Source organism: Vibrio sp. M250220, from assembly GCF_036533795.1.
Classification (GTDB): domain Bacteria; phylum Pseudomonadota; class Gammaproteobacteria; order Enterobacterales; family Vibrionaceae; genus Vibrio.
In genome coordinates this window covers 1-115,343 of record NZ_JATABI010000012.1, presented here as the reverse complement: position 1 = coordinate 115,343, position 115,343 = coordinate 1, and the positions used below count along the sequence as shown (strand labels likewise).

At 44.5% G+C, this 115,343-nt stretch carries 94 protein-coding genes, 1 pseudogene and 2 riboswitches (1 of these 97 running past the window's edge); of the genes and pseudogenes, 33 read left to right on the top strand and 62 right to left on the bottom strand.

Annotated features, from left to right (window positions below; genetic code table 11):
- Together recA and QTN94_RS06925 are read right to left on the bottom strand one after the other, a co-directional pair.
- Positions 1 to 188: the beginning of a recombinase RecA gene (recA, locus tag QTN94_RS06930; RefSeq protein ID WP_331417758.1), read on the bottom strand. 859 nt of this gene lie to the left of the window's left edge; 188 of the gene's 1,047 nt are visible here — the first part of the coding sequence; the start codon lies at positions 186 to 188; its stop codon lies off the left edge, out of view.
- Between the two features lie 190 nt (positions 189 to 378).
- Positions 379 to 870, bottom strand: coding sequence for a CinA family protein (locus QTN94_RS06925; protein WP_331427269.1), 492 nt, complete (start codon positions 868 to 870; stop codon positions 379 to 381).
- An 85-nt stretch (positions 871 to 955) separates the two neighbouring features.
- On the opposite strand from QTN94_RS06925, the gene mutS reads away from it, so the two are divergent.
- Positions 956 to 3,520, top strand: coding sequence for a DNA mismatch repair protein MutS (gene mutS, locus QTN94_RS06920; RefSeq protein ID WP_331427268.1), 2,565 nt, complete (start codon positions 956 to 958; stop codon positions 3,518 to 3,520).
- Between the two features lie 47 nt (positions 3,521 to 3,567).
- Here the strand turns inward: mutS and lptG are convergent, their stop codons facing one another.
- Both lptG and lptF read right to left on the bottom strand, forming a co-directional pair.
- Positions 3,568 to 4,638 (bottom strand): LPS export ABC transporter permease LptG, encoded by a 1,071-nt coding sequence (lptG, locus tag QTN94_RS06915; RefSeq protein WP_138971942.1) that lies wholly within the window; start codon positions 4,636 to 4,638, stop codon positions 3,568 to 3,570.
- Positions 4,639 to 4,641: 3 nt separating this feature from the next.
- The gene (gene lptF / locus QTN94_RS06910) at positions 4,642 to 5,745 is read right to left on the bottom strand and encodes an LPS export ABC transporter permease LptF (RefSeq protein ID WP_331427267.1); all 1,104 of its coding nucleotides are present in this window, start codon (positions 5,743 to 5,745) and stop codon (positions 4,642 to 4,644) included.
- A gap of 191 nt (positions 5,746 to 5,936) precedes the next feature.
- Here lptF and pepA point away from each other — a divergent pair, with 191 nt between their 5' ends.
- The 3 genes from pepA to QTN94_RS06895 all read left to right on the top strand — a co-directional run bounded on the left by pepA (position 5,937) and on the right by QTN94_RS06895 (position 11,044).
- The gene (gene pepA / locus QTN94_RS06905) at positions 5,937 to 7,445 is read left to right on the top strand and encodes a leucyl aminopeptidase (protein ID WP_138971941.1); all 1,509 of its coding nucleotides are present in this window, start codon (positions 5,937 to 5,939) and stop codon (positions 7,443 to 7,445) included.
- Between the two features lie 71 nt (positions 7,446 to 7,516).
- Positions 7,517 to 7,966 (top strand): DNA polymerase III subunit chi, encoded by a 450-nt coding sequence (locus QTN94_RS06900; RefSeq protein ID WP_331427266.1) that lies wholly within the window; start codon positions 7,517 to 7,519, stop codon positions 7,964 to 7,966.
- Positions 7,967 to 8,185: 219 nt separating this feature from the next.
- Complete coding sequence (locus QTN94_RS06895) at positions 8,186 to 11,044, top strand: valine--tRNA ligase (RefSeq protein ID WP_331427265.1); 2,859 nt, start codon at positions 8,186 to 8,188, stop codon at positions 11,042 to 11,044.
- A 65-nt stretch (positions 11,045 to 11,109) separates the two neighbouring features.
- On the opposite strand, the gene QTN94_RS06890 is transcribed toward QTN94_RS06895, so the two are convergent.
- The 5 genes from QTN94_RS06890 to rapA all read right to left on the bottom strand — a co-directional run bounded on the left by QTN94_RS06890 (position 11,110) and on the right by rapA (position 18,155).
- Positions 11,110 to 12,102, bottom strand: a complete 993-nt coding sequence (locus QTN94_RS06890; protein ID WP_138971939.1) for a M48 family metallopeptidase — start codon at positions 12,100 to 12,102, stop codon at positions 11,110 to 11,112.
- Positions 12,102 to 13,277, bottom strand: a complete 1,176-nt coding sequence (locus QTN94_RS06885) for a YjgN family protein (protein ID WP_331427264.1) — start codon at positions 13,275 to 13,277, stop codon at positions 12,102 to 12,104. The genes QTN94_RS06890 and QTN94_RS06885 overlap by 1 nt, the downstream gene beginning before the upstream one ends.
- 167 nt (positions 13,278 to 13,444) lie before the next feature.
- Positions 13,445 to 14,407 (bottom strand): D-2-hydroxyacid dehydrogenase, encoded by a 963-nt coding sequence (locus tag QTN94_RS06880; RefSeq protein WP_138971937.1) that lies wholly within the window; start codon positions 14,405 to 14,407, stop codon positions 13,445 to 13,447.
- 30 nt (positions 14,408 to 14,437) lie between these two features.
- Positions 14,438 to 15,175: a bifunctional tRNA pseudouridine(32) synthase/23S rRNA pseudouridine(746) synthase RluA gene (gene rluA / locus QTN94_RS06875; RefSeq protein ID WP_138971936.1), complete on the bottom strand. Its 738-nt coding sequence runs from the start codon at positions 15,173 to 15,175 to the stop codon at positions 14,438 to 14,440.
- Positions 15,176 to 15,233: 58 nt separating this feature from the next.
- Complete coding sequence (rapA, locus tag QTN94_RS06870; protein ID WP_331427263.1) at positions 15,234 to 18,155, bottom strand: RNA polymerase-associated protein RapA; 2,922 nt, start codon at positions 18,153 to 18,155, stop codon at positions 15,234 to 15,236.
- Positions 18,156 to 18,629: 474 nt separating this feature from the next.
- Between rapA and QTN94_RS06865 the strand changes: the two genes are divergently transcribed.
- The 5 genes from QTN94_RS06865 (at position 18,630) to QTN94_RS06845 (ending at position 23,312) form a co-directional block, all read left to right on the top strand.
- On the top strand, positions 18,630 to 20,006 hold the full coding sequence (locus QTN94_RS06865; RefSeq protein WP_138971934.1) for a PhoH family protein: 1,377 nt from the start codon (positions 18,630 to 18,632) through the stop codon (positions 20,004 to 20,006).
- A 118-nt stretch (positions 20,007 to 20,124) separates the two neighbouring features.
- On the top strand, positions 20,125 to 21,129 hold the full coding sequence (locus QTN94_RS06860; protein ID WP_331427262.1) for an ornithine carbamoyltransferase: 1,005 nt from the start codon (positions 20,125 to 20,127) through the stop codon (positions 21,127 to 21,129).
- Between the two features lie 250 nt (positions 21,130 to 21,379).
- On the top strand, positions 21,380 to 22,309 hold the full coding sequence (pyrB, locus tag QTN94_RS06855) for an aspartate carbamoyltransferase (RefSeq protein ID WP_331417746.1): 930 nt from the start codon (positions 21,380 to 21,382) through the stop codon (positions 22,307 to 22,309).
- 16 nt (positions 22,310 to 22,325) lie between these two features.
- Positions 22,326 to 22,787, top strand: coding sequence for an aspartate carbamoyltransferase regulatory subunit (pyrI, locus tag QTN94_RS06850; RefSeq protein ID WP_138971931.1), 462 nt, complete (start codon positions 22,326 to 22,328; stop codon positions 22,785 to 22,787).
- Between the two features lie 135 nt (positions 22,788 to 22,922).
- Complete coding sequence (locus QTN94_RS06845) at positions 22,923 to 23,312, top strand: RidA family protein (RefSeq protein ID WP_269377974.1); 390 nt, start codon at positions 22,923 to 22,925, stop codon at positions 23,310 to 23,312.
- A 51-nt stretch (positions 23,313 to 23,363) separates the two neighbouring features.
- Here QTN94_RS06845 and QTN94_RS06840 read toward each other — a convergent pair whose 3' ends face one another.
- Together QTN94_RS06840 and mdh are read right to left on the bottom strand one after the other, a co-directional pair.
- On the bottom strand, positions 23,364 to 23,555 hold the full coding sequence (locus QTN94_RS06840) for a hypothetical protein (RefSeq protein WP_138971929.1): 192 nt from the start codon (positions 23,553 to 23,555) through the stop codon (positions 23,364 to 23,366).
- A gap of 96 nt (positions 23,556 to 23,651) precedes the next feature.
- Complete coding sequence (mdh, locus tag QTN94_RS06835) at positions 23,652 to 24,587, bottom strand: malate dehydrogenase (RefSeq protein WP_138973808.1); 936 nt, start codon at positions 24,585 to 24,587, stop codon at positions 23,652 to 23,654.
- Positions 24,588 to 24,921: 334 nt separating this feature from the next.
- Here mdh and argR point away from each other — a divergent pair, with 334 nt between their 5' ends.
- From argR to QTN94_RS06810, 5 genes are all read left to right on the top strand, one after another.
- Positions 24,922 to 25,392, top strand: coding sequence for a transcriptional regulator ArgR (gene argR, locus QTN94_RS06830; RefSeq protein WP_269377972.1), 471 nt, complete (start codon positions 24,922 to 24,924; stop codon positions 25,390 to 25,392).
- Between the two features lie 332 nt (positions 25,393 to 25,724).
- Positions 25,725 to 26,693: a TAXI family TRAP transporter solute-binding subunit gene (locus QTN94_RS06825; protein WP_269377971.1), complete on the top strand. Its 969-nt coding sequence runs from the start codon at positions 25,725 to 25,727 to the stop codon at positions 26,691 to 26,693.
- Positions 26,694 to 26,919: 226 nt separating this feature from the next.
- Positions 26,920 to 29,499 carry a TRAP transporter permease gene (locus tag QTN94_RS06820; RefSeq protein WP_331427261.1) on the top strand — a complete coding sequence of 860 codons (2,580 nt, stop codon included), beginning with the start codon at positions 26,920 to 26,922 and terminating at the stop codon, positions 29,497 to 29,499.
- An 18-nt stretch (positions 29,500 to 29,517) separates the two neighbouring features.
- Positions 29,518 to 29,955 carry a universal stress protein gene (locus tag QTN94_RS06815; protein WP_331417538.1) on the top strand — a complete coding sequence of 146 codons (438 nt, stop codon included), beginning with the start codon at positions 29,518 to 29,520 and terminating at the stop codon, positions 29,953 to 29,955.
- 148 nt (positions 29,956 to 30,103) lie between these two features.
- Positions 30,104 to 30,496 carry a DUF2061 domain-containing protein gene (locus tag QTN94_RS06810; RefSeq protein WP_331417539.1) on the top strand — a complete coding sequence of 131 codons (393 nt, stop codon included), beginning with the start codon at positions 30,104 to 30,106 and terminating at the stop codon, positions 30,494 to 30,496.
- Here QTN94_RS06810 and QTN94_RS06805 read toward each other — a convergent pair.
- From QTN94_RS06805 to QTN94_RS06760, 10 genes are all read right to left on the bottom strand, one after another.
- Positions 30,493 to 31,296 (bottom strand): glycosyl hydrolase 2 galactose-binding domain-containing protein, encoded by an 804-nt coding sequence (locus QTN94_RS06805; RefSeq protein WP_138973814.1) that lies wholly within the window; start codon positions 31,294 to 31,296, stop codon positions 30,493 to 30,495. The genes QTN94_RS06810 and QTN94_RS06805 overlap by 4 nt on opposite strands.
- Positions 31,297 to 31,723: 427 nt before the next feature.
- Positions 31,724 to 34,822: an HsdR family type I site-specific deoxyribonuclease gene (locus tag QTN94_RS06800; protein WP_331427260.1), complete on the bottom strand. Its 3,099-nt coding sequence runs from the start codon at positions 34,820 to 34,822 to the stop codon at positions 31,724 to 31,726.
- Positions 34,815 to 35,978: an AAA family ATPase gene (locus QTN94_RS06795; RefSeq protein ID WP_130243315.1), complete on the bottom strand. Its 1,164-nt coding sequence runs from the start codon at positions 35,976 to 35,978 to the stop codon at positions 34,815 to 34,817. Before QTN94_RS06795 ends, QTN94_RS06800 begins: the two co-directional genes overlap by 8 nt.
- 1 nt (position 35,979) lies before the next feature.
- The gene (locus QTN94_RS06790) at positions 35,980 to 37,116 is read right to left on the bottom strand and encodes a restriction endonuclease subunit S (protein WP_130243314.1); all 1,137 of its coding nucleotides are present in this window, start codon (positions 37,114 to 37,116) and stop codon (positions 35,980 to 35,982) included.
- Positions 37,113 to 38,672, bottom strand: a complete 1,560-nt coding sequence (locus QTN94_RS06785) for a type I restriction-modification system subunit M (RefSeq protein WP_331427259.1) — start codon at positions 38,670 to 38,672, stop codon at positions 37,113 to 37,115. Before QTN94_RS06785 ends, QTN94_RS06790 begins: the two co-directional genes overlap by 4 nt.
- Before the next feature lie 487 nt (positions 38,673 to 39,159).
- Positions 39,160 to 39,459 (bottom strand): hypothetical protein, encoded by a 300-nt coding sequence (locus QTN94_RS06780; RefSeq protein WP_130243312.1) that lies wholly within the window; start codon positions 39,457 to 39,459, stop codon positions 39,160 to 39,162.
- A 22-nt stretch (positions 39,460 to 39,481) separates the two neighbouring features.
- Positions 39,482 to 39,973 (bottom strand): hypothetical protein, encoded by a 492-nt coding sequence (locus QTN94_RS06775; RefSeq protein ID WP_225460642.1) that lies wholly within the window; start codon positions 39,971 to 39,973, stop codon positions 39,482 to 39,484.
- A 19-nt stretch (positions 39,974 to 39,992) separates the two neighbouring features.
- On the bottom strand, positions 39,993 to 40,298 hold the full coding sequence (locus QTN94_RS06770; RefSeq protein ID WP_225460641.1) for a hypothetical protein: 306 nt from the start codon (positions 40,296 to 40,298) through the stop codon (positions 39,993 to 39,995).
- A gap of 46 nt (positions 40,299 to 40,344) precedes the next feature.
- Complete coding sequence (locus QTN94_RS06765) at positions 40,345 to 41,727, bottom strand: DEAD/DEAH box helicase (RefSeq protein WP_331427258.1); 1,383 nt, start codon at positions 41,725 to 41,727, stop codon at positions 40,345 to 40,347.
- The gene (locus tag QTN94_RS06760) at positions 41,721 to 42,263 is read right to left on the bottom strand and encodes a phage tail tape measure protein (RefSeq protein ID WP_172789921.1); all 543 of its coding nucleotides are present in this window, start codon (positions 42,261 to 42,263) and stop codon (positions 41,721 to 41,723) included. Before QTN94_RS06760 ends, QTN94_RS06765 begins: the two co-directional genes overlap by 7 nt.
- A gap of 93 nt (positions 42,264 to 42,356) precedes the next feature.
- Between QTN94_RS06760 and QTN94_RS06755 the strand changes: the two genes are divergently transcribed.
- Positions 42,357 to 42,563, top strand: a complete 207-nt coding sequence (locus tag QTN94_RS06755; protein WP_011149149.1) for a helix-turn-helix domain-containing protein — start codon at positions 42,357 to 42,359, stop codon at positions 42,561 to 42,563.
- A gap of 38 nt (positions 42,564 to 42,601) precedes the next feature.
- Here the strand turns inward: QTN94_RS06755 and QTN94_RS06750 are convergent, their stop codons facing one another.
- From QTN94_RS06750 to QTN94_RS06735, 4 genes are read right to left on the bottom strand one after another with little or no spacing between them, the layout of a single operon-like run.
- Positions 42,602 to 43,135 (bottom strand): hypothetical protein, encoded by a 534-nt coding sequence (locus QTN94_RS06750; RefSeq protein WP_331427257.1) that lies wholly within the window; start codon positions 43,133 to 43,135, stop codon positions 42,602 to 42,604.
- The gene (locus QTN94_RS06745; protein ID WP_331427256.1) at positions 43,104 to 45,119 is read right to left on the bottom strand and encodes a hypothetical protein; all 2,016 of its coding nucleotides are present in this window, start codon (positions 45,117 to 45,119) and stop codon (positions 43,104 to 43,106) included. Before QTN94_RS06745 ends, QTN94_RS06750 begins: the two co-directional genes overlap by 32 nt.
- A gap of 2 nt (positions 45,120 to 45,121) precedes the next feature.
- Positions 45,122 to 46,966 carry a hypothetical protein gene (locus tag QTN94_RS06740; protein ID WP_225460165.1) on the bottom strand — a complete coding sequence of 615 codons (1,845 nt, stop codon included), beginning with the start codon at positions 46,964 to 46,966 and terminating at the stop codon, positions 45,122 to 45,124.
- Between the two features lie 5 nt (positions 46,967 to 46,971).
- Positions 46,972 to 48,591, bottom strand: coding sequence for a site-specific integrase (locus QTN94_RS06735; protein WP_225460166.1), 1,620 nt, complete (start codon positions 48,589 to 48,591; stop codon positions 46,972 to 46,974).
- Between the two features lie 282 nt (positions 48,592 to 48,873).
- On the opposite strand from QTN94_RS06735, the gene QTN94_RS06730 reads away from it, so the two are divergent.
- The 9 genes from QTN94_RS06730 (at position 48,874) to QTN94_RS06690 (ending at position 56,970) form a co-directional block, all read left to right on the top strand.
- On the top strand, positions 48,874 to 49,596 hold the full coding sequence (locus QTN94_RS06730) for a LexA family transcriptional regulator (RefSeq protein ID WP_238792175.1): 723 nt from the start codon (positions 48,874 to 48,876) through the stop codon (positions 49,594 to 49,596).
- 340 nt (positions 49,597 to 49,936) lie between these two features.
- Positions 49,937 to 51,031, top strand: coding sequence for an ATP-binding protein (locus tag QTN94_RS06725; RefSeq protein WP_331427255.1), 1,095 nt, complete (start codon positions 49,937 to 49,939; stop codon positions 51,029 to 51,031).
- A gap of 43 nt (positions 51,032 to 51,074) precedes the next feature.
- Positions 51,075 to 51,617: a helix-turn-helix domain-containing protein gene (locus tag QTN94_RS06720; protein WP_225460169.1), complete on the top strand. Its 543-nt coding sequence runs from the start codon at positions 51,075 to 51,077 to the stop codon at positions 51,615 to 51,617.
- A 499-nt stretch (positions 51,618 to 52,116) separates the two neighbouring features.
- Entirely contained in the window at positions 52,117 to 52,884 is a 768-nt protein-coding gene (locus tag QTN94_RS06715; protein WP_331427254.1) for a hypothetical protein, read from the top strand.
- The gene (locus QTN94_RS06710; RefSeq protein ID WP_225460171.1) at positions 52,881 to 53,546 is read left to right on the top strand and encodes a hypothetical protein; all 666 of its coding nucleotides are present in this window, start codon (positions 52,881 to 52,883) and stop codon (positions 53,544 to 53,546) included. Before QTN94_RS06715 ends, QTN94_RS06710 begins: the two co-directional genes overlap by 4 nt.
- Entirely contained in the window at positions 53,543 to 53,812 is a 270-nt protein-coding gene (locus QTN94_RS06705) for a hypothetical protein (RefSeq protein ID WP_225460172.1), read from the top strand. Before QTN94_RS06710 ends, QTN94_RS06705 begins: the two co-directional genes overlap by 4 nt.
- 8 nt (positions 53,813 to 53,820) lie before the next feature.
- Complete coding sequence (locus QTN94_RS06700; RefSeq protein ID WP_238792179.1) at positions 53,821 to 54,876, top strand: DUF6765 family protein; 1,056 nt, start codon at positions 53,821 to 53,823, stop codon at positions 54,874 to 54,876.
- 208 nt (positions 54,877 to 55,084) lie between these two features.
- Positions 55,085 to 56,365 carry a nucleotide-binding domain-containing protein gene (locus QTN94_RS06695; RefSeq protein WP_411119685.1) on the top strand — a complete coding sequence of 427 codons (1,281 nt, stop codon included), beginning with the start codon at positions 55,085 to 55,087 and terminating at the stop codon, positions 56,363 to 56,365.
- Positions 56,366 to 56,388: 23 nt separating this feature from the next.
- Positions 56,389 to 56,970, top strand: a complete 582-nt coding sequence (locus tag QTN94_RS06690) for an SLATT domain-containing protein (RefSeq protein ID WP_225460174.1) — start codon at positions 56,389 to 56,391, stop codon at positions 56,968 to 56,970.
- A gap of 841 nt (positions 56,971 to 57,811) precedes the next feature.
- Here QTN94_RS06690 and rraB read toward each other — a convergent pair.
- Positions 57,812 to 58,234 carry a ribonuclease E inhibitor RraB gene (rraB, locus tag QTN94_RS06685; protein ID WP_331427253.1) on the bottom strand — a complete coding sequence of 141 codons (423 nt, stop codon included), beginning with the start codon at positions 58,232 to 58,234 and terminating at the stop codon, positions 57,812 to 57,814.
- Between the two features lie 566 nt (positions 58,235 to 58,800).
- On the opposite strand from rraB, the pseudogene arcA reads away from it, so the two are divergent.
- Positions 58,801 to 59,970: pseudogene (arcA, locus tag QTN94_RS06680) on the top strand (arginine deiminase); the annotation flags it as partial.
- Between the two features lie 231 nt (positions 59,971 to 60,201).
- Here arcA and tldD read toward each other — a convergent pair.
- The 26 genes from tldD to QTN94_RS06550 all read right to left on the bottom strand — a co-directional run bounded on the left by tldD (position 60,202) and on the right by QTN94_RS06550 (position 89,789).
- The gene (gene tldD, locus QTN94_RS06675) at positions 60,202 to 61,647 is read right to left on the bottom strand and encodes a metalloprotease TldD (protein WP_331427252.1); all 1,446 of its coding nucleotides are present in this window, start codon (positions 61,645 to 61,647) and stop codon (positions 60,202 to 60,204) included.
- Between the two features lie 9 nt (positions 61,648 to 61,656).
- On the bottom strand, positions 61,657 to 62,475 hold the full coding sequence (locus QTN94_RS06670; RefSeq protein ID WP_331427251.1) for a carbon-nitrogen hydrolase family protein: 819 nt from the start codon (positions 62,473 to 62,475) through the stop codon (positions 61,657 to 61,659).
- A 12-nt stretch (positions 62,476 to 62,487) separates the two neighbouring features.
- Positions 62,488 to 66,360, bottom strand: a complete 3,873-nt coding sequence (locus QTN94_RS06665; RefSeq protein WP_331427250.1) for a YhdP family protein — start codon at positions 66,358 to 66,360, stop codon at positions 62,488 to 62,490.
- Positions 66,361 to 66,369: 9 nt separating this feature from the next.
- Complete coding sequence (rng, locus tag QTN94_RS06660) at positions 66,370 to 67,839, bottom strand: ribonuclease G (protein WP_331417543.1); 1,470 nt, start codon at positions 67,837 to 67,839, stop codon at positions 66,370 to 66,372.
- Positions 67,840 to 67,858: 19 nt separating this feature from the next.
- Positions 67,859 to 68,419: a Maf family protein gene (locus tag QTN94_RS06655; protein ID WP_331417544.1), complete on the bottom strand. Its 561-nt coding sequence runs from the start codon at positions 68,417 to 68,419 to the stop codon at positions 67,859 to 67,861.
- A 3-nt stretch (positions 68,420 to 68,422) separates the two neighbouring features.
- The gene (mreD, locus tag QTN94_RS06650; protein WP_269377959.1) at positions 68,423 to 68,911 is read right to left on the bottom strand and encodes a rod shape-determining protein MreD; all 489 of its coding nucleotides are present in this window, start codon (positions 68,909 to 68,911) and stop codon (positions 68,423 to 68,425) included.
- A gap of 5 nt (positions 68,912 to 68,916) precedes the next feature.
- The gene (mreC, locus tag QTN94_RS06645) at positions 68,917 to 69,786 is read right to left on the bottom strand and encodes a rod shape-determining protein MreC (RefSeq protein WP_331417545.1); all 870 of its coding nucleotides are present in this window, start codon (positions 69,784 to 69,786) and stop codon (positions 68,917 to 68,919) included.
- A gap of 53 nt (positions 69,787 to 69,839) precedes the next feature.
- The gene (locus QTN94_RS06640; RefSeq protein ID WP_004747218.1) at positions 69,840 to 70,883 is read right to left on the bottom strand and encodes a rod shape-determining protein; all 1,044 of its coding nucleotides are present in this window, start codon (positions 70,881 to 70,883) and stop codon (positions 69,840 to 69,842) included.
- A gap of 152 nt (positions 70,884 to 71,035) precedes the next feature.
- Complete coding sequence (locus QTN94_RS06635) at positions 71,036 to 74,194, bottom strand: DUF6701 domain-containing protein (protein ID WP_331427249.1); 3,159 nt, start codon at positions 74,192 to 74,194, stop codon at positions 71,036 to 71,038.
- The gene (locus tag QTN94_RS06630; RefSeq protein ID WP_331417547.1) at positions 74,194 to 74,613 is read right to left on the bottom strand and encodes an MSHA biogenesis protein MshP; all 420 of its coding nucleotides are present in this window, start codon (positions 74,611 to 74,613) and stop codon (positions 74,194 to 74,196) included. The genes QTN94_RS06635 and QTN94_RS06630 overlap by 1 nt, the downstream gene beginning before the upstream one ends.
- Entirely contained in the window at positions 74,603 to 75,328 is a 726-nt protein-coding gene (locus tag QTN94_RS06625; RefSeq protein WP_331427248.1) for a PulJ/GspJ family protein, read from the bottom strand. Before QTN94_RS06625 ends, QTN94_RS06630 begins: the two co-directional genes overlap by 11 nt.
- Positions 75,328 to 75,876 carry a type IV pilus modification PilV family protein gene (locus tag QTN94_RS06620; RefSeq protein ID WP_331417549.1) on the bottom strand — a complete coding sequence of 183 codons (549 nt, stop codon included), beginning with the start codon at positions 75,874 to 75,876 and terminating at the stop codon, positions 75,328 to 75,330. The genes QTN94_RS06625 and QTN94_RS06620 overlap by 1 nt, the downstream gene beginning before the upstream one ends.
- Positions 75,876 to 76,349 (bottom strand): type II secretion system protein, encoded by a 474-nt coding sequence (locus QTN94_RS06615; protein ID WP_331427247.1) that lies wholly within the window; start codon positions 76,347 to 76,349, stop codon positions 75,876 to 75,878. The genes QTN94_RS06620 and QTN94_RS06615 overlap by 1 nt, the downstream gene beginning before the upstream one ends.
- Positions 76,350 to 76,473: 124 nt before the next feature.
- Positions 76,474 to 76,998: a type II secretion system protein gene (locus QTN94_RS06610; protein ID WP_331427246.1), complete on the bottom strand. Its 525-nt coding sequence runs from the start codon at positions 76,996 to 76,998 to the stop codon at positions 76,474 to 76,476.
- Positions 76,999 to 77,025: 27 nt separating this feature from the next.
- A complete protein-coding gene (locus QTN94_RS06605; protein WP_331427245.1) occupies positions 77,026 to 77,592 on the bottom strand; it encodes a prepilin-type N-terminal cleavage/methylation domain-containing protein in 567 nt (188 codons plus the stop codon).
- 69 nt (positions 77,593 to 77,661) lie between these two features.
- The gene (locus QTN94_RS06600; protein ID WP_331427244.1) at positions 77,662 to 78,150 is read right to left on the bottom strand and encodes an MSHA biogenesis protein MshF; all 489 of its coding nucleotides are present in this window, start codon (positions 78,148 to 78,150) and stop codon (positions 77,662 to 77,664) included.
- Positions 78,134 to 79,354 carry a type II secretion system F family protein gene (locus QTN94_RS06595; protein ID WP_331427243.1) on the bottom strand — a complete coding sequence of 407 codons (1,221 nt, stop codon included), beginning with the start codon at positions 79,352 to 79,354 and terminating at the stop codon, positions 78,134 to 78,136. The genes QTN94_RS06600 and QTN94_RS06595 overlap by 17 nt, the downstream gene beginning before the upstream one ends.
- An 8-nt stretch (positions 79,355 to 79,362) precedes the next feature.
- Positions 79,363 to 81,087 (bottom strand): GspE/PulE family protein, encoded by a 1,725-nt coding sequence (locus tag QTN94_RS06590; RefSeq protein ID WP_331427242.1) that lies wholly within the window; start codon positions 81,085 to 81,087, stop codon positions 79,363 to 79,365.
- Positions 81,077 to 82,123, bottom strand: a complete 1,047-nt coding sequence (locus tag QTN94_RS06585) for a tetratricopeptide repeat protein (RefSeq protein WP_331427241.1) — start codon at positions 82,121 to 82,123, stop codon at positions 81,077 to 81,079. Before QTN94_RS06585 ends, QTN94_RS06590 begins: the two co-directional genes overlap by 11 nt.
- A 3-nt stretch (positions 82,124 to 82,126) precedes the next feature.
- Complete coding sequence (locus QTN94_RS06580; RefSeq protein WP_138973835.1) at positions 82,127 to 82,966, bottom strand: ExeA family protein; 840 nt, start codon at positions 82,964 to 82,966, stop codon at positions 82,127 to 82,129.
- Between the two features lie 5 nt (positions 82,967 to 82,971).
- Positions 82,972 to 84,630, bottom strand: a complete 1,659-nt coding sequence (gene mshL / locus QTN94_RS06575; protein WP_331417557.1) for a pilus (MSHA type) biogenesis protein MshL — start codon at positions 84,628 to 84,630, stop codon at positions 82,972 to 82,974.
- Positions 84,631 to 84,645: 15 nt separating this feature from the next.
- Positions 84,646 to 84,975, bottom strand: a complete 330-nt coding sequence (locus QTN94_RS06570; protein WP_331427240.1) for an MSHA biogenesis protein MshK — start codon at positions 84,973 to 84,975, stop codon at positions 84,646 to 84,648.
- Positions 84,968 to 85,618: a type II secretion system protein GspM gene (gene gspM / locus QTN94_RS06565; RefSeq protein WP_331417558.1), complete on the bottom strand. Its 651-nt coding sequence runs from the start codon at positions 85,616 to 85,618 to the stop codon at positions 84,968 to 84,970. Before gspM ends, QTN94_RS06570 begins: the two co-directional genes overlap by 8 nt.
- A complete protein-coding gene (locus QTN94_RS06560; protein WP_331427239.1) occupies positions 85,618 to 87,054 on the bottom strand; it encodes an MSHA biogenesis protein MshI in 1,437 nt (478 codons plus the stop codon). Before QTN94_RS06560 ends, gspM begins: the two co-directional genes overlap by 1 nt.
- 6 nt (positions 87,055 to 87,060) lie before the next feature.
- Positions 87,061 to 89,070 carry an RNase E specificity factor CsrD gene (csrD, locus tag QTN94_RS06555; RefSeq protein WP_331427238.1) on the bottom strand — a complete coding sequence of 670 codons (2,010 nt, stop codon included), beginning with the start codon at positions 89,068 to 89,070 and terminating at the stop codon, positions 87,061 to 87,063.
- Positions 89,071 to 89,240: 170 nt separating this feature from the next.
- Entirely contained in the window at positions 89,241 to 89,789 is a 549-nt protein-coding gene (locus QTN94_RS06550) for a single-stranded DNA-binding protein (protein ID WP_331427237.1), read from the bottom strand.
- A 281-nt stretch (positions 89,790 to 90,070) separates the two neighbouring features.
- On the opposite strand from QTN94_RS06550, the gene QTN94_RS06545 reads away from it, so the two are divergent.
- The 4 genes from QTN94_RS06545 to QTN94_RS06530 all read left to right on the top strand — a co-directional run bounded on the left by QTN94_RS06545 (position 90,071) and on the right by QTN94_RS06530 (position 96,520).
- Positions 90,071 to 90,724 (top strand): response regulator transcription factor, encoded by a 654-nt coding sequence (locus QTN94_RS06545; RefSeq protein WP_138973842.1) that lies wholly within the window; start codon positions 90,071 to 90,073, stop codon positions 90,722 to 90,724.
- Between the two features lie 117 nt (positions 90,725 to 90,841).
- On the top strand, positions 90,842 to 91,717 hold the full coding sequence (gene galU, locus QTN94_RS06540; protein ID WP_138973843.1) for a UTP--glucose-1-phosphate uridylyltransferase GalU: 876 nt from the start codon (positions 90,842 to 90,844) through the stop codon (positions 91,715 to 91,717).
- A gap of 135 nt (positions 91,718 to 91,852) precedes the next feature.
- A complete protein-coding gene (gene uvrA / locus QTN94_RS06535; RefSeq protein ID WP_331417562.1) occupies positions 91,853 to 94,675 on the top strand; it encodes an excinuclease ABC subunit UvrA in 2,823 nt (940 codons plus the stop codon).
- A 69-nt stretch (positions 94,676 to 94,744) separates the two neighbouring features.
- Positions 94,745 to 96,520 (top strand): PglL family O-oligosaccharyltransferase, encoded by a 1,776-nt coding sequence (locus QTN94_RS06530; protein WP_331427236.1) that lies wholly within the window; start codon positions 94,745 to 94,747, stop codon positions 96,518 to 96,520.
- Between the two features lie 38 nt (positions 96,521 to 96,558).
- Here the strand turns inward: QTN94_RS06530 and QTN94_RS06525 are convergent, their stop codons facing one another.
- Positions 96,559 to 97,680, bottom strand: coding sequence for a pyridoxal-phosphate-dependent aminotransferase family protein (locus tag QTN94_RS06525; RefSeq protein WP_331417564.1), 1,122 nt, complete (start codon positions 97,678 to 97,680; stop codon positions 96,559 to 96,561).
- 225 nt (positions 97,681 to 97,905) lie between these two features.
- Positions 97,906 to 98,083, top strand: a riboswitch (Lysine riboswitch).
- A 113-nt stretch (positions 98,084 to 98,196) separates the two neighbouring features.
- Between QTN94_RS06525 and lysC the strand changes: the two genes are divergently transcribed.
- Entirely contained in the window at positions 98,197 to 99,549 is a 1,353-nt protein-coding gene (gene lysC / locus QTN94_RS06520; protein WP_331427235.1) for a lysine-sensitive aspartokinase 3, read from the top strand.
- 58 nt (positions 99,550 to 99,607) lie between these two features.
- On the opposite strand, the gene pmbA is transcribed toward lysC, so the two are convergent.
- Positions 99,608 to 100,951, bottom strand: a complete 1,344-nt coding sequence (gene pmbA, locus QTN94_RS06515; RefSeq protein WP_331427234.1) for a metalloprotease PmbA — start codon at positions 100,949 to 100,951, stop codon at positions 99,608 to 99,610.
- A gap of 108 nt (positions 100,952 to 101,059) precedes the next feature.
- Between pmbA and yjgA the strand changes: the two genes are divergently transcribed.
- The gene (gene yjgA / locus QTN94_RS06510) at positions 101,060 to 101,587 is read left to right on the top strand and encodes a ribosome biogenesis factor YjgA (RefSeq protein WP_331417567.1); all 528 of its coding nucleotides are present in this window, start codon (positions 101,060 to 101,062) and stop codon (positions 101,585 to 101,587) included.
- A gap of 62 nt (positions 101,588 to 101,649) precedes the next feature.
- Here yjgA and thiQ read toward each other — a convergent pair whose 3' ends face one another.
- The 5 genes from thiQ to mpl all read right to left on the bottom strand — a co-directional run bounded on the left by thiQ (position 101,650) and on the right by mpl (position 107,176).
- Positions 101,650 to 102,354, bottom strand: a complete 705-nt coding sequence (thiQ, locus tag QTN94_RS06505) for a thiamine ABC transporter ATP-binding protein (RefSeq protein WP_331427233.1) — start codon at positions 102,352 to 102,354, stop codon at positions 101,650 to 101,652.
- A complete protein-coding gene (gene thiP / locus QTN94_RS06500; protein WP_331427232.1) occupies positions 102,338 to 103,942 on the bottom strand; it encodes a thiamine/thiamine pyrophosphate ABC transporter permease ThiP in 1,605 nt (534 codons plus the stop codon). Before thiP ends, thiQ begins: the two co-directional genes overlap by 17 nt.
- A 9-nt stretch (positions 103,943 to 103,951) precedes the next feature.
- The gene (gene thiB / locus QTN94_RS06495) at positions 103,952 to 104,959 is read right to left on the bottom strand and encodes a thiamine ABC transporter substrate binding subunit (protein WP_331427231.1); all 1,008 of its coding nucleotides are present in this window, start codon (positions 104,957 to 104,959) and stop codon (positions 103,952 to 103,954) included.
- A gap of 52 nt (positions 104,960 to 105,011) precedes the next feature.
- Positions 105,012 to 105,132: riboswitch (TPP riboswitch) on the bottom strand.
- Positions 105,133 to 105,185: 53 nt separating this feature from the next.
- Complete coding sequence (locus tag QTN94_RS06490) at positions 105,186 to 105,809, bottom strand: flavin prenyltransferase UbiX (RefSeq protein WP_138973853.1); 624 nt, start codon at positions 105,807 to 105,809, stop codon at positions 105,186 to 105,188.
- Between the two features lie 14 nt (positions 105,810 to 105,823).
- Positions 105,824 to 107,176, bottom strand: a complete 1,353-nt coding sequence (gene mpl, locus QTN94_RS06485; protein WP_138973854.1) for a UDP-N-acetylmuramate:L-alanyl-gamma-D-glutamyl-meso-diaminopimelate ligase — start codon at positions 107,174 to 107,176, stop codon at positions 105,824 to 105,826.
- 307 nt (positions 107,177 to 107,483) lie between these two features.
- Between mpl and fbp the strand changes: the two genes are divergently transcribed.
- A complete protein-coding gene (gene fbp / locus QTN94_RS06480) occupies positions 107,484 to 108,500 on the top strand; it encodes a class 1 fructose-bisphosphatase (protein ID WP_138973855.1) in 1,017 nt (338 codons plus the stop codon).
- Positions 108,501 to 108,545: 45 nt separating this feature from the next.
- Here the strand turns inward: fbp and QTN94_RS06475 are convergent, their stop codons facing one another.
- Genes QTN94_RS06475 through tamA form a run of 3 tightly spaced genes read right to left on the bottom strand, consistent with a single transcriptional unit; the run spans position 108,546 to position 114,282 of the window.
- Positions 108,546 to 108,782, bottom strand: coding sequence for a DUF2799 domain-containing protein (locus QTN94_RS06475; protein WP_331427281.1), 237 nt, complete (start codon positions 108,780 to 108,782; stop codon positions 108,546 to 108,548).
- Positions 108,783 to 108,796: 14 nt separating this feature from the next.
- A complete protein-coding gene (gene tamB, locus QTN94_RS06470) occupies positions 108,797 to 112,570 on the bottom strand; it encodes an autotransporter assembly complex protein TamB (protein ID WP_331427230.1) in 3,774 nt (1,257 codons plus the stop codon).
- Positions 112,567 to 114,282 (bottom strand): autotransporter assembly complex protein TamA, encoded by a 1,716-nt coding sequence (gene tamA, locus QTN94_RS06465; protein ID WP_331417572.1) that lies wholly within the window; start codon positions 114,280 to 114,282, stop codon positions 112,567 to 112,569. The genes tamB and tamA overlap by 4 nt, the downstream gene beginning before the upstream one ends.
- 116 nt (positions 114,283 to 114,398) lie before the next feature.
- On the opposite strand from tamA, the gene msrA reads away from it, so the two are divergent.
- Entirely contained in the window at positions 114,399 to 115,025 is a 627-nt protein-coding gene (gene msrA / locus QTN94_RS06460; protein ID WP_331427229.1) for a peptide-methionine (S)-S-oxide reductase MsrA, read from the top strand.
- The last annotated feature ends 318 nt before the right edge of the window (positions 115,026 to 115,343 follow it).

Below are 115,343 nucleotides of genomic sequence, written 5' to 3'. Positions count from 1 at the left end.
ATTTCTACGATACGACCCATAGGCAGACCACCAGCACCAAGAGCGATATCTAAAGAAAGTGAGCCAGTAGAAATTGTTTCTACGTCCATTGCACGGTTGTCACCAAGGCGCATAATCGAACCTTTACCGAATTGCTTTTCGATTTGACCTAGCGCAGCGGCGAGCGCCTTCTGTTTGTTCTCGTCCATCACTTTCTCCAAATGACTCATCTAATGCTGATGAATATCAATCAAATTCTTCCGCTCAGCTTTTTTGCTAAGCAATCAATGAAAGCCATTATACTGTTGATTCATACAGTGTCCATAGCTGTGGGGATTTTTTTTGAAATTTGATGATATCCATCTGATTTTTAATCACTTTAAATTATTCCAGCAATCATTAGCTGTCACTTTCCAACTGTTCGTACAGTACTTTCAAAGCCACTTCGACAGCCTGTTGACGCACTTGAGAACGGTTGCCAGCAAAGTAATAGGTCGTCACTTTCAACCAGCCACTTTTGTCTGCCCAGCCAATACAGACTGTACCGACAGGCTTACCTTCTGTCGCCCCTCCTGGCCCAGCAATACCACTGATCGATACGCCAATGTTGGCATTCGAATTGGCCAGCGCACCTTTTACCATTTCTTCAACCGTCTGTTCACTGACAGCGCCATGGGATTCAAGTGTTTGTTCCTTTACCCCAAGCATCTCCATTTTGGCTTCGTTACTATAGGTGATAAAAGCACGGTCAAACCAACCTGAACTTCCGGCTATGTCGGTAATCGCCGCGGAGACAGCTCCACCGGTACAAGATTCTGCTGTCGTGAGAACAAAACCACGTTGGTTAAGTTGCTCACCCAACTTTAGTGACAGAATTTGCTGTGATTCCATGTCTAAATCCCTCTATTGCATCTTTTCGCAGAATGGCTATTCACGTATCCTAAGCCGCAATAGAAATAAACGAAAGACGTTGCCCGTGAAAGCTGAACAAAAACACACACCTATGATGCAGCAATATCTCAAGCTCAAAGCTGAGAACCCAGATATTTTGCTGTTTTATCGAATGGGAGACTTCTATGAACTCTTCTACGATGATGCCAAGCGCGCATCTCAGCTATTAGACATATCGCTGACTAAGCGTGGAGCATCCGCTGGTGAGCCTATTCCTATGGCTGGTGTGCCCTTTCATGCTGTCGAAGGGTACTTAGCAAAACTCGTTCAGCTTGGTGAATCCGTCGCTATTTGTGAACAGATTGGCGATCCCGCAACAAGCAAAGGTCCCGTCGAACGCGCCGTGGTGCGTATTGTCACTCCGGGTACAGTGACTGACGAGGCTCTGCTTTCTGAGCGTTTAGATAATCTAATCGCTGCCATCTACCATCACAACGGTAAATTCGGATACGCAACACTTGACGTTACCTCTGGACGCTTCCAGTTAATGGAGCCAGAAACCGAAGAAGCCATGGCCGCAGAGCTGCAACGTACCGCACCCCGTGAGCTACTATTCCCCGAGGACTTTGAACCTGTTCAGTTGATGAACGGCCGTAATGGTAACCGCCGTCGCCCTGTGTGGGAGTTTGAGCTCGACACGGCAAAGCAACAGCTCAACCAACAGTTTGGTACCAAAGATCTGGTTGGCTTTGGTGTTGAACACGCCAAACTCGGCTTGTGTGCTGCGGGCTGTCTTATCCAGTACGTAAAAGATACCCAACGTACCGCACTGCCACATATCCGCTCTTTAACGTTTGATCGTCAAGATCACTCAGTCATCCTCGATGCAGCGACACGTCGCAATCTAGAGATCACCCATAACCTTGCCGGTGGTACAGACAATACATTGTCGGGAGTGCTCGACCATACCGCGACAGCCATGGGCAGTCGCATGCTCAAGCGCTGGTTACACCAGCCAATGCGAGACATCGAGACACTCAACCAACGTCTCAACGCTATCACGGAGCTCAAAGAGCAGGCTGTCTATTCTGAACTCCATCCTGTTCTCAAACAAATCGGGGATATTGAGCGTATCTTAGGACGACTTGCGTTACGCAGTGCACGACCTCGTGACATGGCTCGTCTCCGATTTGCCATGCAGCAGTTACCAGAGTTAGCAGAAAACATGGGCAGCCTAGCCAACCCTTATTTGGTTAAGCTGGCACAATTTGCCGCACCAATGGACGATGTTTGTGACTTGCTCGAACGTGCAATTAAAGAGAATCCACCCGTTGTTATTCGTGATGGTGGTGTTATTGCGACTGGCTACAACGAGGAACTCGACGAATGGCGAAAACTCGCTGATGGTGCAACCGAGTTTCTTGATCAACTCGAACAAGAGGAACGCGAACGCCACGGCATTGACAGCCTAAAGGTGGGTTACAACAATGTTCATGGTTTCTTCATCCAAGTCAGCCGCGGGCAAAGTCACCTTGTGCCACCCCATTATGTGCGCCGCCAAACGTTAAAGAATGCCGAGCGCTACATCATCCCTGAACTAAAAGAGCATGAAGACAAGGTTTTAAACTCGAAATCAAAAGCACTCGCGGTCGAGAAACAACTTTGGGAAGAGTTATTTGACCTATTGCTACCTCATCTAGAACAGATGCAGAATCTCGCCTCAGCAGTATCGCAAATTGACGTTCTTCAGAACCTTGCCGAACGAGCCGACAGCTTAGATTATTGCCGCCCTAACTTAACAAAAGAGGCGGGTATTCAGATTCAGAATGGTCGTCACCCTGTCGTTGAACAAGTAATGGATGAACCTTTCATCGCCAACCCGATTGAGCTCAACTCAAAGCGCAAGATGCTGATTATTACAGGCCCTAACATGGGGGGTAAATCCACGTATATGCGCCAAACCGCTTTGATTGCTTTACTGGCTCATATCGGCTCTTACGTACCGGCTGAATCTGCACAAATTGGCTCAATCGACCGTATTTTTACCCGCATTGGTGCATCTGATGATTTGGCTTCAGGACGATCGACTTTTATGGTTGAAATGACAGAAACCGCCAATATTCTTCACAATGCAACCGCAAACAGCCTAGTGTTGATGGATGAAATTGGTCGAGGCACCAGTACATACGATGGTCTATCTCTGGCTTGGGCCAGTGCAGAGTGGCTAGCAAAACAGCTAGGTTCAATGACCTTGTTTGCCACGCACTACTTTGAACTGACTGAGTTGCCGAATCAAATTCCACATCTGGCGAACGTCCACCTTGACGCCGTAGAACACGGTGACAGCATTGCATTTATGCATGCTGTGCAAGAAGGGGCAGCAAGTAAGTCATATGGTCTTGCCGTTGCTGGACTTGCTGGCGTACCGAAGAGCGTAATTAAAAATGCTCACACGAAACTCACTCAGCTCGAACAACTCAGCCTCAACGGTGAAAAACCAAGCCAATCTCCTGCTGTCGACATCGCCAATCAACTGAGCTTGATCCCAGAGCCAAGCGAAGTTGAGCAAGCGCTTGCGAACATCGATCCAGACGATCTCACCCCAAGACAAGCTCTTGAAGAGCTGTATCGATTAAAGAAACTTCTTTAGGTATGAAAAAGGCAGCCAGTTGGCTGCCTTTATTAATATGTTTCGCACTACAGTTTTCGACGCAATAACATCAATGCGATGGTCAGGAATACCACGCTTGGCATGACCGCACCAAATACTGGGGGAATGTTGTAAACCAAGCTAAGAGGACCAAAGAACTCACTCGAAATATAGAAAGTGAATCCGGCAATAACGCCCGAAAGAATCCGAGCACCCATAGTCACACTACGCAAAGGACCAAAGATAAAAGAGAGCGCCATCAGCATCATCACCGCAATAGAAAACGGCTGAGTGACCTTGCGCCAAAACGCTAGCTCATAGCGTGAAGGGTCTTGCTCCGATGCCTTGAGATAACTGACATAATCATAAAGTCCGCCCAAAGAAAGCTCTTCTGGTTTTACCGTTACAACCGCTAACTTATCTGGGGCTAGCGAGGTCGTCCAACTGTACTCAGGCAGGCTTTGCTTCGAAATTTCTACTTCATCCACCATCTCAGTCAGCTCAACATCCTTCATGGTCCAAGTATTATCAGAAACATACTCTACCGTCGCAGCATGGACGACACTTTCGAGACGCTTGTTTGCATCAAAACGCCACATGTTCATGCCATAGATTTTGTCGTCTTCGACTTTACCAATAAAGATAAAATCGTTGGCATCACGCGCCCACACCCCCGTTCGCACCGATAAGATCGCACCACCAGATGTAGAAAAAGCTCGTAAATCACGTGCCATTTTTTGAGCCTGAGGGGCGCCCCACTGACCGAGCAATGTCACCAATACCATTAGAGGCACTGCCGTTTTAAGCACGGACATACCGATATTAAGTTTAGAAAAACCCGCGGCCTGCATCACCACAAGTTCTGAGCTTGAAGCCAGCATCCCTAACCCAATTAGAGCCCCTAACAGTGCCGCCATTGGGAAGAACATTTCAATATCACGAGGAATACTTAACAGCACAAAAAACAGTGCTTGAATAAGATCGTAAGAACCTTCGCCAACTTTACGCAGCTGTTCAACATATTTGATGATGGCAGACAGGCCAACAAACGTAGCCAGCACTAGAGAGGTCGTGGCAATGATGGTTTTGCCGATATAGAGATCGAGAATTTTAAACACGACTTACGCTGCCTTCTTTCTTTGTCTTAATTTATCTTTAAAGCGGCGAACAGGAATGCTGTCCATCGAGTTGATGCCGATTGCAGTTAACAGTAGTGCAGCATTGATTGGCCACATACCAATAAATGCTGGAATAGATCCATCTTCAAGCGCAGATTTGGTCGCACTAATCGAAAGGAAGTACGCTAAATAAATTAATATCGCTGGTCCCATTTTGGCAAAACGACCCTGACGAGGGTTAACCGCCGATAGAGGTACGACCAACATGGTCAGTAATGGGATACAAACCACGAGAGAAATACGCCACTGTAATTCTGCTTGCGCTCTCGGTTCTGGATTTTGAATCAATTCTAGCGTTGGGATCGCTTCCCAATCTCGCCCTTTACGTTTGACATCTCGTTGACCAATCAGACCTTCGTATTGATCAAATTTCGTCACCATGTAATCCACTCGCGTTGGCACACCTTCATAGCGAGTACCATCATACATGCGAATAACCTGACGCCCATCGCTTAGCTCTTTCACTTCACCTGATTGCGAGAATGAAACACTCGGCAATATAGAGTCACGCGGTCTCATCTGCGCGACAAAAACATGCTTAAGTTGTTTGCCATCAATATCATCGATGAAAACCACCGATGAACCGTCAGGCGTGCCTTGGAAGTGACCTTTTTTAAGCAGATCGACGCTGTTTTCCGCTTCAACTTCTTCTTGAAGCTGAACCAATTTGTCTTGGCTGTAGGGTGAAAAGACAAATGAGTTAAAACCAGCAATAACTCCGGTAATGACAGCAAGGTACAGAGCCGCACGGATCAAGAATTTGTTACCAATGCCAGTAGCATTCATAACCGTAATTTCACTTTCCGCATATAAGCGACCGAAAGTCAGCAAAATACCTAAGAACAGGCTCAGAGGTAACATCAGTAGGCCCATCGACGGCATGCTCAAAGCAACATAATGCATGACCAAACTCGCGGGGATATCCCCATCCGAAGCATCAGCCAAAACCTTAATCAGTTTTTGGCTGAGGAACACTAAAAACAGGATGAAAAATATCGCTAATTGGCTTTTGAGTGTCTCGCGGATCAAATATCTAACAATAATCACGCTGAAATTACCTATACAAAACTTGTTTTTTTAATTGAATCACTATAATTTCCCGTTGAACCTTTTATTTTTAAATTTTTTGGCTAACTGTTAATGCGCTTATTTAAGGATAGTTCCGAGTAAGGAATCAACAAGTAAGATGGCATTATCTAACATTTAGTTCTATTTGTCTTCAGGATGTAGGAGTACGCATGGAGTTCAGTGTAAAAAGTGGCAGTCCAGAGAAGCAGCGCAGCGCGTGTATCGTTGTGGGCGTGTTCGAGCCACGTCGCCTTTCTCCAGTTGCTGAGCAGCTAGATAAAATCAGCGATGGCTATATCAGTTCACTACTTCGCCGTGGTGATCTGGAAGGAAAACCGGGGCAAATGCTCCTACTTCATCAAGTACCAGGCGTGCTATCAGAGCGCGTACTACTCGTTGGTTGTGGTAAAGAACGTGAGCTTGGCGAACGTCAGTACAAAGAGATCATTCAAAAAACCATCAACACACTTAACGAGACGGGTTCGATGGAAGCCGTCTGCTTCCTGACGGAACTGCACGTTAAAGGCCGCGATACATACTGGAAAGTACGTCAAGCGGTAGAAGCAACGAAAGATGGTCTTTACACCTTCGATCAATTCAAGAGTGTCAAACCAGAAACACGTCGCCCTCTGCGTAAACTGGTATTCAACGTACCTACACGCCGCGAACTCAACCTAGGTGAAAAAGCGATCGCACATGGTCTAGCGATTGCCTCTGGTGTTAAAGCGTCGAAAGATCTTGGCAACATGCCACCCAATATCGCTAACCCTGCATACCTAGCTTCGCAAGCACGTCGCCTAGCAGACGATTACGAAAGCGTTACGACTAAAATCATTGGCGAGCAAGAGATGGAAAAACTGGGTATGACTTCATACCTAGCAGTAGGCCGTGGCTCTAAAAATGAATCTATGATGTCGATCATGGAATACAAGGGCAACCCAGATCCAGAAGCAAAACCAATCGTTCTTGTCGGTAAAGGTCTAACTTTCGATTCTGGCGGTATCTCACTTAAGCCAGGCGAAGGCATGGACGAAATGAAGTACGACATGTGTGGTGCGGCTTCAGTATTCGGTACCATGAAGGCATTGGCGAAACTGAACCTGCCAATCAACGTTATCGGCGTTTTAGCTGGTTGTGAAAACATGCCAGGCAGCAATGCATACCGTCCAGGTGACATCCTAACAACGATGTCCGGTCAAACGGTTGAAGTGCTAAACACCGATGCGGAAGGTCGACTCGTTCTTTGTGATGCGCTGACTTACGTTGAACGTTTTGAGCCAGATTGTGTCGTTGACGTTGCAACTCTAACCGGTGCTTGTGTGATTGCGTTAGGTCACCATATCAGCGGTGTTATCTCAAACCATAACCCTCTTTCTCACGAGCTAGTCAACGCTTCTGAGCAAGCAAGTGACCGTGCATGGCGTCTACCAATGGCTGATGAATACCATGAGCAATTGAAGAGCCCATTTGCGGATATGGCAAACATCGGTGGTCGCCCTGGTGGCACGATTACTGCGGGTTGCTTCTTGTCTAAATTCGCGAAGAAGTACCACTGGGCGCACATTGATATCGCAGGTACTGCGTGGAAGTCAGGTGCGGCAAAAGGCTCAACGGGCCGCCCAGTCTCGATGCTTGTCCAATTCCTGCTTAATCGCAGTGGCCAAGAGACAGAGGAATAAACCTCAACATCTTTAAAAGGGCCGACAGGCCCTTTTTTATTTTCTGCCTTTGTGTGCAAAAGGATCAGAACATGGCGAACGCTACATTTTATCTCATTGCTGAACAATCTCATCAGGCTACCCCTGATGGATTCGAAGAGTACATTCTGTTTCTTACTCGTCACTTTGCTAAGCAAGGAGCAAAGGTCTACCTTAACTGCAATAATAAATCACATGCAGAACAGTTAGCAGAACGATTTTGGCAAGTCGATAGCAGCGAATTTATGGCTCATAATCTAGTCGGTGAAGGCCCGCGATATGCAACCAATATCGAGATTGGCTATCAGGGGGTCAAGCCTTCATGGAACAGACAATTAGTAATAAATTTGGCTGAAAATGAGACAACCTTTGCGAACAAGTTTGCTGAGGTGGTAGACTTCGTCCCTTGCGAGGAAAAAGCCAAGCAACTGGCGCGAGAAAGATATAAAATCTACCGCCAAGCTGGTTATCAGCTACAAACGATCGAAATCAAACACAACTAACGGTCAATCCTTATAGTTAAGCTCTCCACTCTAGAGAGTTCACTTATAATGATTGACTAAGATTTACCATCAACCAGATAAGATTTTCTCTAAATAGTTGGGCGAAAAGCAAGGCAACAGTGAGTAAGTCCCTATGAATATACATTAAGTATTTGATTAGGGTTTGCGAGTGCAGTTAACACAGCGATCAGCCCAAATATGACGAGAAAAAAGGCGATTATGGAAAAGACATACAACCCAACTTCAATTGAACAGGCTTTATATCAAGCTTGGGAAGAGAAAGGCTACTTCAAGCCACACGGTGACACGACTAAAGAAGCTTACAGCATCATGATCCCGCCACCGAACGTCACTGGTAGCCTACATATGGGCCACGCGTTCCAAGACACTATCATGGATACACTTATCCGTGCTGAACGTATGAAGGGTAAAAATACCCTTTGGCAGGTAGGTACTGACCATGCTGGTATCGCGACTCAAATGGTTGTGGAGCGTAAGATTGCTGCTGAAGAAGGCAAAACAAAACACGACTATGGCCGTGATGCTTTCATCGACAAAATCTGGGAATGGAAAGGTGAATCTGGCGGTACGATCACTAAACAGCTCCGTCGTCTTGGTGCATCTGTAGACTGGGATCGTGAACGTTTCACAATGGATGACGGTCTATCAAATGCCGTTCAAGAAGTTTTCGTTCGTCTATACGAAGAAGATCTAATCTACCGCGGTAAGCGTCTCGTTAACTGGGATCCAAAGCTACACACTGCGATCTCTGATCTAGAAGTAGAAAACAAAGACAAAAAAGGCCATATGTGGCACTTCCGCTACCCACTAGCGGACGGCGTCAAAACTGCCGAAGGCAAAGACTACATTGTTGTTGCGACAACTCGTCCTGAAACAATGCTTGGTGATACTGGTGTTGCAGTTAACCCAGAAGATCCTCGTTACAAAGATCTTATCGGTAAAGAGATCATCCTTCCAATCGTTGATCGTCGCATCCCTATCGTAGGCGATGAACATGCGGATATGGAAAAAGGTACTGGCTGTGTGAAGATCACACCAGCTCACGACTTCAACGACTATGAAGTAGGTAAGCGTCACCAGCTACCAATGATCAACATCCTAACTTTCAACGCTGATATCCGTGATGCGGCTGAAGTCTTCACGACAAACGGTGAAGCAAGCGATGCTTACTCTACAGATATCCCAGAAAAATACCGTGGCATGGAGCGTTTCGCTGCGCGTAAGGCTATCGTTGCTGAGTTTGACGAACTGGGTCTGCTTGAGGAAGTGAAAGATCACGACCTAACGGTTCCTTACGGTGACCGTGGCGGTGTGGTTATCGAACCAATGCTGACAGACCAATGGTACGTTCGCACAGCACCTCTAGCTGAAACGGCAACAAAAGCGGTTGAAGATGGCGAAATCCAATTCGTTCCTAAGCAATACGAAAACATGTACTTCTCTTGGATGCGTGACATTCAAGACTGGTGTATCTCACGTCAGCTATGGTGGGGTCACCGCATTCCAGCATGGTACGACAATGACGGTAATGTATACGTAGGTCGCTCTGAAGAAGAAGTTCGTGCTAACAACAACTTAGCGCCAGTCGTGGTTCTACGCCAAGACGACGACGTACTGGATACTTGGTTCTCTTCTGCACTATGGACGTTTGGTACTCAAGGTTGGCCAGAAAACACTGACGACCTGAAGACATTCCACCCTTCAGATGTATTGGTTACGGGTTTTGACATCATCTTCTTCTGGGTTGCTCGTATGATCATGATGACGATGCACTTCTGTAAAGATGAGAATGGTAAACCACAAGTACCATTCAAAACAGTTTACGTTACTGGTCTAATCCGTGACGAAAACGGCGACAAAATGTCTAAGTCTAAAGGCAACGTTCTTGACCCTATCGATATGATCGACGGCATCGACCTAGAGTCTCTTGTTGAGAAGCGCACTGGCAACATGATGCAGCCTCAACTTGCAGCGAAGATCGAGAAGAACACACGTAAGACATTTGAGAACGGTATCGAACCATACGGTACTGACGCACTGCGTTTCACTCTCGCGGCGATGGCTTCTACTGGTCGTGACATCAACTGGGATATGAAACGTCTAGAAGGTTACCGTAACTTCTGTAACAAGCTATGGAACGCGAGCCGTTACGTACTCATGAACACAGAAGAGCAAGATTGTGGCTTTGGTGCTGGTGAAGTTGAATACTCTCTTGCAGACAAGTGGATCGAATCTCAGTTTGAGCTTGCAGCGCAAGAGTTCAACGCCCACCTAGATAACTACCGTCTAGACATGGCAGCGAACACAATTTATGAGTTCATCTGGAACCAATTCTGTGACTGGTACCTAGAGCTAACCAAACCTGTTCTATGGAAAGGAAATGAAGCTCAGCAACGTGGTACACGTCGCACGCTAATCACAGTTCTAGAGAAGACGCTTCGCCTAGCACACCCAGTGATTCCTTACATCACCGAGACTATTTGGCAGAGCATCAAGCCTCTTGTCGACGGCGTTGAAGGTGAAACCATTATGCTTCAAGCGCTTCCTCAGTTTGATGAAGCAAACTTCAACCAAGAAGCTCTTGATGACATCGAGTGGGTTAAGTCATTCATCACCAGCATTCGTAACCTACGTGCTGAGTACGACATCAATCCAGGTAAACCGCTTGAAGTTATGCTAAAAGCGGCAAACGAAAAAGATGCAGCTCGACTAGAAGCAAACAAACAAGTTCTAGTTTCTTTAGCGAAACTTGAGTCAGTGCGTGTTCTTGAGTCAGGTGAAGAAACTCCAGCGTGTGCAACAGCACTCGTTGCTAAGTCTGAACTGATGATCCCAATGGCTGGTCTTATCGACAAAGATGCGGAACTTGCTCGTCTCGATGGTGAAATCAAGAAGACTCAAGGCGAAATCAAACGTCTTGACGGTAAGCTAGGTAACGAAGGCTTCGTTGCTAAAGCACCGGAAGCTGTTGTTGCGAAAGAGCGTGAGAAACTAGAAGGCTACAAAGAGACATTAAGTAAGCTAGAAGAGCAAAAAGCAACAATTGCAGCGCTGTAATAGCAGTGACTGAATAAAACAAAAGGCAGCGGATTCGCTGCCTTTTGTTTCTTTTGACTTGAATATTAATCCCGAGCAGCTTGGATGCGCTGCTCGAAATCTGGATGAGAGTTAAGCCACTCCGGGACATCAAGTGAGTATTGCTGCTCGAACAACTCAAACATTTCCGCCATCTGCTCACTGCTGCCGTATATCTTCACCATTGCTTGCTTCGCAAAGTGGTCGGCTTCACTCTCCGCCTGCCTCGAATACCCGTTAGACAAGAGGAACACGCCAACACCTGCAAGATTATCAACAATACCTGAACTCTCACCGGTCAAAAGCACTACCCCAACCGACAAAATACTCGAACGAACCAACTTCTCCACCATGTGACGATGATGAACATGACCAATCTCGTGCAGGATAATGCTGTCCAGTTGCAGCTCATTCGCGGCGAGCTCAACCAGTTGGTCGAGCAAAATTACTTTCCCACCCGGCAGAGCAAACGCATTGGCACCAATGTCTGATGAACGAAAAATGATTTCGACCGGATACGGCAATGGATCCAGTTGCTGCAAATGCTGGGTAACACGCTGTCGAATCGCTTCTTGCTGCTCTAAGGGTAACTCGCTCTCTTGCCAGTTGTTATCAAAGGTTTCCAGAATCTTGTTACCCAAGCTCACCGAGACCGAATCTGGCAGCAACTGTGCCACTTTCTCGCTGACCCAAGGCAACGCGTAAAAATAACCTCCGAGCAACACACCAAGACACACTACTATCGCAACGAGCCAAGCCATCACGTTGGATTCAATTTTATCCACCAATCCTGACTTTCGGTTACGCTTGAGCCACGCGCTAACTTCTACGCTGCGCTCCACAACAAAGACCCAGCCATCAGGGAAAGCAAACCGAATCGGCAAATTGCCAACAGGCACGCTGATTTCTACTTCCTGTTGCTGACAGCTGATGATATCGCCGCCTACACGAAGGCTTAAGAAATTGGCTTGGCTGACGTCCAGCTCCGCCTCATAACGAACTGAGCTACGAGGCGGAAAGGCGGTTCCTTGAATCCGCATTAACCGATACCAATACCGATGTCGAACGCTTGTGCGACTTCATCTGTAATCGCAGATTTCACATCAGAATCTAGGTCTATCGCTGCTAACAGCGCCATATCACCAATCACTTCAGTATTGTCCGCCAAATAACGTGTAGTTCTAACCATGACCCAAGGGCGCGCAATACCTAGCGTGATAACTTGCAGTAAGAAGTTCGACACCACCAGCCACACATAGCCAAAGACCGTTAAGCTGGAGTTGAATTGGTATTGGTTTTCAGGTGTCTGCTCGTGGCTCGCACAAAGCTGACCAAATACATGGTTGCGAATACAAACCGTGGTGTAAGCGCTTAACGCGATAGACAACGCAAACAGAACCAAGTAGCCAAATATGAACACGCTCATCTGAGAACCATCTTCCAACGAGCTAAAGTTACCGTTTTGCAGTGCATGGAAGTCCATCCCACTAAATACCGAACCGAGCATAACAAAGCCCAATAGTGCAGAAGCAAGCACACCAATCAATAATGCTTTCAGGTAGGTTTTGATAAAGAAGCCGTTGGTCAACTCAGCACTGAACTTCCAATCGCCGTATTGATAGCCATTAGCAAAGAACTTCTGTACGCCCGCGATCACCCAGCCGTAAAGTACGGCCAATAAGATCAATGAGCTTGCGCCTAAAATCACCGTCGCCATCACCGACAGGGAGGCAATAGCAACCACGATAGAGAAATAGATCATCGCCACCAGCAAAGCACTTAGGCCACGCCCAAGTAGCGATAAATATGCGTCCTTTAGCGTTGCGGTAAATGAAAAGCGCACATTACGGTAGCTGGTCATCGCCGCGTCAAAACACGCATTGCTCCATAGTAACCACGGTAAAGCTGCGTAAAAGACTAATAGCAACACCATGCTGATCATCGGCGCGATACTGTTAGACACATACCACAACAACACAATAACCAAAGCCACTATACGCCCTTTGAGAATTTGCATTGGCGTGGCGTGGTATTCGAAGTTGTCTCCGGCAATCGAAGTATTACCATAAAAGTAACGCTTGGTACGAACTTTCGCCCAAGCGGAGTAGATACCTAGTGTGATGATAGAGAGCAAGATATTGACAATCCAGATGCCAAAAAACTCGCCTCCTCGACCATTAAACTGTACAGGGTTTGTAATTTGATTGTTTTCCATGCTTTGTTTTTCCTGACGTTTGAATAAATAACCTTAGTTTTAACAATGTCTTACATTTCATCCAAAGCGTCTATAGGTAACGCCGGAAAATACCTCACCAATAGATATGCATCACAAAACATAAGTAGTAAATATGGAATACACGATGATTCATCTACTCATCAACATTACACGACTCGGTTCTTCTCTCGCCCTGCGATAAAGGCGGCAATGTTATCCATTAAAATATCCACCAAGCTCTGGATGGAGGAATCACTCCCCCAAGCAACATGTGGCGTGAGTAATAAGTTTGGCAAGTGCATATTGGCAATAAGTGAGTTGGATTCATCCGCTGGCTCATCGGTAAAGACATCGACGCCCGCACCACGAATGACACCTTGTTTTAGGGCATCCACCAGCGCCTCTTCATCGACCAAACCACCTCGACCAGTGTTGATAACGATACTGGATGATTTCATCGCAGCCAGTTCATTGCGACCGATAAGATGACGTGTCTCTTCGCTTAACGGGCAATGTAGGGTTAACACATCGGCTTGTGCGAGTACTTGTTCGAACGGCAGATAACCTTCTCGACACGGAGAAATCCCTTTGCGCTCCGCAAAGACAACATGCATCCCCAACGCTTTAGCCACAGCTGCTGTCGCTTGCCCTAATGCTCCACTGCCAATCACCCCCATCGTTGAGCCAGCTGTATCGCTAATGGGATGAGTAAAGAAACAGAACTGCTTATTACGTTGCCACTCTCCTGCCGCTATATCATTGTGATAGCCTTTCAAATTGCGTTTAAGCGCAAACATCATCGCAATCACGTGCTCTGGTACAGACTGAGTGGCATACCCCTGCACATTGGTCACAGCGATACCATGTTGCTGACAATAGTCGATATCAACATTGTTAAATCCAGTAGCCGAGATAGCGACCAATTTAAGGTTAGTTAGTTGACTCAAGATATTGCTATCTAGCACTACTTTGTTCGTAATGATCACTTCTGCTTGGTGAGCACGTTCAACCACCAACGCTGGAGTGGTGAAATCGTACTCAATCCAGTGATGCGGAAATGGAAGAGATGGCAATTCAATTTGCGTAGGGATGGTTGCTCGATCAAGAAAAACAACAGTTGGCAGCGACATATAACCTCCTTGTTGCTGCCTTATATACAGTTATTGGTGTGGCAGCGTTTTGTAGTCTGGTAATTTTCGCACAGGATCAAAATAATCAAAGATCATCTCTTCTGCTTCAAGATAGAAGTCACATGGTACAAAAATACTACGCAGCCATTCACTGCGCGGATGATAAAAACTGAGCTCCGCCGCATGCAACTCTAGGCGATTTGAGTATTCATACGCCTCTTGCTCCGCATAAAATTCATCTCCGACAATTGGGTGTCCTAAAGCTTGCATGTGAACGCGCAACTGATGAGAGCGACCTGTCACAGGTAGCAATCTAACGATGGTGGTTTTCTCTTCTCGTTTCACCACCTGGAAAATGGTTTTCGATGGTTTACCATCTTGATAGCAAACCTTCTGTCGCGGTCTATTCGGCCAGTCACAAATCAATGGGAAATCGAGCACTCCTTCTTGTTGCTCGACATGCCCCCAGACTCGCGCATAATAGACTTTGTGCGTCAGTCGATACTGAAACTGCTTCTTTAACGCCCTTTCAGCATGTTTATGCTTTGCGAAAACCATCAGACCGGATGTGTCCATATCCAAGCGATGAACCACCTGAACATCAGGGTAGTTTTCCATCAAGCGAGACCACATACTGTCATAATGTTCTGCTGCTCGCCCCGGAACAGAAAGCAAACCAGACGGCTTATTCACCGCTAAGATGTGCTCGTCTTCAAACACGATTTCAACCCAAGGTTCACGTGGTGGGTTGTATTCTGTCATTGCCATAAATGATACCCGACAAAAACCCAGCTCAGAGCTGGGTTTATCAATTAAAGGACGCCAATTAGTTGTGAGAGACCACAATCATGCGTAACGAGTCTAGTTGGTACTGAGCTTGGCCAATATAGCCAGTGAGTAACTTAATCTGCTCTTCAATCGCTTCAAGTTCTTCATCACGAATATTTGGGTTCACCGCTTTCAATGCTTGTAAGCGCTCTAATTCTGCATTGAGGCTCGCTTGCATCTCTTGCTGAGCTTGGCTGCGAATGGCGTCGACTTTTTCTACCACTAGCTTATCGCCGGCTTCAATCATCTGATGTACTTGTGCCTGTACCGATGAAACCAGCTTAGTTGCGATATGACGACCCACTGGGCTTAGTTGACGGTTAAAACTCTCAAACTCAACTTGTGAAGAGAGGTCATTACCTTTTCCGTCCAGCATTAAGCGAATTGGCGTCGTTGGCAGAAAACGACTGATTCCGCTGCGCTTAGGCGCTTGAGCATCTACCTTATAAACCAGTTCTAGTAGCATTGTACCAACGGGCAATGCTTTATTTTTCAGTAGTGAAACCGCCGTCGTACCTACGCCTTCACTCATCAGTAAGTCAATGCCCCCCTGAATCATTGGGTGTTCCCAACTGATAAAGTTCATATCCTCACGAGACAGTGCAGTTTCACGGTCAAATGTGATGGTGGCACCTTCATAAGGCAGACCTGGATAACTCGGAACCAACATATGCTCTGATGGCGTCACGACTAAGGCATTTTCACCTTTGTCGTCCTGATCGAGACCAATCGTATCAAACAGGCTCAAAGCGAAAGTCACTAAGTTAGTATCGCCGTCGGTTGCTGCAATCTTATCGACGATTGCTTGCGCCTTTTCACCACCATTAGAGTGCATTTCTAATAGACGGTCACGACCTTGTTCTAACTGAGCTTTTAACTCTTTGTTCATTACCGCTGATTCAGCAATCACATCATCTAAATCACTCGTGTCGCCTGACGCAAGCATTTCAATGAGGCGATCTGCGAATTTGTCATAAACCGTGCGACCTGTCGGACAGGTTTCTGCAAAAGCGTTAAGGCCTTCATCAAACCAACGCGCCAAAATGGCCTGTGACGTACCCTGTAGGTATGGAACATGAATATCGATATCGCGGTTCTGACCAATACGGTCAAGACGGCCAACACGTTGCTCAAGCAAATCCGGATTAAACGGCAAGTCAAACATCACCAGTTGGTTAGCAAACTGGAAGTTACGACCTTCAGAGCCAATTTCGCTACAAATCAGTACCTGAGCACCGCCCTCTTCCTGGGCAAAATAAGCCGCCGCTTTGTCGCGCTCTAGAATCGACATACCTTCATGGAAAACCGTAGCTCGAATGCCTTCGCGCTCACGCAGAGCTTGTTCTAACTGAAGTGCAGTGCTCGCACGAGAAGCGATAACTAAAATTTTCTCACTGCGCTTTTCGGTAATTTTTTCAAGTAACCAGTTAACACGACTATCAAATTGCCACCAGCTTGAATCATCCCCTTCAAACTCTTGGAAGATCTCTTCTGGGTATAGGTTCTTTAACGCACGAGCTTCCGAACTCATCTTGCCACCAATCATGCCCGACACACGCATAGAGGTCGTGTACTGCTGTGGGATAAGCATCGGCAGAAGGTGAACGTTACGTGTTGGAAACCCTTTGATTGCAGCACGTGTATTACGGAAAAGTACGCGACCAGTACCGTGACGATCCATTAGGTTATCAATCAGTTCTTGGCGTGCAGCGGCTTTGGCTTCTTCGTCGCTATCACTTTCGATAATACGGAAAAGTGGCTCCACATCCTGCTCAGAGAGCAATTCAGTAATTTGGTTTTTCGCTTCGTCTGCCAGCTTTTGACCAGAGAATAGCGCACTAACAGAATCAGCAACCGGCGCATATTGCTCTTCTTCTTTGATGAACTCTTGGTAGTCAAAGAAACGATCAGAATCCAGTAAGCGAAGACGAGCAAAGTGGCTTTCACGACCTAGCTGCTCAGGTGTCGCCGTCAACAATAGAACACCTGGCGTACGCTCCGCTAAACCTTCAACCACTTGGTATTCGCGACTTGGCTTCTCTGGGCTCCACTCTAGGTGGTGCGCCTCATCGACAACCAGCAGATCCCACTCACCTTCCAGTGCTTGTTCAAAACGTTTACGACTCTTGCGCAAGAAGTCGAGCGAACAGAGTACATATTGCTGAGTATCAAATGGGTTTTCTGAGTCAGCAAATGCTTCAATGCAGCGCTCTTCATCAAAGATGGAGAAATGCAGGTTAAATCGACGCATCATCTCGACCAACCACTGATGTTGCAGCGTTTCTGGTACAACAATCAAAATACGCTCAGCGCGGCCAGCCAGTACTTGCTGGTGAATGATCATACCAGCTTCAATGGTTTTACCCAGACCGACTTCATCCGCCAAAAGTACGCGTGGCGCATGACGACGACCCACTTCGTGTGCAATGTATAACTGATGAGGGATAAGGCCTGCACGCATACCACACAGACCTCGCATTGGGCTCTTGTGCTGTTCGTATTGGTTCACCAATGCACGATAACGGAGCACAAAATTATCCATACGATCGATTTGACCCGCGTACAACTTATCTTGTGGCTTGTTAAAACGAATCTGGTTGCTCAACATAATTTCACGCAGAACAATACCGTCTTCACCGCTGTCTTCACCGCTGTCTTCACGTGAACCTATGTAGCTTAGTAGTCCTTGGTCTTCGACAACTTGCTCAACTTTAAGAGACCACCCTTCCTGACTTTCAACCACATCGCCAGCGTTAAAGGTCACTCGGGTTACAGGCGCATCGTTTCGAGCGTAAACGCGGTTTTCTTCAGAAGCTGCAAACATTAATGTCACAGTACGAGCATCCAATGCTACAACGGTTCCTAAACCTAAATCGCTCTCCGTATCGCTGATCCAGCGCTGGCCCAAAGCAAATGTCATGAATCGACTACCTCATCTAAATTTGTTCGAAAATGGGTCTATTTATTTTAGTAACTCTTGCGCAACTTGAAAGGAAACTGACGAGGAAAAATAGGTCAGTCGTTACGCCGAAAAAGGTCGCTAATCTTACTTGAAGCTGTGACATTGGTCACGTACAAAGGCCTCAAAAACCAACAATTTTTTACTCAAGCTGAGTGTGACATCAAAGTGTAAGAAATCAGTGGCACTTCTAAAAGAGCGTGTTGAAAAAGCTGTTTATACTTATCTATGAGCAGCATCATTTCACGTCAAGTTTCTGACTGGCACAACTGATGCATTCAAATAGGATGACGTTCAACACGGGTTTGCAGTTTTTGTAGTCAAACCATCAGCGAACTCTGATTACCTGGCTACATCGCTGCAACCAACCGCAGAGATCCTCTTCATAGCAAAGCTTGAAGAGTAAGCAGGCCGCCAACTGGCAAGGAGACGCTTATGGGTGATACAGACCGGAAAATTTTTGTCCTAGACACCAACATTCTTCTTCATGAACCACTCGCCATCTACTCATTTAAGGAACACGATGTCGTTATCCCAATGACTGTTCTTGAAGAGCTTGACCGAATTAAGGACAGTAAACGCGATGTTGCTCGCGATGCGCGTGTCGCAATACGTGCACTAGAAGCGATGTTTAAAGATGCCACTCCAGATGAGATATCCGAAGGCATCCCCACCAACAAAGAGAAAGAGAATACCGGACACATTGCCATTCTGGCTGACTTTGAGCTGCAAGAGACCGTCAAAGCTTTTGCCGACAAAGCCGGTGACAACCGCATCTTAAATGGTGTGCTCTATTTGCAAAACAAACGTGCACCGCGCGAAGTCATCTTAGTCACCAAAGACATCAACATGCGCTTACGGGCAAAAGGGGCTGGGGTTAGGTTTGTTGAAGACTACCGCACAGATCAGCTCATTGATGACGTGCAATACCTGACAAAAGGATTCCAGCAAATTGAAGGAGAGTTCTGGAACAACGTCCAAAATGTCGAAAGTAAAACTCTTGCAGGCAGAACCTATCACACCATCGCACGCGAACCCTTTGAGCCTACTTATATCAATCAATACATGATCGATGAGGACAGCGACTTCGCAGGGCGCGTAGAGGAGATTGACCAAGATACGATCACGATTAAAGATCTCAGCCGTGAAAGAATGATGCATCGACGCGCTTGGGATATCACCCCAAAAAACATCTATCAAGGAATGGCGCTAGATGCCCTACTCGATCCAGACATTGATCTGGTGATCCTAACTGGGGCTGCTGGTAGTGGTAAAACCTTACTCGCTCTCGCCTCTGCACTAGAGCAAACCATAGAAAAAGGCATCTTTGACAAAATCATCGTCACTCGAAACACCCCAGACATAGGTGAAGCGATCGGCTTTTTACCGGGTAGTGAAGAAGAGAAAATGATGCCATGGCTTGCGGCCGTCACCGATACATTAGAAGCATTGCATAAAAACGATCACTGCACTGAAGGCTCATTGAAATACATCTGCGACAAAGCCAATATTCAGTTCAAATCGATCAACTTTATGCGCGGACGTTCGATCCAAAATGCCTTCGTCTTGCTCGATGAGTGTCAGAACCTGACCGCTTCTCAGATCAAAACCATCATAACCCGTTGTGGTGAAGGGACTAAGATCGTCTGCTCAGGTAACCTAGCACAAATCGATTCTCACTATCTAACCCCCGTCACTTCTGGCTTAACCTATATGGTCGAGCGATTTAAAAACTTTGAAGGAAGTGCCAACATTCACCTCAATGGTGTGGTTCGCAGCCGACTAGCTGAATACGCCGAAGAGAATTTATAATCACTTTTGCCGAGATATAATTCATATCTCGGCATTTATTTAAAATAATTATTCACAAATAGCCGTTAAATATGTTTAACTAAAGCCATTAAACCGAATCAACATTCAGGACTGGTGTATGGCCTTCAATCTACGTAACCGAAATTTCCTAAAGCTACTCGATTTCACCCCGAAAGAGATTCAGTTTCTGCTTGATCTCTCTGCGGATCTGAAGAAAGCCAAATATGCTGGCACCGAACAGAAGAAACTGGTCGGTAAGAACATTGCGCTAATCTTCGAAAAGGCCTCGACTCGCACACGTTGTGCTTTTGAAGTTGCCGCTTTTGATCAAGGAGCACAGGTTTCTTATATCGGTCCATCTGGATCTCAAATCGGACACAAGGAGTCGATGAAAGACACCGCACGAGTCCTTGGCCGAATGTACGATGGCATTGAATACCGTGGTTTTGGTCAATCCATTGTTGAAGAACTCGGTCAGTACGCAGGTGTGCCGGTTTGGAATGGCCTGACGGATGAGTTTCACCCGACACAAATTCTGGCGGACTTTTTGACTATGCTTGAGCATGGGCGTGGAAAACAGCTGCATGAGATTAAGTTTGCTTACCTTGGTGACGCACGCAACAACATGGGCAACTCCCTACTCGTAGGCGCGGCTAAAATGGGGATGGATATCCGCCTTGTCGCACCAAAAGCGTTCTGGCCAGAAGCAGAATTGGTCACCACTTGCCAGCAGATCGCAGATCAGACGGGCGCAAAAATCACCTTAACCGAAAACGTTGAAGAAGGCGTAAAAGGTTGTGACTACTTGTACACAGACGTGTGGGTATCCATGGGTGAAGCACCAGAAGCTTGGGATGAACGTGTCGCAATGATGACCCCCTATCAAGTCAACATGGATGTGATTGCTAAAACCGGCAATGCACAAGTGAAGTTTATGCACTGTCTACCTGCGTTCCATAATGATGAAACCACTGTAGGGAAACAAGTCGCTGAGAAATACGGTATGAAAGGACTGGAAGTGACGGAAGATGTGTTTGAGTCCGAACACTCTATCGTTTTCGATGAAGCGGAAAACCGAATGCACACAATTAAAGCTGTGATGGTTGCCACACTCGGTAGTTAATCTTAGGTAAGATTCGACACTAAAACCGTCGATGTAATCGCTTGCGTTCACCATTCTTCAGCGTATAATGCTCGGCAATTTGTCTGGAGATAGTAAAACCATGCCACGTAATTCGTGCTCTACCAAGCGTATTACAGTGAGTAAGCCAACACGCTTACTGGGACTTGTTTTTTCTATTTTCACCGATTTCTAAAGCCTCCCTTAATGGGGGGCTTTTTTGTGCCTAAAATTCATGACTGGGAAGATGATTATGACAAACACGCTTTATAACAAGCATATTATCTCAATTCCTGAGCTTTCACGTGAAGAGCTGGAATTGATTGTCAAAACGGCTGGAGAGCTGAAGGCTAAGCCGCAACCTGAGTTAATTAAAAACAAAGTGGTTGCAAGCTGCTTCTTCGAACCATCAACCCGTACACGTCTCTCTTTCGAAACCGCAATCCAACGCATTGGTGGTGATGTCATTGGTTTCGATAATGGCGGTAATACTTCACTGGCGAAGAAAGGTGAAACATTGGCGGATTCCGTTCAGGTTATCTCTTCGTATGTTGATGCCTTTGTTATGCGCCACCCTCAAGAAGGTGCAGCACGCCTAGCTGCTGAGTTTTCTAATGGTGTACCAGTTATTAACGGTGGCGACGGAGCAAATCAACATCCGACTCAAACCGTACTGGACCTCTTCTCTATTGCAGAAACGCAAGATCGACTGGATGAGCTTAACGTCGCTTTCGTGGGTGATCTTAAATATGGTCGTACTGTCCACTCACTTACCCAAGCGTTGGCAAAATTTAACAACATCCGCTTCTTCTTTATCGCTCCAGAGGCGCTTGCAATGCCAGATTACATTTGCGAAGAACTCGACGAAGCTGGCATCCAATACAGTTTGCACACCGATATGGAAAGTGTCATTCCAGACCTAGACGTTCTTTACATGACTCGTGTTCAAAAAGAGCGTTTCGACGAATCTGAATACGCACATATTAAATCCGCATACATTCTTACGGCAGCCATGCTAGAAGGTGCACGTGAAAATCTTAAAGTGCTTCATCCACTTCCACGTGTCGATGAAATCACAGTGGATGTTGATAAAACCCCACACGCTTATTACTTCGAACAAGCAGAAAATGGCGTATATGCACGTCAGGCTCTACTTGCACTTGTACTAAATGAAACACTGTAATCGAGGAGAAAAAACCATGAACAAAGAAACTCAATTGCAGGTTGAAGCGATTAAAAATGGCACCGTAATCGACCACATTCCAGCACAAATTGGCATTAAGGTGCTCAAGCTGTTTTCAATGCATAAATCACAACAGCGCGTAACCGTGGGCTTAAACCTGCCTTCATCTGCCCTAGGTCATAAAGACCTACTCAAGATCGAAAATGTGTTTATCACTGAAGAGCAGGCAAGCAAATTAGCGCTTTATGCACCGCATGCCACGGTCAACCAAATTGAAGACTATCAGGTTGTTAAGAAGCTGGCTCTCGAGTTACCAGAACAAGTGAATAATGTATTTGAGTGTCCGAACACCAACTGCATCACACACGGTGAGCCAGTAGAAAGTAGCTTTAAAGTATTCGAGAAAAACAACGATATTCGATTGAAGTGCAAGTACTGTGAGAAAGTTTTCTCTCGTGAAATCGTCACTGAGCGTTAATGAATATTTGAGAGTTAACTTAAGGTAAGAATTTGTCCCTGCTTAACTCAAGCAGGGATTTTTACCTTTACGAAGCACGAGATTCGCGGCAAACTGAGTTTTCTTCCAGTAACCCTAAACAGATGGAATATAACAATGACTAAAGTACTTCACACGGAATCAGCTCCTGCAGCTATCGGCCCATATGTGCAAGGTGTTGACCTTGGTAACATGGTACTGACTTCAGGCCAAATCCCAGTAAACCCAGCTACGGGTGAAGTATCATCTGACATCGCAGAACAAGCTCGTCAGTCTCTAGAAAACGTAAAAGCAGTAGTTGAAGCCTCTGGCCTATCTGTATCAGACATCGTAAAACTAACGGTGTTTGTAAAAGATCTAAATGACTTCGGCACAGTAAACGAGGTTTACGGTAAGTTCTTTGATGAGCACAATGTTGCTCACTACCCAGCACGTTCTTGCGTAGAAGTTGCTCGTCTACCAAAAGATGTTGGTATCGAAATCGAAGCCATCGCTGTACGTAAGTAATCGAAGCCATCCCCAAAAAAGCGAGCTCTAATGCTCGCTTTTTTGTTTTCGCTAATAGTAACGTTCACATCCATGATGAAGCTGAGGCTCATCAATCAAATCCTCAACATCAACTTCAAACTTTTGATGTGAGCTTCGATCTTCGATCACGACCGCATGCGTACTTTCATCCGTCTCGACCACGACTCCAACTCCCTGACGGCATTCAACTAGCATGCCCTTTTCTAGCTCCCTAATATCCATCTTTTTTCTCCTCTGCTACTCAGTAAGTACAGCAGGAAAAACAAAAGGATCAAAAAAGCCGACTCGAAAGTCGGCTTTCTCATTATTCAAATTGGATTACTTGTTTACAAAGTCAACACCCGTTTGGATGTCGCCGTTAAGTGTTTCAAGCATGCCATCTAGTGCAGATTTCTCGAAGTCACTCAACTCACCGTAGCTTAGTACTTCTTCTACACCGTCTTTGCCTAGTTTCACTGGCTGTGCGAAGAATGGTGCGTGCTCGCCATCACCTTCAACGTATGCGTACTCAACAACTTCTTCACCTTGAAGTGCTTTAACAAGAGCTAGACCAAAACGACATGCCGCTTGACCCATAGATAGAGTCGCACTACCGCCACCCGCTTTAGCTTCAACAACTTCAGTACCTGCGTTTTGAATACGTTTAGTCAGTGCTTCTACTTCTTCAGCCGTAAACTCAACACCCTCAACTTGAGACAGTAGAGGAAGAATCGTAACACCTGAGTGACCACCGATAACGGGTACACGTACTTGGCCTGGATCTTTGTCTTTCAGCTCAGCAACAAACGTTTCTGAACGAATTACGTCAAGCGTAGTTACACCGAAAAGACGACGCTTGTCGTAAACACCAGCTTGCTTAAGAACTTCAGCTGCAATTGGCACAGTGGTATTTACAGGGTTAGTAATGATACCAACCATTGCTTTTGGACATACATCTGCGATGCGTTGAGCAAGAGACTTCACGATGCCCGCGTTTACGTTAAATAGATCCGCACGGTCCATACCAGGCTTACGTGCCACACCCGCAGAGATCAGTACAACGTCAGCACCTTCGAGTGCAGGCGTTGGATCTTCACCAGCATAACCTTTGATTGATACTGGTGTTGGGATGTGGCTTAGATCTGCTGCAACACCCGGAGTCACAGGCGCAATATCATACAGAGCGAGATCTGTACCAGCAGGAAGGCGGTTTTTAAGTAGAAGGGCTAGGGCTTGACCGATGCCACCAGCGGCACCAATAACAGCTACTTTCATCGTAGTTCTCCTTGAGAAGATTCTCTTATATATGTTTTGTAGGGCGATTTAAAATCAGCTGCGTTCAAGCTAAACCAATCACAACCTGATTACAATCAATTAACGTCAGCTTTGCGACCTTGCGCAATGCGACTAAAGCGTGCTACACACATTGCGGCTATTATGATCTGCTTTACCTTTGATGACAAAGATTTAAGAGGCATTTCTACGGAAAATAACCTTGAAGTTTACAGTGATATGCTAGACAGAAATTGGGCTTGAAGTTGGCACTATGTGCATAGCTATGCGAGAATATTCACTTGCTTTTTATATTCACCAACATAGAAAGAGAACCATGCGCCATTCAGAAAAACAAGATAACCTCGTTCGCGCTTTCAAAGCCCTGCTAAAAGAAGAACGTTTTGGCTCCCAAGGCGACATTGTGGAAGCTCTTAAAAACGAAGGGTTTGAGAATATCAACCAGTCAAAAGTATCACGCATGCTGACTAAGTTCGGTGCTGTACGTACTCGCAATGCAAAAATGGAAATGGTTTACTGCCTTCCAGCAGAGCTTGGTGTGCCTACAGTTTCAAGCTCTTTGCGTGAGCTGGTTTTAGATATCGACCACAACAATGCACTCGTTGTGATTCACACAGGCCCGGGGGCCGCTCAGTTAATTGCTCGCTTACTCGATTCACTGGGCAAATCAGAAGGCATTTTAGGTGTTGTCGCTGGGGACGATACCATCTTCATTACGCCAACGTTATCAATTACTACAGAGCAACTCTTTGCCTCTGTGTGCGATCTGTTTGAATACACAGGCTAGTTTCATATAAAACAGCAAAATATAAATCGCGCCGCCAATTTAGCAGCGTGATTTAGATCACATCTTAAATAAATCATTCTTTGGTTTAGGCCGGAGTATAACTCGATGATTTTAAAAGATTTTAATCTCGAAATATTCACTAAACATTGTTAGAACAACTAGGCATATTGTCTATATTCTTTAACAATCGTGTAATTATGTGCCAATTTTTTGATATTATTCAGCCGCTTTTTCAACATACGGATTGGAAAAGGTGCCGTTTCCGTTTATAGGAAACTCCCACAGCAACTACAATTGCTTAGGGTTAATAATGAATAAAGGAAGGGAAATTCATGGCATTGAACAAACTTATTAAAGTTGGTGCGATTGCAGCTGCTGTTATGGGCGCTGGCGCAGTTAACGCTCAAGAGTTCATCACTATTGGTACTGGCTCTGTAACGGGTGTTTACTACCCAACTGGTGGTGCTATCTGTAAGCTAGTCAACAAAGGCCGTAAAGAACACAACATCCGTTGTTCTGTAGAATCAACTGGTGGTTCTATTTACAACGTAAACACTATGCGTGCTGGTGAACTAGACTTCGGTATCGTTCAGTCTGACTGGCAGTACCATGGCTACAACGGTACAAGTAAGTTTGCTGAGCAAGGCCCGTACAAAGAGCTACGTGCTGTATTCTCTCTACACACAGAACCATTCAACATCATCGCTCGTAGCGATGCTGGTATTGAAAATGTTACTGACCTTAAAGGTAAGCGTGTAAACATTGGTAACCCAGGCTCTGGTGACCGCGCAACTATGGGCGTGGTTATGGAAGCAATGGGTTGGACTAACGAAGACTTCAAACTGGCTTCTGAACTTAAAGGTTCTGAGCGTTCCCAAGCTCTTTGTGACAACAAGATCGACGCGTTCGTATACGTAGTTGGTCACCCAAATGGATCTATCAAAGAAGCAACAACTTCATGTGATGCGAAACTCGTTTCAGCAACTGGTGCGAAGATCGATGAAATCGTTGCAAACAACCCTTACTACGCATACAGCACAGTTCCTGCTGGCATGTACCGTGGTACAGACAAAGACGTAAACAGCTTTGGTGTTGCGGCAACAATGGTAACTTCGACAAAAGTGTCAGACGAAGTTGCTTACAACGTTGCTAAATCTGTATTCGAGAACTTCGATACATTCAAACGCCTACACCCTGCGTTTGCAAACTTGAAGAAAGAAGACATGGTTAAATCAGGTCTTTCTATCCCTCTACACCCAGGTGCAGAGAAGTACTACAAAGAGATCGGCCTACTTAAGTAAGCCCTCTTTGAAAACCAAGGAGGTATTCGCCTCCTTGGTTAAAACTCGTACTCATTAAAACACTAGACTCTATTTTGAGTTTCATTCTCTAGAAGCTCTACCTCGTTATATACCCAAGAAACCATACAACTGAGCAATATTTCATCTTTTCACTACAATGAAAGATGCAAAATAAAGGTTCTCATAATCATAAATATACGGACCATTTATAATAAGGATTAAGTACATGTCGAAGACAACAACTCCGTCTCAAGATGTGCAAGAAATGGTAGCTCAATCCGATACTGGTGCGCGTGCTCCTGCTGGACTGTCAGGTCGCATCCTATGGTTTGTGCCGCTATGTTGGTCACTGTTCCAACTTTGGTACGCATCCCCTCTGCCGTTCATTTTTAACTTTGGCGTACTCAACGATACCGAAGCACGTTCTATTCATTTAATGTTCGCTGTATTTCTCGCGTTTACAGCCTACCCAGCAATGAAGAATTCACCACGTGATCGCATTCCAGTTGTTGACTGGTTGCTTGCGCTAGCGGGTAGTTTTTCCGCTGCCTATATCTATATTTTCTATACCGAACTCGCGGGCCGTTCTGGTGCACCTACGACGTTTGACATCGCTATCGCTATCTCAGGTATGCTGCTACTTCTAGAAGCGACTCGTCGTGCACTTGGTCCACCGCTAATGGTCGTTGCGGCAGTCTTCCTGCTATACACCTTTGGTGGTCCTTATATGCCGGATGTCATTGCCCATAAAGGTGCTAGCCTCAATAAAGCGATGTCTCACCTATGGCTAACAACCGAAGGGGTATTTGGTGTTGCCTTGGGTGTTTCAACCTCGTTTGTTTTCCTGTTTGTCCTATTTGGCGCAATGCTTGAGCGAGCAGGTGCCGGTGCTTACTTTATTAAAGTCGCCTTCTCACTGCTAGGTCATATGAAAGGCGGTCCAGCGAAAGCAGCCGTCGTTGCATCAGGTCTCTCTGGACTTGTTTCAGGCTCGTCGATTGCTAACGTCGTTACAACAGGTACCTTCACCATTCCGTTAATGAAACGGGTCGGTTTCCCAGGAACGAAAGCGGGTGCGGTTGAAGTTGCCGCTTCAACGAATGGCCAGCTAACACCACCGATTATGGGTGCCGCAGCCTTCCTTATGGTGGAGTATGTGGGTATTTCCTATGTCGAAGTCATTAAGGCCGCGATTCTGCCTGCTCTGATCTCATACATTGCTCTAATTTACATTGTTCACCTTGAAGCTTGTAAAGCGGGCATGACTGGTCTGCCTCGTCGTCATACGCCTAAATTTATTAATAGCCTACTTTCTTTTACTGGCACCATCTTAGGTCTTTGCGTGATCAGTGGGGCTGTCTATTACGGTGTTGGCTGGACTAAAGATGTATTTGGTGATGCCGCAACACCAATTGTCACTGTTGCACTTCTGATTGCTTATGTGGCTTTAGTGAAGATATCTGCAAGCTATGCGAAAGAAGGGTCGATCGAGATTGATGCTGAACTAACGGAAGTTCCAGATCCAGGGCCTACCATCAAATCGGGTTTGCACTATCTACTTCCTATCGTTGTATTAGTTTGGTGTTTAACTGTTGAACGTTTCTCTCCGGGTCTATCGGCGTTTTGGGCGACGGTATTTATGATCTTTATCTTGATCACTCAACGTCCGCTAATCGCCGTATTATCGAAAGAGGGCGACGTGGCTGAGCAGACTAAAGTCGGTTTTGTTGATCTTGCCGAAAGCCTGGTCTCAGGTGCACGTAACATGATCGGTATCGGTGTCGCGACAGCGGCAGCGGGTACCGTTGTTGGCGTCGTAACACTGACTGGTATCGGCCTGGTAATGACTGACTTTGTCGAGTTTATCTCTGGCGGCAATATCATCATGATGCTGGTGTTCACCGCAGTGATCAGCTTGATCTTAGGTATGGGTCTACCAACAACAGCAAACTACATTGTTGTTTCAACTCTGATGGCTCCCGTGATCGTGACGTTAGGCGCTCAAAGTGGCTTCATCATTCCACTGATTGCTGTCCATCTATTTGTGTTCTACTTCGGTATTCTGGCAGATGATACTCCACCAGTGGGCTTAGCGGCTTTCGCTGCTGCTGCAATAGCAAAGTCAGACCCGATTCGAACCGGTATCCAAGGTTTCACCTACGATATTCGTACAGCAATCTTGCCATTTATGTTCATCTTCAATACCCAGCTACTATTGATGGGAATTGATAGTTGGTGGCATTTATTGCTTACGATCATATCGTCTGTGATAGCAATGCTGATATTCTCAGCGGCAACACAAGGCTGGTGGTTTACCAAGAACAAATGGTGGGAGACTGTGCTGCTGCTTTTCCTAACCTTTACTTTCTTCCGTCCGGGTTATTGGTGGGATCAGATTTACCCAGCTAAAGAACTTTACCCAGGTACTGAAATTTCTCAAATTACCGAGCAGTTGAATGTTGGCGAAAGTATTGAACTGATCGTATCGGGTGAAAACCTTGAGGGTGATTTCATTTCGAAAACGGTACGTCTTCCATTTGAAGATAATGCCACCACCGCCGATGAGAGAATCAGTTCGATGGGCTTGATGCTCAACAACACCGACAGCCGCATGGTTGTTGATATGGTTGAGTTTGGTAGCCCTGCCGAAGCGGCTGGGATCGATTTCGACTGGGAGATAACTTCGGTTGTCGTGGCCGCTGATCGACCAATGAAAGAGTGGGTGTTTGTACCTGCACTGATCCTCTTAATTGGTCTTGCATTAAACCAAAAACGACGAGCTCGAAAGGAACAGCTGAGCGCGTAACAATGAAGAGAATCAATAATGTATAAGCAAATTCTTGTTCCTGTCGATCTGAACGACAAAGGCTTTTCCGATAAAGCTGTCGAGCTTGCTATTTGGCACGCAAAACACTCAAATGCGGTGGTTCACCTTTTGAATGTATTGCCTGGTATTCACATGTCAATGGTGGCTAGCTACTTCCCTAAAGATGCAGCCATGAAGATGAAAGCCGATGTTGAAAATCAGCTCAAAAAGTTCGCGGTAGAGCACGTCTCTGAAGATATCGTCTACAAAGTCCATGTTGCGGAAGGTAAGCCTTACTCAACCATTCTTGATTTCGCAGAGAAACTTGGTGCCGATCTTATCGTCATGCCAAGCCACAAACGCTCGAAGATCGACAAAGTCGTACTTGGCTCTGTCGCAAGTAAAGTGGTTCAAAACTCCCCGATCAATGTATTGGTAGTAAAACCACAAGGCTAACAACCTTGGCTATGTGTTTCAAAAGGGTGCCGTGTTGGCACCCTTTTTTAATAGGTTTTTCCTATTAAATATATCGAAACAAGCCAATTTGATTAATGCGAATAGTTATCAATAATAGCTCCATCGACAACAACATCGAGCTATCAAGATGAAAAAGACACTAACATTCGCATCTCTTCACTTTACGATTGCATTTACAGTGGCATACCTGCTGACAGGTGATCTGATCATCGGTAGCCTGATCGCGATGATCGAGCCTTCAGTAAACACTGTCGCTTTCTATTTTCACGAGCAGATCTGGACAAAAAGCCAGTTACTGAAATCTTTTGCGCGCTCAGCAAAAATCAAGACAACCAGTTTTGCAATTGTGCATTTTAGTGTCGCATTTGGTGTGGTGTATGTAATGACTGGGGATGCATTTGTTGGAGGTATCATGGCCTCAATAGAGCCAACCATTAATACCTTCGCTTACTACTTCCATGAGAAGGTGTGGCAGCGCAAACAGGACGCTACCCTTAACTGGCATTGCAGTCACGCCTAAAGCGGATAGTGGGATACACACATCTCTTTACTCAGCCCAACGTGAAAGCGTTGGGTTTGGCCGTCTAGCGTCACCTCGAGCAAATAAAGATCCTCAAGTTTTGGAGCAACGCTATCGGCATAAATAGGGGCTTCAATTTGAAACAGTGCGCTCGCATGGTTATCACGCACGTCAATGGGCAGGTTATACGTCATGCCGTTAAACTTCACCGATGCGGATACTAAGCCAGGCAAATAGGTTTTGTAGTGCAGATCAACCAAAAACTCACAACCTCCTCCGTGATGCCAAATCTGTTCAGTGGTCACATGTTCCAAACGGACATTGCGAATGAACTGCAAATACGGTTCCTTCCAGATGCCAATGCGTTCATCAAATTTGTGTGTGTCAATGACCCCTAAATGGCAAAGATCATTGCTGCCTTCTTCATCGAGTAACCAATCATCTTCGTCTTGAAGAAACAGAATTTCAAAACGGTTACGACCCATTTGCAGATAAGGACGAATATCTTTTTTGTAGACTGGCTGAGATTTATCACAATCGAAGACTGCAACACCATTGAGGCGCACTTCAGCGTGATAATCAACACCTGCTATGATCAAGTCTACCGATGGGAAGTTCAGCATTGTTTCATCGACTTCAATATCGTGCATCAAGTGCCATTCCTGCTCCGCAATGTCTTCTTCCGATAAGGTGTTAGGTAAAACCTGACTTAAAGGGGCTGGAAACGTGATGTCATCTTGTGGAATAGATAAATCAGTCAGTGGGGAAACTTGCCAAAGGCCTGCAAGGGAGAGTTTCATCGGTGCAAATATTGTCCTAGATCAAAGTTGCCTGATTATAATGCGAATCAACAGGCAAAAGATACTCAGCCTTTGAGACAAAACAAAAATACCAGCCTAGTGGCTGGTATTTAAATTCGGTGCGATGTCAGAGATTACTCTTCGTCGTCGTCATCTTCATCAGGGTAAAGTGCGTCTTCACCGTCAGACACCCTTACACTTTTATTAATGAGATTGGTGTGAGAAGGTATAATCTAAAAGGCTTATCTCACTATTCGCACATTATTGCAATAATCATGCGAAAAGATAGAAAAAGGTGTGAATTTACAAACTAAAAAATTCTCACCTTTTGGTATGGCAGCATACCAATATGATAGCTGCTGTTTGGACTTCACTTTCACCTCACTCAATGATAATAAGAAGCTCTATCCTTTTCGATATTTAGGGCTTAAATCTGACCACCCACACCTTTAAACTTCTCAACAAAAGCAGCTATCTTACGGAACACAGTCTGCTTGAGCGTTCGATATTTAGGGTTGAGTGGGCTTAACTTCGGCAATGCTTCTGTCAGCGCGGTGCCATTCTCAGATGCATACTCACGCTTCAACGATGAAGTGATATATCGTTTAGCGGCCTCTTCATTCAATTTTTCAGAATCAATGATCGCAGCTGCTTCGCGTTTTTGTTCTGCTTGTGCAAACTTGAAAAACGCGTCAATGATGCTGGCTTTATCGCTAATTTCGTCTAGGTTGGTTTGATTAATAAAATCAACAACTAAGCTCTCTTTAGCTCGGTTACCAAGGCTACCACGGATAAGACGGCGCACTTCATCGATTAACCCTTCTTTGCTCTTGTTCTTCTTATTGTGTTCAAAGATCAGCTCAAGAATGTAATCCAGATTAATTTCTTGCGATTTAAGTAAATCGACCTCAAAAACGACATCATCCCAGTCCATGGTCGGTTTATCTTTTTCCTGGCCTTCTTTCTCACGACGTAACCAATCACGGGTATCGTTATAAGTAGAACGATAATCCTGAACCACACGTTCGTTTAGCATTTCTATCGTTTGCATTACCGCAATGTCTTCATCGTTCAGATAATATTTTTCTTTGAACGCTTCAACAGCCTGCTCATCACTGGTATCTAGGTTTTGCAGCGCTTTAAGACCAGCGAATTCATCATAGTTCTGTAGGATATTTTCCGCTTTAAGGTATTCGCCAAACAACTTAGCAAAGTCTTTTTTATCTTGTTCTTTTACGATGTCTTCAGGGTTAGGAAAACGCTCCTGCAACTCCCTGACAATCTCAACAAAACCACGGCGAGCCTGACCTGTTACGATATCGGTAAAGCCTTCCATGTACTCTTTGTAGCTTTTTTCGAGTACAACGTTCTTCGTGTTTTTATCCCCAAACAAGGTAATAGCATCAACGGTCGCTTGTTCTAGGTCTCGGAAAGTCACAATGTTGCCAAAGGTCTTAGTCGCATCATAAATACGGTTAGTCCGGGAGAATGCTTGCATCAAACCGTGATAACGTAAGTTCTTATCAACGAATAAAGTGTTCAGCGTTGGCGCATCAAACCCTGTTAAGAACATCCCAACAACAATCAGTACATCGATTTCTTGCTTTTTCACTCGCTGAGCAAGATCGCGGTAGTAGTTTTGAAAACCATTGCTGTCTACACCAAAGTTGGTCTTAAACATCCTGTTGTAATCATCAATTGCAGCGCTTAGAAATTCTTTGGCACTGCTATTCATTGCGGTTACTTCAAAACTTTCATCTGCGATATCACCAATGGCATCTTGCTCTTCATTTGCAGCAAAAGAAAAGATAGTTGCTACTTTCAGTGGCTTATCTGCGTCTTTCTGCAGTTGTAAAAAGGTCTCGTAGTAGGCTTTTGCTGCATCCACACTACTTACTGCAAACATGGCATTAAAGCCTTTTGCGCCCTTATAAGCCCGATGAGTTTTCTGATTAAAGTTATTTAAGATGTATTGCGAGATCTCCCGAATACGCATGGGGTGTAAGAAGGCTTGTTTGTTTTCAGCAGCGCTTAGCTTTTTGTCATCTTGCTCTGTTTCAATACTCTTGAAATGAGGACGAACATCATTGTAGTCCACTTTAAACTTAAGGACTTTTTCATCACGAATCGCATCTGTAATGACGTAGGTGTGAAGCTGTTGACCAAAGACACTGCCTGTTGTTTCTGCTCCAAGCGCATTGTCAGGAAAAATAGGCGTACCAGTAAAACCAAATTGGTAATACTTTTTAAATTTCCTCTTAATGTTCTTTTGCGCTTCACCAAACTGGCTGCGGTGACACTCATCAAAAATAAACACGACTTGCTGCTTGTAGACAGGCAAATCGCTTTCACTCTTGATTAAATTGTTGAGCTTTTGAATGGTGGTAACAATGATTTTGTTATCGTCTTTATCCAGATTGCGTTTAAGCCCTGCAGTACTCTCTGAACCATTCACGCTATCCGGTGAAAAGCGCTGATATTCCTTCATGGTCTGGTAGTCGAGATCTTTACGGTCAACAACAAAGAATACTTTATCTACAAAATCTAATTTCGTTGCTAATCGTGCCGCTTTGAAACTGGTGAGCGTTTTACCCGAACCGGTGGTATGCCAGATATAACCACCGCTTTCCGTATTACTCCAGCTTTTGCTGTTATAGGCGCTTTTAATCTTCCATAAAATGCGCTCAGTCGCCGCTATTTGATAGGGACGCATCACTAGCAGAGTATTGCTGACATCAAACACAGAGTAACGCAGGATTACTTCCAGCAAGGTTTCTTTTTGGAAGAAGGTTGCTGTAAAGTCTTTTAAATCTTTGATGAGGTTGTTGTCTGACTTCGCCCAGTTCATAGTGAAGTCATAGCTATTTTTGTTGCGCTTGGTGGTATTAGCGAAGTACCGGGTATCAGTACCATTTGAAATCACAAACAACTGCAAAAACTTATATAATGAGTTTTCAGCGTTGAAGCTTTCTTTGCTGTATCGATGAACCTGGTTAAAGGCTTCACGAATCGCCACTCCGCGCTTTTTCAGCTCAATTTGAACCAATGGTAAGCCATTGACTAAGATAGTCACATCATAGCGGTTAGCATGGCTGCCGGTCTGTTCAAACTGTTTAATTACCTGAACTTTATTGCGTGCGATGGTTGTCTTATCAAACAGGTAAATATTCTCAATATGACCATCATCAAATACAAAATCGTAAATATAATCGCTGTGTACTTTACGAGTTTTCTCGATGATGTTGTCACTTGGCGTATTTAGGTACTGTTCCTGAAAACGTCCCCACTCAGCGTCGGTAAACTCAACTTTATTGAGATCTTGAAGTTGAGTCCGCACATTTGCCATCATTGAGTCTGGGGTTGTTAACTCAGGCAAAAACTCATAGCCTTGATTCTGCAAATCCTGAATCAGTTCTCGTTCTAAATCACTTTCACTTTGATAACTATCACTAGGCTGCAATTGTTTGGTGTATTTATCTAAGACGATAAAGTTATTGGATTCTGCAATCGTTTTAAAGTCAGTCATTTTGCTCTCCCTGCTGCCAATAGCTGTAGTTCTCCATTAAATTGTCCAACAGAAGCTTCACTGTTTGTTTTTCTTGTTCATTTGGTTCTGAAATAACTTCACTGGACAGAGAACTATGGCTAGTAAATTGAATAATTCGGTTTAAATAGGCCTGTTTATTACCAGGGACAGTGTTTAGCAGCTCTCCCCATTCAGGGTACCCCAAGAATCCTGCTGTTTTTTCGTATAAATTACGCAGCAGCATAAAGTGATAACGCTCTATTTGATTGTGCTCTATAGCTTGTTCGAGGAGCTGTTTTAAATGCAAGTGATATGAAAAACTCTTGTTGGAATCACCATACTTAACATTCAAGTTAAATGTACCATCCTCAAAGCGCTCCAATAGGTAACAACCGTCTTTTTTGTTGCCTTTCTTGAGTCCCAACTCGTTATGAAGAACGTTGTAGAAAAGTGGGCTATGGGTCGTGATAATAAACTGAAGCCCTCGGCCACCGGTAAAATCGCTGGACTTAATTAATGCCGCTAGATCGACCGCCAATTGAATAAGATGGTTATCGTCTAAGGAACTTACTGGATCATCAATGAATACATAGTTGAGCTTATCAAAGGCATTGGTTTCTCTATCATCAATTTCGGGAACGTTGAGTACTTCTATTACCTGTTCAAGTAAGCTATAGAACACACTCCAAATCAGGTTACTTTCTTCACCCTTTGAAATTTTTAGATTCCCCAAATGATCGTCGTCCCCAGCTACCATTGAAAAAGAGACTTCTGAAAAGTCAGCATTAAACTCCGGGGTCAATTTACTATTTGTCAGACGTTGAAAATGGGTCACGATGTTCCGGTCCTGCCCCTGGTCTTCAAAAACCCATTTGGTAAACGCATTTGGGTGTATTTTTAGTTTTCTAGACTCATCCGCTTCTAAGTCGTTATCCCAATAAAAAAGGTCTTCGGTGAAGGCGTTATAATAGAGAATATTTTTGTTCGACAGCCCGAAAGGCTCTGCAACATCCTCTTCATTCATTTCAGCTGCTAGCATTTCCTTGAATGCTCTTGAAAGCCGAGTTTTCCCCGAGCCATTGAAGGCATAGATTAACTGCACTTTCTTAGGAGAATTTTTGAGTTCTTCTGCAATTTCTATTAGCGATTGTCCCATACTACTCGGCTACCTCCTGCTTAGGAAAACTCAACAGTAGATCCCGATAATACTCATATTGCTTTTGGCGTAGCTCTATTTCTCTCGGCAAACCATCAGAGATTGAAGTGGTGAGTGTATGGAACTTATCTAACACGGATACAATGCGTTTTTTTTCTTCAAGAGAAGGGTTGGGGATACTAATACTATTTAAATTCTTTTTGTTCAGCTTTGGCTGTGCGGCTCCTGAAATGTAAGGAGTTAGATCGATACTATTTAGGTAGTACTCTACATATCTTCTCTCAGCATAAGTTTCAAACTTCAGCACATGAGCATGATTATTTACCCAGTTTTTTCCACTAATACTAAATGCAATCGGTGTGTTTCTTGCCAATAGGTTGGCTCCATCTTCGGAAACAAGCAAAAAATCTCCATCAAAGATGAAGTCTTTAACATAATCAACAATACCAGATGCACCGTAGTATGGAATATCACCAGGTTCTCTCTGCCCGCTAGTTATTGGCTTACGTTTTGAGTTTAAATTTTCAGCAAGTTCACTTAACAACTTCCGCTCGACAACTCCTTCATCAAAGCTCAGCAATTGGTCTCGGTAGTAGTTGTATTGTTTTTTCCGCATGTTAAGCTCAGCGGTCAGCTCAGCGGTCAGCTCAGCGGTCATGGCGGTAAATGTATCCAAAGTGCTGACAATATCAGCTTGTATTGCCAGCGACTTTTCTGGATAACTTGGGCATGGGATGGGAATTTTCAACTCATTTAAAACGGATTGGGTTTGACTAGGAACACCACCCGCTTGATTCATCTCACCAAGACCTACCGTAGTTAAAAAGTAGTAAAGATATTTTGGATTAACTTGTGCTTCGTCAATTTCCGTGTAGAAAATAGTATCAACAGTCCAAAACGGAACATCGACGAAAAACAGATTACCTAGTGAGCCTTTTCTCGGAATTAAAACTGATGGCTTGTTGTAGGCATAAGTATCTGCATATCGCATGATGCCACCTGAACCATAAACAGGAAATTCACCATCACCAAGCGACTTATGATCTTTGCCATTTTTGATTCGTGCAATATCTCCAAGACGTTTGAATACAACTCCTTCCGGACAGGATTCAACAACTAGGTCATCAATGCAGCTCATGCCTTAACCTCCTCACCTTCAATTTCAGCCACAATGGTCTCAATATCACTACGAAGCTGATCGATTTTAGCAACTACAGTTTTAAGCTCGGCATTAAGTTCAGTAATGTCCACTAACTCACGAGTATCTTTAGTTTCGACATAACTGCTCACTGATAGGTTGTAGCTATTACCTGCTATTACGTCCAATTCAACAGATTTGGCAAAGTGCTCAACGTTATCTTTGCTGGCAAACACTTTCATGATGTCTTCGATATGCTGCTCAGTAAGCAGGTTGTTATTAGTTTCTTTTTTAAACAAACCGCTTGCATCGATAAACTGCGTAGTGGTGTCAGTTTTATGTTTGGACAGTACTAAAATATTTACCGCAATAGTGGTACCAAAGAACAGGTTGGGAGCTAGAGATATAACCGTTTCAACATAGTTATTATCAATGAGATATTTTCGGATTTTTTGTTCGGCTCCACCACGGTAAAAAATACCAGGAAAACAAACAATTGCAGCCCGACCTTTGCTAGAAAGGTAACTTAGCGCATGAAGCACAAAAGCAAAATCAGCTTTAGATTTTGGCGCAAGTACACCTGCAGGCGCAAAGCGTTCATCGTTGATTAATGTCGGGTCATCACTACCAATCCATTTAACTGAATATGGCGGGTTAGAAACAATAGCGTCAAACGGCTTATCATCGCCAAAGTGTGGTTCGCGAAGAGTATCGCCTAACTGAATATTAAACTTGTCGTAGTTGATGTTGTGCAAAAACATATTCATGCGAGCCAAGTTATAGGTGGTGTGGTTAAGCTCCTGACCAAAGAAGCCATCTTCAATGATATGTGCATCAAAGTGCTTCTTCGCTTGAAGTAGCAAAGAACCTGAACCAGCAGCAGGGTCGTAAATCTTATTAACGCTGGTTTGTCCATGCATAGCTAGTTGGGCAATCAGTTTAGAGACGTGTTGAGGCGTGAAGAATTCGCCTCCGGATTTACCCGCATTCGCTGCATAGTTAGAAATCAAGAACTCGTAAGCATCACCAAACAAGTCAATCTGGTTTTGGTCAAAATTTCCTAACGGAAGGTCTGCAACCCCTTTTAATACTTTGGCTAGACGTTCATTTTTTGCTTTTACCGTGTTCCCCAAACGGTTACTCGTGGTATCGAAATCAGCAAACAGGCCTTTAATGTCTTTTTCTGAATCGTAACCGTTGGCTGAATTTTCGATATCAGAAAAGATAGCGGCAAGGTCAGTATTTAGGTTCTCGTTTTTAGATGCATTAGCGACTACGTTGCTAAATAACTGACTTGGATAGATAAAGTAACCTTTGGTCTTAATCGCATCATCTCTGGCAAACTCGATATTTTCGTCATCATCCGACATAGCTGCGTAGTCGACGCTTTCATCACCACCGGTAATAAAGTGAACAAAGTTCTCACTGATAAAGCGATAGAACAAAGTGCCTAGTACATACTGTTTAAAATCCCAACCATCTACAGAACCACGAACATCGTTGGCGATCGCCCATATCTGGCGTTGCAGGGTGGCGCGTTGCTGGCTACTTGTCATTTTTATTATTCCTGTTTCAATTCGTTTTGAGCCATTATGAGCTCATTATCTGTCGAGCATTATAACGAGCAAAGGAGTGCGAATCTAACAGCTTGTTGTAAAAGTACTAACCTCGGATTAATTTAAGTCAACATTAATAAAAACAAGAATTTAGCATGAAAGCTTGCCTTGATGATGAACGACCGACTCCGAAAGGATAGCATCGGCTTTACTGCTCTGAAGAAGCTATTGCTTTGCTAGAGTAAGGAACGGTGACTGAAATCAGCCTAGATCATGATCTGGGAGATGATGCTCATGGTACCGGCTATGATGTGGTTTTGTAGATTGAAGAGGCGGTTGCAACGCAAGGTTTTCAACCACCGGTTATACCGGTTCACAGCGCGAATTCATCAGCAAGACAGAAAATGGAATCAGGGATTGCTAATATCAAACGGTTAAGTATGTTTGGTTGAATCTCTAGAGAAAAATACAAACCAGTCTCGTTTCTCTATATGATTTGAATCACGTATATAGCTGCGTTTACAGCAAAAATTGCTGCTAATTTCACCCCAAACGATACCAGCTGTCTTTTGTATGTATCAGCAATCGCTTGCTCAACTTCTTGCAGCTCAATCTTTGTGCGCTTTTCTTGATATAACCAAATGCCATCAAGTACTTTTTTAGCGGTTCCTGGTTTCCACTGTTCGTACAACTTTAGTCTTTCAAGAGAAGGGAACTCATCAAAGTGATTTCTGCTTCTGATAGAAGCAGCTATCTGAACAACAGTTCGTCTCTTTTTCAAAAGCATCGGCATTGCCCCAGTAAGTTAATTAATAATCCGCTGATTTTAAGCCGCGTATTTTAGAAATCAGTTCACTAGTAACGCCCTTTCCAAACTCTGAACGTAAGTAACGATCCGGGTAATGTTGTAATAGCTCTTCAGAGCCGACATCACCACAGACATACCATTGGGCTTTCAGACTGTGAGCATGGGCTAACATCTGACGGACTGAATTGTTGTCGTCCATATGCGTTCTGAAGGGTAACTCTGTGTCAGGGGCTAATTCATCGCCAGTAAACACACCATTTTCAATAAAACATGTACGAGTGTGGCGAGTTCCCAAAGGGTAAAGTAGTAGCCCTGCTTCTGACGCTGCACTTCTAAAGCCATCAACAGCATTTGAATCGGGCCTCACCATTTTTAATAAAGTCGTTGCTCTAGTTTTTAGCCATTCGTCAAATGCAGCATATAGACTTCCCTTACTGTGAATGTATTGATTTGAATACAAAAGGCTAAGCGTATCAAAGTACAAAATCTTCACTGAAATTTCCTAGTTTACATCAGCCATAGTTAAAGTGGTGCTTCATGAAAAAATCTAGATGACACCCTCGTTCCAAAGCTCTTTCTTCAATTTGCTTCCATAAGACCGGTAAATAGGTTTTAAGATCTTCCGCATCAGATTGATGATATTCATCCTCACAGTCCCCAGCAGCAGCTTTTAGCCACTCTAAGGGGGTTAAAATAGTGAGTCCAAGATGAAAATACTCTGGAATGGCTGCCCGTATTGATTCTTCGCTACCGCTAGCAACATAAATTGTGAGGCCTTCACCTGTCGCATAGTAATGACTAACACCTATATAGAACATATCAACTCCTTGCTGCTGGTTGTAGAATAAGAGTAATTTTGATTAGTCATAAAAATGCAGCAATGACACGCTCTTTGAAATTTCCCAAGTCCAACTGCCTAGGAGAAGTTGAGTACGCAGATATGGCTGACTGTTTTCCCGCATGCTCTTTATCCCAACTAAGTTGCTTGTTTCCAATATCAGTTTTTCTCTTCTGTCGTTCGGAGAAGTAGTCTCGACCTGACGAAACAGAAACTTGAGGTCTATCTTGTAAATTATCTGGCTTAATAAACAAACATGAGTCCGGAATATCTTTCTCGATTTGCTCTGCAAAGCTCACCAGACTCTCTTCAGCAAAAGTGTATAACCATGCCTGCTGGTTCGCGGATGCATTCGTCCGTAAAATCCGCCCTAAAACTTGTCTGAAATAAAGTTCTGTTTTCACAAAACTTAAATGGCAGCAAACTTGTAGACGTGGAATATCGGTACCCTCACTAATCATTCCAACGCTGATAATCCATTGAGTCATACCGTCCCGATACCCGTTGATTTTCTCTAATGGGCTTTCATGATAGTAAGTAACGACCTCTGTGCTTTGTTCATATGTCTCAGCCAAAATTTTCTGAATTTCGATTGCATGTCCTACCGATGAAGCAACAACCAAACCACCGGCATTAGGGTTATCCATACGTATTTCTGCTAGCTTTTTGCAACCAAGACCAAGTACATAGGTCATTGCATCAATATTTTGTAAAATGCTTTGATACGGAGTTGCTGATTGCTTTAAAAGTTCAGGAATTGACGAAAATGACTTCAATTGTCCACTTTCTGAGATAGATAAGCGCTCATTATCAATTAGTACAATTTTAGGTGAACGACAGACCTTATCGATAATCGCTTGCTTTAAACCGTATTGATAATCACAGTGGATACGACCTTCTGCGTCAGAATACTGCGCTAACGTAATTGGCAATAAATCTGAGCGCCAAGGAGTGCCAGATAGGGATAATGTAAACGCAGCAGTTCCTTGAATTTGTTTCAAAATTTGCTCACCCCATACATTGGCATTTTCAATTTCATCACCTGAACAATGGTGAATCTCATCAAATACAACCAATACACGGTGCTTTTTAATTGTTTCCCAAAAGCTGTCTCTAAGGTATTTCATACTCTGGTATGTAAACGATGCGCCTATTGAACCAAGTCCACCGGTAAAAGAGCATCCCAATCGCCATGAAAAGGTACTCTTGATACCATCAGCAATCGTTAATGATGGCGAAAAACAGAGGACCAGATCAATTTTGTCTAAGTCATACAGCCTTTTGGCGATTTCGGCAGCGGCCACCGTTTTTCCAGCCCCTGGAGTAGCCTGAACCTGAAAATGCGAATGTCCAGCAAGATACTTTTCTAAAGCCGAACCAACACACTCCTCTTGCCATAGTCTTAACATTTTACTTCCCCACAATTACGAAAGTTTAGGGCGTGATTAAGGACATTTATTTTGGCTAGATATCTAACAGAACGTTCTCTAGTCTCTTCGGATAGTTTTAACAATGATGATTTCTGCGAAGGTAACCTTTCAGACAATAGTTGAAATTCTTCGATCTCAGCTAAAGCTATCGCAAGTTCAGCTTCATACTTTCGTCGTTCCAAAGTCAGCTCATCTAGGGTAGTTACTTCATCCGAATTTTCTACGACTGTTTTTAGCTTCTGTTGCTTACGCTTTTTTGGTTTGAATACAGTTTCTTTGAACTGCTCTGATTTGTGGTATGTTCTTGTCCGCCCTTGGCCCTTAGTCCAAAGTAGTCCTTTCTTTTCTAAAGGCAATAACTGACGATAAAGAAACTTACGCGCTTCCGTTATGTCCTTAAATTCTCCCGTAATCGTTAGTAGTTCGTCCCTCAAGGCAGGAACAGTTAATCCATCAAGTCCTTTCTCGATGAATAGGGTAAAAATGTATTCATTAATCGCTGTTTTCTTCGTCATAAAAGCTCAACTACGAACCAAAAATACGGATTATAGTCCGTGGATATATAATCCGCAATGAAGGATATTCTTTCATTTTGAGTACCATTTAAAATGAAAGACTTAGCAAAACGGTTTGGAGATAACTTACGTAGAGAGCGTAAGCTCAAAGGTATATCTCAGGATAAATTGGCTATTTCAGCAGACATCGACCGAAGCTATGTCGGTCGCATAGAAAGAGGGGAGGTCAACATCACTCTAGAAAAAGCGTACCAGTTGGCAAGCATTCTTGGTTGCGATGTGCGGGATTTATTGCCCTAACATGAACTAGTTTGTACCATTCACACCTAAAATGATGGTTAATCCAGTTTCTGGTTACTTTTAAGGTGCTCATATTCAACAAGTTCACCTTCAATCTCTTGTTGAAGCTCATATACACGGAACATAAGTGATTTATTCAATACTTCTAACTCGTCATTGATAGCAAGAAGCTCATTTCTCTCTTTTCGATAATCTTCCTTTAGGTTAATTTGGTGTTTTAATTCGTCTCTGAGCTTTTCAATCTCACTGATATCCTCTCCATCTACTATATGCTCAGATAAGTCTTGATTAGCTAGTTCAGGTTTCTCAGGATTGTTGTAATTTTCAATAGCATCTTCAGCCACATCATCGATGAATTTTTTAAATTTATGGATGTAGCTACGCCCTAAACCAGCTTCAACATTGATTTTATTTAAGGTCAGTTTTCCCTTTGCTTTTGTACGTAGAGGCTTTCCTGCTAGCAATCGCTCAAGCGCTTTATTTAACTTCTCTTCAGCGGAAAGAGATTTTTCTTCTTGTATGATTCTTTTTAGTTCGTCTTCAACCACAACGATTTCTCGCTCTAATGTCATCGTTAAATGGCGTATAAGGAATTTCATGAGCTTTAAGCGTTAGCTCTTCCACTTGTATCTTCTGTTTTAGGCCGTTAAGAATTGAACTTTTTAATGGGTCGCCAGTGTTCAGGTCCGTAAACTTAGCAATTAGGCGATCTCGCTGTTTTGCAATCATTCTGGCACTTTTATCAGTCACTACCTTATGCTCACACTCTTTAATTTCCGCTCTGAATGATAAAGTACCACAAACCCGATCACATGAACCATTGGTGCAATAGGCACCACTTGGGAGTTGCATGATATGAAAGTTACCACGACGAAGGTTCTCTTCTATTTCCTCTCTAGTCATGATGATGCTTTCTCCAGACTGTAGCTTCTTCATACGGTCTTGCATGATTTTTTCACCTTTAGCACCGCTCAAATGTTCACTTTGGTTGTAGATTTCGTCAAAAATGTCAATGCCTAAATCAATCCCAGCCTCTTTCAAGTCATCTAGGATATCTTCATCCATCAAAAGATCGTTCATCTGCGCAAGTTCGGCATTATTGGCATAGTAGCCAGACATGTTAATATTTTCGTGCTTGAACTGAAATTTAATACCCGAAGGAGTACCGAAGCCATAGCGAACAAAGAATACGGCGAATGTTCGTCTGAAATCGTGAGAACTCAAACCATCGTATGTGCCACCAACTTTCAAGTCTCCCTCTCTTGTTGGGTTCAGCATATTGAATTCTTCGACATCTTTCAGGGTTACCTTATAGCCCAAGTTTTTGATAAATCTTTTCAGTGCTTTTTGTGGGTCAAAAATATAGTTATCACCACTTTGTCGCGTTGCTTTTACAACCAAAAACGCTGATTCAAGCTGTCTTCTCATATGATTAATCTTTTCGAGAACTTCACCTTGTTCTTCTTTTTTATCAACACCTTCCAGATAAAAATCGCGAGTAGATGCCATCATGTCATACGCTAATTCTAGTGCGGTTTCCGCGATAAAATGTGATTGCCAAGTTACCTTTTTAGGTTTTCCATTTGTCCCCTTAGTTGTTTCACCTTGGAGTACAGTTACTTTTTTGCCGTTAATAGTTACCCTATCAATGCTATCTTTATTGAAGCTTACAGCCTCACCAATCCTGACACCAGAAAAGCCCTGAACAATAACTAAACAACTGGTCAAAATATCAGCTAAGTCATCAGCATGAAAATCTACTTTAAAATCAGGAACACCATGGTTTTTTTTTCTTACTGCAATCTTTATTCTATTTCTTATAGCGTAAGGTTCCATTGATAGCACTCTTCCAGTACCTCGACCTTCAGTGCAAATTCTCTCTCCGGCTTCAACTCGTTTTTTAATTTCAAAGAGGTCCCCCATAGCCTTTGAAATATCATGACGATAGGGGTGATATTTTTCAACTACAGCTAGAGCATGATTCATCATACATTGATACAACCTATGCGGAATAGCTACATTCTGCTGCCCTACTGTGTCTGATGCACATTTCGTCATAGCCTGAGCGTCAACATATGATTTAAGCTCACCAATAGCTGTTAATTTATTTAATGCTGAAATAGCGTGACCAACAGTTGCTACTCCTAACTTTTTATTTTTAAGTTTGCGAATAAAATAAGCCCACTTTCTATAATTTTCTAAACAACTCCAATTTGTACCTTCTAAACAATCAGCAATACCCTGTAAGGCATATTTCATAGCATCCATTTGAGTAACAGATAAAGGCAGTGTTTCCGTCTTCTTTGAATGATGGTAAATCTTATACAAAGCGTCCTGTATCCCGTTAACATATGCCGGATTGGTAGCACTAAATCTGACTGTTAAAGAATATCGCACACCAACAGCATGCGAACTCGAAAAATCCCACATTTCCACGTGGTAAGGCTTATTTTTGGTGTTAATTCGATCAAGCCCGTCGATTAAAAACGCAGTCTTAGACTTAAGAATTGGAGCTAATGAAATAATGCTCATATCTTTATTTTGTTTCTTATCCATGGCTAAAACACCTCCAGTAGGTCAAGTAGGCTGTATCCGTCACAGTAGAGCGGATGGGGACCTTCTTCGTTGTACTTTTCTTGAGCTTTTACATAATTATCTGGGGAGATCTCTTTAAATCTCTTTAGAATTGAATCGATGGTATTGCATAACTTAAAGAACTTATCAGTTGGTAGGCTATTAATCGCCGGATAATCTTTCATTTCTAGCAGCGTATCGTTGAAAGACAACATCAGCCAAATATCCTCTACCTCCGAAACTAATCGGTGATATTCACATTCAAAACAATCTAGAAAATCCGTACAAGTTGCTTCTTCTGGTTGTTCAATTCCCATTTTTTCTAAATTTTTCTTAATTGTGTTAGCAGCACCTTTTGTGCTGTCCTTACAACGAGTTCCTAGCGATGTTTGCTTGTCATTCTCTTTTTCCTGCTTACGCAACCTTTTGTAATCGTAGTCACTCAGAACATCTGCATGATTAAACTTTGCCTTATTTGCTGCATCGTAAATATCCGTACCATTTTTCGAAAAGTCATACATGGCTTCATTCGATGCTGCCAAACTATTTTGGTGATCAATTTCATTACCATCTGAATAACTAGCGACTATAGTTTTAACTGAGTTATTTGCCGACATTGATACTAGCCAAATGTCTTGCGTTACCTTCATAAGCACGTCAATCTTTGTCTGGCGGAGTTTAGAGGGAGTAACGTGAGCTAGCCCCAATTTCTTCGTTAAATTATTGATTTTCTTCTGAGGACTACTTTGACCAGCTTCAATACATCCTTTAACTTCTCCTGATTTCATAAAATAGGGAAACAACCAGTCAGTATCTGAGTCTTTCTGGAGTTCCATTGAAATCTCTAGCCACTGATGAAAGAACTCTTGGGTCTTTTTATGAAAGCCCAACGATGTATCAAAATTTAAAAATCCTGCACGGTCTTTGGTCATATCAAAGTACACCTTGCCACCCACTCCTTTGGTAAACCTAACATCACCAAAGCGAAGATTAAGAATAGGTGTGGCGTTTTGCCCAGTGAAGCAGAAAGCAAGCATTGCAGACAGTCTAGAGAAATGATTACGTGTAGAGTTTTCGGTTTTTACCGCAAACGTAAATCCTTTCTTTTGGATCGATTTTTGGTTGTTAGTCCATTCTTCTTGCTCTGCCACTTGATTGAATAAATCTTCATGCCAAAAAGGATGTATCTCAGGTTTAGTTCCCTTCAGAAAGTGCTTTCTAAACTTACTAAACGCTGAGATATAACTACGAACCAAAGGCTTGAACTCGCCGCTCGGATCAATACCTTTATGTGATTCAGTGTCTTTTTTAGTACCTTTTATTGACTTCAACAGCTTTGCTTCAACAGCCCGATTATTGGCTTTAAGGAAAAAACTTAGCATTTTTTTCGCCGCAACCCATGTTGCTAGCTTTTGCTCACCTCGATTACATTTCTCTTGGTGATAACTCATAAAGGCGTTGTATAAGTCAGGATGAAAGTAGTCTGCATCAATCGGCTCTAAATGATTGTTATCCATCCAGCGAAGGTATAACCTCAGTTGGTTAAAGGATGCTTGTTTAGTTTTGTTGAAATCCATTTTTAAAATATGGTACACATCACGAACAAAACTCTCTCTGCCCACAACAGGGATATAGTCCACGCCAGATATTTTTTTTCCTCTTTGGCAATAGTTAGGCGCACCTTTAAAATTAAGTTGTTCAATATGACTGGTAGTCCCGTTCACAGTCAGCTTTAAGTCTGATAAAAGAATTGGTTCAACTGTGGCCACCGGATACTCATAAAAGTCGTCATCAAGGAAGACTGGTTTTGAAGGCTTTGTACGACTCATTTTTTCTACGCCTTTTTATAAGATTTTTCGACTTTAGGAAGTTCTTCCAACTCATCTTCGTCATCGAATACACCGAGGTAATCCAGCACATCTTCCCAAATTTCATCACCTGTTGGACTTTCTTGGGCAATTTTCAAGTAGAGCAATGTGGTGGCTAAGTCTTCGTGACCAAGAAATGCCGAAACTCTTATCAACGCCTTTTCTGCATCCATTTTCTTTAGAAACGTACGGAAAAGTGAGACAGCAAATGTAGAGCGCAAATTGTGAACTACCGCATCAATATCATTTAGCAAATTTATCCCAGCTGTTTTCCTGATTTCATTCCATCGAGTATTGATTTCTTCGAGTTTCTTAAAGAAAGGTACGCCTGAGTTGCTAATAAATATGTAATGCTTTTTCTCATCTACGCCGTCAATGCCATCAAAGTAAGCATCATTACCAGCTTCTCTCTCGACCTTGCATCTCTCTTTAAATTTCTCCAAGCGCTTTTTGTATCTTGGCGAGTGACTGTAGTCGTAGAGCTCAAGCATCAACGAACTAGGGATAATTGTACGGCGAGACTTATTGTTATAACCGCCTGCGGGATCTTTAGTAAGGGAGCCATACTGATTGCCGACACCGAGCCTCAGTACAGCATTCTTCATATCAGGATGAAAAATTTGCCCCAAATGCAAACTTGAGCCCTCTTCCTTGCGAAGACCCGTATAGCGGAATATGCGAAACAACAAGCAATACTCAACAGGCAAACTCACCAACCGTTCTTCACAATTGACGTTCTTAATGACTCGCTTTGTGTTAAGCAAAATATTCTTTATCTCTTGCCACTCACTGTTCGTAAGAGGCTTTAGATCACGTCTCGCATTAGGAAGTTTTCCGCCATCATTTTTTTTTGATTTAGGAAAAGTTAACCTTAAATCAGTGGATTGCACTACCTTGCGTTTATGAGACTTCATTTGCGTTCCACTGTTTTCGGTATCAATCAAAAATGTTTCAAATTCAAACGGAGGATTATTAAACTCCATTCCTTTTCTGAGGTGATACTTGTAAAAATCAACCATTGAACGCACATATGACATTGCTGTTGTTTTAGCTAACCCCGTTCCATTTATTGCTCCCTTCTCAACGGCATTTCTATACATGGTCGTAGCACGAAAATTCGGCCTTACAGCAAACTTATTCCAAGCCGGTCGCGGTGGGGTTTTAAATGGTTCGAAATCATCGTTATCGTACTTACTATCCCACTTCGCTTGTGCATCCAAAAGAAACCGAAAGTAGTGAGCTAATGCTTTAGATGCCTGTAGTGATTCTTCTTTACCATCTTCGATGTGCTTTGAGAGAATAAATTCATTTACGCAATCCAGTGGCTCGCATGAAAGCAGGCTTCCTTTTATAAAAGTCGGATTACCCTTTTCATCCATCATTTGTTTTCCGGTTTCATCCAGCTGTCCAAGCTTCTCGTAACCAACTAGGTTTAAAAAGATCACTTTCTTGATGTGAGTATCATTGTCTTTGTCACGAGAATACTCATATTGAGGTTCACCATTATCATCAATAAATACTAATGGCTTCCTATACGTGAAGTGTTTTAATGCTTTAGTTTTGATGTCGTAAATTATCTCAGCCATTTGAATATCATCAGTTCATACCCTTGTTGATTCTCAAGAATTTTTTGAAGTTTGTTCCAGATATTTCTAACGCAGCTGTTATATCTGATGCACTTCAATCTCGATCAATTTCACTCATCGTGCTACCCTACTCGCCACATATCTGCGCAAAAACACACGAGTGCGCATTTATATTTGCATTATTGATCTTTTTAATACGCAAATCAACGACAAGTGAACCAAATTTTGCAAACTGCGCATTTAAATGCGCAATCTGCAGTTAAGTAAATATCTAAGCATTACATGGATAAAAGCAAAATTCCGGAGAATAAAGTGGATAACACTTTAATAAATAATGAATTAGTATTCTTTTCAGACAGATTGAAAGAAACCATAGGTGACATGTCGATTCGCAGTTTCGCGAAAAAATGTGGTCTTTCAGAAGGAGTCATGCGTAATTATATAGCGGGAAAGACCTTCCCATCTTTGGATAAGTTAGTACTAATAGCCAAAGTGGGAAACAAAGAATTAAATTGGCTATGTTCTGGGACATCATGCAATGTACCTAAAGACAGCCTAAGTGCAGCATCATCAGACTTTATAGAAGAATTTGCTTTAATTCCTGGATATAGAATTCAAGCTTGCTCTGGCAACGGAGATGTAAACCCTGGCCCATTAGAACCAACCAAAAACTTAGCAGTCAAACATAACTGGTTGATATCAAAGGGATTCAACAAGCATGACTTAGCTATTATATCGGCTAAAGGTGACAGCATGGAACCAACCATAAGCAACAATGATACACTTGTTGTTCATATGGGGAGAAACAAGCCCTTGGATGGAAATATTTATATATTTAGAAATGGTGATAACCTCTTTGTTAGGAGGTACCAGGATGCTTTAAGTTGCTGGAGACTAATCAGCGATAACCCTATCTATGACAACCTAGATATCCCGAAAGAAGAACAGCATCCGTTTGAAGTCGTCGGTCAGGTTGTTCAAATTACCAAGGACATTGGTGATTAGAATTGAAACTTTAAAACGCAGAATAAACATTGTTACACCGCAATTTCTTAATTAATGATCATCTAATACACCTAAGTTGAATTCGACAAGAAGAAATCTGTCAGTTTCAAACTCAAGGTTTAACAAGATCTGACTGATTACTCTAGCTTATTGGCGGTACCGCTCCAATCCATAAAAGGAGCTATCGGTGAGTTGGGTGCTACTCCATTAGGTTTCACTTGTACATTAATTGCGCAGCGGTGATCATGTCGTGATGAGATAAAGTTTTTGTGTGACTTTCGGGTTAGACCGATTGAAAAATTCTTTTACAACCTTATATTCTCTTATTAGACATCAGCTTATGAGTATTCAGATGGAATTAGCAATACAGAATCTTCTCAGAGAACGACCTAACCTAAAGGCGAAAAAAATAGCGTCTATATTGGGCTTAGAACGCAAAAAAGTGAACTCATTCTTGCATGCTAATTCTTCTACTTTTATCCAAAATGAGGACTATGAATGGTCCCTTTCAAATGAAGTGTTGAAAGTGCTCTTCCCAGTTCCGGCACGTAATTGGTTAACTTCTTCTGGCTTTGAAGAAGTGATAAAGCAGTATGATGGCCTTTGGGATGAAGAAACCACTACAATCGAAATGACTTTTCTTGGTGGGAGTTTCTTACTTGATTCTTTGGGCAAACTGCTCGCTCTTATTAATCAATTGGTGTATCAAAATAAGTCTGTTTCACTAGACTTTAGTGCATGTGATAAATCTTTCTCATACTTGTGTCGTGTTGGTTTTTTTGAGTTGATAGACCCTCGCGTTGTTGTTGTTCCCAATGTAAAGGACGCATCTTGTTACTATGGTCATAACAGTAAGGTTATGGAGTTTGGTGTCATTAATCCAAAAGAGCCTGATGAGAGCATTCCCCTCCAGCTTAAACAGGCATTCATAGAACAGGCTGGTAGCAAGCATTCTAATGCCGCTTTTACTATGATATCTGAACTCTTTGGTAACGTTCGGGATCATTCTAAATCCCCCATTGATGGTTTCGCTGCGCTACAGGTTTACTCCAAAACTAAGAGAATACAAACGGTTATCTCTGACAGTGGCGTGGGGATTGCGAATTCACTACGACGCATCTTAAAGAAGCAATATCCAGAAACATATCAAGAGTTTAAAACCGTCAATGCTGAAAATGACGCATTGCTGATTAAACGTGTATTTGAACGAGGTCGTATAAGTAGTGCTGAAAATAATGATGATAAAAGCCGCGGCTTAGGTTTGAAAAGAAGCGGTGATATTGCCGCCAAGTTTAATGCGAAAATACACATTAGGCAGGATTCTTTCGAGCTAACCCTGATCTATTCTGAGGGGAAACTCTCTGATCATGAAGTGAGCTATGGCTTGCAAAAATTATGCGGTTCGCATATTTGTTTTGACTTTTCGCTTGATTAATTTATGATCTTCTCCTTAAATTATCAACATGAATCAGAATGCAATGATAATCAAACTACGTGACTTTACGAAAGATGACCATCCCTTTGGTAATGTTCAAGGGAAAGATGTTTTTCATAAACTGATGAACAAAGTCGACTCCCATCCATCTTGTACTGTCTTTGGGATTTCTCTGGATGGTATCGAGGCGACAGATGCATCTTTTCCGCGTGAAAGTGTTGTGGCTCTTGCTCGTTTCTACCGTGGCGACAAAAGCTTTTACCTCACCGATGTTGCTGATCAGGATCTTATTGATAACTGGTCCTATGCAGCAGAGGCGAAAGGTCAACCTCTAGTGATTTGGTCGGGAAATCAATACAAAGTTATAGGACCTGAAATGACGAAAGGGACTAGCGATATGGTTGAGTTCGTTTTAGATAATGGTTCTGCAACGACAGCAAGTATCTCTGCCGCATTTGGTATCAGTATTCCCAACGCTAGTACTCGATTAAAAAAATTGTATAGTGCTGGTTATATCACTCGTTCCGAAGAGGCTGCTGAGTCTGGCGGAAAAGAATTTATTTACTATGCAATAAAATCTGATTAAACAGCTTGTGATAACCAGATTCTTAGTGGTACAATTCCCTTATAGCTAGGGAATTATTTTTACCAGCAATTAAACAGATTAATTTAATCAGAAATAGAGGTTGTAAGGATGAACAAAAAAGAAAGTAAAAAGGGACTTTCAGTAAAGTACTAAAAGTCCCTTTTTACTAGCGAAGTGAAATGTAGTCGTCATTGACGTGATCGATTACAAGACCCAACACTAAGAGGTCTCAGGTCTCTATAGAAACCCAATCGCTCGGTGAGAATTGCGATATTACCTTTCTATAGCTTTCACTTCAATCGTTGAGTTCCCTCTTTGTTAAGAAGTATGGAGGAATCTCTCATGAGTATTCGACCAAAACTCGTTGATGTTTGCGCGTATGTGCGTCGCCGTTTCGGCCGACTCGAATACGTTTGTAAACATAAACGCTCATACCCACGATAAGTGACATCAGTTTAGTTTGGCGGGTTTGCCCGCCATATAGAAAGGTACATTTCCTATGTTAGATATACTGACAGATCCAATCGTGCTCGCGGTTCTTATTGGCCCTATCGCTGGCATTGTTTGGACAAAAATACTTAATGCAGACTCTCGCAATAGCGAGGGGTTGTCAAAGGGCCATGTTAGAGCCTCGAATAGCGGCACAATCACCGCGAGCGATGACAGTAATATCCAGATTGGTCATGACAATAACGTTACCAATCACAATCACCACTATAACAGCGGTCAACCACCAAAATCGCAAGGTGATGGTGAGGTGTTCATCTTTGGAGTGCTAGGGGTTATCGCCGCTATTCTCTATATTCGCCATCGAGAGTGGGCTCTCGGGTTTAGTTTATTGTTCCTTCTTTTCAATGCCGCTTTTACTCTCGGTTATTTTGAATCCAAGAATACAAAAGCTATTAAGGCCCTAGCCTATGGTGTTCTGTTTTACATTTTGTATTCCATCTATCGCTCCCCTATAGACCCTTACTATGTCAGTGTCGTCCAAGCGTTAAAAGGTCAAGGGCTAAAAGCCTATATCGAGGCCATTCGTTTGGATCACCTTCCTTTCCACATCATTTTGACTGCAATAAGCCAAGCGGGGGCTTTATTCCTCACGGTGTTTGCGTCTCATGCGATTCGAACAACACATGCTGAGCGAGGGTTCGTAAACAATCTTAAAAAGCTCGGTGCAATGGTCATTGCACTAGCAATGCCGTTGTATCTACTTAATCTTGAGGCGGTTAACGCCCAGATCATCACCTTTATAGGAGAAGCAATATGAAGTCATTATGGATAGTCATGTTTTCTTTGCTCCTTTCGGCTTGCTCGGCCTCGATCCCGAAAGAAGTCGTGGAGCTGTCCTACAAAATGGATAAGGACATGACGCATGTTGAACAGGCCTATATGGACTTGGTTCATCAACACATTGCTGTCCTTAAAAAGCAGCGAGAAGACTACTTGTACAACGAGTGGGTGCCTGCATTACTGGAAGACTGGATAGTTGAAGGAATGCTGATTGAGATGGCGCAGGGGAAAGTGGTTTATGACAACCAAGTGGAAGACTTTGTCGCTGTGGATAGGCCTAATAGGTTGGCTCAGTTAAATGGGGTGAAGGAATGGGCGCTTGTTGCGACTGAGGAAATTGAGGCGAAGCGCCGTGAGCTCATAGTCCCATTGGAAACAGCGGAGTCTGTGATGTTAGCTGATATCCGTCAGAGCTTCACATTAATGAAGCAGGGAAATCAGACCATTACTGCTCATCTTAATAGCATCAGAGAGGTGCAAGATGTGCAGAACGCCCTACTTGAAAGTGTCGATTTAGAGCAATTAAGAAATAATATCAATCAACAACTTAGTGAGTTATCGGATCAGGCTGCTAAAGGCTTAGATAAGGTTCGTGAACTCGATCAGAAAGCACAACCTTACCTAGAGAAAGTCAAATGAGTATGAGAAACCGAATTAAGAAGTCTGTAGCAACAGCAAACAGTCGATTGGCAGAACGAGAGCTTCAGTTATTGTTAGACACTCGTTTTAATCTAGAGACGTTAAGTCCTGCAATTAAAGGCCATGCCCAATATCTAGCCTTGATGGATGTGATACAGGCGGCATCCGAACGCAATTTGAGTGTGGCTGAGTTTGAAAGCAATGTTCGCCAGTTGGGTGAAGGGGCTTGGGAGCTCACACAAGATATTATCAAAGCCGTTCGCTAGGAGGACTTATGCAAATCGATATGCACTATTACGGAACATATTGTGTGGCTCGCGCCGCAGGCTTAAACCGAGAGTCGGCTCGTATTATTGCGACCGCAGCTCAGTTTGTAGATGACAATGCACAGCAAAACGGCATTGATTTGGCGGATGCGTCGGCTTGTCGCGTCGAAGCAACAGCGCATCACGCTGCGGATGTAAGCAACATTGATCCTGATGACCAAAGACAAGTTTGGGTACCTTTCCATTTCTTACCGGGAAATGAAGGTAGTTCATTCACTGAGCGTTTGGTATGTCGCAAAGACAGTGTTATTGCCCAGCAAATGTGTCATAACCACTTAGAACAGGCCGCAAAACCTTATTTCCTTGAATTGCTGGGGATAATGGCACACGTCTACGCTGACACATTCGCGCACTACGGTTTCTCAGGGGTAAGCTCTCGTCACAATCAGGTAGTCAATGACTCTTTTGAGTTCAGAGACTTAAACGAACAAATGGAAGCTTATATTGTGGGTAAAAAGGACACTTTTTTTGAACGATTTACTCCCTTTGTTCTCAACATTAAATCTCATCTAGCGGAGGAGTTGTCTGGGGCGTTGGGTCATGGGGGCGTGGTGACATTTCCTGACAGGCCGTACCTGAAGTGGCGCTTCGATTACGACAGCGGTCATGATTCAGGTTGGCGAGATAATCCTGCGACCTTCCTTGAGTACTGTCAAAAACTACACTCTATGCTCTCGGCATTACCGGTGGAGTATATGGAATCAGAACAAAAGCAGGACTGGTCAGTACTCGAGGGAAAAATACAATCCATTCTTGCTTTCCAAGCTAAAGGGAATGATCGTATCGATAAGTGGAAACACGAAGCTCAGTATGGTGATTTATTCAATATCGCAGAAGATATTCCAGAGTACCGAGATTGGAATGATGGGTTTGACGCTCTTCGCCATGGCAGTAGCGCTGAGGCGATGGAACATCCTATCTATCGTTACTATCAGGCGGCCTCTTATCATCGTTGGTATGTATTGCGAGAGCTCTTGCCACAGCATGGTTTGATGGTGAGCTAGGATATTTTGGCCCGTTGGAGCGGGCCAAGAATACAACTTATTGGAGGGCAGCTTTAGGTATCCTTAGGATACGTTCTGAGCGTAAGATCCTAAATTTAGTTAACTCGAATTACGCAGCAAAGCTTGTAAAGGCACTGGTATCTCTTTAGATATAAGGGCTTCATGCTCTTGCCCTGCAAATTAAATGTAAACGAAGAGGTAAATTACTTTGACTACATCTGAGATGTTCCAGAGTTTTCTTGGAAACCTGACTATCAACAACGGACAGACGATAAGCGATAGATACGGTGAGATTACGGCAAGCTTGAACAAAAAGTTTAGAGATACTGAGTCGAAAATCGCCAACAGCCTTCAGGTCGGCTCTTATGGGCGCTGGACAGGGATCCGAGGTATCTCTGACTTGGATATGTTGTACATCATGCCAGCGGGTAAGTGGGACGACTATAAGGATGGCAAGCAGTCCAAACTCCTTATTGATACCCGTGATGCCATCAAAACCCGATACCCAAAAACTGAGGTTAAAGTAGATCGATTGGTTGTTCAGGTCCTTTACAAAGACTTTATGGTTGAGGTTCAACCCGTGTTTGAGCAAGCAGATAGAAGCTTCAAGTACCCAGATACATATAACGGTGGCTCATGGAAGATCACTAAGCCCAGAGAAGAGATTGAAGCAATGAAAGAGTTCGTGGATCAGAAGAACCGCAACCTCCGGAAGCTGTGCAAAATGGGAAGAGCTTGGAAGAACAAGTGCGGCGTTGCTATGGGGGGGCTACTGATCGATACGCTTGCCTATAACTTCCTCAAGTCCAGCACCAACTATGACGATAAGAGTTATGCCTATTACGATTGGATGTGCCGAGACTTCTTTAAGTATCTGGCTGATGAACCTGATAAGGAATTTTATGCTGCATTGGGGAGTCGTCAAAGAGTAGCTGTAAAAAAGAAGTTTCAGCGAAAGGCCAAAAAGGCATATGAGCTTGCACTAGAGGCAATTGATGCTTCTAGCGAGAGTACTCGGCATAATAAGTGGAAGAGCATATTTGGTCGTCCATTCCCCGCTGCGGAAAAGACGTATGTTGCGAAAGCTGCTACTGCATGGCGTGACACTGAGCAATTCATTGATGACTTGTACTCGCTGGATGTTAAGTATAGCCTTGTCCTTGATTGTGACGTTTCGCAGAACGGCTTTAGGGAGAACACGCTCAGGCATATGTTAGCTCGGCGAATACCTCTCCTTGCCAAGAAAAAACTGTTGTTTACGGTGACTGAGTGCTCTGTTCCTGAGCCATTTACGTTGCAGTGGAAGGTTCTCAATCAGGGGGTAGAAGCCGAACGCCGGGACTGCATTCGTGGACAAATTTTTGAAGATGAAGGTTATAGACAGCGAAAGGAGTCTACGGATTTCCAAGGCGAACACCTCGTCGAATGCTACGCGATAAAAAATGGTGTCGTTGTTGCGAGAGACCAGATAGCTGTACCCATCCAGTGATAATTAAAGGCGATATATAACAAATGACTAATAGTTTTACTGGCTGCGCTTTGTCAGATCAGGAGCTGGTTTTAGAGGGTCAGCTTCGAGAGTGTTATGGACGAGTGGTCTATAGCCATAAGACTCACGAGAAGTGTTCTGACATCCTGCTGTCGAGACTTGCTTGCATTAAAATGTGGCAAATAATTCTGGCAACTGTAACAACAGGTGGTTTTGCCACTGAAATCCTTGACATATGGAACATAGGGATCTTCGTCGGTGGAATCGCATCCACAGTACTCTTGGTGCTCAATACGTATACCAAGGACTACGATCTTGGCGAAATAGCCCAAAAGCACAAACATGCAGCGAACGAGATTTGGTTGATAAGAGAAAAATACTTGTCTCTGTTAACAGATCTCAGGGTTGGGAGTAAACCACTGCAACAGGTGCAGGAAGAAAGAGATAGGCTGATGGGCGACTTGCATTCAATATACGTAGGTTCACCAAGCACTAACTTCAAAGCATATACAAAAGCGCAGGATGCCTTGAAGAACAAAGAGGATATGACTTTCTCAGATGCTGAGATAGACGCTTTTTTGCCAAGCGAGTTAAAAAGAGGTTAGTCAAGAATTATGTGTAGTTAAAGGAGAGCGATTGACTAAAGCTGCATGTATATGATGTTTCTTCGCAAAGAGTGATCTGTGAAAAGCACCTTTGATGATAACAATGTTTTGAGGATAGATATCTTAAACGAGCATTATTAGGATGTTATCCCTTAGTCTTTCAACACCTAACAAACGCATGCTGTTGGACTGCTTTCCACTACGCTACAAATCAGCCGCAAATGTGGATGTTAGTTTTTCAGCTAGGAGCATACGAATGAGAAGAGGTTTTTATAAGACTCGTCATAATGTAGGAACTCGCATACCGGAGTCTCAGTTGCGAGTAGGGATGCAAGTTCATTTGAATTATACACATTTCGCTTGTGTTTGGACTATCACATCGATTGAACCTAGAAACACCAAGGGAGAGATATGGATTAACTTAAGAGCAAGTAATTCTGGTAAGACTAAACGGACAAATGCAGTTTATGCGACATATATTAGGGCAGACGAACGCAGGTAGTAAATACAAAACTAACAAGACACTATGACGCCAACATACTTTCCCTAATCTGTACTAATTCAGACCAGATCCAACAGAAGCATTTTCGAGCAATAGCGCATACATTCTGTCCAGAAACGTGTTTGAATGGAGTCGTTCAATCTTATGATCAATCAATGATTGGAATTCTGTTAGCAACTTACAATACGATTCAGATGAAGCAAATATTAGTGGTCCAACATATTTACCTATGAATTAAGCACTCAAGTAACTTTTACCTTTTAAGGTGTATGACTATCTTTTTATATTCAAGGACAAAAAAGCCTCACCATGTGGCAAGGCTGCCATTTATTCACACTTTTATTCGTCTTCAGAATCGTAGGGGTCGTCATCATCTTCAGAATCGTAGGGGTGTTCATAGTAAGTACCCCAACCATCGTAGATGATGTCGTACTTCTCAGCGAGATGAACCAGTTTTTCAACTTGAGCGTCTATAGCTTCAGCGTTCAATGCAGATTCCATTGTCGCATCACAGCATAGTAGCTTGTTGCCATCTTCGTCTTCTGTCTCTTCTGCTTCAAGCACTTCAAAACCCATTTTGAACGCTTCAACAACAGCTTTTTCTAGGGTGTTGAAGTCTTCAGCAAATAGGTGGTGCTCAATTTCATACAGAGCATCTGGATCACTGCCATCTTCTAGCAGGGCTTGGATGATTTCGCGAGTCTCTTCCTTTTGAATCTCAATTAATTCTTCGACAGATAGATATTCATCTTCGTGAGACATATTTAGTGCTCCAGATAGTGACATAGTTGATCTTAGTTAACAGCGACGAAATATCGCACGGATCCAGAAAAATTACTACCCGGAATATGACAGGATCCAGATCTTTCTGCTGTTACAATCCCAAGTTCAAGTAAGATCGACCTCACAAGATCGCAAATTAACAATTTTTTATCATTTGCTCGATTCAGAATTATCTATCAATCCGCTACCGATGTTAGCAACGTATCCTTTATGCGTTTTTATTAATGCCCTTTGCATATCCTACTCTTCATTCAATATGCATAAAAACATACCAATACAAATCTGACTGGTTAATATCTGCATAGCTATGCTCGCTGGGTCAAATTATCCTCACTCTACCCATGATCTAAGAACGCATAGCGACGCACACTTTGGCACTTCGACTTACAAATAAAAAATAAAATTTAAATCCAACTTTCTGTTAATTTCTAGAATTAAAATTTAAAACAAGCAAATTTGACAGTTATTACATCCAGCAAGTGCGCTTGCATCTTTATAACAATCTTGCCATAAATACGCTCTGAAACTTAATGTAAGGATACAAAATGAGTAAGTTGTACGTAGGCTCAGAAGTTGGTCAATTAAGACGTGTTCTGTTAAACCGTCCAGAGCGAGCACTCACCCACCTCACCCCTTCAAACTGTCATGAACTGCTTTTTGATGATGTTCTCGCGGTTGAAGCAGCAGGTGAAGAGCATGATAAGTTTGCCCAAACCCTTACCTCTCAGGGGGTTGAAGTACTACTACTACACGACTTACTTGTTGAAACCTTAGCGGTCGAGGAAGCTAAGACTTGGCTGCTCAATACCCAGATATCCGACCTTCGCTATGGGCCGACATTTGCGAAAGATTTGCGCCACTATCTCGCAGAGATGGACAATGAGCACTTAGCGACTGTTTTACTAGGTGGATTAGCGTATTCCGAGCTGCCAATTCAGTCAGCCTCTATGTTGCCTAGCATGCATCGTCCACTCGACTTTGTTATCGAGCCACTTCCTAACCACTTGTTTACTCGTGATACCTCTTGCTGGGTTTACGGTGGTGTGTCGCTCAACCCTATGATGAAGCCTGCACGTCAACGTGAAACCAATCATTTACGAGCAATTTATCGTTGGCATCCCGTCTTCGCAGGACAAGATTTCATCAAGTATTTTGGCGATGAAGACCTTCACTACGACAACGCTAATATTGAAGGTGGTGATGTACTGGTTATTGGTAAAGGGGCGGTTCTTATCGGCATGTCTGAACGCACGACCGCGCAAGGTGTTGAAAATCTTGCGGCAAGTCTGTTCAAACATGGTCAAGCTAAAGAAGTCATCGCAATTGAGCTACCAAAACACCGTTCATGTATGCACCTTGATACAGTAATGACGCATATGGACATCGACACCTTCTCTGTCTATCCAGAGATCATGCGTAAAGATCTCAATACTTGGCGCCTGACACCAAAAGATCACGGTGATATGAAGGTCGAAAAAGTGCCAAGCTTTATCCATGCTATTGAACAAGCTCTTGGGCTCGATTACCTGAAAATCATCACTACTGGTGGTGACAGTTACGAAGCGGAGCGTGAGCAGTGGAATGATGCCAACAACGTACTGACGGTCAAACCAGGGGTTGTGATCGGCTACGAACGCAATGTCTACACCAACGAGAAATATGACAAAGCAGGAATTGAAGTACTCACGATTCCGGGCAATGAACTGGGTCGAGGACTCCGAGTTCCGAGTTCCGAGTTCCGAGTTCCGAGTTCCGAGTTCCGAGTTCCGAGTTCCGAGTTCCGAAAATTTAAAGGGTTGACACAAAGTGTCAACCCTTTACTTTTACATCCAGGCAATTAACTCCTAAAAAAATATCACTGCCTTCAATTTTTGTCTCACTTACCACCGCTACCTCTAGAAGGACGAAGTCCGCTCTAGGTACTCGAAGCAATGCGTACTCGATTTCTACTCCGTACCACCCACTGTAATTGAATCCAATTTCAATGTTGGTTGCCCAACACCTACAGGTACGCTCTGGCCTGCTTTACCACATATACCAACACCGCGGTCAATGCTTAGGTCATTACCTACCATAGAGACCTGCTGCATGGCTTCGATACCTGAGCCGATGAGGGTTGCGCCTTTCACTGGGCGAGTAATCTTGCCGTCCTCAATCAAATACGCTTCAGATGCAGAGAAAACAAACTTACCAGATGTAATGTCAACCTGACCACCGCCAAAGTTAGGAGCGTAAAGGCCCTTCTTCACCGTTGAAATGATCTCTTCAGGTGTATGCTGACCAGGCAACATGTAGGTGTTAGTCATACGCGGCATAGGCAAATGTGCATAGGATTCACGACGGCCATTACCTGTCGGGTTAACCCCCATTAAACGAGCATTGAGCTTGTCCTGCATGTAACCTTTTAGTACGCCATTTTCAATCAGTGTGTTGTATTGACCGTTCACGCCTTCATCATCAACATTCAAAGAGCCACGTAAGTCTTTTAATGTGCCATCATCAACGATCGTACAAAGGTTTGATGTCACCTTTTCACCAATCTTGCCACTAAAGACCGAAGATTCTTTACGGTTGAAGTCACCTTCTAAACCATGCCCTACCGCTTCATGGAGCAACACACCCGGCCAACCAGAGCCGAGCACAACTGGCATTGTTCCTGCTGGAGCTGCATCGGCTTCTAGATTAACGAGAGCCATGCGAATCGCTTCATCAGCATACTGATAAGCGACTTTTGCACCGTCAGTTTCAGTGAGGAAGAAGTCGTAGCCAAAACGACCACCACCGCCAGAGCTACCACGCTCGCGACGGTCACCTTTTTGAGCCAGAACGCTAATAGATAAACGTACAAGCGGACGAATATCCCCAGCATAAGTGCCATCGGTTGCCGCCACCAGCATCTGCTCATGAACACCGCTGAGGCTCACAGAAACCTCTTTGATTAAAGGTTCCTTAGTTCGAATATAAGCATCCAGCTCTTTCAACAACTGCGTTTTCTGCTCTTTTTTCCAACTTTCCAGTGGGTTTACAGCCGCATAATAATCTTGATTATCACTGCGCGTAAATGCTTGTACACGGCCGCTCTGTCCTTGCTGAGCAATTCCGCGAGCAGCGATTGCACTCTGCTTAAGACCTTCCAAGTGAATTTGGTCAGAGTACGCAAAACCTGTCTTTTCTCCAGTTACTGCACGAACGCCGACACCACGGTCAATATTGAACGAACCATCTTTAATAATGCTATCTTCAAGAACAAGCGATTCATGCCAACTCGATTGAAAATAGATATCGGCATAATCAATTTGGCGAGTTGCTATGCTCGACAATGTATCAGCAATATCTTGTTCGCTGAGCCCGGCGGTCTTTAACAACGCGTCTTCTACGTGATTTATGGTCATACTTTGCTCTTAATGTTGTAACTGATTGCTGAATCGAGCATGCTGAGCTACTGGCATCGCTGCTCTTAATTCTTCTACTTGAGTTAGGTCGATATCGACCAATAAATTATCGGTTTGATCAGAAAGGCTACTCATAACCTCTCCCCAAGGTGAAATAACCATCGAGTGGCCCCAAGTTTCACGTCCACACGGGTGTGTTCCGACTTGATTTACTGCGACTAGCCAAGATTGGGTTTCAATAGCACGTGCTCGTAGCAATATTTCCCAGTGTGCTTTCCCTGTTACTGCAGTAAAAGCCGCAGGAACAAAAATAAGGTTAGCTCCAGATCTAGCCAGTTCGCTGTATAAGGTTGGAAAACGAACATCATAGCAGATAGTCAACCCTAGGTGGGCAAACGGTGCTTGATAGGAGACAATTCGTTCTCCCGGCGTGAAGGTTTCTGACTCGCGGTAACGCTTGTGTCCATCGGCGACATCTACATCAAACATGTGTAGTTTGTCATAATCAGCAACTCGTATTCCGTTTGGATCAAACAGTAATGAGGTTGTTGTAACCCCCATATCACGCTTGATTGGCATGCTTCCAATCAACAGCCAAACGTTATTGTCACGCGCTAACTGAGCAAGGAAGTGCTGGATAGTTCCTTCCCCTAATGGCTCCGCATGTTGGTGGTAGTCACTACGGCTACCAAACACCAGAGCGTTTTCCGGAGTGACTATCAATTTAGCCCCTGCACGCGCCAACTCACCCACCTGTTGTTGAATATAGGCCATATTCTGCTGTGGGTTAGGCCCTGATGTCATTTGAATGAGTCCGACTCGTTCCATGAGCAAAAATCCTTACTTGATCGCTTCTCTTAGCGTTTCAGGGAGTTTAAATTCCCCTTTACTACGTGACAATTCTTTAACTATAGGGGCGTCTAACGGGCCTTTTACCTCATAGTTAACCTGAGTAAATACTTCGACCACAGGAGAGATAACTGTCGTAATCGCCAAGACATAAAGTGCTGTTTGCGGTGTAACCGCGAAGGCAGTTAACACCGGAATACCGGAGGTAATGTCAGGAGTGAAATTCACCTCAGCATCCACGGTTCTAGTATTGAGGTTAGCGAGGCCTTTAATCGTCATCTCACCCGCTACCGCATCCATCTTGATATTGTTTGTTAAGAACACACCGTTCCGGATAGAACCACTGCCCGTGATGGAGTTAAATGCCATACCTTTGTCAAAAACATCACTAAAGTCGAGCTGCATTTTACGAATGATCGAATCAAGACTGAACAAGCCCAATAAACGCGCGGCACCACTGACATCGGAAATCGTGCCTTTACCCAGTTTGGTGTTAACTTCACCTTTGAGGGTATCAATTTTACCTGACCAAGGAGAACCATCCCACTCGACCTTAGCATTGAGCTCAAACGGTGCCTTTTGGATGCCTGAAGAGATACCAAATCGCTCCATAACATCACTGTTGTTTTCACCAGACATCGACACATCGAAACGAGTATGGCTTAGGGTATCGTTCAACTGCCACCATCCTTTCATGTCGACCTTGTTGCTGCCGCTTTCGAAAGTCAGCTTCTTCCACTCCAACTTCTCGCCCTGTCGCTGCAAATCGAGGTGAGTTTTACCGACTTTATACCCTTGGAGCCAAAAATCATCGATGGCGAGAGTGATATTCGGTACTTGCTGGTGGAAGGTTCGATCAAAATGGCTGATCAACGGCGCTTGCTGAGCGTCACTGTCAAACATGGTTTTATCTTTGTACTCGGCAGAATCCAATTTAGGAACGTAAACATGCAGACGCTGGAGTGAAACCGATAAGTCATACGGCTCAAGATAAGATGCTTCACCTTTTGCCTCCTGACTATCTAAACTCATGTACCAACCAAGCCCTTTTCTCTTCGCCGAGAAATCGACATCGTTCCACTCAATACCCGCTAAAGTCAGCTCCTTGGCATCAATATCAATTCTAGCGGGTAGAGGAATTTTGGGCGTATTCATCTGTGCCAACACGGCTTCTGAAGGCCCTTGCTCACTCGCCAGTCGATCAATCCATTGGTCGAGATCTAGCTTGTTAAGCCTGATCTGAGCCTGATGTCCAGCAACCGGACTAATTTTGAAGCTACCTTTGCCTAAAACAAGATTCGTATCGGTCAACACAGGCGTGTCTGGTCGAATATCAATTTCGGCTTGATATTTAAAGTTTGGCAATTGTACACGAGCCGTAATGCTTTCTTGGTTACCCGACGCTTGTAGTCGTCCTTTGCCTGCCATTCCGCTTGCTTTCGCTAAAGGCGCGGGAAAATGACTGGTAATCGATTTTAGATCGACTTCGGTATCTATCTGATAAGTGAAACCAATGTCATTAAGCTGAATGTCGATATCCATCTGCCAAGGCGCATGACCTTCCAGAGGATCAAGCCAGCGGTTGCCAAGATAAGGAGTCAGAGGTTCTACATCCCAGTCACCAACCACATTAATCGCTACGCCATACCCTTGAGCAATGTTCTCCCCACGAAAATCAATTGAAACGGGCTGAGTGAGTATATCGGCGGATAAACCAGCAGCACTGACAACATCGTTGTCAAATTCTACCCTTCCCGAAACCGCTTCTAATGTCATCGGTGGTGATTCAATGGTGACGTAATTTTCGGCAAGATCGGCGTATCCCCAAGCTCTTGCTTCCTTATCGGCACTAAACGGGATATTAAGCTGGAAACTGGATTCCACTTTGCCATCAACCTGAATCGCTGTTAACGCTGCGCCAACTGAATCCACTAGCGGAGATGCCGTCATATAATCTCTGACCGCATTCCCTTGTGCGATAGCCTGTGCTTCGATCTCTATATGCCCACCTTCGGCTAATTCTGGAATACGGCCAGTAATGCGTTTGGCCGTCACATCCATCAGGGTTGCACTTCGTGAATCTAGGTACATTGCGTCGTTTTGAAACAACAGATCAAGCTGAAGATCGGTAATTGGTGGCCACGCCGTATCAAAACTGAATTTTGCTTGTTTGAGTCCTACCCATGCCTGAAACATACCGTCATTATTTTTATACGGGAAGTCAGCAAGCTCCCCATACCATAGCAACTTCGCCGCATTGACTTTACCACCTTGGATGGCGGTGCTGAGATAGTCTGTAAGTTCATATCCCAATGCTAATGTAGGCAAATAACGCCAGGTTTCACCCGCATTGAAAAGATTGGCCTCAGCATAGAAGGAAAGAAACGGGCTTTTGTTATCTGGAAAATCAAGACGAAACGCGCCAAGAACTTGTAAATCAGGCGTCGCCGCAGTGACTTTATCTGCCCATAGACGCCACCCCGTGTCGTCTTTTTGCCATACAATATCAACCTGTCCTTGCTTGATATTTAACGGGGCTTGAAACACTTCACCATAAGGTAAAACATCGTCGATTAAGTTAACGCTCGCCTTAGCTTGAGTTGGAGTACCAGAAATCGATGCCGACAGATGGTGAATACCCGGCAGCAACTCCCATTGTGACATGGTGCCTTGAGATAGCTGTGCCGAATACTTCAGCGAATCTATTGATTCACCCATAGACACTCGCACATCTTCAATTAAACCACCCAAAGATAACTTCTGAAGTAACTCTGTGGTGGTTTTAGAGTCCGGCGCGAGTTTAACTAATGGGGTAATAGCCGAAATATCCAGTTGAGATACGTTCAATCGCCACTGATCAGGTTGCCAGTCAAAGGCTGCATCAAGCACAGGCCACTGCTTGTCATCTGTACTCAGATTGAGTGAGTGAGCGTTAACTTGCCAACCATCTGACTTAGGTTCTAACTCAAGAACTCCAGATTCAATCCACAGTTCATGCCGTTGCCCTTCCTTCCAACTTAATTCAGAAGATTCCAGTTCAACATAGGCATTGAGTGGTTGGCTTCGTTCCAACGTCAACCAGCTACTAAAACTCAGTTGGCCTTTTTCAATACCCGTTTCAGTCTTAAGATACTTTGTTAACCAAGGCGTCACTAAGACGTTTTGAGCAGATACATAGAACTCACCACTCACATCAATCAGCGAGCCAAAATCAACAAAATCGGCTCTAACTTGCGCAGAATTGAGTTCACTATTAGCCAAACTGATTTCGCCATCCGCTAAGTGCTGACGGCCATTGTTTTGCCATTTCAGTTTAGCGATCGCTAGCGTGCGAGGCGTTCCATCAATACCGAGAAAATCAATTTTCGATTGAGTTAGAGAGAAACTGTCGAGCTGGCGTAGAAGGAGTTTGTCTAGCTGCTCCAATACCCCTTTCTGCTCGCCTTGAGGCTTCAATTCCGGCGATTGCTCAGTATTGGCCCACTCAACCGATGTGATATCAAGATTAAGTTGATAGATTTTGAGCTCAGCAACGACTGGCTCTCTCTGAATCAGTGACTGGAATAGATCCAGTTCAACTTCAACGGTATCTGCTGAAAAATGAATACCACTGCTCTCAGGCGTATTGGCCTTGACCCCTTTCAGGGATATCGAAGGGTGCGAATTGCGCCAAAAACCATGTAAATCAGACACTTCGAAATCAAGTCCTGAGCCCTGATTGATCCAAGCCTGAATTTGCGGTTGGAAATGGTTGAGTTGAGGTAAGGTTATACGCAGCACCGTAACGGTAATCGCTAAAAACACTAATACCGTTACAGTGAACCAAAGCAATATTCTAAGCAGGCGAGGGGTAGTTGAGCTCACAAACAACCTTTACATCATTACGACATCGAATTGTTCTTGAATGTACAAAGGTTCTGCCTGAATTATTACTTCTTTACCAATAAAGACTTCAAGCTCTGCCAATGCGTGAGACTCATCACCATGTAAGGTATCTGCAACGGCTGGGGATGCGTAGACAACAAACTTATCCGCATCGTAAGCACGATTGACGCGAGTAATTTCACGTAGGATCTCATAACATACAGACTCAACAGTTTTAACGCTGCCACGACCTTCACACGTAGGGCACGAAGAACACAAGATGTGCTCAATGCTTTCGCGAGTACGCTTACGGGTCATTTCAACCAATCCAAGCTGAGTAAAACCATTGATATTGGTTTTGACACGATCTTTGCTTAGCGCGGCTTCCAAAGATGTAAGAACACGGTTGCGATGCTCATCTGACGCCATATCGATGAAATCGATAATAATAATCCCGCCAAGATTACGTAATCTAAGTTGACGCGCAATCGCCTGAGTCGCTTCGATATTGGTGTTGAAAATCGTCTCTTCGAGATTACGTCGCCCAACGAACGCACCCGTGTTGATATCCACCGTTGTCATGGCTTCAGTTTGATCAATGATCAGATAACCACCTGATTTCAAATCCACTTTACGCTCAAGAGAGCGTTGAATTTCATTCTCGGTGTCATACATATCAAAGATGGGTTTGTCGCCTTCGTACAGCTCTAGCTTCTCGGTTAATTCAGGGACATATTCCGAAGTGAACTCTTTGAGATTCTCGAATTCTGTACGAGAGTCGACCAAGATTTTGTTAAGCTCAGTGCCGACAAAATCACGTAAGATACGTTGAGAAAGACCAAGTTCGCCATAGAGCGTCGAACGTGTTTTGTACTTACTGCGACGTTCCATGACTTTTGACCATAGACGCTTCAGGAAAGCTGCATCTTGGGAGAGCTCTTTTTCATCCGCACCTTCAGCCGCCGTACGAATGATAAAACCGCCGTTTTCATCACAGTAGTGACCGACCACTTTTTTCAGTCGATTGCGTTCTTCTTCACTCTCAATTCGCTGCGATACTCCAACATGGCTCGCCCCAGGCATAAAGACTAGGTAACGCGACGGCAGAGTAATGTCGGTTGTTAGGCGTGCACCTTTTGTCCCGAGAGGATCTTTTACCACTTGAACGACAATGTCCTGACCTTGGCGTACCAATTCAGAAATATCACGAACCTGAAACTGCTGCTTCTCATTTTCAGCAACGCACTCAGTATGTGGAACGATATCCGAAGCATGAAGAAAGGCCGCTTTCTCTAAGCCGATATCAACAAATGCAGCCTGCATGCCCGGTAGGACTCGGCTCACTTTGCCTTTATAGATGTTTCCGACAATTCCGCGTTTTGCTTCACGTTCAACATGGATTTCTTGTAGGGTTCCCCCTTCAATCATGGCCACTCGAGTTTCACTCGGGGTCACGTTGATAAGCAACTCTGCACTCATGAGCGCACCTCAAAATAAATTATAAAAATTTTTGCAAGAGCTGGTCGGTTTCATAAAGAGGCAGGCCCATAACCGCGTAGTAACTTCCTTCTATACGCGTTACAAATCGCCCACCAATTCCTTGAATACCATAACTACCAGCTTTATCGCACGGTTCACCCGTTTGCCAATATTGTTCTATTTCTTGTTCTGACAGGGTTTTAAACCATACGTCTGTAGAGACCACTACAGTTTCTTGAATCTCTTGTGTTGCGACAGTCACCGCTGTCATCACCTGATGCGCTCGTCCAGAAAGCATCAATAACATTTGTTTAGCATGCGCCAAGTCATGCGGCTTTTCCAATACCATATCGTCACAAACAACGATGGTATCAGAGCCAATCACCACTGATTCGGGTTCAAGCTTAACCGCAGCCATAGCCTTATCTTTAGACAGCCGCGCGACGTATTGCTGCGCACTTTCTCCTGTCTTGAGACACTCTTCTACGTCGGTAACAACAACAGAAAATGAGTAGCCTAATTGTGCAAGCAGCTCTTTGCGTCTCGGCGAGCCTGAGGCCAAAATCAGTGATGTATTCATTTATTATCGTATATGCCAATGGCGTCTAACGCGACGCATTAAGAGGAACATCCATGGCCAGAGTATGCAGTTAATCAAACCACTCCAAAGAGAAACGGGATTAAACGTTACATCCTGAATCAAATACTCACCACAGAAGATCAGTACATCTAAGACCATCGACATAATGCCAATTAAAATGGCTTGCTGCCAAAGAGCCATGTTGCGAATCACAAGGAAGTTCAACGCCACCAGATAGACCACGATAGACATCATCATACCGCGAATTCCTAGCGTTGAGCCGAGCAACAAGTCCCATAGAAGACCCAAAATCAGAGCACTGCCGACATTCACTCTATGAGGCAGAGCCAAAACCCAATAGCAAGCTACTAACAGCAACCAAGATGGGCGTAGTAGGTCAAGCATACCAGGCCAAGGAATGGTCTGGAGCGTCAATGCGATTAAGAAAGAGCAAGCAATGACAAGCTTACCTTTTAGTACACTATTCGCCATTGGTCTTACTCCTCCAAATTCTCAGGCAGTACTTGTTGGATCTTCTCCTGACGAGAATCATTCGGCCATATCAATAGCAAGTAACGTAAGCGTTCAAAGTCGACCACAGGCTCCGCTTCAATCACAGCAAATTCACGAGCAGTATCTCGCTCAACCTCGGCAACATGTGCCACAGGGAAGCCTTCTGGATAAATGCCACCTAAACCCGATGTCACTAATAGATCACCCTGTTCAATATCTAAACTGATTGGGATGTGATCAAGATTGATACGATCTGACTTACCATTACCCGAGGCGATAACTCGAATATCATTGCGAATCACTTGCACAGGAATGGCGCTGAGGCTATCAGTCAACAGCAACACTCGGCTGTTGTGAGCCGACACGAAGGTGACTTGACCCACGATGCCTTTTTCATTGGCGACTGGTTGTCCGACATAAACACCGTCAATCTGACCTTTATCTATCACCACTTGATGACGATATGGCGAGGTATCAACCGCCATCACTTCGGTCACCACTTTACGTTCATCTCGAATAAATGATGAACCCAGTAGCTTTCGTAATCGCTGGTTTTCTTCACGATACTGATCAAGCAGCAGTAGATCGTTTTTAAGGCGTAACACCTCGCGCTTAAGCGTACGAGTGCTTTCCATATAATCTTGACGGATGTTAAAACGCTCATAAGCACCATCAAACATTACGCGAGGAACATCCGCTAAATATTGGATTGGGGCTACTACACTATTGAGCAGATAACGTACGTGGGCAAATGCGCCTAAACGACTATCAGCCAGCATTAGGCTGGCTGATAGAATGACGGCAAAAAACAGACGTAGCTGAAGTGAAGGTCCCCGGCCAAAAATAGGCTTCATAGAATATGAGATCCTTATCTTGCCAATCTTGGCGTAACGCCAAGATCAATCAATTATTCTTCGCTAAACAGATCGCCGCCGTGCATATCGATCATTTCAAGAGCTTTACCACCACCACGCGCAACACACGTTAGTGGATCTTCTGCGATAACAACAGGGATACCTGTTTCTTCAGTCAGAAGACGATCAAGATCTTTAAGTAACGCACCACCGCCCGTTAGTACCATACCGTTTTCTGAGATATCAGAAGCAAGCTCTGGTGGACATTGCTCAAGTGCAACCATTACTGCAGAAACAATACCTGTTAGTGGCTCTTGAAGTGCTTCAAGAATCTCATTGGAGTTTAGGCTAAAGCTACGCGGCACACCCTCTGCTAGGTTACGACCACGAACTTCGATCTCTTCAACCTCATCACCTGGATAAGCAGAACCGATTTCATGTTTGATCTTCTCTGCGGTTGCTTCACCAATCAAGCTACCGTAGTTACGACGCACATAGTTGATGATCGCTTCATCGAAACGGTCACCACCAATACGCACTGACGAAGAGTAAACCACGCCATTTAGTGAGATAACCGCAACTTCCGTCGTACCACCACCGATATCGACCACCATTGAGCCCGTTGGCTCAGAAACGCGTAGACCTGCACCAATCGCTGCTGCCATAGGTTCGTCAATTAGATAAACCTCTCGAGCACCGGCACCTAGCGCAGATTCACGGATTGCACGACGCTCTACTTGAGTTGAACCACAAGGGACACAAACAAGTACACGTGGGCTTGGTTTTAGTACGCTATTGTCATGCACTTGTTTAATAAAGTGCTGAAGCATTTTTTCTGTCACGTAGAAATCAGCGATAACGCCATCTTTCATTGGACGGATTGCAGAGATGTTACCTGGAGTACGGCCTAGCATCTGCTTTGCGGCGTGTCCGACAGCAGCGACACTTTTGCCCGCACGGTTGCGGTCTTGACGAATTGCAACGACAGAAGGCTCGTCTAGGACGATGCCCTGTCCTTTAACGTAGATAAGAGTGTTGGCAGTACCTAAATCGATAGATAGGTCATTTGAAAATATGCCACGAAGTTTTTTGAACATATTCTTCGCTCGTCCTGAAAGAATTATAAGATAGAAAATTGCACTAAATGTACCAATGCCTTGCCGCTACAGCAAGGCATTGAAGTGTAAACATGGGCTGAAACACGCAATTTCTAACAGATTCCTAACGATGGGCAAAAAAAACACAGAAATTACTGCCCAGTTAAGCCCGGTTCACCTCTGAAGATCACCCGATCATTTCCTCGATAAATTCCGAACGTCACTACCGAAGAAGGATCCTCCTCGCCATTTATTTCTGCCCGATTGGCATCTTGCCAACGAAAACGCAACCAAGGTAGCTGATTGCTGGCATTGTCCAGCTCTAACCATACCTGCGTCTGCTGGCGAACATCTGAGGCATGAGTGGCAGTTATGGTTCGAGATTGACCAACGGCTATTTGACCACCATCACCTAAGGTAACCTCAAAAGCGGTTTGATTAGGCTCAACCCAGATATTGCGATTCTCGCCTGCATCGTTACTGCCATCCACCTCTGTGGAGCTATCGTCGGTGTTGGTAATAAAGCGACTGCCATCCCAGAACTTCACGCGCAGTGGAATTGGCAGTTCAGAGCTAACCGTTCCACCAACACTATCCAGCTCTATTCGTCCAAAACGAATATCCGGTTGCAGTGTCAGCACGCGAGGATCATCTTCACCTTCTGCTGGTGTTGGATAATCGACAGGATCTCTATTTGATACTCCGGTGTCAGTTATCGAGATATTTGATGCAGTGCCAGTTGCACCATTAAATGGACCATCTTGGTAGCCATCTGCCGCTGGCGCCTTTTCCCAGCACAGTTCACTTTCGCAATCAGTCGAAGGCGCAGCATCGTCCAATGTGAAAGTACCAATACTACGTTGTGATGTGAGTGCCCACTGTTTGCTCGGTGTGGGCGAGTTAAATCGCTCGGTAAAATCTGGCTCGAACAGAACAAAGCCCGCCGTTAAATCAGAATCAAAGCTAGCATAGTTTTGCACTGCCTGTTCCTGAGCGTTTAACGCTTCGACATCAAAGGACACACCGTTAAACGGCTGATTCATATAGGCGAAAGATTGGTTGCCTGGGTAATCCCAACTCGGGGTATTGACGACATTGAAGAACTTAGGATAAAAACGACCGATTTCCAGCTGATCAGCATCGAGATCCATCGTTAGGTAAGTTGCCCCTGTCGTAAACTGGACAGTACCAACCTCATTCCAATTGTGAGTCAGTTGTCTCGTTAGGTTACTACTATCGAAAGCGGGAATTGTGCTGGGTGTGACTGTACCGCTGACTGCCGATGCCGTCGGGTAAATGACACGATAAGTCACATTAAGTGGACCATTATCCAAGCCATAATTGCCTGTCTGAGGGTAGTCGCATTGCTCAGACGCACTGCCTCTAGCGTCAACATGCACAATGGGAACATAGCTCACAGTAAAATCATCACCAGACGCCATAAAACCGGGACTGCCTGTTGTGGTTGCTGGGTTGAGGTTTGAGCTATTATTCACCTCAGCCACATTACACATTGCGATTTTCCATGGTCGCGAGTAGACATCAAACTGGCCTTGTAATGCACCGCCTTCTACGGGGCAACGGCCATCATCACAGACAAAGCTGTTATCGGTCATCGTCACTCGAATATGACCAGACTCTTTAAAGGTAAAATCAGCGTTACGATTCGAGTCTGTTAGTTGGGCACTAAAAGTGAAATCATTCGTATCAACCAAGGCGGAAGAGGGTCTTTGGTAGGAAAAACTCGCCGTAGGGCTTCCGGTATAACCTAATGTGATCAACTGGCCACTATTACTACACGCTTTTACATCGACACTCGCCTGATTGTTCTGACCCGCAATCACATACTGATCTGCGACCTCAAATTTATACGGCACATACTTGATCTGATCCGTATCTTCAAACGTCTGCCCCTCTGTCGTGAGGCTCGCTTTCAGATCATAGTCTCCGACAGTGGAGGTTGGTAAGGTGGTTACTCGATATTGAGCAATACCATTTGCTTCAGCAATAAAATTAATGCTCAGGTTATTGCCATTTTCCTGAATTAAAGACGGTTGATAACCTGAAAGATAATTGCCATCGCTATCTAAAACATGGACCTCAACAATCTGGTCATCCCCAATCTCGCAGGTTAGATGATAGTTGTAGGGTTTAATTTCGATACGACTAATCTCTACCGGAGTCGAGCATTCATTGCCCCTCGCATCGATTCGGCTGCTTCCATCCATTTCGATATATCTAGATGTAATCGAACCAATAATAGACGTACTGCCACTAAAACGAGCTGAATGACGGCTGAAGATAACAGCATAAATAGGCTGGGTTCCTTCACCTATATCAATATTAGCCAATACTCCAGATGTTGAATTTTCCGCCCATATAATTAAGTTGGAGCTATCATTATCTTTTGTGACAAATTTACCGTTATCGATCATGGTTAGCCTGTTCACTTTAAGCCATGTTTTATTCGGGAACTGAACCACGGCATCATTTAGTATGACCAGTTCACCAATTTGATACTCGCTGTTGGGGAATATGTGTACTCCACCGCTGACTGTTACCTTGCTATAGTTATTTCCCGTAAAGGACTCTGGTGTGCTATTCCAACCTAAAGTCACACTCTGTGTAGTGGTAAACACAGATTCTACGGCAGGGCTATCAACAAATAATGCAGAGTCGGCCTCACAAGCTTTTCCATCACAAGCTTGTTGCTCATCCCACTCTTTTACGACTTGATCAAAGCCCACTTTGCCCAGAAAAGACTTGGTGCCATATATGTTTCCGTCGCCAGTAAACGTTAATGCTGAAGATGCAGCACCTTGCCAACTTTGTACGGCATAAGGTGCGATTGCACACTGTTCTGGAAACACCGATGGCGGATTAGCTGTATTGCTACAGTTCAAATCACTAACACCATTAGAAGGAGCGGGTCTGTGAGCTCCGTTCTCGAGTGCTTGCGTTTTCTTGTCAATCAGTAACCAACCATTGCCATCATTACGATAGTATTCAAGATCACTCATTTTTATCGAACTGTTATACTCACTCACAATCGTAATTTGGTAAGTATTGCCAGTAACAAGCTGTTGCTCGTTAAAGATATAGCTGCCTGAACTTTTTTCTTCCTTTGTGTACCATAAGGTATAACCATGGCTACCTTGGTTAAGAACAAAGCTTTGATAGTTATCAGAAGCCAATACAGTAAATGAAACAGTGAAGTCTTCCTTGCCCTTATATTGACATGCAGCAAAGGTTACGGCCGAAAACAGCAATAGTGTCAAGCTGATAAACAGCGACTTAATTATTCGCATCATCACTCCCTAATCCATACTTGCTGACTACGCTGCATTTGATTTACCCCTGTTCCACAATTTGCCACTGAGGTCACCACATACATTTGAGTTCCGTCCGCAAGTTGTCCACCTCTTGCCTGACAACTTACCTCAACACTCTGGCAACTGACCGTGGTTTGAAATAGATTTATCGCTGTCCCATCTATCGCTGCACATTGATTGGCCACTGAATCTGCGCCTGCAATATCATAAATCTCTTTTAGCGCCCACTCGTTGCCAGAGTGCGCTAACAGAGCTGCCTGCGTCCCTATCGCATCCTTCGAGTGACTATCACTGTTTGACCAGCTAATACGGCTAAGGCTTGTTGCCAGAAACCCCATCACAACAAGCACAAAAATAATCACTATATATAAACTGCCTTGCTGTTTTTTACGGAACATTTAGCACCTGTATCTGCTGCTGAAAGTTACTCGCTTCGTCTCCCTGCGCATTGTTAAACGTGATATCAACATCAACAATGCCATTGGTCTGAACGGTTGCAGGAATGTAATCGAGCGTTCCATCTACGCCGATGTCTGATAAGGGTAAATCATTATTACCATTCACCGCTCTGCGCAGTTGACCACCAGCCAAACAGTAATCGACGCGACCATTAGGATTATAGATGTAATGACGATTCGACACTGAATTGCCAACTAAAGAAGACGCGGCATCTGGAATTAAAAAGGTATCGTTGCTGCTAGTGACATTGTTCAGTGGGAACACATTGTTCGTCGGATTTGCTTCGGTAGGATTAATGACTAGAGTCAGTTGGCCCAGATCGTCCGCAGTGACGCCTTGCTGGCCGATAACAAACTGAATATCATCCCCTGAAACCGCATAATAACCCGAGTCCAGAATCGGAAAAAAAGAGATACAACTAGTGGACTGTGCGATTACGCTGTTGCTACTAAGCATATTAGGCACCGCATGGCGAATCTCGCGCGACATTTTCTCCAATATAAATTTCGCCTGAGTTTGCAATCGCTGACGTTCGACCGTATCCGAATAGCCTCTCGCACCCAGCTCAACAAAGCCAGCAATACCCAGCACCAGAATCGCGCCAACAATTAGGGTGATCACCATTTCAATTAACGTGAAACCTTTGGCTTTCATCAATAGTTACCTCGATAAGCATCCAGGGTCACGGGTGTCTGGTCGGCGGCAGAAATCACTAGATTAATTCTCTTTAAGCTCGTTCCATCTGCATAAGTCACCTCAATATCCAAACGGAAATTACGGTAGCTGGAATCTCCTAGTAACAAATCTAAATCACGACATCCGTTGGCAGGTTGTTGCTGCCAACAGCCAATAAAGTCATCGACATCGTTATATAACTGTGGACGAATGGCGTCAGCATCAACTCCCTCATCTTCCTCTGCACCAAAGTCGTCCTCTGCGGTACAACTGACAACCGGCTGGCCAACAATGACTTCATCACAGCGAGCAAAGCCACCGCTCAAATCGCTGTTTTCATCGAAACCACGCGCCAAAATTGAGGACATAACACTTTGTCCCAACGCCGCCGATCTAGTTTGGTAGTAAGGGTCTGCTGAACGCGTTATTTGTGGCACGAGAAAACTGGTGATAGTCACCATAGCCAGCCCCATCACCACAATCACAATGATGCTCTCGATTAAGGTAAAGCCAAGCTTACGCTTCATTAGCACCCCCGTGGCGAAACGTAACCAATGGCATTTATTTCGACACCTGCACAAGTCCCGTCTGTAGATCGCATCTCGATGTTGACCGGGGTTGCAACGCCATCGGGATTTCCTAACAAATCAAAATTAACCAAGTTGCCAACGTTAGAGGTAAAAGTCACCCCTGCGATTACCACCCAGTCACTGCGACTTTGATTTTGATCTGCACAGGCAGCTTGGGAGCCAATACAGTCGTTCAATAAGCGTAAGGAAAAGTTGCTATTGCCAACCACAGCATCAATATCGATATTCGATTGCATGCGGTTAACCTGAACCTGACGAATAACCGAAATTACCTGCTCTTGAGCAACAAAGGGAGAGAAGCCAGAGGTACCGGAGTAGCGGCTAACGGCATATAGGGAGACAATCGCAATCAACAGGATAACGACAATTAACTCGACTAATGTAAAACCAGCGAACTTCGACTTAACCATGCCTAGTACCGTGAAAGTGTCAGTTATTTTGAGTATATCAGTTGGCGTGATACTAAAAGCAGCAAATGGCCGATAAGAAAGAGAGTGTAAAGGAAAGGCCAGCGGAGCTGGCCTTTCAAATTAATTAGTTAGCTGCCACTCCACAGAATCCGGCACCTCCTACTAAAGCTACCGTCGCTGGAGTATCTGCATCTGTCGCTGCTGTATAACGTACACACTGTTCCGAAAATCCTGTTAGGCCAATCTCTATCCAGTCATTAGTTTGATCGGTAGCATCATCGTTAGCTGAATCTAATACTCCAAACTCAGCAGACAAATCCAAGGTTTGCACAATGCCGCCTAAGTTATCAGCATTATTGTCAACCGCAGTTGGGTAACCAAAGTCATGCGCAATGTCGCCAATGACAGTACCTGTATCATTAGCGCTTACCCATGCATCATACGCGTTACGTTCAATACCATTGATCGCGGCACGACCGTATGAGATGCCCATAGAACCCGCAATTGCTCCTCGCAGACCTTCTAGTGATGCTTGTCGTGCATCGCCTTGTAAGTTCAAAAAACGTGGTGCCGCAGTGACGGCAAGAATACCCAAAATAACAATGACTACCACAAGTTCAATAAGGGTGAAACCGCCTTGTCTTTTCATCGTTCTATCTCTCTATTTTATAGCGCATTACTGCAGAGTTACGCTCACACGACCCGTTTCAATTTCATAAACAAACTGATTTTCGCTATTACCCTCTTGCTGAATATAGGTGCAAGTTGAAGCCGCGTCATCAGCCTGGGCTGAATACTTAATATTTGAATCGGCCTCAGCTTGAGCAGTTGTGCCCACTCTTGGCGGATTCTGAAGTAGGTTAGACATGAGTTCGATACAAATATCATTGGTCAGTCCGGCAGGAAAACTATTGTCACCGTTGTTGATGGCATACGGATAGCCATCTCTAAAATCCCCACCAGCTTGGTCAGAACTTGTAAGCCAAAAATCAACACCGTCATAGTTCACTGTATTACGTGTTGTACCATCAATGGTCACCGAGGGTCTCGCCTCTGCTTCCCACTGGGCTCTAGCCGATAACACGCCCGTCGCATATCCGCCAGCAACACCTTCAACACTGGCTTTTTTTGCTTCATCAGTCACATCTAAAAAGCGCGGTAACGCCGCCACGGCAAGTAAACCTACCACGACAATGACCACGACCAACTCAACCAATGAAAAACCAGACTGTTTGTTAGCCATAAATTAATAACCTACTATTTAGTACACCGTATTATACGGAATTTTCTTACTTCTGCTAGAAGCCAAACTTCAATTATGAGACTCAGCTAAGAATCCAACTTTAGCAGAAAACTTGTTACCGATCAGATTGATAGTGAACACTCTGCCTTGCTGATAAAAATAGCTACAACTGTAGCTGGTGCCTATTGAATCATCGACTATCTTCCATGGCTCTTTACCTAGGATTTCTTTCTCTGGGTATAGAACCTCAAACCAAAAAATACAGCTATTCTGTCGGTCACTATCAAGCGGTTCAATCCACCCACTATTAGTGTAGTTCAACACCCTACCATCAACCTCTAACGGCGTATTTCTCTTTGCCAATAACCACTGCTGCTTAAAGTAACTCGCTCGTTCAATCACTCTTTGCGTCGCCAGCAAAAAAGCAGAATCGTTGGCCTTAACTTCTACATTCTGCCACGCGAGTAGCAAGCTGAGAGTCAGAACCATCACCACCAGCAACCAAGTGATTAATCTTGAGCGCTGAAGGAACAGTGCCGCATTAACCCTTGATAGCATCAAGCATGCCCCACATCGGCAGGAAGATACCCAGCGCAAGCACTAACACCATACTGGCGACAATCACCAACAATATCGGCTCGATGCGTGCTGTTAGTGTTTTTAGGTCATAGTCCACTTCTCTGTCATAGAAGTCAGCTACTTCTAGTAGTAGTTCGTCTATTCGCCCCGTCTCCTCGCCGACAGAAATCATCTGAATAACCAATGGTGTAAAGATGCCGCTATTAATTGCTGTCGATGATATAGGGCTGCCCGCTTCAATGGAGGATTTCATCTCAAGAAGTCGGTTTTCTAGAAATCGATTTCCTAACGCTTCCGCAGATAAAGCCAATGATTGATTGAGCGGTACCCCCGCCTTAAGCATCAAGGCAAAGGTTCTTGAAAATCGTGACAGTTGAGCTCGATTGATCAACTCTCCGACCACAGGCATTCTCAAGCGAAACTTATCCCACTGCTCACGACCATTGGCAGTCCCGATCCAAGCTTTCAGGGCAAATAAGGCACCTATCATGATAGCGACCAGAACCAACCAATAGTTAACAAAGAATTCTGACGTTGAAATGAGGATTCGTGTTGGCAGTGGCAGATCGACACCGAAGCGAGCGAACATACTGGTAAACTGAGGGATCACTTTAACGTTGAGAATAAACATCGCGACCACAATAAAACTGATCACAAACGTCGGGTAACGCATCGCTGTTTTAATACGCTTACGTGTTTCAACTTCCTGCTCATAGTAGTTCGCCAGTTGCAACAAGGCCTGATCAAGACGACCTGTGTTCTCCCCGACATGGACCATAGAGACAAACAGTGAGCTAAACACTTTAGGATACATCTGCATTGAATTCGACAAGCTGCGACCGTTGGTTAGCTCTTGAGTGACCGCTTCAAGCGCTTGCTGAAGTTGCTTGTTGGCGCTATTTTGACTCAACCCTTTCATCGAGCGCAGCAAGGGAACTCCGGCTTTAGTTAGGCTGTATAGCTGACGACAGAAAATGACCAGCACTTCCAAAGGGATCGTTGGAGTGAGTAACGATTTGACATCAATATTGAACGCAGCCTGACCACCGCCAGCCTGAATACGGGTCGGAATGATTCCCTTATTCAACAACTGTTCGGCAACCGCATCCTGAGTCGGTGCTTCTATCGTTCCAGACGTCGCTGAGCCATCTGAGTGTCTGCCTTGATATCGAAAATGTGGCATAGTGATTCCTAGATGTAGATCGCCTGTGCAGAACCTGAAGAGTCACCTTCTCCCAAGGTCTTCACTTCACTCAAACTGACAATGCCTTGCAAAGCTAACTCCATGGCAGAAGCAAGCAACGGTTTGTAGTTGGGTGCGTTACGTGCCACGCGTGAAAAGCCTACGGCATCATTTGCGCGAAGCATATCCATCATATCTTGCTCAAGCTCAAGCATTTCAAATACACCAATACGCCCTCTGTAACCCGTTAGGTTACAGTTTTGGCAACCACGGCCTTTAACAAAACGACTTTCAACCTGATTAGGGAAGCGTTGAGCGATCCATTGCTTGTCTGCCGCATCAAGTTCATCTTCCGTTTTACAATCAGGGCATACTTTTCGCACCAATCGCTGAGCGACGACCGCACGAACAGCACTCGCAACAAGATAGCCTGGCGCCCCCATGTCCATCATTCGTAGCGCACTATCGACCGCATCATTGGTATGCAATGTACTTAGCACTAAATGCCCAGTAAGTGCTGCACGAAGGCCAATTTCGACCGTTTCCTGATCACGCATCTCACCGACCAAGATGATATCAGGGTCTTGACGTAGAAATGTTCTCAACACAGTAGAGAAATCGAGGTCTATCTTAGGATTAACCTGAACCTGATTGACTCGCGGTAATCTGTATTCAACGGGATCTTCAGCAGTAATGATTTTTTTGCCTGGCTCATTGAGTTCATTGAGTGCACCATACAGAGTCGTTGTTTTTCCCGAACCAGTTGGGCCAGTCACTAATATCATGCCGTGAGGTCGACGCAATTGACGCCTTAACCTGACGAGTAGATCATCGGGCAAACCTGACTCTTCTAGTTTTCTCACGCCAGAAGACTGATTGAGCAGACGCATAACCACCGACTCACCGTATTGCACTGGCATAGTAGACATACGAATGTCCACCGATTGCCCTTTGGCTCGGATATTAAAGCGTCCATCCTGCGGCAAACGCTTTTCAGAAATATCTAAGTTAGCCATTAGTTTTAGACGCAGCACTAACGCCGAGGCAATGTTGACCTCATTGAGCAATGTTTCATGCAAGACCCCATCGATACGCTGGCGTAGACGCAGAACATTCGAATCTGGTTCAATGTGGATGTCCGATGCTCCCACTTGGATGGCATCTTCAAACAGTGAATTGATCAGCTTAACCACAGTCACTTCGTCACTGTCTTCACTTTCAATATTAAAATCGAAGGCTTCGGTTACCTGATGCTCCGCTTGTAACTGCTCTGCAAACGAAGCAATTTCTTTAGTTCGGCGATAGTAGCGATCAAACCCTTCCACCAGTTGTTTTTCTGGTGCGATAACAAACTCGATCGCGTATTGCGATAATTGACCGAGTAGCGCCTCCTGAGCAAACAGGTCGGCAGGATCGCTCATTGCGACTCGCAAGGTATCCATTTGACGAGCAATGACCAATGCCCGCAAACGGCGAGCGTGCACTTCAGGCAGAAGTTGGACTGCATCGATATCGACATTGGCTCGACTGAGATCGATCAAGGGAATATCAAGTTGCTGAGACAAAAATGTCAGCATCTGATGCTCACTTAAGAATCCTAACTCGATTAATGTCGCACCTAACTTTCGACCCGTTGATTGCTGTGCATTTAGCGCCTGTTCAACTTGGTGTTCAGTGATAATGCCCTCTTCGACTAGCAAATCACCCAAGCGCTTTCTTAATTTAATTTTCACTGCTGGATTCCTCTAAACTGCTAATCAGAGTTAGTCGGTCTCGGATAAATTGCTGCGACTGGCTAGAGAGTCCAAGCTTAGTCAACGCTTGATGGTAGGCGCTTTTTGCCGATGCTAAATCAAAAGCTCGCTCTTGTTGAATAGCCAGTCCTAACCACCAGCGAGCACTATCAGGCTCAATGGCAACTAACTGCTGGTAACTTTGCAGAGCCATCTCATCTTGCTTTTCTTTTTGCGCTAAAGCAGCACGTAAAGCTAAGTACTCCACTGAGACAGATTTTGGTAGGGCACTGAGTACCGTTAAAGCCACGCCGTTCTGCTGCTCTTTCATCAGCATTCTTGCCAAAGCTAAGCGTAAATCAACATCCTCTGGGTTGAGGGCGATACCTTTTTGCAAAATTTCAGCGGCTTTTCTTACTTCTCCTTTGCCATAGTAAAGCGCAGATAAGCGTTTTCTGACTGAGGCATCGGCCGGTGTATAACGCAATGCCTCACTATAATGATTGAGTGCTTCTGATAGATTGTTGCCATCCAGTGCTTTTTTTGCGCGCTGTTGTGCTTTATCCGACAACTGCTGTGGCGTTAAATCGACTTGCTCAATAACCACTTCGCCTAGTTGAGCCTGTGTCACTTGAGAAGCTTGGTTGCTTGTCGCTTTATTTTGAGCCAGCAATACAGTAGGAGCTTGCTGTGGATGTGGCGTTTTTTTACTCACCTTTTGCGTTTCTATAGCGGATTGGGACGGCTTATCTTGGCGATCCGTCCGATACAGGGCAGAGTGATTGGGCGTCACTTTCTGAGTGGGTGAAGCAACCTCAATTTGCTCGCTCGCAAATTCGATGGTCTCAAGTCGATCGCTCATCGGTGCTTGCTGAGATATTGCCCAGCCACCAACCGCTAAACTCAGCGCAAAACTTCCTACCACCCAAGGTAAAACAGGACGTTGTTTCACTGGGGCGATATCAGCTTTGGTAAGTGTCACTTTCGATGGCGACTCTTTAGCTAACTTGGCAAGCGCGTTATTAATTGCACTCATGATTTAACTCCACCCCCACAATAGCGGGCTCTTAAATTTAGGTTTACAACTGTCATAAGTGTCATGAATGGCAGCAAATAGTTGTCGATTAGTGACAATTGCTAGCTGTTGACTGCAAGCCAACAGCAGTGCTTTATGGCAGATTTGATTAATCAATCTTGGATAACCTTTGCTTGCTCGCCAGATAGCCTTCTTATGATTGAGAGAAAATAGAGAAGTTTGACCACCGACTTTGCTTAGTCGGTTGTCAATGTAAGCCACGGTCTCGTCAAGAGTCAGTCCGCGTAACTGAGCACTAAAAGTAATCCGCTGGCGAAACTGACGTAAATGATGCTGTGACAGACGTTCATCCAATTCAGGCTGACCAAATATTACCGTTTGCAACAGCTTACACCGTTCAGTTTCTAGATTGCCGAACAACCTCAGCACTTCCAAAGCATCATCACTAAGAGCTTGTGCTTCATCAATCAACACAACAACCTGCTTGCCTTGCGCCGTCAGCTCAATCAGACGCCCCTGAATATCATCAACAATCGATGCTGACTCACTATTATCGATACCCAGTTCACTGGCGACCGCCTTTCGCAACTGCTCTCCATCCAAAGCGGGATTAGGTACAAATACCAATTGGATATGGGGTTCAAACAGCTTTGCCATGACTCGACATATCATGGTTTTACCTGTGCCCACTTCCCCTGTCACTTTGATTAGCCCTTCCCCCATGGCCAGTGCCGCCATGACTGTCTGAATCGCCTCATAATGAGGCTCTAACCCCAAAAACAAGTCTGTATCTGGAGTGAGGTGAAACGGCAAGTGCTCAAAACCAAAGTGTTCGAGGTACATATATACTACTGCCCGTCAGGGAACCACTCTTGCAGCAAATCTCTAGAACGTTCCAGCTCTTTTTGCCAAGTGTTGATACCAACGACTGATGGTTTCAAAAGAATCACCAATTCGGTTTTTTGCGTCAGTTGAGTCGTATTACGGAACAGATGCCCTAATGCGGGTACATCACCTAAAAATGGCACTTTTGACACTTGCTCAACCGTGTTCGACTTCATTAAGCCACCAATCACTACGACATCGCCATCTTGAGCACGAATCACCGAATCCGATTCTCGAATCGAGCTTGTTGCTAATGGCAAGGTTAGCCGTCTCGAACCGTAATCAATTTCTTTCTGCTCTTGAGTCACATCAATAACAGCAGGATGAACGTGCAATAACACATTACCTTGGTCATCAATCTGCGGAGTGACATCTAACGAAATACCGGAGAAGAAAGGGGTTAGCTCTATGTCTGTTGTGGTATTCGATGTCGAACTGTTCGAATCCGTATTTGCTGAGAAATCAGTGACAAAATAACTGTCCGTGCCTACCTTGATAACCGCTTTCTGGTTGTTGGAGGCCGTCACCCGAGGGCTTGAAAGAACATTCAGATCACCTTGCGTTGCCATAAAGCTCAATACGGCTTCAAAACTACCGCTCGAAATAACCAAATTAGACTGACCGCCTAACAAGGTGCCTATCGTATCTAAGCCGGGCAAAGGAAAAGGCAAAGGCAAACCATTCGAGTCTTTGACCGTAGAGCCCTTACCTAAAGTGTAATTCGTCCCGTTTGATGTAAAGGCTTTCGACCAGTTTATCCCTTGTTGATAGCCATCACTCAAGGTCACTTCCAAAATCTTTGCTTCCAAAATAACTTGTCGGTGCATACGTTGCTGGGAGACCATTAAGAAGTTGCGAATTTCTCTAATCTCATCAGGATAAGCTCTGACGGTAATCACACTCGCCTGAGGGCTCACCACAACACCTTGTCCATTGCCAGAACCAATAAGTTGTGAAACCGCACTTTCTAACTGAGGCCAAAAATCACTTTCGTTAGTCGTTTCAATCTCCGTCCCACCTCGAGTCGAGTTAGTCGAGTTACTGCTAGATGAGTTCGAGTTTGAATTAGAATTGGATGAGTTGTTCGACGAACTGTTATCGGTATTCGTGATCGTACCGGTTGAAATCGAGGTAAGTGAACGACCAGAACGCTTGAACTGTAAGTAATCAACCGGAATAGTCACCGTTCGTAACCCCGCAGGATAAACCTGAATTACGTTACCTGACTTAGTCACTTCGTAGCCATACATGTCTTGAACTACCGATAGCACCTCATCAAGAGAAACATCACTCAGATTAACTGTGATAGAACCTGTCACTTTGGGGTGGATAGCGGCGCTAAATTCCGTTCCTTTAACCAAGCTGGTAAAAAAAGCTTTTGCTTCGACGCCATTGGCCTTGATTCGAAAACGTTTTATGGTCTTGCTTTCTGTTATGTCGTCATTGGCAAGTTCCGGCATCAAGTCAGCCTCAACAGAAGGCGGCAGAGTTTCAAGGCTGCGGCTATTTTGCTCATTGATCGCTTGATTGAGAGTGCCTTTCGCTTCTATCGGATCGCGATGTCCCATGGAGCAACCAGCCAATATAGATGTAATCGTAATTGCGATAGCGAGTTTACGCATATGTTTCCACTGACCTTACTGTTTAATTTCCATAGAAAAGAGTTCTAATTTCCATTGCTGTTCACCGCGAGACAAAATGACAGCATCTGACTGGACTTGATTAATTCGGTAGCCATTAATTTTTTCCCCCATCCCCCTTACCTGACCAGCAAGAGTCGCTAAACAATGTTGCTCACCAGAACAGACGATAGCTTGAAGCTCCGGTAGGGGTGGTCGCACCTTTTGCTTCGGTTTCTCACCCGCAGGCCGTTGAGCTTCCCAACCCAGAGGTGCCGTCGGATCTTGTGCTGACCAAACATTCGTTGAAATAAGCATGAATACCGCAAACAGCCACTTTCTATCCACCAATAAACTCCTGTCTGGAACCTAGGGTATACACTTCAAGCACTAAACGGGCTTCAGGATACGCTTCAACCGTGTATCGAAAGCTTCGCCAGTAGTATTTCATCGGTAAGTTCTCTAGCGTATCTAAATACTCAACGATGGCAAAATAGTTCCCCGTCACTTCGAGTCTGACTGGATGTAAGTAGTAACTGGACAGGGTTTCTGATTGTTCATTACTTACTATTGGCTCAGCTTGCATTGATTCGAGCGCGACCAGCTTTAAGCCTTTTGTCTCTGATAAGACATCTTCTAGCAGTAGCGCCATCTCGCTCGGTGAAATCAGATTCTCAACGATCTCTGCAAGTTGCTCAGATAAACTCTGACTTTCAGACATCAAACGCTTGAACTCCAGATTGAGTTCTTGGTCTGGATCCTTTTTAAGTTTAGCCGTCATTAATAATATGTCGGCCTCTAAACGTTGTGCATCGAGCTTAGTAGCAGTGATCTGTTTCATCACCGCTTGATTGTTTTTTAAGATCGGCTCAACCAATACAACATATATTCCTAGTCCAAACGCCACGACGCCACATAGAGCGACCAGCCATTTCTCCCGCTGACTTAACTGAGCAAACTTGTCTTGCCACTGTTGCCAATACTGCTGCATTATTCGCGCTCCTGAGTCGTCTTTAGTTCAAACGTGATAATGCCTTGTTCATTGCGACCTATTTTGAGTTTCTCAAACGTCCTTCCTACGAGGTCTAACTCAGATTTGAATTGATTGACCCAATTAGGGATCGCTTGCGGATTTCTGGCTAAACCAACCAAATCAAGCGTGACGGCATCAATGGAGATCTCACTCAACGAGATATCGTTGCGACCTAAAGCCGCCAAAGAACGCATCACACCGGAATAACCAACTTGCTGAGTTTCATCAAACTCGCTGACCGCTTTGAGAGAGTTTCGTTTCGCTTCTATTTCTAGCTTTAACCTTGCTACCGCAGCAACTTTGGCAGGGGTCGGCTTATGCTGACTAAGGCGTTGGTTCAACACCGCGGTTTGTTTTTCAAACTCTGCGACTTGTGACCGATATAATTGCAGTTCTTGAGTTAACTGAGTTTTCTGGTACACCAATGCGGCACTGCTGAGCAAAAGAAAGGCACTTAACACTCCCCAGATGAGCGCAACATTGCGTAGGGTGAAATAGTCTTGCTTCGTTTTGAACTCTTCAGGGAACAGGTTGATCTGTGCATTTTGTAAATTTTGAACAATTCCAACCAGAATTTCTCCGGATTGCTGTCCCAACTCCGACAGCTGCGAGACTTTTACACTAAGCGTATCGTTTAAAGCGTCAACGATTTGCTGCTGCTCTTCATCATCACAACAGATGTACATTTGGTGCAGAGAAACACTGCGTAACTGTGACGAAAGGTAATCAATCGAACGTTGCAACTCTAGTGCGATACCATCTAGCTGTAAGATACTACTTGCAACGCCCGTCAATGGTGAGGCAATACCTCGTATTGTACGTTGGAATGCACATTGCGACTCCACAAATGCACTAACTCTGAACTGACTTTGCCTGCTGCGTTGAAGTAATAAGAAGTTTTTATTCTCACTCGCATGCCCCCAGACTTCGTCCTCAACCATAATTCTCGACAACTCTATGTTGAGTGATTTGAGACCGTGATATAAGTTGACTACTGCACTGCGCGAAAATACATAGACTTGCAGTTTATTGCTGTTAGGCAGAGCCACAGCGTCTGCCACAATATCGGTCACTCGTTCGCTAACAAGATCTTTGAGTAAGAATGGCAAAGCCCCAGCAAGTTCGTTTTCTGGAACACTTGGCTTTTCTATCTGGTAGGTTTGGTACAGGTTGGAGTCGAGCACGACATCAAGCACAACCTCAGACACATTCGCATCTCGCAAAGCATCCAATAATGTTTCATGCCACGTAGAGCCCTGATAAGGAACCGACAATGCTAACTCTACACCAGGCAATGATGAAAAATAGAGTGCACTCGGCTGAACAACAACGCTCAGACGCTTTGCCGTTTCTTTACTGCGCTTAAATTTGCTAATCAGTGATTGAATGTTCATTCTGCTCTATGTTCTTCTCCAGCGATTGCGCCGACCAGCTTGTACTTTGTTCGAAGATGGACTGACATTCATGCTGCTAGCTGCAAGTGGCAGCATCTGTTTCTCAGCACATAAGTAGCGACCCTGTATACCGTGCACGCCCAAATCTAAAATCGTTTTATGTTCTTGCTTATTATCGACACCAACGGCGATTACCTGAGTTTTAAGTCCATCACACGCCCCCATTAGACTGCGGACAAACAACTGGTTTTCATGCCGTTGATCGATCTTTTTAATTAAACTTCGATGGAGCTTCAAGTAACTGACAGGTAGCTCTTTAAGGTAATGGGTACTGACGATTGAACGGCCAGCTTGCCCTACTGCCACTTGGCACCCTAAACCGGCAATCATCTTGCTCACTGGACGCATGTAATCCAGATGCTTAACCAAACGGGCTTCAGCAAATTCAAATATTAGCCTCGCTCTTTGCTCCGACGGCAATTGCAGGAGTTCATCTCTGAACCACTTGAAGTAACTTCGGTCGGCAAATGGAACAACATGCAAATTGATGGCGTAAGTTGCTGAATCGTTTGACTGAGCGAGGTAGCGCCTAATTGTCGTGATTGTCGCCGTATCAAGTCGAGCTTCGTAGCCCACTGATTCTATCGCTGAATTAAATCGCGACGCCTTAATCACTCCCTTATCTGGGTCATTAATGCGTGCAAACAGCTCATAATGGTCAACTTTCTTATCTTGCTGCTGGTTCAGGAGATAGCAAGGCTGGGAGAATATGTACAGGTTCTCAGGCTTTAGCACCACATCAAACAAAGTTCGCCAACGGACACTGCCTCGTTCTTCGTCTGCTTCAATGTGTTTTTGAAAACGACTCCAAGTATTGATGCCTTGCAATTGTGCACTTTTTAACGCAGTTTCAGCTTCATCAATAATTCGCCCTTGACTCTCTGCCTCACGGTACATACTGACACCAATATGCACCCAATTATCGGTTTCAAGAGGAGAAGGAGGATCAAGTTTGGCTAACTGTTTTAAACAATGGCCAGCCATATTTGACACTTCTTTAGTCGACAAATTAGGCGCAAAAATAGCAAAATCCGAGCTGTAATAACGAGAGAGGATCACATCTGGATATCTCTGTATCACATTATTCAGTCCTTCACCCACTTCAATGAGAAAGTCGTTCGCCACCTGCTTACTTTGCTCAACTTGAATCACTTCCCAGTCATCTACCCGAATGATCAACACGCCACCATGGGATCCATGTTCAGACAAAGCCGCTTCCAATTTGCTATCGAATAGCACTCGATTGGCCGCCCCCGTTAACTGATCCAAGAAGGTCTGCGAGCGGATAAAGGTATCAAAACGACTTCGCTCCTGACGCGCATCTTGAAGTTCTTCTATAAGTCGATCGAGTGCTTCACTAGCAGTATAAGGCCACTCTTTGACATCGCCTTGCGCATACTCCTCTACTCGACCCGCTAATATCATTCGGCCACGCTCTTCAAGCAGTTCAGAGCCATGCAGTTGATCCTTAAGCCACTTAAGACCACGATGCAGACAGAAGACGATCAGTGCAACAGCTAAGGTAATCGACCACAGCGCTTGCATTGAGTATCCATAACCAATATACGGTGGGACCGCTTTAAAACGAATGCTATAGCCGTCATTGCGCTCCAAGGTGTATTGAGTGTGATATAGCAGAGAGGCGTCTATTTTAGAGGTTGTGTCTTTGAATCGATAAATCACACCGTAAGACGAGTGCAACTCCATCTCGACAATGTTCGAGGCTTGAAGCATTTTTGGCATCCATCGCTGGAGAGAATAGGCCGCATCTGGGTCTTCCATCTCTTTATCGACAACTTCAACAATGCCTTTCAATGAGTGCTCTAGATATTCTTGACCCAGTTGTTTAAACGACAGTGTCCCACCAAGAAATAGAATAAACATCGCACTCGTGACAATGACAGTCACAAAGGCAACAAGTCGAGTACTCAATTTTAAGGTAGGCGTGTACCTCATGGATAAAGAATTCCTTTTCTCAACGTATGATTCAAATTTTCAGGATGCTAATAGATAAACAGTCACTTAGCTAGCATTCCTTACCCAGCAACTAGGGGGATTTCGTATGTGATATTATTTACTATATAAAAAAGCCGCGACTTGCGCGGCTTTTTTTCAATAACAAGCACTTAGAATGGGATGTCGTCATCAAAATCCATTGGTGGCTCATTGTATTGAGGCTGAGCTTGTTGTGGCTGTGACTGTTGTGGCTGTGACTGTTGCTGATATGCAGGCTGTTGTTGCATTGCAGGTTGCTGTGGTTGTCCCCAACCACTTTGTTGTGGCTGTGATTGACCCATACCTTGCGCAGGATCACCACCTTGAGCACGACCGCCAAGCATTTGCATTACGCCATTGTAGCCCTGAACAACGATTTCAGTTGTGTAACGGTCTTGACCATTTTGATCTTGCCATTTACGCGTCTGAAGTTGACCTTCAACATAAACTTGAGAACCTTTACGAAGATACTCACCCGCCACTTCCGCAAGTTTGCCAAATAACGAAACACGGTGCCATTCCGTTTTCTCACGCTGTTCGCCAGTCGCTTTATCGCGCCACGATTCAGACGTTGCGATAGTGATATTTGCTACTGCACCGCCGCTAGGCATGTAACGTATTTCTGGGTCTGACCCCAGATTACCTACTAAAATAACTTTGTTAACTCCACGGCTAGCCATGTTTCGCTCCGTCTAAATTGGTAATGATAGATAAATAGCGCAATAGGATAACACGCTTTACGCTCGGGACAAATTCCTCGACTGACAATGTATCGTCGTAGCTCTAAGTCCAACAACTCTAAGTCTTTTTTTAGACCCCTCTTCAGCTCCCCTTCTCCTGAGTAATTCATGAATTACTTTTTGTCATGAATTTTAACGCAAACTGCACACCTCGATTCGCACTGATGGTTTCGTTGCAGCACTCTATGTGTGCACTAATGCAAATACACAGGATTTAAAAAATGAACAAAAAAATATACACCAGAACCATTCACTTTTTATCTGAAGACGTCACTGCCACTAATCCATTTATTGATAAGCTTGAGCAACAGTTAGAATTGACCATACCTCGAATGCAACCTAATGATCTGCTTATCGCACTTCAACGGCACAAACACCGAATTTTATTAATTGATCACTACGCTTATACTAGGCTCAAAAGCCAGATTCGCGATCTTCCACTAGCCGATAAGTCATTTGAAACGATCATTTTCAATGTGACACATCCGCTTTCAACCGATGAAGTTCTTGCTTTTGGTCACCTTAAAGGCCTCTTCTATCAACAGGATTCTATTGAGCACATCGCCAAACGCTGCAAAGATATCATCAATGGCGAGAATTGCTTGCCAAGCAAAGTATCTGCACAACTGCTCTATTACTATCGCAGTGTCGTCGACAGTCAGACCGCACCCGCAACGGTTGATCTCACGATTCGTGAACTGCAAATTTTACGCTGCCTGATCTCTGGAGCGTCTAACATACAAATTGCTGAAGATATGTTTATTAGTGAATTTACCGTAAAGTCTCATCTGCAAAAGATCTTCAAAAAATTGTGTGTGAAAAATCGTGCTCAGGCTGCATCGTGGGCTAGACAACATATGAATCCCAACTACTGAGTCACATAGTTAAAACGAATTCAATACGAATACTGGCGTATTCATTATCTATTTAGTTAAAGCATGGTATTGTTGCGCCAGTCAGGAATTCAGTAAAAAAAATTGAAAGGTTTAATCATGATCAAAAAGTGCCTTTTTCCGGCCGCCGGTTACGGTACACGCTTTCTACCAGCGACGAAATCAATGCCAAAAGAAATGATGCCAGTGGTCAATAAACCACTGATTGAATATGGCGTCGAAGAAGCGATTCAAGCAGGTATGAACGGGATGTGTATCGTCACTGGACGTGGCAAACACTCCATCATGGATCACTTTGATAAAAACTATGAGCTAGAGCATCAGATCAGCGGTACCAATAAAGAAGATTTATTGATCGATATCCGTGACATTATTGAGACCGCCAACTTTACTTACATTCGTCAACGTGAGATGAAAGGCCTTGGCCATGCCATCCTTACTGGTAAAGAGCTGGTTGGTGACGAACCCTTTGCCGTCGTACTCGCCGATGACCTGTGTGTCAATGAACAAGAAGGTGTTCTCGCGCAAATGGTCGCCCTATTCAAGCAGTTCCGCTGTTCTATCGTTGCCGTTCAGGAAGTGCCAGAAAGCGAAACTCACAAGTATGGTGTGATTTCCGGTGAAATGATCAAAGACGACATCTTCAGAGTTGATGACATGGTTGAAAAACCTGAGCCAGGAACAGCGCCAAGTAATTTAGCCATCATTGGCCGTTATATTCTTACGCCAGATATTTTTGAGCTGATTGAAAATACCGAACCAGGCAAAGGTGGCGAGATTCAAATCACCGATGCGTTGCTTAAACAGGCAAAAGCAGGTTGTGTTCTGGCTTACAAATTCAAAGGTCAACGATTCGATTGCGGAAGCGTTGAGGGTTACATCGAAGCAACAAATTACTGTTTTGAGAATCTTTATCTGAAAGACACAAAAAAATCTGAGCTTGGTAAGCAACACACCACCAAAGAAGACGTATAACCCGCCTGTTACAAAGATTAAGGCAGCTATCGGTAGCTGCCTTTTTGTTACTGTTTTTTTATCCAGTATTTTTCTTTGCACATTTCTCACTCTATGTAATACTTAGCCGACTTGTTTTTGCATAGAGTAATCAAGATGGATCAGATTGAAATCCGTGGTGCCCGCACCCATAACCTAAAAAACATTAACCTAACGATTCCACGTGACAAGTTGATTGTGATTACTGGTCTATCTGGTTCCGGTAAGTCATCTTTAGCTTTCGATACACTCTATGCCGAAGGTCAACGTCGATATGTCGAGTCACTCTCTGCATACGCTCGTCAGTTCTTATCCCTGATGGAAAAGCCCGATGTCGACCACATCGAAGGGCTATCACCTGCAATATCGATTGAGCAAAAATCAACGTCACATAACCCTCGCTCTACCGTAGGTACGATTACGGAAGTCTATGATTACCTCAGACTCCTTTACGCGCGAGTAGGTGAACCTCGCTGCCCAGAGCATAAAACGCCTCTAACGGCACAGACCGTCTCTCAGATGGTGGACAAGGTTTTAGAACTTCCTACTGGCTCAAAAATGATGCTACTCGCTCCTATCGTCAAAGAGCGTAAAGGCGAACACGTCAAGACGCTGGAGAATTTGGCGGCACAAGGTTTTATCAGAGCTCGTATCGATGGAGAAACCTGTGATCTTTCCGATCCTCCGACCCTTGAGCTGCATAAAAAACACACCATTGAAGTCGTCGTAGACCGCTTTAAAGTCCGTGATGATCTTCAGCAACGACTGGCTGAATCGTTCGAAACTACCCTTGAACTCTCTGGCGGCATTGCAGTGGTTACTTCAATGGATGGAGACGGTGAGGAAATTGTCTTTTCGGCTAACTTTGCCTGCCCACATTGTGGCTATAGCATGCAAGAGCTTGAACCACGCTTGTTCTCATTCAATAACCCAGCTGGTGCGTGTGGTACCTGTGATGGTTTAGGTGTACAGCAATATTTCGACCCAGCTCGAGTCATTGTTGATGATTCACTAAGTTTGGCTCAGGGCGCTATTCGTGGTTGGGATCAGAAAAACTACTATTACTTCCAGATGCTTTCATCACTTGCAGATCACTATGGGTTCGATCTGCACGCACCATTTAATTCTCTGCCGAAAAAGACTCGAGACATTATTTTAACTGGCTCAGGTCGAACTGAAGTCGAATTTAAGTACATCAATGATCGTGGTGATATTCGCGTGAAACGTCATCCGTTTGAGGGCATTCTCAATACCCTTGAACGTCGCTATCGTGATACTGAATCGAATGCAGTCCGTGAAGATCTGGCGAAATACATTTCGACAAAAACATGTTCAAGTTGTGATGGCAGCCGCCTAAGACTGGAAGCTCGCAATGTCTTTATTGGTGATACCACCCTTCCTGAAATCGTTGAGTTAAGTATCGCTGAAGCATTGGAGTTCTTCGCAGGTCTAACCCTGTCCGGACAAAGAGCACAAATTGCCGATAAGGTAATGAAAGAGATTAACGACCGTCTGCAATTCCTTGTGAATGTCGGACTGAATTACCTCAACTTATCCCGCAGTGCGGAAACGCTTTCTGGGGGAGAAGCACAGCGTATTCGACTCGCTAGCCAAATTGGCGCTGGGCTTGTGGGTGTCATGTATGTTCTTGATGAACCTTCAATTGGTCTACATCAGCGAGATAATGAACGCCTGCTTAAAACGCTCACACATCTGCGTGACCTAGGAAATACCGTATTAGTTGTCGAGCATGACGAAGATGCTATCCGCATGGCTGACCACGTCATAGACATAGGTCCAGGGGCTGGCGTTCATGGTGGTAACGTGGTGGCAGAAGGTACCATGGAGCAAATTCTTGCCAACCCAGACTCTTTAACAGGTCAATACCTTAGTGGCGCAAAACAGATTGCGCTACCTCAAACTCGTACCCCAAGAGACCCGAAAAAAGTTGTCGAGTTGATTGGTGCATCGGGTAACAATCTGAAAGACGTTTCTCTAGAAATTCCGGTGGGTCTATTTAGCTGTATCACTGGGGTTTCGGGGTCAGGTAAATCTACCCTGATTAACGACACCTTCTTTAAAATTGCTCATACGCAACTCAATGGAGCTACGACTGCAACCCCTGCTCCATACAAAAAAATAAAAGGGTTAGAGCATTTTGATAAGGTGATTGATATTGACCAAAGCCCTATCGGACGAACTCCTCGTTCAAATCCAGCGACTTACACTGGGATTTTTACGCCAATACGTGAGCTATTCGCTGGTACTCAGGAATCACGTGCTCGTGGTTATAAACCAGGACGCTTCAGCTTTAACGTGCGAGGAGGTCGCTGCGAAGCCTGTCAGGGAGATGGGGTAATTAAAGTTGAAATGCACTTCCTTCCAGATGTCTATGTTCCATGTGATGTGTGCAAAGGGAAACGTTATAACCGAGAAACATTAGAAGTGCGCTATAAAGGAAAAACCATTGATGAAGCGCTAGAGATGACGGTTGAGGATGCTCGCCAGTTCTTCGACCCTGTTCCTGTTATCGCCCGTAAGCTGCAAACCTTGATGGATGTGGGACTCTCCTACATCCGTTTAGGGCAAGCTGCCACAACTTTATCTGGTGGCGAAGCTCAGCGAGTCAAACTGGCGCGTGAACTCTCGAAGCGAGATACCGGGAAAACGCTCTACATTCTCGATGAGCCAACGACAGGCCTTCATTTCCATGATATTCAGCAGCTGCTGAATGTATTGCACCGTTTACGTGACCATGGCAATACTGTGGTTGTCATCGAACACAACCTAGATGTCATCAAGACCGCCGACTGGATTGTCGACCTCGGTCCTGAAGGTGGTCAAGGGGGTGGTGAAATTATCGCGACAGGGACACCAGAAGATGTGGCACTTATCGAAGGCTCTCATACTGCTAGATTCCTAAAACCTATGTTAAAATAACCACTAATTGTGAGATTGATAGACCAGTGACCTTGCATCACTGGTCTATTATTTGAGGTGTTATGATTTATGGCGACGGTACACGTAACAGGGACAGAACTTGAGATCAAGGCACCTAAACTCCCATTAATCAAGCCTTTCCTAGTATCACTAGGATTTGTATTTCTCGTAGCTATGCATTTTTTTATGCCGAATCCTGGTGGTTCAGGCCTCGCCTTGTCCTTCAACGCAACAACTTGGCTGGCAATCAGTGTTTCACTCGCTATCGGTTTATACCAATTAAGCACTACGGGCTACCTAAGATACAACAAGCTCACTATTGGATTATTTATTTGCTGTGTAATGATGACTGTGCCCATCTTTTATACAGGGTCTAAGCCCGCTCTCGTCGCCATTAGGTTAGCGGGGCTTTGGGCTGGTTTCTTACTCTTTTTTGTCCTGCAACAGTTTCGATTCAGTAATAAGCAGAAACAACGTTTACTCTGGTTTATTACGATTGCTGTTTTTATTGAATCCCTATTCGGTTGGGCTCAATTTTTTCTGCTACAACCGGGCAATATTTTCGGCTATGACACTGAAATAAATCGTCCATATGGGATTTTTCAGCAACCCAATGTGATGGCGAGCTTCCTTGCTACAGGCTTAGCTCTTTCTGGCTATTTACTCACTCGCCAGCCAACCAAATACCAACGCCACATTAGCGAAGTAACGTTACTCTATCTCATGCCGCTACTTTGCGTACCGCTGCTTATCGTGCTCGGTTCACGGACAGGATGGCTAGCCGCGCTTTTATCAACGCTGCTGGTTCTTCCTTATGTTTATCGCTTTGCAACTAAAAAGCGATTTATAGGTTGGACTGTATCCATTTTATTGGGGGTAGGTCTAGGATTTAGTTGTTTGACGATCCCATCAGAACAGGAGCCAATTGCTCTTGAAAAAATGCATCTGCAAAGCCCAAGACAATATACCTTTCCACAAGCTTTGGACATGCTGATTGAAAAGCCATTTACTGGCTATGGCTACGGTCGATTCGAGCCTGAGTATCTTGTTTACACCGCCCGCCAGCATCAACTCAATCTCAGTTATAAACCGGGGTTAGCTTCAATGGTTCACCCACATAACGAACTCTTGTATTGGGGGGTGGAGGGGGGCTTATTGCCGCTACTTGCGATTCTTCTTGCTGCTCTCTTCGTTCTGGCACGCCTATATCAGGCAAAGAAAGGGACTCGTTTAGCTATGTTTGCCCTATTCGTGCCCATCGTGTTGCACAGCCAGCTGGAATACCCTTTTTATCACTCGGCGATTCACTGGATCGCATTCATCATTCTGCTCTACTGGGTTGATCAACGCGCATGTCATTATCGACAAGCTTCGTTGAGTATCATCTCCCAAAGCACGCTGCGTGTTTTAAGTTTAGTCATGCCCATCGTGTCTGGGTTTTACTTAACCACAACTCTTCATACCAATTATGTCCTTACTGGTTTTGAGCGTTCTCAACCAAAGAACCCTGATATTCTTAATCAGGTGTCTAACCCAGTGGTGTGGCAAGACAGGTATAACTGGGACATCTACAGCACGTTTCTCAATATTGGTTTGATGACGCAGCAAGATGAACTCATTCAAGCTTATGTTGACTGGTCAATGAAAATCATTCGAGATAAACCTAGACCTGCTTTTTACAACAACCTGATCTTGGCATATTTGGGCTTAGGGGAAACGATCAAAGCAGAGCAAATTCGTAGCGAAGCTCAGTTTTTGTTCCCTGACATAAATTTCTCCGAAGTTCACTATATTCCACCAGACATAGATGCACTAAAAGCAGACCGAACAAACCAGCCGCAATAAAAAAGGCGACCCGAGGTCGCCTTAAATAAAGATGGCTACTACTGAGTAAGAGCCTCTTCAAGTGCTCGTAAACACAGAGCTACATTCTCAGCACGAGCCCCATAGCCCATCAAACCAATGCGCCACGCTTTACCAGCCAAAGCACCCAGACCTGCACCAATCTCTAAATTGTAGGTGTCTAGAAGGTGGGTACGAACTTTTGCTTCATCAATGCCTTGAGGAACATAGATTGCGTTGAGCTGAGGAAGGCGAGAGCTTTCCTCTACGACAAATTCGAAACCAAGTTTTTCCAAACCTTGTTTCAACTTTTCGTGCATAGCACGGTGACGAGCCCATGCTGATTCCAACCCTTCATTTTTCAGGATCAGCAATGCTTCATGAAGTGCATATAAGCTATTTACTGGCGCTGTATGATGGTAACTGCGTTTACCTTCTCCGCTCCAATAGCCCAACACTAAGCTTTGATCAAGGAACCAACTTTGCACTGGCGTCGTGCGTGACTGAATCTTCTCAATAGCAGCCGGTGAAAAAGTCACGGGAGACAATCCAGGTACACATGAGAGACACTTCTGACTTCCCGAATACACGGCATCAAGCTGCCATTCATCCACTTTAAGTGGCACGCCACCAAGGGAAGTCACGGCATCAACAATAGTTAGCACGCCATATTGCTTAGCGAGCTTACCTAAAGCTTCTGCATCACTGCATGCTCCTGTGGAAGTTTCAGCATGAACAAACGCTAGCACCTTAGCATCAGGGTTTGCTTTCAATGCCTGCTCGACTTTATCGATAGAAACAGGCGCGCCCCATTCATCATCGACAACTTCGGCTACACCACCAGCACGAATAACGTTTTCACGCATACGTTCGCCAAACACACCATTTCGACAAACAATCACTTTCTCACCAGCTTCGATTAAGTTGACAAAACAGGCTTCCATTCCCGCACTGCCCGGAGCAGAAACGGCAATGGTAAACTCATTTTCCGTCTGAAACGCATATTTAAGTAGTGATTTAAGCTCGTCCATCATCGCGACAAACAATGGATCTAAATGCCCAACGGTTGGACGACTCAAGGCTTGTAAAACTTGTGGTGAGATATCTGAAGGGCCTGGCCCCATAAGAATACGGTGGGGAGGAATAAAACTTTGAATCGTCATTGGCAGCTCCTTTTGAATTATATTTTTCGTTCTATCTTTACTCATCAAACCACCTTAATCCAATTCTGGCTCTGCGACAATTAGCCCAAAGTCGTGAGGTCAAACCAGTGTCACAAGTTTGTTAAATTATAAATGCCATAAAGTTACAGATAGTCATTGACATAACTCACAGAAACACGTTCAATGCAGATTATGTGGTGGATATTTATGCCACATAGCAAATTATTTTGCAGAAGAGGAGCACTGCCCAGGTAGATGTGTTGTGGAGCCACAACTCCAAAACAACGCTTTGAGGGGGAGCAGTGCCGAGATGGATTCAAATTGTCGGTTTGAATCTATCGGTTGTTAGGGTTGAATCCCTGCAACTGTCATCAGCCCTGTCTGATGATGAGCTTCTGAGGTAAATCATTCAAATATAGACCTCTCTTTCGCTCGAATCTCTTCATCAAAGCAAAACATTGGATGTTGGTATAGCTACCAAAATTTTTTATTTCAGGAAGCCTTGGGAGAAATGCTGTGAGCAGTTTTAATGTAGCTAAATTTGGTGGGACAAGTGTCGCTAACTTTGAGGCGATGAGCCGCTGTGCTGCAATTATCGAAAACAATCCAAACACCAAACTCGTTGTAAGCAGCGCATGTTCTGGTGTGACTAACCTATTAGTTGAACTTGCCAACGGCGTTCAAGACCAAACTCGACGCAATCAAGTTCTTGTTGAACTCGCTGAAATTCACGACGCCATTATAAGCCAGCTAGAAGATGCAACTCAGACTGCGACTGAGGTTTATTCAATCCTCGATACGATTACTAGCTTGGCTGAAGCGGCATCGATTCAACCTAGCCACAAACTTACCGACCACCTCGTGGCTTGTGGTGAGCTGATGTCAACACATCTGCTCACTCAACTAATGAAAGAGCGCGGCATCAATGCGGTTCGTTTTGATATTCGTGATGTTCTTCTTACAGACAGCCATTTTGGAAAAGCAGAGCCGGTATTGGAACAAATCAGCGCCTTAGCGAAACAGTTACTCGTTCCGCTATGCCAAGATTTTGTTGTGATCACACAAGGCTTTATCGGTTCCGATGACGAAGGTAACACCACGACATTAGGCCGAGGTGGTAGTGACTACAGTGCAGCATTGATTGCCGAGGCCGTAGAGGCGTCAGGACTGGAAATCTGGACAGACGTTCCAGGAATTTACACCACTGATCCACGAATCGCGCCAAAAGCATCGCCAATCCCAGAAATCAGCTTTAGTGAAGCTTCAGAGATGGCGAACTTTGGTGCCAAGATCCTGCACCCATCAACACTGGTACCCGCTTTGCGCCACGATATCCCTGTTTTCGTCGGTTCATCGAAAGAGCCAGAGAAGGGCGGCACTTGGATACGTCATCAAGTCGAAAGCTCACCACTATTCCGTGCATTGGCTTTGCGCAACAACCAAACCATGGTCACGCTACGCAGTGCCCAAATGTTCCACGCGTACGGTTTTTTAGCGAAAGTATTCGAAATACTGGCGAAGCATAAGGTATCCGTCGATCTCATCACGACATCAGAGATCAGTGTTTCTCTAACTCTTGATCAAACAGGAACATCGGGTGGCGCACCACAATTACCCGAATCAGCGCGTGTTGAACTGGAAGAGCTTTGTAGTGTAGAGGTTGAGCATAATCTCAGTGTCGTCGCTCTGATCGGTAATAACATGAGTGAAAGTAAAGGTTACGCGAAGCAGGTATTTGGTACTTTGGAGGACTTGAACTTACGAATGATTTGTTACGGCGCAAGCCCGCACAATTTATGTTTCTTGGTCAATGAATCCGTATCACGTCTCGCCATTCAAAAACTGCATGCGGAGTTGTTTGAAAAGTAGCGAGAAAATTTTGAAGGGTTGGCACACTATACCAACCCTTCAAGCTCAAAGGTTTACCTTATTCGCCTGCGACTTTCATCGATTCAAGCAAGATTGACCCAGTCTGGATTTGGGAGCGAGTTTCAACATCATTGCCCACCGCAACAATCTGGTTAAACATCTCTTTCAAGTTGCTCGCAATGGTGATTTCAGACACCGGATATTGAATCTCACCGTTTTCAACCCAGAAGCCCGCAGCACCACGAGAGTAATCGCCAGTGACAACATTCACGCCTTGACCCATTACTTCGGTGACCAATAACCCCGTGCCTAGCTCTTTCAGCATTTGCTCCAAGTTCTGACCTGTCGATTTTACAAACCAATTATGGATGCCACCAGCATGGCCTGTCGGCGTCATGTTCATCTTACGTGCTGCGTAACTAGTAAGAAGATATGTTGCAAGTACACCATCGGTAATGATTTCAAGATCTTGAGTGAAAACCCCTTCACTATCGAATGGCGTCGAGGCAAGACCTCGAAGAACGTGAGGGCGCTCCGAGACACTAAACCACTCAGGAAGAATCTGTTTGCCAAGATGATCAAGTAAGAATGACGATTTACGGTAAAGATTGCCTCCACTGATCGCCATCACGAGATGCCCTAACAATCCAGTGGCAACGTCAGCAGCGAACATAACTGGGTATTTACCTGTTTTCATTTTTTGCGCATCGAGGCGGCTGACCGTTTTCTCAGCCGCTTTCTGGCCAACCACTTCTGGCGTCCATAAATCATCTTTATGGCGGGCGACGGTATAGCTGTAATCACGTTCCATTTCGCCATTACGCCCCTGCCCAATCACGCAACAGCTCGTACTGTGTCGGCTAGATGCATAACTCGCCAATAGGCCGTGGCTGTTACCATAAACTTTCAAGCCGTAGTGGCTGTCATAGCTTGCACCATCACTCTGTTTAATCTTATCGCTGTAAGACAAAGCCTGTCGCTCAGCAGCAATCGCGATTTGCGCAGCAACATCAGGATCAGGCGTATCAGGGTGGAACAGGTCAAGATCTGGGATTTCTTTAACCATCAATTCTTTAGGCGCTGGCCCTGCATACGGATCTTCCGATGTGTACTGAGCAATATCAAGCGCAGCAAGTACGGTCTGTTGAATCGCCTTTTCGCTCAAGTCAGATGTTGACGCACTGCCTTTGCGTTGATTGCGATATACCGTAATACCTAGAGCACCATCGCTATTAAACTCAACGTTCTCCACTTCGCACATACGAGTCGATACACTTAAGCCCGTCGTCTTGCTTATGGCCACTTCTGCAGCATCAGATTTCTCTGCTGCCATTTCCAGCGCTTTTGCCACTGCTGCTTCTAACTCAACTCTTTGTTGAGCAACTTGCTGTCTTACGTCCATATTTACTTAATTTCTCAAAATCAATTGCCATTAGAATAACAAGAATTTCGCTTTCTCCCCACGATTCTTGTTAAAATAGAGAAATAGATGTTCAAATAAGGCAGAAAGATGGCACGTAAGAATCAAAAAGCGCCATGGGAAGAGGAAGAAGAGATCATTTGGGTTAGTAAAACCGAAATGAAACGCGATATGGACGAGCTTCAAAAGTTGGGTGAAGAACTCGTTAGCCTGAAACCTTCGGTGCTTGAAAAATTTCCACTCAGTGAAGACCTTGCAGACGCAATCAAAGACGCGCAACGTTTCAAAAACGAAGCTCGTCGTCGTCAGCTTCAGTACATTGGTAGACTGATGCGTTTAGAAGATCCAGAGCCGCTGCAAGCTGCACTGGATAAAGTACGAAACAAACACTCTCAAGCAACCGCAGAGTTACACAAACTTGAGCTGTTGCGCGACCGTATCATCGAGAAAGGTGATGCTGCTATCAATGATGCAGTAGAACTATATCCCGATGCAGATCGTCAGCGTCTTCGTCAGCTAGCGCGTCAGGCAGCAAAGGAAAAATCAGCGAATAAACCACCAAAGGCATCTCGCGAAATTTTTCAAATGTTAAAAGCATTAAATGAAGCGGCGCGCTAATTAGCCTCTTCAATTAAACGCACTCTAAAGGCCGATGTCATCCATCGGCCTTTTTATTAGAGCTATTCCCCTGCTCTAACAAAATCACTCAACGATACATTTTGATGCTGTGACGACAACTCCGTTATCTTGCCCGTCACTTCCACTTTTCCATTAGCAACATAGATAAAATCACTACCAATTGCTCTGGCATCACTAATATGATGAGTCACCATCAGTACGGTAATTTGTCGCTCTCTTGCTAAGGTTTTAACCAGTCCCAGCATTTCCTCACGTAGAATCGGATCGAGAGCTGAGAAAGGTTCATCAAGTAACCAGATGGGATGAGGCTGGACGAAGCTACGAGCCAACGCAACTCGCTGACGTTGACCACCGGAGAGTTGCTCCGGTAGACGCTCAAGGTACTCCTCAACGCCAACCTGCTTAGCCGCTTGTTCCACCTGTTTATTCTGCTCGGCAGTCAATTTCAAGCCAGGGTGTAAGCCCAATGCAATATTCTGCCTTACTGTTAAATGAGCAAATAAGTTGTGTTCTTGAAACAACATAGCAAAAGGACGTTGATGAGGTTCTTGCCCCACAAGATTGACACCGTTTACTTCAATCCGCCCACTACTAGGCTCAATAAAACCCGCAACTAAGGCCAACAGTGTCGATTTACCAGCACCACTAGGCCCCATCAAAGCCACAACAGAACCTTGTGCGATACTCACATCAAAATGAAACAACTCATCATGGTAGTAATAATCGACTTTAGTCAGCGCTAACATAATTTACCTTTGAATTCGCTTTAAGCAGTTTCTCAATCACAGCAAAACAACCAACACTGAGCATTAATAACGTTAAGGAGACTACCGCTGCAGCGTCCATTTGATAGCTACCAAGGAGTTGGAAAAGATACAGTGGTAGTGTGCGAAATTCTTGGCTACCGAACAAGGCAATCGCGCTTAGATCACCGATGGCAAACATAAAGCTAATTGCAAATGCATGGGCGAGCGGCTTCTTGAGCGCTTTCCATTCGACAACCCGAAAACGTTGCCACCCTTTCATTCCTAGACTGGCACATACATATTGGTATTGCTGTTCTATATGCAGCATCGGCTGAGCTAATGTTTTTATCACATAAGGCAGCCCCATCAAGGCATTTACAGCTACGACAACAAAGAACGCAAGGCTAAACACATCGGTAAAACTGCGCAGTAATAGAAATACACCTGTTGAAATCACTAGCCCAGGAGTGACAAGAATAATCGTCCCGATCAACTCTATATGATCCGCGCTCTTTTCCCGTTTATTGAGCCTTAACCTACGGCTAGTAATCAATATCGAGACACCCGCTATCACCGCAACAAAGCTAGCCAGCGTTGCAACTTTTACCGATGCCCATAACGCCAACCAAAAGCGGCCATCGCTAAATATCTCTAGCGCCTGCTGATTGAGACCACTCAACACCACCATCAGTAACGGAGGCAAAACAAGTAACATCGCAGCACATATCCACCCCCAGTCCCAACACTTAGATGCCCGAGTGTCTTTACATAGATAGACATATCTAGACTGGCTACCTGGCGTCACTGCCATAGGTTTAGCTAAGCGTTGAATAGCCAAAGCCATAACACCACACAGCATCATCTGCCAGATCGCCAGCAGAGCACCGGCCTGTAAGTCAAAATCAAATTTAATCGCTTGATAAATGGCAAGCTCAATAGTGGTTGATTTTGGGCCTCCCCCTAATGCCATTACTGTTGCAAAACTCGTAAAGCAAAGCATAAAGACCAAACCACTGACATGTGGGAGCTGTTGTCGAATACGGGGCCATTCAACCCAACGAAATTTGTCCCAGTGCCCCATCCCGAGGTGAGCACAAAGCTTATGCTGTTGCTGAGGAATCGAATCTAAAGCTTGTAATAACAGACGGATGGCGTAAGGAAGATTAAAGAACACATGGGCAAGCAAAATACCATTCAACCCATAAATCGAAAATGGGAGTTTACTGTCTAAACTGGTAAATAACTGAGCCACTAAACCACTATTGCCATAAATAGCCAGTAGCCCAAAAACACCAACCAGCACAGGTAAAACGAGCGTAGTCGCAAACAGCTTAAGTAATAACGCTTTGCCTAGGAACTGTCGCCGCGATAGCGCGTGCGCCACAGGAATCGCCAAACCTACACTGATCACAGTCGAAAGGAATGACTGGTAGAAGCTGAACTTGGTAACATGACGATAGTAAGGATCGCTCCAAACATGACTCACATCGAGAGTTGGCGCATTGACTAGCAATGCACCTAAGGCAGAAATAACAAAGGCCGCGATAAATATCGCGACCCAAATGCCTATTTTGGGAATGTTACGCAAAAGACAACCTTAGAAAGTTAATGCGCTTTGCCACTCACGAATCCATGACTTGCGATTATCCGCCACTTCATCAGCACTAAAACCGAGAGCTTTACTTGGTACTGTCAGAGTCTCAAAACCTTTCGGTAATGCAACTCCCGTTACTGGATACATCCAGTTACCCGTTGGCATCGCCGATTGGAAACCGTCACTGAGGATAAAATTCATAAACTGATCAGCAAGCTGTTCGTTTCTTGAGCCCTTAACTTTGGCTGCCACTTCCACTTGAGTGTAATGACCTTCAGCGAAGTCTGCTGCCGCAAATTTCGCGTCGTTCTCAGCAATCAAATGATAAGCAGGTGAAGTGGTGTACGAAAGAACCAAATCAGATTCACCCTCAAGGAACATCGAGTACGCTTCTGACCAGCCTTTGGTTACGGTAACGGTTTTTTTCGCTAACTTTTGCCATGCCTGAGAAACGTCATCACCGTAGACGGACTTCATCCATAACATTAAACCTTGTCCAGGCGTTGAAGTACGTGGGTCTTGGTAGATAACTTTAAGATCTTCACGAGATTCAACCAACTCTTTCAAGCTCTTAGGTGGATTCGCTAATCTTTCCTTGTTGTAAACAAAAGCAAAATAGCCAAAGTCATAAGGAACAAAGGTCTTGTCATCCCAGCCATTCGGCAGAGTCACAGCACTGGTATCGACATTATGTTGGCTAAGCAAACCCGTTTTCTTCGCTTCTGCCATTAAGTTGTTGTCTAGCCCCAAAACGATGTCCGCTTTGCCGTTTTCCCCTTCTAGACGTAAGCGATTTAGTATCGATACACCATCATCTAACGCGACAAAATTAACGTCACAGCCACACTGTGCTTCGAATGCTTTTTCTACCGTAGGGCCTGGACCCCAATCCGCGGCGAAGGAATCGTAAGTGTAAACAGTCAAGGTTTTGTCTGCTGCAAGAGCAGAAAAGGACGTTAGGCTAACAACAGCCAGAGTACTGATTGAAATGGTATTTAGAGTGGTTTTCACTGCTCGCTCTCTCCTTGTATGAGCGGCACAGGCTTGAGGGACAATGTGGTTAAGGATGTCCAGACTCAATTCCTACGCCAGCATTATCTGGTTCAGGTACACGGGTCCCGAGCAAAGCTCGATCTCAGCTGAGTCCAATATAAATGGCCTCTATCGCTCCCCGATGAGTAACGGACAAATTGTAATAGTTATGTGACTCAATAGCTAGAGTTGATGAGAGGAACTCTTAACTACGTTGGTCATATCCCCAACGCGGTACTAAGCCCTGCTCAATGCCAAGATGATCTAAAATACGTGCGACCATGAAATCGACAAGATCTTCTATCGACTTGGGTTGATGATAAAAACCTGGAGCCGCAGGCATAATCGTGACACCCATCTGCGACAATTTGAGCATGTTTTCCAAATGAAGAGTCGAAAACGGAGTCTCCCTCACCACCAAAAGAAGCTGTCCACGCTCCTTCATCACCACATCCGCTGCTCGCTCGATAAGATTATCCGACATCCCATGTGCAATCGCGGCTACACTACCGGCTGAGCAAGGACACACTACCATCTGTTTTGGTGCAGCAGATCCCGAAGCAACAGGAGAAAACCAGTCATCCTTGCCGCAGACAACCAGTTTTTCTGGGGCACATTTAAAATGGTCAACCAACGCTTGCTGTGTGGCTTCAGGGTGAGCGGGCAATTTCAGATCATGCTCGGTAGCGAGAACCACACGAGCGGCAGACGAAATCAGCAGATAAACTTGATAGTCCGCAGCAAGTAAGCACTCTAACAGCCGCAATCCGTAAGGCGCACCGGATGCTCCAGTAAAAGCTAAAGTGATGGCTTTATGTTGTTTGTTCATTCTTTAAAACTACGTTATTGAGCCAGTTTATCCACCAGCTTAGTGTGAATACCTTCAAAGCCACCATTGCTCATCACAAGAATGTGATCACCCGCTTTCGCACTCGTCACGATCTTCTCCACAAGTTCATCAATCTGTGCGCTCACTTGGGCAGGTTGGTGGCACTGATTGGCTACATCTTCCACCGACCAATCAATGTTGTCAGGCTGGTAAAGAAACACTTCGTCAGCGGTTGCCAATGATGCCGCTAAGGTTTCCTTATGAACACCACGTTTCATCGTTGCGCTGCGCGGTTCCAATACCGCAATAATTTTCTCTTTGCCGACCTTGTTACGTAATCCACCTAGGGTAAGTTCAATTGCGGTAGGATGATGAGCAAAATCGTCGTAGACGGTCACACCGTTCACTTCACCTTTCAGTTCCAGACGACGCTTAGTATTAATAAATTTAGCCAATGACTCACAGGCCAAATCTGGTGTCACTCCGACATGGCGCGCCGCTGCAATCGCCATCAAGGCATTATCGACGTTGTGGTCACCAACCAAGTCCCATCGAACAATACCCACTTCTTCGCCTTGGAAAAACACCTTAAACTGAGAACCATCTACAATCAGCTTCTCAGCCTGCCAATCGCCCTCTTCACCGCTAAATTCAGTCTCACTCCAGCAACCGCGTTCTAATACATCGGCAAGATCAGCATCTTGCTTAGGCGCGAGAATACGACCATTTCCAGGAACGGTACGAACAAGGTGATGGAATTGTCGCTTAATCGCTTCTAAATCATCAAAGATATCCGCATGATCGAACTCAAGATTGTTCATCACTAAAGTGCGTGGGTGGTAATGTACAAACTTAGAACGCTTGTCAAAAAAAGCACTGTCGTATTCATCTGCTTCGACGACAAAAAAGACACTTTCGCCTAAACGTGCTGAAACACCGAAGTTTCCTAGTACGCCACCAACAAGAAATCCTGGCTGATAGCCACAGTCCTCTAAGATCCAAGCAAGCATGCTCGAAGTCGTTGTCTTGCCATGTGTACCCGACACCGCTAGCACCCAACGGTCATGGAGTAGAAACTCTTGCAACCATTGCGGTCCAGAAGTGTAACGAATTTGGCTGTTTAGCACGTACTCAACGCACGGATTACCTCGACTCATTGCATTACCGATAACAACCAGATCCGGTGCTGGGTCAAGCTGAGATGGGTCAAAGCCTTCTATGATTTCAATACCTTGCGATTCCAGCAACGTACTCATCGGTGGATAAACATTCGCGTCACTACCTGTCACTTTGTGTCCAAGCTGACGAGCGAGTATCGCTGCGCCACCCATGAAGGTGCCACATATTCCCAAGATATGAATGTGCATAACTGACTTTGTCCTAGGCAAAAATTATCTGTTCATTATGGCGACAAAGCACTGAAAAGCGAACTACTTTGATCACCAATAATGATGTTAACCCATTCAGTTGATTACTCTTCATCCACACAAACTGGCGCGGTCATCAATGCAAGACGAAGATGAGTCGACAAATAAATTGAGATCTCAAGCAGTTAGTTCATTACCAATAAAAAGATCTTACTTTTAGAATTAACACGGGCACTGATTCAAGATCCGTAAGAGATAGACACTGTCCATCCCCCATATTTTTGAGCGACTTTTTAAAGGAAAAACCATGTCTGGAATGCGCACCCTTGGCGAGTTCATTGTTGAAAAGCAAGCGGACTTCCCCCACGCTAGCGGTGATCTATCATCCCTACTCTCTTCTATTCGTCTTGCGGCCAAAATTGTTAACCGAGAAATTAACGCAGCTGGCCTAGGTGATATTACTGGTGCTGTTGGCACTGCGAATGTTCAAGGCGAAGACCAGCAAAAGCTAGATGTTTATGCTAACGACAAATTTAAAGCCGCTCTTGAAGCTCGAGATCAAGTGTGCGGTGTCGCGAGTGAAGAAGAAGATGAAGCGGTAGCGTTTAATAAAGAACTCAACAAAAATGCTAAGTACGTTGTTTTGATGGACCCACTAGATGGTTCTTCCAACATCGACGTTAACGTTTCTGTTGGTACTATCTTCTCAATCTACCGTCGTGTGTCCCCTATCGGCACACCACCGACAGAAGAAGATTTCCTTCAACCAGGCCACAAACAAGTTGCTGCAGGTTATGTTATCTATGGTTCTTCAACCATGTTGGTATACACAACAGGTAACGGGGTTAATGGCTTTACCTACGATCCATCGCTAGGTACGTTCTGCCTTTCTCACGAGAATATGATGATCCCACAAGATGGAAGCATCTACTCGATTAACGAAGGTAACTACATTCGTTTCCCTCTTGGCGTGAAGAAATACATCAAGTACTGTCAGGAAAACGCCCCAAGTGAACATCGCCCATATACTTCACGTTATATCGGCTCACTCGTTGCTGACTTCCACCGTAACTTACTCAAGGGCGGTATCTACCTTTACCCAAGTACGCAAAGCCACCCAAACGGTAAACTTCGTCTATTGTACGAGTGTAACCCTATGGCTTATATCATTGAACAAGCGGGCGGTGTTGCCTCTGACGGTGTAAACCGAATCATGGACATCAAACCTACCGAGCTTCACCAGCGCGTCCCTTTCTTTGTCGGGTCGAAAAACATGGTGAAAAAGGTCGAAGAGTTTTTAGAGCTTAATCGCGAAGAAAACTAACCTTTGCACACAAAAGAGCCGACAATTGTCGGCTCTTTTTCTAGATTAGAACATCGACCCTGCAGTGGAGTTTCGACCTGACATATAATCTTGACTAAAGAAGGGATCGAGCTGATCGCAAACACCCTGATAAGGTCTTCCTCGCACGCCCAACATATAAGCATTCTGCCCGCAGTAATTAAGACGCCCTTGTTGATAACCTTTGGTGTAGGCGTCATAAAGTGCCTGATTAAAAAAGCTGCCGCTATCTAGCTTGGCAAGTTGCCTCTCAGATTGCTGTATATAACCCTTCGCTCTTAGTTGAATTCAAACTGATACAGTACATCCACTGCACTATCTACACCGGAAATTGCTTCTAAGTAGAGATCCTGCATTAATCGATATCGCACAGTAAACTCACCCACTGAATCAAAAATACCGACGCCATACTTCACCTGTAGCCCAGGTAAAATATAGCCGCTCACCGTTACCTGCGAGTCATCGCCAGAGCCTGCTGTATCAAGTTGGAGATCTTGTACACCAAACGCTTGTCCGATCTCACCAACAACACGACCACTCTTGGCCAAGCTCAATCCAATCAAAGTGGTGGTCATGGCATTCCCCCCGGCCTCACCATCAATATCCTGCCCCCTGAGCAAATAGGATAGTGCATTTGCCTGTGGCATCGCAGGATCAGAGAAGATGGTCACTGTCGGCTCGCTGGCTGGTCCTGTCACCTTAACACCTGCCGTCACATCATCTTGCGTGTTGTCCGGATTTCGAATAGCAGAAATCTGCACATACGGTTGATCAACAGGACCATTCATTAAGATCTTACCTTCATTGATAATCAGATCCTGACCAAATGAACGGTACGAACCATTAGTGATGTTAACTTCACCCGTTACAAATGGTCCTTTGTCTTTTTGTGCAACATTGAGCTTACCAACCAAACCACCTTCAAGACCAAATGCAGACAACTTAAAATCATCGCCAATCTTAATATTGATATTGGTTTCTAGTGCAAATGGGACTTTACTTTCCGATTCAATCGGCTCTAGATCATCGTTCAGTAAAACCTGATCTTTGGACACTCCGACCGCACTTGGCGGCAACTCTTCAACCACAATTCGTCCCCAAGGTAATGCGATGTCTCCATCTACTCGGACGACCTTTGGCGAAGCAGAAATGGTCATATCCGGTTGCACTTTGATCTTCACCATTGGCGGAACGTTAACCAATAACTCCTCTGCAAAGACTCGAATGTTGGAGTTCCAATCTTTCAGATCATTCCAATCCGCGTCACCGGAAACCTCTAAGTCCCCATCAGGGGTATGGATGGTCGCGGCCAATGAAGCGTCATAACCCGCAAAATTAATAGCTACACGTCCTGAATCAACTTCGACCGGTGAGATCTCCCCTTGAAGCAAGATATCATCGACAACAAACTGACCATTCACCTTGGGATGTAACGCTGAACCGCTAATCTGTAGATCCGTACTTAGATTGGATTCTAACTTACTGTACTCACCAATTATCGGCGCCAAGAAATCTAGGTTAAATGTGCTCAATTTAAAACGGCCATCTAACTGCTTATCTTTCTCTAAAACGTTAGGAATCGTAACGTTACCTGAGATATCACCATTGTTGCTAATGTCCAACATCCAGTCTGCTTCGAGCTTATTGTCGACTAAGTTAGCATTGAGGTTAACATTCTCCCAACCGATCTTAACTGGCTGTTCGAGTTGTTGCGTTACCTGTCCCTGAGTTAAATCGACGGAAGCTTTGAGCTGCGGAGCACTATCCGGAGCCCATTTAGCCCACACATTTGCATTGGCGGCACCTTTGATGAGCGTTTCTTTGGGCAGAAAAGCCTTTATCTGTTCGAAGTTGAAGCTTGTAAGGCTCAACGCTGCTTCGCCGCTTTGACCGACCTTAATATCCTTATCGAGACACAAGCTAGAATCCGCCTGAAGCCAACAATGAGCAGCGACTGCAACTTGCTGCGTCGCCATCTCAAAGCCCAGTTTGGTGGCTTGGTTTAGACGCCATTCACCCTGTTGTGAAGAGATATTCATCCGCTCTAGGGTGCCGTTCCATACAAAATCAGGCTTATCCACCAGAACACCATTGAGCGCAAAACTGGTTGAGGCAATATTCGAAATAACATCAAGCTGCAACTGATGCTGCTGTTGTGTGCCCAAAAAATTCATGCTGACATTATCAACTCGGTAGTCTTGATATTTAGCTTGAGTGACTTTCAACGCTAATTGACCACTCGGAGTGGGAAGTGGTGTTACACTACCTTTGAGCTCAATCTTTGCTACTTGAGCTTGCTTTTGCCAATCAACAGCCGAAACGTTTAACGCAAGGCCAACTTTCGGCTCTTTCAACACACCACGCAATGAGACATTTCCCACGGCTTTACCCTGCAAATCGGGAACGGTTTTGATCAAATCAGGAAAGTTTATCGCCAGATCAAGACGCCATTCTTTATCCAATTCACCTTTTGCTTTAATGCTATTCGGACCATGTGACAATACGAGTCCGGTAGTGCGCAAACTTAACTCACCGTTGCCCTTGCTATCTTTAGCGCTCAGCGCTCCTTCGATATTGAGAGGGTAATCGCGCAAGATACCGTCAATGTCGAGCTTAGGTACTTCAATCGTCCAGCCACCTTGTTCAGTAAGTGCACCTGTTGTTGAAATAACACCACTTATATCACCTTCCGCTTCAGGCCATTGCAGCCCAGGTTGTATATGAGTGAGAGATAAGTTAGCGGCCCAGTTCACAGGAGCGCTCCAATCAGCCATTATGTCGCCAGACACGGAGCCTCCGAGTGTATCGACATCGATTTTACTCAGATTAACATGAGACAAATCTCCCTCACCTTGCAATGACACCCCAACATCAGGAACATCTTTACCTTTTACATCGGTGATAAGAGAGAGTTGGTATCCATCTAATGAACCCTTAGCCTTTAACTCGTCGAGAGAAACAAAGTAATCACCTTTCCCAATCATCGGCCATTGTGCTTTAGCTTTTAGCAACGAGATATCAAAAGGAACATTCGGTTCTAACGGCTGTAATTGAGCAGATAACTGAGCTTGAGCCAAACCCGTTAAGTTCGCCGCTAATCCTAAATCCGCGACACTACCTGACACTTTTAAATCTATCTTTTGTCCCGCAGCAATTTCTTCTTTAATGGTTGCATCTAGTGCAAGCGACAACGGATAGTCACCGCTCAGTTTAATGTCTGTTTTTAATTGCGCCTCAACTTGAGGCATGTCGAGTTCTAAAGTATCAATAACGACCTGTGAACCTTTCGCTTTGGCGGCAAGGCCAAGATGGTTGACAATGATCGGCGTCTCTTGATCAAGCTTGAAGTTTTCAACATCGAGACGTACGAGTTCAACCTGAAGCGGCAATTTCACTTCTGGTAGAGTGATCGCTTGTGCCTCTTCCGTCGTCGGAGATGCTGGCGACTCTTGGGGATTCTTACTTTCTTCATCTGAGCTTGGGGCAAGCTTGACTAATGGGTCGAGAAACTTGGTCTTGTTAATGCGTAAGCGATTACCCTGAAAAGAAGCGCTCGACGTAAATAAACGCCAAGAGATCTGGTTTCCAAGCACATCGAGATTAATATCTTCAAGCTTAAGCCAACTCACTTTTATTGGAACTGGTGACGTAATGTTTGTTGTTGCCGTTTCTGGCGCAGTTTCTGTCTCGGGAGTTGAAGGAGGCAACTGCGGCATAGAAAAATTCAGACCTTTAATGGCTAACTCATCGATACACACTCTCGGTTCAGTGAGACACGTTGGCGTTACGGCCAAAGTAAGCGAGGTAATCTTTGTGTCTACTTGCAAGTCGTCATCTTTGAATACGACGCCATGTAACGTAAAGCGAGGGAATAGCGCTCCCTGAGTCGAAGAAACCGTTAGCTGAGGAACAAATTTCTCAGCCCCCCATAGAGCAAGATTCAATCCGGTATTGGTAAAAAGCAATCCACCCAATGCCAGTAAAATCACTACCATTAATGCGGCAAAGATCAGTGATATCCATTTTGACCACTTAATTACAACATGGGTCATAGTTCAGGTCCTAAGGTAAAGTGGATCTGGAATTCATCGCCTTTTGCCGCGTCTAAGCCCCAGGCAAAATCGAATCTAATTGGTCCGACGGGGGAAGCCCAACGAATACCAACCCCTGTTCCTCGTTTTAGATCCGGTGTGTCATTAAATGCGTCACCTACATCATAGAAGACGGCCCCCCACCAGTTACCATAAACTCGGTATTGATACTCCAGTGAGCTGGTCGCTAAATACTTAGCACCTGTCAAAGCGCCACTGGCATCTGTTGGCGAGATAGATTCGTAGCCATAACCACGTAAATTGTTGTCACCACCAGCGAAGAAACGTAGAGATGGCGATAGTTTCTCAAACTCTTCAGCAAAGTTAGCACCACCATCAATACGGAAAATGCCTCGGTGGTTTTCACCTACACCGCGAATCCACGTCATCGCGCCCAGCAAACGCGTCACTCGCGTCTCTGACAACATACTAGGGTCACCATACTCAACGGTTAAGCTCTGTCGGTCACCCCACATTGGCATAGCACCGCCTCGAATTCGACTACGTGAAAAGGAGATACCAGGTAAAAGGAACTGCGCATTGTCATCTTGTAAGCCCTGTTCATAGTTCTCCAGTAGATATCTTATGTAGAGCGTTCTATGCCAGCCATTATCCAACACCCAGTGCCTCTCCAAAGCAAGATTGGATTCCAGACTTTTGGTGTCACGGCTATCAAGGTTTTTCATACCATATTGAATTCGGTAGTACTCTTTCAATACGTCGTCTAACGGAATGCGATAACCGGCGGTGATCGTCTGCTCAGGCGCAGAGAGAGAAAAACTACTGTCAAAGCTATGACCTCGGCTGTTTACCCAGGGTTTCTTCCATTTTAATGATCCACGGACACCCACATCCGTCGAATAGCCAAGACCCGTTTCAAGCTGGTTTCTCGCCTGAGGCGCGAGAGAGACTTTCATTGGCAGTTCTCTTGCCTCGCCCAATTGAGTCAAGTCTGGTTCCACAAATACTGACGAAAACCAGTCGGTATTGGACAGGTTTTGATTGTACTCGCCCACCTTAGCCACCAAGTAAGGTTCTCCCTGCTTGTATGGTGAAATTGACTCAACGCGATCATCTTCGATTTGGCTTCCAGTAATGCTATTCGCGCCAAAATGGTAGCGAATACCACTATTAAACTCGAGTCGGATAAACGCCTGATTTAGGCTAGGGGCAACTTCGAGACGGCTCTGCGTAAACTCGCCTTCGAAATACCCTCTCTGCAAGGCAAGGTTACGAATCGAACTTTTGAGTGAGTCATAATGATTGTGTTGCAGAGCACTCCCCTGCTGCAAACCACTTTTCTCAATCAAGGCTTGAAACTCAGGATCATTCTCTGCTTCACCTGTTATCTGGATATCCAACTGCGCTATGGTCGTTACTGGGCCAGGATCAATATTAACGGTCACCAGTTTTTGATCATCAGAGACTTTAAAATCGTAACTAGGATGGTAGTAACCCAGTGCATTTAGTGATTCAGTGAAGTTACGCTCTAAACGTGCTTTAAACCTAAGGCTGACTTCATAGTCTTGTTCAGGAATCGAAGATAGATAAGCTTCTACATTGTCCAATAGTACACCATCGACACCATTGATCTTGAGATCAACTTCATTTGCCCACACTGGAAACGTGAGTGAAGCTAGGGTGATTAGGACTGGTAAAGGTTTGATGATCATGCTTAATTATCTATCTCCATAACGTTAGGCAATAATAACGCCTGAAAAAAAATAAGTCTGTATGAAAACAGTCAACTAGGCGGTCTATCTCATAATACACAGCAAGGAAACTCACGATGCTCAACAAACAAACTATGATTACCGCGCAAGAAGCGCTGCCAGGCAGAAACACACCACTCACCATTGACGATAGTCATTTCGTCAATCAATCCAGTTTGACCGCTGAACCTCCACAAGGTTGCGAACAAGTTCTATTTGGTATGGGCTGTTTTTGGGGAGCTGAACGACTTTTTTGGCAACTCGATGGCGTAGTCAGCACATCGGTCGGCTATTCTGGTGGTTTCACACCGAATCCAACTTATCAAGAAGTATGTAGTGGTCAGACAGGACATACTGAAGTCGTTCGTGTTGTCTTTGATACTCAAGTGATCTCTTTTGAACAACTGTTGCATGCTTTTTGGGAAAAACACAATCCTACTCAAGGTATGCGTCAAGGTAATGACCTCGGCACTCAATACCGATCTGCTATTTATGTATATAGTGACGAACAGTATCAAACCGCCAGTGCTTCCAAACAGGCTTACCAAGCTCTACTGGGTGACGATGTGCAATCGATCACCACTGAGATTCTGCCCGCGGGTAAGTACTATTACGCAGAGAACTACCACCAGCAATATCTGGCTAAAAATCCCGACGGCTACTGTGGTTTGGGTGGTACTGGAGTCTGTTTCCCTTCTCAGTAAGAACAAAAGCAAAAAGCCACCGGTCACAGTAACTCCTATCACTTAACGTGTTCGCAACACACTGGATAGCAAACCATACTGTTGCGAACGACCCCTCTATAGCAGTGGGGTATTTTCTGATTTTTCATAATTTGTGATAATTCACAGTCTCCTCGGTGCATTTCTTGCTTCCGGGCAACTTTTTGCTCGATCTGGGCAAGATCTTGCTCGATTCGAGCAAAAAGTTGCTCAGCTTGTATATTAACAAATGCTTAAATTGTTGAAATATATACATTTTAATTTTGGCACGCTTTTTGACTAAGAGTTAGTGTTATTACA

Bases quoted from the DNA above. Each gene is read 5' to 3' on its own strand.
- QTN94_RS06925 (WP_331427269.1), bottom strand. From the start codon at position 870: ATGGAATCACAGCAAATTCTGTCACTAAAGTTGGGTGAGCAACTTAAC.
- pepA (WP_138971941.1), top strand. From the start codon at position 5,937: ATGGAGTTCAGTGTAAAAAGTGGCAGTCCAGAGAAGCAGCGCAGCGCG.
- QTN94_RS06900 (WP_331427266.1), top strand. From the start codon at position 7,517: ATGGCGAACGCTACATTTTATCTCATTGCTGAACAATCTCATCAGGCT.
- QTN94_RS06895 (WP_331427265.1), top strand. From the start codon at position 8,186: ATGGAAAAGACATACAACCCAACTTCAATTGAACAGGCTTTATATCAA.
- QTN94_RS06890 (WP_138971939.1), bottom strand. From the start codon at position 12,102: ATGCGGATTCAAGGAACCGCCTTTCCGCCTCGTAGCTCAGTTCGTTAT.
- QTN94_RS06885 (WP_331427264.1), bottom strand. From the start codon at position 13,277: ATGGAAAACAATCAAATTACAAACCCTGTACAGTTTAATGGTCGAGGA.
- QTN94_RS06880 (WP_138971937.1), bottom strand. From the start codon at position 14,407: ATGTCGCTGCCAACTGTTGTTTTTCTTGATCGAGCAACCATCCCTACG.
- rluA (WP_138971936.1), bottom strand. From the start codon at position 15,175: ATGGCAATGACAGAATACAACCCACCACGTGAACCTTGGGTTGAAATC.
- rapA (WP_331427263.1), bottom strand. From the start codon at position 18,155: ATGACATTTGCTTTGGGCCAGCGCTGGATCAGCGATACGGAGAGCGAT.
- QTN94_RS06865 (WP_138971934.1), top strand. From the start codon at position 18,630: ATGGGTGATACAGACCGGAAAATTTTTGTCCTAGACACCAACATTCTT.
- QTN94_RS06860 (WP_331427262.1), top strand. From the start codon at position 20,125: ATGGCCTTCAATCTACGTAACCGAAATTTCCTAAAGCTACTCGATTTC.
- pyrB (WP_331417746.1), top strand. From the start codon at position 21,380: ATGACAAACACGCTTTATAACAAGCATATTATCTCAATTCCTGAGCTT.
- pyrI (WP_138971931.1), top strand. From the start codon at position 22,326: ATGAACAAAGAAACTCAATTGCAGGTTGAAGCGATTAAAAATGGCACC.
- QTN94_RS06845 (WP_269377974.1), top strand. From the start codon at position 22,923: ATGACTAAAGTACTTCACACGGAATCAGCTCCTGCAGCTATCGGCCCA.
- QTN94_RS06840 (WP_138971929.1), bottom strand. From the start codon at position 23,555: ATGGATATTAGGGAGCTAGAAAAGGGCATGCTAGTTGAATGCCGTCAG.
- mdh (WP_138973808.1), bottom strand. From the start codon at position 24,587: ATGAAAGTAGCTGTTATTGGTGCCGCTGGTGGCATCGGTCAAGCCCTA.
- argR (WP_269377972.1), top strand. From the start codon at position 24,922: ATGCGCCATTCAGAAAAACAAGATAACCTCGTTCGCGCTTTCAAAGCC.
- QTN94_RS06825 (WP_269377971.1), top strand. From the start codon at position 25,725: ATGGCATTGAACAAACTTATTAAAGTTGGTGCGATTGCAGCTGCTGTT.
- QTN94_RS06820 (WP_331427261.1), top strand. From the start codon at position 26,920: ATGTCGAAGACAACAACTCCGTCTCAAGATGTGCAAGAAATGGTAGCT.
- QTN94_RS06815 (WP_331417538.1), top strand. From the start codon at position 29,518: ATGTATAAGCAAATTCTTGTTCCTGTCGATCTGAACGACAAAGGCTTT.
- QTN94_RS06810 (WP_331417539.1), top strand. From the start codon at position 30,104: ATGAAAAAGACACTAACATTCGCATCTCTTCACTTTACGATTGCATTT.
- QTN94_RS06805 (WP_138973814.1), bottom strand. From the start codon at position 31,296: ATGAAACTCTCCCTTGCAGGCCTTTGGCAAGTTTCCCCACTGACTGAT.
- QTN94_RS06800 (WP_331427260.1), bottom strand. From the start codon at position 34,822: ATGACTGACTTTAAAACGATTGCAGAATCCAATAACTTTATCGTCTTA.
- QTN94_RS06795 (WP_130243315.1), bottom strand. From the start codon at position 35,978: ATGGGACAATCGCTAATAGAAATTGCAGAAGAACTCAAAAATTCTCCT.
- QTN94_RS06790 (WP_130243314.1), bottom strand. From the start codon at position 37,116: ATGAGCTGCATTGATGACCTAGTTGTTGAATCCTGTCCGGAAGGAGTT.
- QTN94_RS06785 (WP_331427259.1), bottom strand. From the start codon at position 38,672: ATGACAAGTAGCCAGCAACGCGCCACCCTGCAACGCCAGATATGGGCG.
- QTN94_RS06780 (WP_130243312.1), bottom strand. From the start codon at position 39,459: ATGCTTTTGAAAAAGAGACGAACTGTTGTTCAGATAGCTGCTTCTATC.
- QTN94_RS06770 (WP_225460641.1), bottom strand. From the start codon at position 40,298: ATGTTCTATATAGGTGTTAGTCATTACTATGCGACAGGTGAAGGCCTC.
- QTN94_RS06765 (WP_331427258.1), bottom strand. From the start codon at position 41,727: ATGTTAAGACTATGGCAAGAGGAGTGTGTTGGTTCGGCTTTAGAAAAG.
- QTN94_RS06760 (WP_172789921.1), bottom strand. From the start codon at position 42,263: ATGACGAAGAAAACAGCGATTAATGAATACATTTTTACCCTATTCATC.
- QTN94_RS06755 (WP_011149149.1), top strand. From the start codon at position 42,357: ATGAAAGACTTAGCAAAACGGTTTGGAGATAACTTACGTAGAGAGCGT.
- QTN94_RS06750 (WP_331427257.1), bottom strand. From the start codon at position 43,135: ATGACATTAGAGCGAGAAATCGTTGTGGTTGAAGACGAACTAAAAAGA.
- QTN94_RS06745 (WP_331427256.1), bottom strand. From the start codon at position 45,119: ATGGATAAGAAACAAAATAAAGATATGAGCATTATTTCATTAGCTCCA.
- QTN94_RS06740 (WP_225460165.1), bottom strand. From the start codon at position 46,966: ATGAGTCGTACAAAGCCTTCAAAACCAGTCTTCCTTGATGACGACTTT.
- QTN94_RS06735 (WP_225460166.1), bottom strand. From the start codon at position 48,591: ATGGCTGAGATAATTTACGACATCAAAACTAAAGCATTAAAACACTTC.
- QTN94_RS06730 (WP_238792175.1), top strand. From the start codon at position 48,874: ATGGATAAAAGCAAAATTCCGGAGAATAAAGTGGATAACACTTTAATA.
- QTN94_RS06725 (WP_331427255.1), top strand. From the start codon at position 49,937: ATGAGTATTCAGATGGAATTAGCAATACAGAATCTTCTCAGAGAACGA.
- QTN94_RS06720 (WP_225460169.1), top strand. From the start codon at position 51,075: ATGATAATCAAACTACGTGACTTTACGAAAGATGACCATCCCTTTGGT.
- QTN94_RS06715 (WP_331427254.1), top strand. From the start codon at position 52,117: ATGTTAGATATACTGACAGATCCAATCGTGCTCGCGGTTCTTATTGGC.
- QTN94_RS06710 (WP_225460171.1), top strand. From the start codon at position 52,881: ATGAAGTCATTATGGATAGTCATGTTTTCTTTGCTCCTTTCGGCTTGC.
- QTN94_RS06705 (WP_225460172.1), top strand. From the start codon at position 53,543: ATGAGTATGAGAAACCGAATTAAGAAGTCTGTAGCAACAGCAAACAGT.
- QTN94_RS06700 (WP_238792179.1), top strand. From the start codon at position 53,821: ATGCAAATCGATATGCACTATTACGGAACATATTGTGTGGCTCGCGCC.
- QTN94_RS06690 (WP_225460174.1), top strand. From the start codon at position 56,389: ATGACTAATAGTTTTACTGGCTGCGCTTTGTCAGATCAGGAGCTGGTT.
- rraB (WP_331427253.1), bottom strand. From the start codon at position 58,234: ATGTCTCACGAAGATGAATATCTATCTGTCGAAGAATTAATTGAGATT.
- tldD (WP_331427252.1), bottom strand. From the start codon at position 61,647: ATGACCATAAATCACGTAGAAGACGCGTTGTTAAAGACCGCCGGGCTC.
- QTN94_RS06670 (WP_331427251.1), bottom strand. From the start codon at position 62,475: ATGGAACGAGTCGGACTCATTCAAATGACATCAGGGCCTAACCCACAG.
- rng (WP_331417543.1), bottom strand. From the start codon at position 67,839: ATGAGTGCAGAGTTGCTTATCAACGTGACCCCGAGTGAAACTCGAGTG.
- QTN94_RS06655 (WP_331417544.1), bottom strand. From the start codon at position 68,419: ATGAATACATCACTGATTTTGGCCTCAGGCTCGCCGAGACGCAAAGAG.
- mreD (WP_269377959.1), bottom strand. From the start codon at position 68,911: ATGGCGAATAGTGTACTAAAAGGTAAGCTTGTCATTGCTTGCTCTTTC.
- mreC (WP_331417545.1), bottom strand. From the start codon at position 69,786: ATGAAGCCTATTTTTGGCCGGGGACCTTCACTTCAGCTACGTCTGTTT.
- QTN94_RS06640 (WP_004747218.1), bottom strand. From the start codon at position 70,883: ATGTTCAAAAAACTTCGTGGCATATTTTCAAATGACCTATCTATCGAT.
- QTN94_RS06635 (WP_331427249.1), bottom strand. From the start codon at position 74,194: ATGATGCGAATAATTAAGTCGCTGTTTATCAGCTTGACACTATTGCTG.
- QTN94_RS06630 (WP_331417547.1), bottom strand. From the start codon at position 74,613: ATGTTCCGTAAAAAACAGCAAGGCAGTTTATATATAGTGATTATTTTT.
- QTN94_RS06625 (WP_331427248.1), bottom strand. From the start codon at position 75,328: ATGAAAGCCAAAGGTTTCACGTTAATTGAAATGGTGATCACCCTAATT.
- QTN94_RS06620 (WP_331417549.1), bottom strand. From the start codon at position 75,876: ATGAAGCGTAAGCTTGGCTTTACCTTAATCGAGAGCATCATTGTGATT.
- QTN94_RS06615 (WP_331427247.1), bottom strand. From the start codon at position 76,349: ATGGTTAAGTCGAAGTTCGCTGGTTTTACATTAGTCGAGTTAATTGTC.
- QTN94_RS06610 (WP_331427246.1), bottom strand. From the start codon at position 76,998: ATGAAAAGACAAGGCGGTTTCACCCTTATTGAACTTGTGGTAGTCATT.
- QTN94_RS06605 (WP_331427245.1), bottom strand. From the start codon at position 77,592: ATGGCTAACAAACAGTCTGGTTTTTCATTGGTTGAGTTGGTCGTGGTC.
- QTN94_RS06600 (WP_331427244.1), bottom strand. From the start codon at position 78,150: ATGCTATCAAGGGTTAATGCGGCACTGTTCCTTCAGCGCTCAAGATTA.
- QTN94_RS06595 (WP_331427243.1), bottom strand. From the start codon at position 79,354: ATGCCACATTTTCGATATCAAGGCAGACACTCAGATGGCTCAGCGACG.
- QTN94_RS06585 (WP_331427241.1), bottom strand. From the start codon at position 82,123: ATGAGTGCAATTAATAACGCGCTTGCCAAGTTAGCTAAAGAGTCGCCA.
- QTN94_RS06580 (WP_138973835.1), bottom strand. From the start codon at position 82,966: ATGTACCTCGAACACTTTGGTTTTGAGCACTTGCCGTTTCACCTCACT.
- mshL (WP_331417557.1), bottom strand. From the start codon at position 84,630: ATGCGTAAACTCGCTATCGCAATTACGATTACATCTATATTGGCTGGT.
- gspM (WP_331417558.1), bottom strand. From the start codon at position 85,618: ATGCAGCAGTATTGGCAACAGTGGCAAGACAAGTTTGCTCAGTTAAGT.
- QTN94_RS06560 (WP_331427239.1), bottom strand. From the start codon at position 87,054: ATGAACATTCAATCACTGATTAGCAAATTTAAGCGCAGTAAAGAAACG.
- csrD (WP_331427238.1), bottom strand. From the start codon at position 89,070: ATGAGGTACACGCCTACCTTAAAATTGAGTACTCGACTTGTTGCCTTT.
- QTN94_RS06550 (WP_331427237.1), bottom strand. From the start codon at position 89,789: ATGGCTAGCCGTGGAGTTAACAAAGTTATTTTAGTAGGTAATCTGGGG.
- QTN94_RS06545 (WP_138973842.1), top strand. From the start codon at position 90,071: ATGAACAAAAAAATATACACCAGAACCATTCACTTTTTATCTGAAGAC.
- galU (WP_138973843.1), top strand. From the start codon at position 90,842: ATGATCAAAAAGTGCCTTTTTCCGGCCGCCGGTTACGGTACACGCTTT.
- uvrA (WP_331417562.1), top strand. From the start codon at position 91,853: ATGGATCAGATTGAAATCCGTGGTGCCCGCACCCATAACCTAAAAAAC.
- QTN94_RS06530 (WP_331427236.1), top strand. From the start codon at position 94,745: ATGGCGACGGTACACGTAACAGGGACAGAACTTGAGATCAAGGCACCT.
- QTN94_RS06525 (WP_331417564.1), bottom strand. From the start codon at position 97,680: ATGACGATTCAAAGTTTTATTCCTCCCCACCGTATTCTTATGGGGCCA.
- pmbA (WP_331427234.1), bottom strand. From the start codon at position 100,951: ATGGACGTAAGACAGCAAGTTGCTCAACAAAGAGTTGAGTTAGAAGCA.
- yjgA (WP_331417567.1), top strand. From the start codon at position 101,060: ATGGCACGTAAGAATCAAAAAGCGCCATGGGAAGAGGAAGAAGAGATC.
- thiQ (WP_331427233.1), bottom strand. From the start codon at position 102,354: ATGTTAGCGCTGACTAAAGTCGATTATTACTACCATGATGAGTTGTTT.
- QTN94_RS06490 (WP_138973853.1), bottom strand. From the start codon at position 105,809: ATGAACAAACAACATAAAGCCATCACTTTAGCTTTTACTGGAGCATCC.
- mpl (WP_138973854.1), bottom strand. From the start codon at position 107,176: ATGCACATTCATATCTTGGGAATATGTGGCACCTTCATGGGTGGCGCA.
- fbp (WP_138973855.1), top strand. From the start codon at position 107,484: ATGTCTGGAATGCGCACCCTTGGCGAGTTCATTGTTGAAAAGCAAGCG.
- tamB (WP_331427230.1), bottom strand. From the start codon at position 112,570: ATGACCCATGTTGTAATTAAGTGGTCAAAATGGATATCACTGATCTTT.
- tamA (WP_331417572.1), bottom strand. From the start codon at position 114,282: ATGATCATCAAACCTTTACCAGTCCTAATCACCCTAGCTTCACTCACG.
- msrA (WP_331427229.1), top strand. From the start codon at position 114,399: ATGCTCAACAAACAAACTATGATTACCGCGCAAGAAGCGCTGCCAGGC.